Genomic DNA, 115343 nt, shown 5'->3' with positions numbered 1-115343 from the left:
GCTCGTCATGGGCCTGGCCGCCGACGTGACCGGCGGCCGGGGCGTCGACGCGGGCCGGCTGCGGCTGGCCCGTCAGCTGGAACCGCTGACCGCCGTGCTCATCTCGGTGAACAAGCGGTACAAGACCCGGTCCGGGGTGTCCATCACCGGCCTGACCCAGGCCTCCCACGAGAGGGTCCCAGCGTGAAACTCGCCGCACTGCAACTGCAGGCCTCCAACGACCGCAAGGAGACGATCGGCCGCGCCGCCGACCTGATCGACGACGCCGCCGGCCAGGGCGCCCGGATCCTGCTGCTGCCGGAGCTCTTCGCCGTGCCGTTCGTCCAGCCGGAGCCGGACCTCGACTACTTCGAGCTGGCCGAGCGCATCGACGGCCCGTCGAACCAGATGGCCGCCGAGCGCTCGCGGCAGCACGGCATGACGATCGTCTCGTCGATCTTCGAGGCCGCCGACGTGCCAGGCGTGTACTACAACACGGCCTGCACCTACGTGGCCGGCGAGCTCAAGTCGGTGTACCGCAAGTCGCACCTGCCGTTCTCCAACGGCTTCCCGGAGAAGTTCTACTTCCAGCCCGGCGGCACGGAGCCCGAGGTCGTCGACACCGGCGAGACCGGCGTGGGCACCATCATCTGCTACGAGCGCCACTTCCCCGAGCTGAGCCGCATCGTGGCCCTGCGCGGCGGCTCGGTGCTCTGCGTGCCGGTCGCCTCGGCCAGCGCCCCCATGCGCGAGGTCTTCCAGCTGGAGCTGCGCGCCCACGCGGTGTTCAACGGCCTGTTCGTGATCTGCTCGAACCGGGTCGGCAAGGAGGGCGCCAAGGACTACTTCGGCCTCAGCGCCGTCTACGGCCCGGACGGCGACGTGCTGGCCCAGGCGGCGGACGGCGCCGACGGCCTGGCGGTCGCGGAGGTGGACCTCAGCCTGATCGACCGCACCCGGCGCAAGCGGCCGTTCCTGCGGGACCGGCGGCCCGAGCTCTACTCGCGCCTGACGAAGATGGGCCCGACGGCCTGACCCCCAAGCCGGTGCGGCGCATGCGATGTCGTGCCTCATTGCATGCGCCGTGCCGCTCCACCTTGCCCCTGCGTTCCGCGTTCGCGGCGCCTATGGGGCGAAGCGATCGACCTGCTCCTGGATCTGGCCGGCGAAGCCCTCCGCCATGGTGAGCTGGTCGCGCAGGTTCTGCACGCGCGCCTGGGCGGCCTGGTGGAACCCGTGCAGCCGGTCCAGCAGCGCGGCGCGGACCCCGCCGGCCGGTGCGGGCTCGGCGGCGAGGGAGTCGAGGATGTCGAGCCGGCGGTGCGGGAGCCGCTGTTCGGCCCGGTTGGCGGTGAGCCGGAGCGCGCGTTCGTCAGCGCCGGTTGTACCGGCGTACCAGAAGGAAGACGACGACGGCGATGACTGCGATACAGCAGAACCCCGGCGTCGCATAGCCGAGCGCGTAGGCGATGTCCTGGGCGCTGCCTGCGGCGGTGTCCCTCCCAGTCCCGGCCCAGGCGGGATCGCCGATGGCGGTCGAGGCGGCGAGACCGGCGGTGGCAGCGCAGAGGTATGCCGGCAGGGCACGGAAGATCATGGTCGGGCAGCGTAGATCCTCGATCTCGCCGGCGCAATCGGCTGGAGTGGCCAAACGTCTGCGCCTCAACCGAAGCCTCGCGCTCATGCCGCCGGCAGAGCGCGTCGGCTGCTGGCCATGGCAGCGGCGGCGCCGCGAGCCGGGGATGTCAGCATCGATCGATGATTTGGGCGGCCGGTGCGCGGCGCGGGCCGGACGGCGGCGCGGCGGCGCGGCCGAGGCGCAGCAGCAGGTACGGGTAGCCGACGCAGCCGATCATCACCTGGACCGCCTGCCGCGTGGAGACCACCTCGACGGCCGCGCTGAGGGGTAGGACGGAGACGCCGGCGGCGGTCGCGGTCAGCCAACCGGCGGACAGGGCCTCGCCCGCGCGCAGCCAGTCCTCCGGCTCGTCGGTGTGGCCGTACAGCAGCGCGAACGTCGCGCCGCGGCCATCGGCGAGGCCCACCGGCCCCGCACCGGTTGAGCGGTCCGCCGGGCCGGCCGGTGCTGGGCGGCCGCCGGAGGCGACCCGGGCAAGCTCGAGCACCTCGTCCGGGTAGAGCACGTGGAGCGACGTCTCCTCGGCCCGCACCGCGGAGGTGACGGCCTTGAGCTGCGCGGCTGCGATCGGCGCGCCGGTAACCGGCGTCCGGTCGGTGCGGCGCAGGGGGATGCTGCTCATGAGCGGCGCATCCTCCGGCTCGGCCGGCGAGCGCTCCTCGAGCCGCAGCGACGCGAGCCTGTCCGGGTCGGCGGGGTCAGGCCGGCGATTCGTCGTGAGCCGCCAGCCCGCCGCCGCCAGCGCGATCCGGGCATGATGCAGGGCTGCCCCGCAGCTGATGATCGCCAAACGCCCGTCGACGTCGACGTCATGGTCGATGCGGGTGCGGTCGAGGTGCAGGGCGAGCGTGTTACCGGTCAGCCGCCACCGCCACGGCTGGCTGTCGAGGATCGAAGGCGCGAACCCGGCCGCGTTGGCCGCGGCCAGGAGCGCATGGACCACGGCCTGGGCGCCGATCGGGTGGATCGTCGCACCGCCCGGCGTCGCCGCGCCCGACTTCACATTCGCCGGACCTGTCGAGTCGTGCCGACGATCGGGCCTGGGTTTGAACTGCATGACCTGCATTGGGCAGAGACCTCCGGACCAGCGCCGCAGAAACGGCGGGTGAAGGCGAGAAGGAGTAGTCGCCCCGGCCACATGCGGCCGCATGACCACGGGCCGCGGGCTCAGCCTACGCCTGTGCCCGCGCAGACCCTGTGACGACCGTCGCGTTGGCTCCCGCGGCGTCCGCATCCGCCGCGAGGGGGCGAACCAGCAGCACCGGCCGGCCGGCAACGTCGTCAGCGGCCGGTGGGCGGGATCAATGAGGTGGTGCCGAGGCCCCACAGCGTCCGGCCCCACCAGTCACCGACCGCCGGCTCGTCCTGCCACCGCCGGTCCGGCCCGAGCCGGTTGCGGAACGAAGCCTGGGCCTCCATGAGGAACGCCAGATACCGTTCGGCGAGGCGGAGCAGGTCCGGCGACGGGTCCGGCTCGCGGCAGATGACCAGCAGGCCGCGGGCGACGTCGTCGGCGCAGTACCCGTGAGACGTCCGCGGCCTGCTGTGCTCGCGGAGCCGTCCGGAACGGTCATCTGGCGGGTGCGGCGCCGGCCGGCGAGCGCAGATGGCTTCCCCGGCGCTGGTCATCCGGTGCGAGACCATGCGTCGGCGATCGCTCCGGGTTGTGCCGAGACGACAGATCAAGGGTTTCCACCGTACACGCCGTTGCGACGCGCCACCTGCCCGGTCGTGGCAGTGTCCGGACGCCTGACGCCGAACGTCGAGGATCCCGGTGGCTCCGCTCGGTCGGCTGGCTCCGGTCCGCCGATGTACCGTGAAGGTGTGCCGCCCACCGGACAGCTGTGCAGGTGCTGTGATGGGGCGTCCATTGTAGACGGTGGGCCGGTGCCGCGATCCGCCGAAGGGACACGGGCCATGATCGTCGATCCTCCAACGTGCTTGTTGTATCTGCTCACCGTTGGCCGGGACAAGGAACTCGTGCTGCGTGTGCACGGGACCGATCTCTCGCTGGAGCAGCTCACAGCGTGGATGGCCGAGGAGTCCGTGCACCCGCTGACGGTGTCGCGGTTCGGTGACGAGCAGACCTCGACGCTGCTGCTGAACTTCCGGCACGTGGTCGGCGCGCGGCTCGCGCCGTACAGCGATACGCGAACTGGCTCGTTCTGACCCGCTCGGCCACGCGCTACGGTGAGTAGCGTTGACCTGGCTCGATCGATACTCCGGGTTGGCGGCGGCGGATCGTCGTCTCGATGGTGTTCGCACCGAATGACCAGCGCCGGGTAAGCCATCTGCGCTCGCCGGTCGGCGCCGCACCCGCCATGAACGGTGGGTCATGCCAGGAATGCCCAGCCGCCGCTCCATCAACGCCGATCTGCGGCCCGCCGGCCGTGTCGCATGACCATTTCCTTCGGATTTCTCAGCACCTACCCGCCGGCCCAGTGCGGACTGGCGACGTTCACGGCATCGCTGCTGGAGCTGCGCACCACGTTCCCGACCCCTGCGGCCGCGCTCGACGGTGCATGGTGGCCGCGCAGCCGGGAAAGCGCCGGGCGAACTCGCTGCGCTCATCGGCGCGCTGGATGCCCGGCAGGCGCCGGTCAGGCTGCTCATGCTCAATCCCCAAGGCTGGCGCGGCCACGACGCCTTCGTGACCCGGACCCGGTGTGTGCTTCGTTCAGGGGCATGCGCAAGTCGTTCGGGTTCGCCGAGACCCAGCGCACGACCTGCGAGTCGGCGCCGCGGTAGAGGGCGCGGGACGGCGTGCGGCGGGCGCGGCCGAAGGTGGAGAACACGTGCACGGCCCGGCCGAGGGCTTCGACGCTCGGCCCATGGTGTTCCAGCGATCGACGTCAGCCCTTGACCGCGCCGGCGGTGAGCCCCTCGGTCAGATAGCGCTGCCCGAACGCGTACATGACGACGACGGGGATGCTGACGAGCAGCGACGCGGCGGCGAGCTGGCCCTGCGGCACCACGTCGCCGATGATCATCGACTGCATGCCGACGGGCAGCGTCTTGTACTCGTCCTTGGTGATGAACACGAGCGCGAACAGGAACTCGTTCCAGGCGTTGGTCAGGGTGAACATCGCGACCGCCAGCAGCCCCGGCCGGGCCAGGGGCAGCACGACGCGGCGCAGCGCCTGGATGCGGGTGCAGCCGTCGACCAGCGCGGCCTCCTCCAGCTCGACCGGGATCGACGAGAAGTAGCCGGTCAGCAACCATGTGGCGAACGGCAGCGTGAACGTCGGATACGTGACCACCAGGGACCACAGCGAGTCGGTCAGCCGCATCCGGATCAGCAACTGGTACAGCGGGATGAACAGCAACGCCCCGGGCATCACGTAGGTGAGCAGCACCGTCACGGTGAACCCTTGCGCGCCGCGGAACCGCAGCCGGGCCAGCGCATACCCGGCCAGGGCGGCACAGACCAGCGCCACCGCGGTGGAGGCCAGGGACACGAGCACCGTGTTGAGGTACCAGCGTCCGAACGGCTTCGTGGTGAACAGGTCGCCGAACTGCTCCAGGGTCCACGGCGTCGGCCACAGGTCGTGCACCCGCATGACGATCTGGCCCTCGGACTTGAAAGCGGTGACCGCGATCCAGTACAGCGGGGCCAGCACGAACACCAGCAACGCGGCCAGCGCCAGACCGGACCCCAGCCGCGAGACCACGGCCGAGGCCCGGCGCCGGCCCCCGGCCTGCAACGCCGAGGTCACCCGGCCGACCCCCGCCGCGATCAGCGCGATCACGCCCAGCACCACCGCGGCCTTCCAGAAGATGTCCGGCGACGCCCAGGCCAGCAGGCCCGTGACGACCGCCGCCACGACCCACGGCACCGCCTTCCGCACGGGCGTGGGCCGCCCGCGGGGCTCGGCGTCGGCGTCCCGGCGCAGCAACCGAACCAGGAAGAACACCAGCGCGCCGATGACCGGCAGCATCACCAGCGTCACCGCCGCGCCCGCCCCGTACTGCAGCTGCAGGATCGCCTTCGAGTAGGCCACCAGCACGTACGGGGCGGTCGCGTCGCCCGGGCCGCCCTGGGTCAGCAGCCAGATCAGGTCGAAGTTGTTGAACGTCCAGATCGACGACAGCGTCACCGTCACCGTGATCACGTGGCGTAGGCCGGGCAGTGTCACGTGCGCGAACCGCTGCCATGCCGAGGCGCCGTCGACGGTCGCCGCCTCGTAGCGGTCGGCCGGGATGGCCTTGAGTCCGGCCAGGAACGCGATGGTGAAGAACGGCACGCCCTTCCACACGTTGACGAGGATCACCGACGGCATCGCCAGGGCCGGATCGGATAGCCATCCGGCGGGCCACTCGTCGATCAGGTGCACCGCGGCCAGCAGCGGGCCGATCCCGGAGTCGGTGAGCAGGATGTTGACGCTGCCGAAGATCGGGTCGAGCAGGGAGCGCCAGCTGAACGCCGTCACCACGGTCGGCACGACCCACGGGAGCAAGAGCAGGCCGGCCAGTACCGCCCGCCCGCGCCGCCGATGGTGCAGCAGCAGGGCCGCGGCCAGGCCGAGCACGACCTTGAACACCTCGGCGTACGCGGTGAAGACGAAGGAGTTGGTCACGCCGGTGCGGAACTGCTCGTCGCCGGCGAGGGCGAGGTAGTTGTCCAGGCCGACGAAGACGTTGCCCGGGCCGTGCCGTTCGGTGGTGCTCGTGACGATCGAACGGGCGATCGGCACGAGCACGAGCGCGCCGACCAGGACCGCCGTCGGCGCGAGGAACAGCGCCGCCAGCCGCCAGTCGCGGCCGAGGCGCCGCTGGGCCGCGGTGAGGGAGCCGGGCCCCGGCGGCGCGGCCGGCCGGCGCGCCGGTGCGGTCCGGACCGTGGTCACTGCGTCAGGCCCTGCTGGTTGAAAATCTGCACCATCTTCGTGTGCGCGGCCTGCACCGCCTGGGCCGGCGCGGTGCCCTGGATGACCTGCTGCATCATGTCCGTCAGCACGTACGCGCTGACGACCGCCTGCTGCCCGGCACTGGCCTTCTGCGGGAAGTTCAGGCCGTTCTTCGTGGACAGTGGCAGTGTCTGCTGGGTGATCTTGCGCATGATCGGGAACGCCGGGTCACCGCTGGTGAAGAAGGGGTCGGCGTCCCAGACCTTCTCCCAGGCGGGCAGCGCGAGGCCGGGCGCCTCCTTCGCCACGCCGAGCAGGGCCGGGGCGCTGACCAGGTACTGGGCCAGGAGCTTGGCCAGGGCGGTGTTCTTGGCCCCCTTGAACACGACGAACCCCTGGGACTGGCCGAGCAGCAGCGGCTTGTCGGTGGCCGGGCCGGTGCAGTCGGCGAAGACGTGGGTGTTGTCGTAGACGGGATTCTTCTTCGTCTTGGAGTCGGCGTAGACGCTGAACTGGTTGCGGGTGTAGCCGAGGATGCCGGCCAGCCAGTTCTCGTTGTTGCTGGAGTCGGTCCAGGCGGCCACCCCGGGCGGCAGCATCGGCTTGTACTTCGGGTTGGTGTAGATGTCGCCCAGGAATGCCACCGCCTGCACGGTCTCGGGGGAGTTGAACGTGACCTTCCGGCCGTCGTTGGAGGCGATCGACCCGCCGTACGCGTTGATCAGCGCCTCGATCATGCCGTTGGCGTCCCCGGACCGGTTCACCGTCATGCCCCAGCCGAACCGGCGCTTGCCCGGGTCGGAGATCGCCAGGCACAGGTCCCGCAGCTCCTCCCAGCTGTACACCTCCTTGGGGGAGATGCCCTTGTCCCGCATCCAGTCCTTGCGCAGGAACGACCCGATGCCGATGAAGTGGTACGGAATGGCGAACCATTTGCCGTCGAAGACGCAGAAGTTCTTGGACTCCGCGGTGGGCTCGCCATAGGTGGCGGTCAGGGCCCGCACGACGTCCGACACGTCCTCGAGGTCGCCCAGCGCCTGGAACTGGGCGACGAACCGCGAGTCGGTCATGAACGCCAGGTCGCGGGCCGTGCCCCCCTTCACCTCGGCGTCGATCTTGGCCACCACGTCGCCGGCGTCGGCCTGGACCAGGCTGTTGCCGATCGTCGTGCCGGTGGCGTCGGCGAACTTCTTGATCGAGCTGTTCAGGGCCGCGTTCGCCGCCTCCGAGTACAACTTCTGCGACAGCATGCCCATCGACGTGCCCTTCAGCGACACCGCCGCGTCGAGCAGTTCCTTCGGCACCTCGGCCGGCGCCTGTGGGGCCGGTGTCGTGCTGCCGCCGCACGCGGCCAGGCCGGCCGCGCCGAGCACGCCCGCCCCCATTGCCAGAAAGCTGCGCCGGGTCCACAGCGGATGGTCTTCCATGGCCGTTCGCCTCCTCCGCGTTTCGAAACTCTCGGGGCATTTTCGATATGTTTCGGATGTGTGCCGAACGGTACGGCGATGCAATGTCGGCGGTCAATACCCGAATTCACTCGGCGTATCAATGAATGCGTTTATCGCAGAAGGCATTGGCGCATGCGCCGCGGCGATGCGCTGTTCGAAATTTCGAACACGGTTCGATATTTCGGTCCAAGTGCTGGCGACCATAGAGGACCGAGTAAGCACTGTCAATGTGCGCGCCGGTCGCGGTACCCGAGCCGGGCCGACAGCTCCGCGGCCCCGTCCCGCACCAGCCGCGTCCAGTCCGCGTGCGTCGCGGGCGTCCAGCGCATGATCGGCGCGGAGATGCTCATCGCGGCGACGGTCGCACCCGTGCGGTCGCGGACCGGCGCGCCCACGCAGCGCACCGCGCCGTCGGACTCGCCGTTGTCGACCGCCACGCCCGCGGCCCGGATCTCGTCGAGCGCGGCCCGCAGCCGCCGCGGGTCGGTGATGCTGTCCGGGGTCATGCCGATCAGCTGGGCCGGCAGCCGGGCGTCGAGCTCGGCCGGGTCGAGGCTCGACAGCAGCATCTTGCCCACCGCCGTGCAGTGCGCCGGCAGCCTCCGGCCGACTGCGGACACCATCCGGACGGGATGGGTGCTGTCGGCCTTCACCAGGTAGATCACGTCGGCACCGTCGAGCACCGCGGCGTGCACGGCCTCGTGCGAGGCGGCGGCGACGCTCTGGGCCACCTCCTGCGCCTCCCGCACGAGGTCCAGCCGCTCGGCGAACGCCGCGCCGAGCTGGAACGGCGGCATCCCGAGCCGGTAGCGGACCGGCTGGCCCGGCACGGAGACCAGGTAGGAGCGGGCGACGAGCGTGACGAGCAGCTCGTGGACGGTGGTGCGCGGCAGGCCGAGGCGCTCGGTGATCTCGCGGGCCGAGAGCTCGGGGTGATCCAGGAACAGTTCGAGAATGTCGAGGGCGCGGGTGACCGCCGGTACCACGCGGGGCATGTGGTTGTCCTTTCGCAGCGCTTGCGTCCGGATATTGTCGTCGGCCGCAGGCTTGGGTGGCGCGGCCCGATGACACCTTGTCCCTGACGGCGGGTGAAGAGGCCGGAGTTCGTTGAGCCCGCTGGGTGACCGCGTGGTCGACGCGGCAGCTGGCAGCGGCCTGTTCTTCGGGCAGATTCGAATAGTGGTTGTGGGAGCCGTTCGGACGCCAGGGAATGACGTCGCTGCAAAAGTGTTATGAGTTGTGGGTCGCGGAAGTCACGCTTCAGAATTTTGGAAAGTTTCATTCAATGGCGCCTGATTACGACTGGCGGACGTGGATGCCGACTTGAACGAACTCTGCATTTCTGGCACCGTCGGCGCCGCGCTGTTAGCGCTAACATCATCGTCTTCTGGAGGGCGCATGAAGCCTCTACATCGACTGGTGACCGGGGTGGTGCTGGCCGCCGCGCTCGCGGCGGCCGCCACGATCCTGACGACCGGTCCCGTGGGCGCGGAGTCGAACGGGGGCGTGCGGGTCATGCCGCTCGGCGACTCGATCACCGAAGGCACGCAGGTGCCGGGCGGCTACCGGATCGGCCTGTGGCAGCGGGTGAACGCCGGCGGCTACCGAGTCGACTTCGTCGGCTCGCAGTTCAACGGTCCGGCCGCCCTCGGTGACCACGACCACGAGGGCCACCCCGGCTGGCGCATCGACCAGATCGACGCCAACATCGCCGGCTGGCTGCGCACCTCCAACCCGCACACGGTGCTGCTGCACATCGGCACCAACGACGTGCTGCAGAACTACAACCTCAGCGGCGCCCCCGGCCGGCTGTCGACGCTCATCGACCACATCACGGCCGGGGCGCCCACCGCCGAAGTGTTCGTCGCCACGATCATCCCGCTCGCCAACTCCGGCCAGGAAACGGCCGCCCGGACGTTCAACGCCGCGATCCCCGGCATCGTGCAGAGCAAGGCCGGCGCGGGCAAGCACGTCCACCTGGTCGACATGCACGCCGCCCTGACCGCGGCCGACCTCATCGACGGCATCCACCCCACCGTGGGCGGCTACGACAAGATGGCCGCCACCTGGTACACCGCGCTGCGCTCCGTGCCGGGCAGCATCGGTAGCACCGCAGGCTCGACTTCCTCGCCGTCCGCATCCGCATCCCCGTCCGCGTCCGCATCCCCGTCCGCGTCGAGCGGCGGCGGCAAGGCGTGCACCGCGACATATGCGGTCACGGGGCAGTGGCAGGGCGGGTTCCAGGCCGCGGTCACGGTGACCGCCGGGTCGGCGCCGATCACGTCGTGGACGGTCACGTGGCAGTTCGCGAGCGGCGAGTCGGTGTCGCAGGCGTGGAATGCGACGGTCACCGCGTCCGGCGCCGCGGTCACGGCCCGCAACGTCAGTTACAACGGCGTGCTCGGCGCCGCCGCGAGCACCCAGTTCGGCTTCCTCGGCACCGTCAGCGGCAGCCCCGGCGCGCCCGCCCTGCGCTGCACCGCCGCCTGAACACGAAGGACAGGTCCATGCGACGCATCTCCCGGCTCCTGCTCGCCGCGGCGGTAACACTCGCCGCCGGGCTCGCGGCCCTGCTGCTCCCCGGCTCACCCGCGCTCGCCGCCGGGATGACCCAGGTGACCGGCTTCGGCAACAACCCGACGAACCTCGGCATGTACCTCTACGTCCCGGCCCGGCTGGCGTCCCGCCCGGCGCTGCTGGTGCTGGTGCACTATTGCAGCGGCTCGGCGAGCGGCATCTTCAACGGCAATGGGCACGACTACGTGACCGCCGCCGACCGGTACGGGTACATCATCGTCCTGCCGGAGGCGACCCGCGACGGGCACTGCTTCGACGTGTCCACCCCGGCCGCGCTGAAGCGCAACGGCGGCGGCGACTCCACCGGCATCATGTCGATGGTCGCCTACGCCCGCTCGCACTACCCGATCGACGCGTCCCGGATCGTCGTCTCCGGCTTCTCCTCCGGCGCGATGATGACCAACGTCCTGGCCGCGCAGTACCCGGACGTGTTCGCCGCCGCGTCGGCGTTCTCCGGCGTCCCGGCCGGCTGCTTCGCGACCACCAACGGGTCGCTGTGGAACAGCCAATGCTCCGGCGGCACCATCAGCAAGACGGCACAGCAGTGGGGCGACCAGGCCCGGGCCATGTATCCGGGCTACACCGGCCGCTACCCGCGGATGCAGCTGTGGCACGGGACCACCGACACCACCCTCGCCTACCCGAACTTCGGCGAGGAGCTCAAACAGTGGACCAACCTCGACGGGCTGAGCCAGACCCCGGCGTTCACCGACCACCCGCAGTCGAGCTGGACCCGGACCCGGTACGGGAGCACGGGCACCCAGGCGACCGTCGAGGGGATCAGCATCGCCGGCGTCGGCCATCAGTTGCCCATGTCGGGGCAGCTCGCCTACGCCATCGCCTTCCTCGGACTCGACGGCGCGAGCAGCCCGCCGCCCTCGTCGCCACCGGTGTCGAGCCCGCCGGCGTCATCGCCGCCGGTCTCGTCGCCACCGCCGTCCGCAGGCACCGGGTCCTGCCGGATCGCCGACACCATCAGCGCCTGGAACAACGGACTGACCAGCACCATCACCATCACCAACACCGGCTCGACGACCATCAGCCACTGGTCGCTGGCCTTCACTCTCCCGAGCGGACAAGCCATCACCGGCGGCTGGAACGCCACCTACAGCCCGTCCAGCGGCCGGGTCACCGCCACCGACGCCGGCTACAACGCGGTCCTGGCGCCCGGCGCCTCCACGGACATCGGGTTCCAGGCCACCCACACCGGCAACACCGCCAAACCGTCCGGATTCACCCTCAACGGCTCCACCTGTACCACCGCGTAAGCCCGCATGGCCGGCGGCCCGGTCTCCTCGCCGTAGGGCGTTCGCGCGACCGGGCCACCTCAGCCCGCACATCGTCGCCGCACAGCGGCTCGCACACCTCCGGCCGAAAGCCGGGCCCAAACATCAGCCGGCCCCGCCCAGCAGCCGGTCCAGCTCCTCCTCGGACAGCTCCGCGATCTCGGCCTCGAGCGCCGCGACCTCGTCGTCGCCGAGCAGCCGGGACTGGGCCAGCTCGATCTCGCCGGCGAGGCGGCCCAGCTCCGGGTGCGTGAACAGCTGGCGGGGCTCGAGGGTCACCTGGAACGCGTCGCGGATGCGGGAGATGAGCTGGGTGACCTGCAGCGAGTTGCCGCCCAGGGCGAAGAAGCTGTCCCGGGCGCCGACGCGCCCTGCCTCCAGCCCGAGCAGCGACTGCCAGATCCCGGCGAGCCGGCGCTGCTTGTCGGTGTCCGGTGGGACGTACGGCGCCTCGGCGTCCGGTTCCGCGTCCGGCAGGCGTCCCGGATCGAGCTTGCCGGTGGGGGTGAGCGGCAGCCTGTCGAGCACGAGCAGCGCGGCCGGGATCATGTGCAGCGGCAGCCGCTCGGCGGCCAGCGCGCGTACCGCCTCCAGGTCGACACCGCCGGGCTCCGGCACCAGGTAGCCGATCAGCCGGGCCTGCGGGGTGCCGGGCTCCTTGACCACGACCGCCGTCTGCCGCACGCCCGGGTGGCCGGCGAGGACGTGCTCGATCTCGCCGAGCTCGACTCGCAGCCCGCGCAGCTTCACCTGCCGGTCGACGCGGCCGAGGAACTCCAGCTGCCCGGCCGCGTTCCAGCGGACCAGATCGCCGGTGGCGTACATCCGCTCGCCGGGGCCGGGCGCGAACGGGTCGGGCAGGAACTTGTCGGCGGTCAGGCCGGGCCGCCCGAGGTAGCCGTGGGCCAGCCCGGCGCCGGCCATGTGCAGCTCGCCGGCGACCCCGATCGGCACCGGCCGCAGCCCCCGGTCCAGCACGTAGGCGCGCTGCCCGGCCATCGCCTGGCCGATCGGCGGTGGCCCGTCCAGCGGCTCGTCCGGGCAGCGGTAATCCACACAGGTCACCGTGACCTCGGTCGGGCCGTACCCGTTGTGGAACTCACGGCCCGGCCGCGACCATCGGTTCACCAGCTCGGCGCCGAACGGCTCCATGCCGATGAACAGGATCCGCAGCGCGGTCAGCGGCTCCGGGTCGAGCAGCCCGAGCACCGGCGGCGGAATGTCCACGATGGACACCTGTTCGGCCGCGAGCAGCCGCTGCAGCGCGTCCGGGTCGAGCAGTTCGGCGCGGGGCGCGCCGACGATGGTCGCGCCGGCGGTGAGCGTCGAGAAGATGTCGGAGACGCTCACGTCGAAGGCCGGGTTCGAGAACTGCAGGATGCGGTCGTCCGGGGTGACGTTGAACAGCGTGCCGAACGCGGTGGTGAAGTTGACGATGGCACGGTGTGGCACCATGACGCCCTTCGGCCGGCCGGTGGAGCCCGACGTGTAGATGACGTAGGCGGTGTCCTCGGGCTCGACGACGATGGCGGGCGGGGTGTCCGGCCCGCCGTCGGCAACCCCTCCGTCGAGCAGCAGCCGGGGCATGTCCGCGGGCAGCCTGCCGGCCAGGTCGGCGGTGGTCACGACCACGGCCGCGGCGGCGTCGGCGAGCTGGAAGGCCAGCCGCTCCGCCGGGTACTGCGGATCCAGCGCCAGCCACGCCCCGCCGGCCTTGAGCACGCCCAGCTCGGCCACCGGCAGCCCGAACCCGCGCTCCAGCAGCACCGCCACGACGCGGCCACGAACATCGTGCTCGTCGGTGAGCCGGTGCGCGAGCCGGTTCGAGCGCCGATCCAGCTCGCCGTAGGTCAGGTCGCGGCCGGCGAAGCGCATGGCGACGCGGTCGGGTGCCTGCGCCACCCGGGCCGCGACGAGGCCGTGCAGCACCCGCCCGTCAGGGGCGCCCGGCGGCGGGTTCCAGCCGGTGAGGACCTGCGTACGCTCGGCCTCCGGCAACAGCTCCAAGGCGTCGACGGGAGTGCCGGGCGCGGCCGCCGCTCCGGCGAGCAACATGCCGAAGTGCGCCACCAGCCGTTCGATCCGGTCGGCGTCGTAGACCTCGGTGGAGTACTCGATCCACACGTCGAGTTCGCCGCCGGGCACGTCGGTGATCTGCACCGCCAGTTCGAACCGGCTCGTGCCGGGCCAGCGCGTCACCGCCTCCGTCTCCAGACCGGCGAACGCCGCTCGCGGCACCAGCGACGCCGGCAGAAGCGTGAGCACGTGCTGGACCAGCGGGTTGCGGCCCGGCAGCCGCTCCGGCCGCAGCCGCTCGACGACGGTGCCGAAGGGTACCTCCTGGTAGGCGATCGCCTCCAGCACGGCGTCGTGGGCCCGCTGCGCCACCTCGCGGAACGTCTGGTCGCCGTCGAGGCGGCCGCGTATCACCACGGTGTTGGCGAACATGCCGGCCATCGGTTCGAGCTCCGGGCGGGTGCGGCCCGCCATCACCGTGCCCAGCGCGATGTCGCGCTGACCGGTGTAGCGGGCCAGCGTCGCCTGAAAGCCGGCCAGGAGCACGGCCAGCAGCGAGACACCCTCGGTCCGGACCAGCGCCCGCACGCCGTCGGCGACGGCCCGCGGCAGCCGGGTCTGCAGCACGTTACCGGCGCCGGTCGGGCGGGCCGGATGCGGCCGATCCGTCGGCAGATCCAGCGTCTCCAGACCGTCGAGCGCGGCCCGCCAATGGCCGACCTGCCGCTCCGCCTCGTCGCCGGCGAGCCATCGTTGCTGCCACGCCGCGTGATCGGCGGGCTGGACGGCCAGGTCGGGCAGCACGACCGGGGACGAACCGCCGACGGCCGCGGTGTAGCGGGCCGCGACCTCGTCCACGAGCAGCCGCATCGACCAGCCGTCGGTGATGATGTGGTGCCACACGAGCAGCAGCACGTGGTCGTCGTCGGCGATCCGCAGCAGCGATGTGCGCAGCAGCGGCCCGCGCTCCAGGTCGAACGGGGCCCGCGCCCCCGCGTCGAGCCAGTCGGCGACGGCCGTCTGCGTCCCCTCGTGCACCGGCAGCGGCCACGTGTCCGGCGGCGGGTCGATCACCTGATACGGCACTCCGTGCTCGTCGCCGAAGCGGGTGCGCTGGCTCTCGTGGCGGGCGACGGTGGCGCGCAGTGCTTCGCGCAGGGCGGGCACGTCGATCTCGCCGCGCAGGCGCCAGGCCCGCGGCTCGTTGTACGTCGGCGTGCCGGGCGCGAGCCGGTCGAGGAACCACAGGAACCGCTGCTGCTCGGAGACGGCCAGCCGCCCCTCCCGCGGCACCGCGGTGATGCGGTCGCTCTCGGCTTGCCGGGCGAGGCTCCGGCGAGCCTTGAGGTCGAGCAGGGTGCGCCGGATCTCGGCGAGGTCCCCGGGGTCGCTCATCGCTGGTCTCCTGCTGCAGTGGCCGCCGGGGCGGCGGGGGCGGACTCGCGGTGCAACTCGGCGAGATCGCGCAGCCGCGGAATGGGGGAGCGCACGACGAACCAGATCGCGGCCAGGGTGCCGACGCCCCCGACGAGCATCGTGGCGCGCAGACCGAGCCACTCGCCCAGCGCGCCGCCGGCGATCGCGCCGATCGCCGCGGCGCCGGTGACGGCGAACCGGTAGCCGGCGTTGGTGCGGCCCAGCACGTCGGACGTGACGGCGGCCTGCCGGACGCTGATCGCCTGGATCGCGTAGATGGACAGCCCGGCTCCGTTGACGAACAGCGCCAGGCCCGCGATGCCGGCCGCGACGGCCGGGCCGCCGCCGGCGAACGGGATCAGCAGCGGCGCGAGGTTGGCCACGGCGATCGAGGCGATCAGCGTGCGGCCGAGTCCGTGGCGGCGGCTGAGCCGGGCGGCGACGGTGCTGCCGAGCAACGCGCCGACCCCCTCGGCGCTGAGCACGATGCCGATGGTGAGCGCGGACAGGTGCAGACTGCGGGACAGGAAGAGGATGAGCACCGCCCACAGCATCTGGTTGAACAGGTTGTAGGTGGCAGCCTCGGCCCCGAGCGCCCGGAGGTAGGTGTTCGACACCGCCAGCCGCACCCCACGGCCGATCTGGGTGAGCAGCGACGTCTGAGGCCCCGGGTCGGGTTCGGGTGCCGGTTCTTTTCGTCGTACCGTCAGCAGCGTCACCGCCGAGATCAGGTACGTGACCGCGTCCACCAGGATCGCGATGGGCGCCGTGAGCACCCCGACCAGGAGGCCGCCGAGCCCGGGTCCGGCCGCCTGGGCGAACGAGCGGCTGCCCTCGAGGCGGCTGTTGGCGTCGATGAGGTCGTCCTGGCCGACGAGCGAGGGCAGGTAGGACTGGTACGCGAGGTCGAACACCACCGTCAGCGTCGCGCCCACGAAGACGAGCACGCCCAGCAGCCCGATGTTCATCAGGTCCAGCGCGATCGTGAGCGGGATGACGCCGTAGACCACCGCCCGGCCCAGGTTCGCGGCGCGCAGCAGCGGCAGCCGCCGCACCCGGTCCACCCACACCCCGGCGAGCAGCGTGAAGAGCAGGAACGGGGCGGTCTGGGCGGCGTTCACGAAGCCCATCTGCAACGGCGTGGCGGACAGCGTGGTGACCGCCAGGAGGGGGATCGCGACGAGCGAGACCTGCGCACCCAGCAACGACAGGCTCTCGGCGGACCAGAACTTCACGAAGTCCGCGTCGCGCCACAACTTAGCCATGCAGGACTCCCTCCAGGATGCGGGCCACGGTGTCCACGTGCGGGGCGCGCAGCACCGCGTAGTGGTCGCCGCCCGTGACGTGGTGCTCGAATGCCGCCGGGGCGATGGCCCGCCAGCGCTCCGTGTCGTCGTCACGTTCGGCCGCGCTCAGATAGATCAGGCGGCCGTCGTACGGCTCCGGCCGGTGCGCCAGGAACGCCCGGGTGTTCGCCGCGAACGCCGCGAACTGCTCCTCGGTCGGCACCGCGTCGCCCAGGCCGGCCTCGGCCAGTTCCTCCGTGAACCAGGCCCGCAGCGTGGGCTCGTCCGGTTCCGGGGTGTCCCCGGGCAGGCCGGTGTCGATCAGCACCACGGGCGCCACCGCTTCGCCGTCCGCGCGCAGTAGCCGGGCGATCTCCACGGCCACTGTGCCGCCGAAGGACCAGCCGGCCAGGTGATACGGGCCGTGCGGCTGAACCCCGCGGATCGCCGCGACGTAGCCGGCGGCGAGCCCGGGCACCCCGCCGTCTCCGGCGTGACCCTGCAGCCCGTAGCAGGCCCGGTCGCCGGCGAGGAGCGCGGCCAGCGGCCGGTATGGTCCGGCCGTCCCGCCGACGGCGTGCACGAGGAACAGCGGCGGCCCGTCGCCGCCGGCTCGCAGCGGCACCAGCGGCGAGCCGTCGTCGAGGGCGTCGCCGCCGGCGTCGAGGCGGGCCGCCAGCCGCTCCAGCGTCGGGTTGGCGAACAGCTCCCGCGGGTGTAGCGCGACCCCGGTCGCCTCCCGGATGCGCCCGATGAGCTGAGCGGTCTGCAGCGAGTTGCCGCCGAGGTCGAAGAACGTGTCGCGGGCACCGATCCGCTCCGCGGGCCGGCCGAGGGTGGCCGCCCAGATCCCGGCCAGACGAAGCTGGGTGGCCCCGGTCGCCGGGGCGTGCCCGCCCCCGTCGGCGTCGTGCGGGTCGGGCAGCCGCCGCTGGTCGATCTTGCCGTTGCGGTCGCGGGGGAGCTCGGGCAGGATGACCAGCTGCCGCGGCACCAGGTGCGGCGGCAGCTGCCCGGCGAGCGTGTCGCGCAGTGCGGCCGGGTCGGGGCTCGCCCCCGGTTCGGGTACGGCGTAGGCGACGAGCCGCGCGTTCGGGGTGTCCGGCTCGCGGACCACCACGACCGCCTGCCGGATGCCGGGCCGGTCGGCGAGGGCGTGTTCGATCTCCCCCGGCTCGATGCGCAGGCCGCGGATCTGCACCTGCCGGTCGGCGCGGCCGAGGAAGTCGAGGGTGCCGTCGGCCCGCCAGCGGACCAGGTCGCCGGTGGCGTACATGCGGGCGCCCGGTTCGGCCGAGAACGGGTCTGGTCCGAAGCGGTCGGCGGTGAGCCCGGGCCGTGCGGCGTAGCCGTGGGCGAGCCCGGCGCCGCCGATGTACAGCTGGCCCGGCACGCCGATCGGCACCGGGTGCAGGCCGGGGTCGAGGACGTACACCAGTTGGTTGTCCAGCGGCCGGCCGATCGGCGGCCGCACGTCGTAGCGGCCGGGCGGGCACGGATGGTCGGTGCTGATGACGGTCGTCTCGGTCGGGCCGTAGCCGTTGTGGAACGAGCGCCCCGGTGCCGCCCACCGCTCGGGCAGCTCGGCCGGGCACGTCTCCCCGGCCACCATGACCAGGCGCAGGTCTCGCGGCACCGCCGGGTCCATCAGCCCCAGCAGCGCGGGGGGCACGTAGGTGACGGTGACCCGCTCGTCGCGCAGCAGCTCGCCGAGGGCGTCGGGGTCGCTCAGCGCGTCGCGCGGAACGCCGACGACGGTGGCCCCGCCGGCGAAGGCCGCGTAGAAGTCGAAGATCGACACGTCGAAGGCCGGATTGGCGACCTGCGCGACCCGGTCCCGCTCGGTGACGGCGTAGCGCGCCGCGATGCTCTGCGCGAACTGCACGGCGGCCCGGTGCGGGATCAGCACGCCCTTCGGGGTGCCGGTGGAGCCCGAGGTGTAGATGATGTAGGCCAGGTCCTCCGGCCGGACGTCGGCGGCCGGAGCCACGGCCGGGGCCGCCGCCAGCCGCGCGACGGTGGCCGGGTCGTCGAGGGCCAGCCGCGGCAGGTCCGGCGGGAGCAGCCCGGTCAGCCCCGTCGTGGTGACGGCGGCCGGGGCAGCGGCGTCGGCGAGCTGGAAGGCCAGGCGCGCCGCCGGGTTGCGTGGGTCGAGCGGCAGCCAGGCCGCGCCGGTCTTGAGCACGGCCGCCTGCGCGACCGGCTGGTCGAGGCCGCGGTCGAGCAGCACCCCGACGGTGTGTCCGGGGCCGACGCCGTGCTCGCCGGCCAGCACCTGCGCGAGCCGGTTCGCCCGCGCATCCAGCTCGCCGTAGGTGAGCTCCACACCCTCGTGACGCATCGCGGTGTGCCCGGGCCGGGAGGCCGCATGCGCGGCGGCCAGCTCGTGCAGCAGCCCGCCGGGACGGGCGACCAGCGCCGGGTTCCAGTCCCGCACGACGGTGCGCAGCTCGTCGGGGCCGAGCAGGGGCAGGGCGTCGATCGGCGTGTCCGGCGCCCGGGTCGCGGCGTCCAGCACGGTCGTGAGGTGCCCGGCGAGCCGCTCGATCCGGTCGGTGTCGAAGAGTTCGGTGGAGTACTCGATCGCCAGGTCCAGTTCGCCGGCGGGGCCGTCGGTCAGCGTGACGGTCAGGTCGAAGCGGGCCCCGTCGGTCCCGGCCGCGACGGGCTCTGCTGCGGCGGTGCCGAGCCGGATCCCGGCCGCGGCGACCTCGGCCGTCTGCAGGCTGAAGGCGACCTGGAACAGCGGGTTGCGGCCGGGTACCCGGTCCGGCTGGAGCACGTCGACGACGAGACCGAACGGCACGTCCTGGTGCGCGGTCGCGTCCAGCACCGTGTCGTGGCAGCGGCGGACCAGCTCGGCGAAGGTCGGCCGGCCGGCGGTGTTCGCCCGCAGCACCACGACGTTGGCGAAGTACCCGACCAGCGGCTCGAGCTCGGAGCGGGTCCGTCCGGAGAAGACCGAGCCGATGGCCAGGTCGTCCTGGCCGGTGTACCGCCGCAGCACGACCCCGAAGCCGGCCAGCGCGACGGCCAGGAACGTCGTTCCCTCGCGCCGCGCGACGCCGCGCAGGGCATCGCCGAGGCCGTCCGGCAGCCGCCGGCTCAGCTGCGCGCCGGCGCCGGTGGGCCGGGCCGGGCGGGGCCGGTCGGCCGGGAACGCCAGGTCGGGCAGGCCATCGAGGACGCGCCGCCAGTGGGCCAGCCGCTCCTCGAGCCGCTCGCCGATGCCGTGGCGCTGCCAGGCGGCGTGGTCGGCCGGCTGGAGCTCGATGGGATCGAGGGCGCGTCCGGCGTACAACCGGGACAGCTCGTCGGTGAGCACCGCGACGGACCAGCCGTCGGCGACGATGTGGTGCACGACGACGAGCAGCAGGTGGTCGCCGTCGGGGAGGCGCCCCAGAGCCGTGCGCAGCAGCGGTCCGGTGCGCAGGTCGAACGGGGCGCGGGCGCCGTCGGTCAGCCACCGCTCGGCGTCGGCGACCTCCCGCACCGGCAGCGGCCAGCTGGGCGGCGGCGGGTCGATGAGCTGGACGGGCCCGCCGTCGCGCTCCTCGAACCGGGTGCGTAGGCTCTCGTGCCGGGCGACCAGGGTGGTGAACGCGCGGCCGAGCGCCGCCGGGTCGAACGCGCCGCGGATGCGCAGAGCGACCGGCAGGTGGTACGTCGTGGCGGCCGGATCGAGTTGGTGCAGCAGCCACAGCCCCTCCTGCTGGTGCGAGACGGGCATTGGTCCGCCGCGCGGCGCGACCGGAATGCGATCGGGGGCCCGGCGGGCGTCGCGTGCCGCCCGTTTTTGGGCGAGCAGAGCCTCCAGCGAGGCGATCTCATCCTCCGCATCGTCGGCCTGCGTCAGCGAGTCGACCAGTGCGGCCTGCTGGTCCAGCCGCGCGGCGCCGAACAGCTGCCGCGGCTCGAGGCCGACCCCGAACGCGTCGCGAATCCGGGCGATGAGCTGAATCGACTGCATCGAGTTGCCGCCGAGTCCGAAGAACGTGTCCTCGGCGCCGAGCTGCTCCGCGCCGAGGCCGAGCAGCGTGGCCCACAGCCCGGCGAGCCGTCGTTCGGTGTCGGTCTGCGGCGCCCGGCGGGTCACGGCTTCGGCGGAGTCCACGGGCTCGGGCAGCCGCCGCTCGTCGACTTTGCCGGACGGGGTCAGCGGCAGCGTGTCGAGCGGGTGCAGGATGGCGGGCACCATGTGCAGCGGCAGCCGTTCGGCGAGGTGCTCGCGCAGCGCCGCGAGGTCGACCGGGCGATCCGGCGCAGCGACCACGTAGGCGGCGAGGTGGGCGTGGGCGGTGCCGCCGCGGCGGAGCGTCACGGCGCTCTGCCGGACGCCTGGGAAGCCGTTCACCGCGTGCTCGACCTCGCCGAGCTCGACGCGCAGCCCGCGCAGCTTCACCTGCCGGTCGGTGCGGCCGAGGAACTCCAGCTGCCCCTCCGCGTTCCAGCGGACGAGATCGCCGGTGGCGTACATGCGCTCGCCCGGCGCGTCGGCGAACGGGTCGGGGAGGAACTTGTCCGCGGTCAGGTCGGCCCGGCCGAGGTAGCCGTGGGCCAGCCCGGCGCCGGCCATGAAGAGCTCGCCGGGCACCCCGACCGGCACTGGGCGTAGCCGCGCGTCGAGCACGTAGGCGCGGTGGTTGGCCATGGCCCGGCCGATCGGGGGAGCGGCGGTGAGCGGCTCGTCGGGGCAGCGGTAGTCGGTGCAGGTGATGGTGACCTCGGTCGGCCCGTAGCCGTTGTGGAACTGCCGCCCGGGCCGGGCCCAGCGGTTGACGAGCTCGGCGCCGAACGGCTCCATGCCGATGAACAGCACCCGCAGGTCGGTGAGCGGCTCCGGGTCGAGCAGCCGCAGCACCGCGGGCGGGATGTCGCCGTAGGTGATGCGCTCCGCGCACAGCAGTGCCTGCAGCGCGTCCGGGTCGAACAGGACGGCCCGGGGCGCGCCGACGACGGTGGCGCCCGCGGTGAAGGTGGCGAAGAAGTCGGACACGCTCACGTCGAAGGTCGGGTTGGCCAGCTGCAGCACGCGGTCGCCGGGGCCGAGGCCGAAGAGCTCGACGAGGTTGCGGCAGAAGTGCACGGCGGCGCGATGCGGCACCAGCACGCCCTTGGGCCGGCCGGTGGAGCCCGAGGTGTAGATGACGTAGGCGGTGTCCTCGGGGTGGACGTCGACGTCGGGCGCGGTGACGGGCTGCTCGGCGCCGGCGCCGGCGCCGTCGTCCAGCAGGACGGTGGCCACGCCGCCGGGGAGCCGGTCGGCCAGGTCGCCCGTGGTGAGCACGAGCGTGACGCCTGCGTCGGCAAGCTGGAAGGCGAGCCGGTCCCGGGGGTACTGGGGGTCGAGCGGCACCCAGGCCCCGCCGCTCTTGAGCACCGCCAGCTGCGCGGCCGGCAGGTCGAAGCCGCGCTCCAGCAGGACACCGACGTGGCTGCGCGGCTTGACCCCGGCCGCGATGAGCGTGTGGGCGAGCCGGTTGGCCCGTGCGTCGAGGGCTCCGTAGGTGAGGTCGGCACCGGCGAAGCGCATCGCGGTGGCGCCCGGCGCCGCGGCGGCCCGCTCGGCGAAGACGGTGTGCAGCAGCGTGGCGCCGGGGCGCGCTACCGCCGCCGGATTCCACGCCCGCAGCACCTGCTCACGCTCGGCCGCGGTGAGCATCTCCACGTCGCCGATGTGCGCTCCGGGGTCGTCTGCCGCCCGCGCGAGCACGGTCGCCAGGTGCCCGACGAGCCGCTCGATCCGGTCCGCGTCGAAGAGCTCGGTGGAGTACTCCACCGTGAGGTCGAGCCCGTCGCCGGGCCGCTCCTCGGCGGCGACGGCGAGGTCGAAGCGGGCCCTGGCCGCCTCGCGGGGCAGCGTGCGGACGTCGGTGCCGGGCAGGACGAGCCCGGCCTCGGTGACGGCCTGGGCCTGCAGCGTGAAGCTGACCTGGAACAGTGGGTTGCGGCCGGGCACCCGTTCGGGTTGCAGCGCGTCGACGACGAGCCCGAACGGCACCTCCTGGTGCCCGGACGCGCCGAGCACCGTGTCGTGGCAGCGGCGCACCAGCTCGCGGAAGGTCGGATCGCCGGCCGCGTCGGTCCGCAGCACGAGGGTGTTGGCGAAGAATCCGACCAGCGGCTCGATCTCGGATCGGGTGCGCCCGGAGAAGACCGACCCGACGGCGATGTCGTCCTGGCCGGTGTACCGCTGCAGCACGGTCAGCAACCCGGCGAGCAGCACCGCGAGGAACGAGACGCCCTCGGCCGCGGCGAGGGTGCGCAGCCGTCCGGCGAGCCCGGCGGGCAGCGGCCTGGCCAGCAGCGCCCCGGCGCCGGTGGGCCGGGCGGGCCGCGGCCGGTCGGCCGGGAACTCCAGCGTCCCCAGATCCTCCAGCGTGCGTCGCCAGTAGCCGAGCTGCTCCTCGAGCCCGGCCCCGGACAGCCGGCGGCGCTGCCAGGCGGCGTGGTCGGCGGGCTGGATGTCCAGCGCGGGCAACGGATCCGAGGCGGCGCCGGTGGCCAGCAGCGCGGAGAGCTCGGCGCACAGGATGCCCAGCGACCAGCCGTCGGCGACGATGTGGTGCACCACCAGCAGCAGCACGTGGTCGCCGGGGCCGAGGACGGCCAGCTCGGTGCGCAGCAGCGGCGCGGTGGCCAGGTCGAACGGCCGGTCGGTGGTGGCGCGGATCCAGTCGTCGAGCCCCGCCTCCGGCACCGGGGTCACCGGCAGCGGCCACGCGACCGGCGGCGGCTCGACGACCTGCCGCCCGTCGGCGGTGAAGCGCGTGCGCAGGCTCTCGTGGCGGGCCACCAGCCGCCGCAGGGCGCCGCCCAGCGTCTCGGCCAGCGCGGCGGTGTCGTGCGGGCCGCGCAGGCGCAGTGCCAGCGGAATGTGGTACACCGCCGAAGCGGGGTCGAGCTGGTGCAGATACCACAGCCCTTCCTGCTGGAAGGAACTGTCCAGGGCGCCGCCGCGCGGGACCGGGGTGACCCGCTCCTGTTCCGCCCGGCGCTGTCGCAGCCGGAGCTCCAGCAGCGCCCGCCGTTTCTCGTCGAGGCTGAGCCCGGTCATCGGCGGACGCTCAGCGGCCGCAGGTCGGTCCACACCTGGGCGATGTGCGCGAGGCATTCGGCGCGGGTGCCCCGCACGCCGGTGTCCCGCCAGCCGGCGGGCACCGTCCGTCCGTCCGGCCATACCGAGTGCTGCTCCTCGTGGTTCACCACGACCGCGAAGACGGGCTCATCGGGGTGGCGCTCTGCTGTTTCGGACATGGCTGTGCTCCAAGCGTTGAAGGAATGCGTTGTGTCGCGGCACGTCAGACCACCAGCCGGACCGCGAGGGCGATGAAGACCGTGCCGGCGATGCGGTTGAGGATCGTGTCCGCGCCCCGGCGCCGCTGCAGCCAACGGCCGAGCCGGCCCGCGGTGATACCGATGACCGAGTCGACGAGCAGGCCCACGACCACGAAGGTCAGGCCGAGGACGAGCAGCTGCATCGAGGGGTGGCCGCGGCCGGCGTCGACGAACTGCGGCAGGAACGCAAGGTAGAACAGAATGATCTTCGGGTTGAGGATGTTGGTGACCGTCGCCCGCCACAGCACCCGCCGGGTGGCCACCGGGTCCGGGGCCGCGGGTGCGTCCGCGAGTTCGGAGCGGGTGCGCCATGCCTGGATCCCCATGTAGACCAGGTAGGCCGCACCGCCCCAGCGGATCACCTCGTAGGCCACCGGCGAGGCGGCCAGCACCGCGGCGAGTCCCAGCGTCACCGCCAGGGTGTGCACCAGCATCCCGACGGCCATGCCGACCGAGGCGACGATCCCGGCCAGCGGGCCCTGGCTCAGCGAGGTGGCGACGATGTAGAGCATGTCCGGGCCGGGCGTCACGCAGATGAGCAGGATCGCGAGCAGGAACACCAGGAACAGCGCGGGATTCACGGGCATACCGGCATCCTCGCATCGATGGGCCGCCCCCGTGCGCCCTCCGGCTCATCGTCCCGCCCTCAGGGGCGCGGCCGTCTCCGTGTCCGCGAGCCCGTCGAGGAACGGCGTCAGGTCGTCGAGTGCGGTGCGCATGACCAGGGCCGCCATGCTCGGCGCGTGGCTGGTGAACCGGCCGACCGCGAAGTGGTGGGAGCTGTCGGTGAACATCGCGTCGAGCGCGTCCGGTGCGTCGGGGCCGTTGCCATGCGGGGCGGGCAGGAGCATCGCGGCGCGGACCAGGGAATCGTCGGCGCCGTCGCGTTCGACGAGCGCGTGCAGGCGAGCCCAGAACTCGGGGTAGCCGCCGGGCTCCGCGTCGCCGCGGTCGGCGAGGGCGCAGAAGACGTCGGCGAAGCGCAGCGGGGCGGGGCGCAGCACGTGGACCCGATCGCCGGTCGGGCGGCGGCCGGTGACGACGGAGGTGACGTACGCGGCCACGAGGTCGACGGGCAGGTGGTCGGTGACCGCGCCGGTCGGGAAGACGACGCCGGTGCGTGCGGCCGCGACGACGAGGGCGTGGGCGATCGAGGCGGGGTTGGCCACGCCGGTGCGGCTGTTCGGCCAGATCTCGCCGAGCCGGTAGACGACGGAGTCCAGCCCGTAGCGGCGGCAGTCCTCGAGCACGTGCTCCACGACGTGCTTGGAGCGGCTGTAGCCGTCGGCGGGCGGCCGGGTCGGGTCAGGCAGGCGGTCCTCGCCGATCGGGGCCTCGCCGCGGTCGGCGAGCTCCTCGGCACTGAACGCGCTGAAGCTGGACAGCACGTGCAGCCGGCATCCGTCACCGGTGAGGGCCAGGCGCAGCAGCTCCCGGGTGCCGAGCACGTTGTCGGCGCGCAGGCCCGCGTAGTCGGTCAGGAAGTTCACCCTCGCCCCGGCGTGCAGCACGGCGTCGACCTCGTGCGCGAGGCGCAGGAAGACGCCGTGCTGCAGCCCGAGCTCCGGCGCCGCGAGGTCGCCGGCGATGATGCGCAGCTGGCCGTAGCCCAGCGCGTAGTCGAACCGGGGGAGTGCCTCGGCGAGCCGGTAGTGCCGCAGCGCCGCCCGCAGCCGCTCCCGCGCGGCCGGGACGTCGGCGGCGCGGACGAGGCACACGACGTGCACGGTCGGCCGGGAGAGCAGCTCGGCCAGCAGGTGCGCGCCGATGAACCCGGTGCCACCGGTGAGCAGCACCCGGTGCGAGCGGGCGGGGGCGGGCCGGGCGCGCACGGCTCCGAGGTCGGCCACCCGCCGGTCGGCCTCCAGCTGGGCGAGGCCCCCGTCGGCGCGCGCCCGGCGACCGCCGCCCAGGAGTAACGCGGCCTGCGCCCGTACCGTGTCGGCCCGCAGCAGGGCGCCGACGTCGACGGGCCGGCCGGCGCGGCTGCCCAGGAGCGCTCCGATGCGGTGGGCCAGCAGCGAGGTCCCGCCGTACTCGGTGAAGGCGACGTCCACCGAGACCGTCTCGACCTGCAGCACCTCGCGCCACACGCCGGCGACGAGTTCTTCGGTGCCGGAGGCGGGCGCGGCGAACCCGGCCGCCGCGGCGGTCTCGGCGATCCGCTCGGCGGCCAGGGTCTCGAGCCGGCGCCGGTCCAGCTTGCCGTTGGGGGTCAGGGGCAGCTCGGCGAGGCGGACCAGGCGCCGGGGCACCACCTCGGCGGGCAGCTGCTGGCGCAGATGGGCCACGACGGCGTCGGTCTCCGGCTCACTGGGCGGAGCGGCGGTGAGGAACGCGACCAGGGACCGGGCCGCACCCTCGCCGGTGGCCACCACGGCGGCATCGCGCACGCCGGGCGCCTCCAGCAGCGCGCGTTCGATCTCGGCCAGCTCGATGCGGACCCCGCCGACCTTGACCTGCTCGTCGCGGCGGCCGTCGAAGCGCAGCAGGCCGTCCGGGCCGACGTGGCCGAGGTCGCCGGTGCCGTAGAGCTTTGCTCCGGGTACCGATGCGAAGGGATTGTCCACAAAGGAGCGTGCGGTGCGCTCGGGGTCGTTGAGATAGCCGGCGCCGACGCACTCGCCGCCGATGAAGATCTCACCCACCTTGCCCGGCGGCAGGGGGCGCAGGTCCTCGCCGAGCACGAGCGCGGCGGTGTTCGGGATCGGGGTGCCCAGCGGGACGCCGCCCTCGATCGGGCCGCCGCCGAGATCGATGTCGTGGAACACCGAGCCGATCGAGCACTCGGTCGGCCCGTACGTGTTCGTCACCCGCAGGTCCGGCAGCAGGGCGTGCAACCGTTGCAGCACATGGTCGTTGGCCGCCTCGCCACCGATGAGCATCCGGCGCAGGCCCGACAGCGCGGCGACCAGGTCGGGGCGCAGCTCGAGCAGGGCGACGAGGGCGCTGAGGACCGAGGGCACGAAGTCGGTGATGGTGATGCCGTGCCGGGCGATGGTGCGGCAGGTCTGCTCAAGGTCGAGGATGTTGCGCCGGTCGGGGATGACCACACGGCCGCCGGTGGTGAGCGGCCACAGTACCTGCCACATCGAGGAGTCGAAGGTCGGGCGGCTGTTCTGCAGCACCACCTGCCCGGCGCCGTCGCCGAAGTGCCCGGACATGGCGCTGAGCCGGTTCACCAGGCCCCTGTGGCGGTTGAGCGTGCACTTCGGGGTGCCGGTCGAGCCGGAGGTGAAGTACCCGTAGATGAGGTCCTCGGGCCCGGGCCGTGGTCCCCCGGCGGTGGTGCGGGCGGGCGGCAGGTCGTCGACGGCCACGACGACGGGCGGGGCGCCGCCGTCCGCCGGTGGCCGCACCCGGTCCGCGGTGGCGCGGACGGCCAGCACGACGGCGGGGCCGAGCTGGCGCAGGGCACCCTCGATGCGCGGCGCCGGCCAGTCGGGGTCGACCGGGACGTAGACGGCGGACGCCTTCATCGCGCCGAGCACTGCCACGGGGAAGTGCAGATCGTTGGCGACGACGATCGGCACCAGATCGCCCGGGCCGGCGCCGTGTTCGCGCAGGGCGGTGGCGACCGCCTCGGCGGCGGCGTCGAGCTCGGCGAAGGTCAGCTCGGCGGTGGCGTGGATGACGGCCGGACGGTCCGGGGCGCGCCGCACGACAGCCTCGAAGAGGTCGAGCACCGACCTGGTGCGCGGAAAGTCCCGGGTCTTGCCGACGCCGTGCGGCACGGCGTCCGGGTCGGCATCGACGTCGGCTGGATGGTGGTGGTCGGTCGTGGGGCTGCTCGTCATGGCACCGCTCCGGACGCACTGGATCGCCACCGGCACGGTCGCGCCGGCGTTACGACAACAATTGGGCTTGTGACCTCGGGTTATGACGGATCGATGAACGGAAGAGCGAGGGTTGATTCGCCGAGAAAATGGTCCGTTAACAAGTCCGGACGAAGACGTCGATGAATGTTAACGTCACGCTCCGGTGAGGACGGCGAATGACGTTACCTTGCGTTGCCGGGGTCAACAAGTGGTGCGAGGTTTTCGTCGGGTTGCTGTCGGAACCGTTTGCCCGCAAGAGAATCGGTTGCTCGGAAAATGGCATTGCCATCGCTCCATGTTCCCCCTATATCATACCGGACATGTATGTTGGAGCACTCGCGGAACGTCGCGTCGGCGTGCTGCAGGGGGGCGGACTGTCCAGCTCCGCCCTGGGCGTTTGGCTGGCCGAGCAGGGCATTGACGCCTACCACCTGATCGCAGACATCGGACAGGCCCCGGCGGCCGAGCTGGAGGCCACCGCCGCCGCCTGGCGCGCCCGCGGGGTGCCCGCCGCCCTCGTCGACCTGCGGGGCCCGATGGCCGCGCTCGCCCTCGACCTGGTGCGCTACCAGGCCCGCCACGACGGCGGATACTGGAACACCACCGGCGCGGCCCGGCTCGTGCTCGTCGAGCACCTCGCGCCGAGACTGCGGGCCGAGGGGCGCACGGTGCTCGCCCACGGCTGCGTCGGCGGCGGCAACGACCAGCGCCGGTTCGCCCGCTACACCGCCCGGTTCGCGCCCGGCCTGGACGTGTACGCGCCGTGGACCGACCCCGACGCGCTGCACCGGTTCCCGGGCCGCGAGGCGATGCTCGAGGCGGTCCAGGCGGCCGGCCTGCCGCTGGACGGGGGCAGCGGTGCCGACTGGTCGACCGACGCCTCACTCGCCGGAGCCTCGCACGAGTCGGCCCGCCTGGAGGACCTCGCGGTCCCCGTCGACGCCCGCACGCTGCGCCCACGCTGGAGCCGCTGGCCGGCCGACGCGCCCGCCGAGCCCGAAACGACCACCGTGACCGTGACCGCGGGACGCATCACCGACATCGACGGCAGCGGACCCGACCCGGTCGCCGTCGTGCGGCGCGCCGGCGAGCTCGGCGCCCGCCACGGAGTGTGGCTGCGCGACGTGGTCGAGCGGCGCATCATCGGCACCGTCTGCCGCGGCGTCTACGAGGCCCCGGCGCTGGAGGTGCTCGGCGCGGCCTGGCAGCGGGTCCTGCAGACGAGCCTCGACCAGCCCTCGCGCGCGCTCTACGACCAGCTCAGCGGCACGCTCGGGGCCGCCGTCTACGAGGCCTGGTACGCCGACCCGGCCGCCCGCTCGGCCCGCGCCGCGCTCGACGCGCTGCTGGACCGGGCCTCGGCCACCGTCACGCTCACCCTGCACCGCGGCACCGCCCGCCCGACCGCCGTGGACGTCACCGCTTCCGGCGCCCTGCAGCAGACACGGTTCGGCACCGGCGGCAACCGCTGGCGCGAGCCCGTCGCCGTCTGAACCCTCTTTTAGGAGCATCGATGCGGTACCGCACCTTCGGCCGGCTGGGCTGGCCGGTCAGCGAAATCGGCTACGGCATGTGGGGCATCGGCGGCGGCGAGGGCGGCTGGACCGGCGCCGACGACACCACCGGCAAGGAGGCCCTGCTCGAGTCGGTCCGGCTCGGCGTCAACTTCTTCGACACCGCCTGGATTTACGGCCGAGGCCACAGCGAGAAGCTGCTCGGCGAACTCGTCGCGGGTGTCGGCGGCTCCGGCGGGCTGAAGATCGCCACGAAGATCCCGCCGAAGGACCGCAACTGGCCCTCGACCCGCGACTCGAAGATCGCCGACGTGTTCCCCGAGGAGCACATCCGCGAATACGTCGACCGCAGCCTCGACAACCTCGGCGTCGAGCGCATCGACCTGCTGCAGTTCCATGTGTGGGAGGACGCCTGGGTCCGCGAGCCCGAGTGGCAGCGGGTCGTGGCCGACCTGCGGGACCAGGGCCTGGTCGAGGGCGTCGGGATCAGCGTCAACCGCTGGGAGCCGTGGAACGTCCTGGACACCCTCGGCACCGGTCTCATCGACGCCGTCCAGGTCATCTACAACATCTTCGACCAGGCCCCGGAGGACAAGCTGTTCGGTGTCTGCGCCGAGCTGGACATCGCCGTCATCGCCCGGGTGCCGTTCGACGAGGGCACCCTCACCGGCACGCTGACTCGGCAGAGCACCTGGCCCGAGGGCGACTGGCGCAACAGTTACTTCGTCCCCGAGAACCTCGCGGCCAGCGTCGAGCGGGCCGACGCGCTCAAGGCCGTGCTGCCCGGCGGGCTGAGCCTGCCGGACGCGGCGCTGCGGTTCATCCTGGCCAACCCGCAGGTCAGCACCGTCATCCCCGGCATGCGCACGCTGTCGCACGTGCGGTCCAACCTCGCCACCAGCGACGCCCCGCCGCTCGAACCGGCCGTGCTGGACGAGCTGCGCCGGCACCGCTGGGACCGCGAGCCGACGGAGTGGTCGCAGTGACCGCGCCACCGATCATCGCCATGTGGGCCGTCCCGCGCTCGCGCTCGACCGCCTTCCTCCGCATGATCATCGAGCGCGGCGACCTCGACGTCGTGCACGAGCCGTTCTCCAACCTGGCCGCCACCGGCCGGTTCGAGCTGGGCGAGCACACCGCGACCTCGGTCGAGGAGCTCTTCGAGCTGCTGCTGGAGCGCGCCCGCGGCGGCGGCCGGCGGCTCTTCGTCAAGGAGACCACCGACTACCGCTACGACGCGCTGCTGGCCGACCCGCGGCTGCACACTGAGCTCACCAACACGTTCATGATCCGGGAGCCGGGCGCGGTCGTGCGCTCCCACTACGCCATGAACCACGACGTCACCCGCGACGAGATCGGCTTCGAGCGGGTCCACGAGATCTTCTCCGCGGTCCGCGCGGCCGGCGCCCCTGTCGTCGTCGTGGACGGCGACGAGCTCGTCACCGACCCGCCCGGCGTGATCGCCCGCTACTGCAAGCTGACCGGCCTGCCGTACCTCCCCGACGCGCTGACGTGGGACCGGGGCGCCCGGCCGGAGTGGTCCCGCACCGAGCACTGGCACCTGGACGTGGAGCGCAGCAGCGGGTTCACCACCACGTCGAACGAGCACCCGGTCGAGCCGGCCGACATCGAACGGGTCGAGGCGCTCATCGCCTACCACCGGCCGTTCTACGAGCGGCTGCGGGAGCACCGGTGATCCCTCGGCCGCCCTACCGGGTCTCTCACCTGGATGCTCTCGAGGCCGAGAGCCTGTTCATCATGCGCGAGGTGGTCGCCGAGTTCGAGCGGCCGGTGCTGCTGTTCTCCGGCGGCAAGGACTCGATCGTGATGCTGCGGCTGGCCGAGAAGGCGTTCGCGCCCGCCCGCATCCCGTTTCCCGTCATGCATGTGGATACCGGGCACAACTTTCCCGAGGTGCTGCAGTACCGGGACCGGCGGGTGAGCGAGCTCAACGTGCAGCTGATCGTGGCCAGTGTGCAGGAGGCGATCGACGCGGGCACGGTCCGCGAGTCCGCCGACGGGATGCGTAACCGGATCCAGACGCCGGTGCTGCTCGACGCGGTGGAGAAGTACCGCTTCGACTCGCTGTTCGGCGGTGCCCGGCGTGATGAGGAGAAGGCTCGGGCGAAGGAGCGGGTGTTCTCGTTCCGTGACGATTTCGGCCAGTGGGACCCGCGCAACCAGCGGCCGGAGCTTTGGGCGCTGTACAACGCCCGGATCGCTCCGGGCGAGTCGATCCGCGTGTTCCCGCTGTCCAACTGGACCGAGCTGGACGTGTGGCATTACATCGCCCGCGAGGGTATCGAGTTGCCGGGCATCTACTACGCGCACGACCGTGAGGTCGTCGACCGTGGCGGGATGCTCTACGCGATCAACGAGTTTTTGCCGCTCAAGGCCGGTGAGACGCCGTTCACCGAGCGTGTGCGCTACCGCACGGTCGGGGACGCGTCCTGCACCGCCGCCGTCCGCAGCGACGCGGACACGATCGAGAAGGTCATCGACGAGGTCGCGGCCACCCGCATCACCGAGCGCGGGGCGACCCGCGGCGACGACAAGGTGAGCGAGGCGGCCATGGAAGACCGCAAGCGTGAGGGGTACTTCTAAGCCATGACCTCCGTGCTGGAGACGCCGCAGCAGCGGCAGATGGACCTCCTGCGCTTCGCGACCGCGGGCTCGGTCGACGACGGCAAGTCGACGCTCATCGGGCGCCTGCTCTACGACTCGAAGGCGATCTTCGAGGACCAGCTGGAGGCGGTCGAGGCGACCTCGCGCTCGCGCGGCGACGAGTACACGAACCTGGCACTGCTCACCGACGGCCTGCGGGCCGAGCGGGAGCAGGGGATCACGATCGATGTGGCGTACCGCTACTTCGCCACCCCCCGGCGCAAGTTCATCATCGCCGACACGCCGGGCCACATTCAGTACACGCGGAACATGGTCACCGGCGCCTCGACCGCCGACCTGGCGCTGATCCTGGTCGACGCGCGTAAGGGCCTGGTCGAGCAGTCCCGCCGGCACGCGTTCCTGTGCTCGCTGCTGCGGGTGCCGCACCTGGTGCTGTGCGTGAACAAGATGGACCTGGTCGACTACTCGCAGGAGGTCTTCGACCGCATCGCCGACGAGTTCACCTCGTTCGCGGCCAAGCTCGAGGCGCCTGACCTCACGGTCATCCCGATCTCGGCCCTGCACGGCGACAACCTCGTCTCCCGCAGCGACAAGATGCCGTGGTACGAGGGTCCCTCCCTGCTGCACCACCTCGAGCACGTGCACATCGCCTCCGACCGCAACCTGGTCGACGTGCGGTTCCCGGTGCAGTACGTGATCGCCCCCGACCGGTTCGCCGGGCAGGTCGCCGGCGGTGTCATCCGCGCCGGTGACGAGGTCATGGTGCTGCCGTCCGGGCTCACGACGACCGTCGCACGGGTCGAGACGGCCGACGGCGAGCTGTCCGAGGCGTACCCCCCGATGTCGGTCACCCTCCGGCTCGCCGACGACCTCGGCATCGCCCGCGGCGACCTCGTCTGCCGGCCCAACAACGCCCCCCAGGTCGCCCAGGACATCGAGGCGATGGTCTGCTGGATGGACGAGACCCGGCCGCTGGCGGTCGGCGGCCGCTACTCGATCAAGCACACGACGCGGTCCGTCCGCGCCGAGGTGCGCGGGCTGCAGTACCGCCTCGACGTCAACACACTGCACCGGGACGAGTCGGCCACGGCCCTCTCACTGAATGAGATCGGGCGCGTCCGGTTGCGGACCACGGCCCCCCTGGCAGCCGATGAATACCGCCGGAATCGCACCACGGGCGGTTTCATCGTCATCGACGAGACCAGCAATCGAACCGTGGGCGCCGGCATGATTGTGAGACGCACATGATCGAGAAGCGCGCATGATCGGTCGTGATGTGGTGATCCGATACAGTTCTCCGCTCGATCCGCTGGCCGAGCCGCTGCTGCGGGAGCTGGACGAGGAATATCACGCCCGCTACGGGCCCAACGAGGAGATGCGCCGGCATCCGGCCACGGAGTTCGCGGCCCCGGCCGGGGCGTTCCTGCTCGTGCTCGACGGCGGCGCGGCCGTGGCCGGTGGCGCGTTCCGGCGCTTCGACGCGGTGACCGCGGAGCTCAAGCGGGTGTGGACACACCGGCCGTACCGCCGCACCGGCCTGGCCTCCATGGTGCTGGCCGAGCTCGAGGCGGAGGCGGCCCGGCGCGGCTACCGGCGGGTCTACCTCACCACCGGCCCGCGCCAGCCCGAGGCGATCGCGCTGTACCGCCGGGCCGGCTACCGGGCCCTCTTCGACCTCGCCGATCCGCCCCCCGACGACCTGGCGTTCGAGAAGCTCCTGGCGACGGGGGCCCGATGAGCGTCGGCCCGCCGCCCGTCCGGGAGGCCACCGCGGACGGCACCGACCTGGAGGGGCTCAAGGTCGTGCCGGCCCGCTACCCGTGGCGCTGGATCGCCACCGCGGTCGTCGCCGTGCTGCTCGCCATGGCCGGGCACGCGCTCGTCACCAACCCCGCCTGGGACTGGAAGGTCGTCGGAGAGTACCTGTTCTACGAGACCATCCTGCGCGCGGTCGGGCTGACGCTCGAGCTCACCGCGCTCGGCATCGTCCTCGGATTCGCGCTCGGCACGGTGGTCGCGCTCATGCGGCTGTCCCGGGTACCGCTGCTGAGCTCGGTCGCATGGACCTACGTGTGGATCTTCCGCTCGGTGCCGCTCATCCTGCAGCTGCTGTTCTGGTACAACCTGGCGATCCTGTACCGCTACCTGTCCTTCGGCGTGCCCTTCGGCCCGTCGTTCGTCGAGGTCGCCACCATGGATCTGATCGGTCCGCTGACCGCCGCAAGCCTCGGCCTCGCGCTGCACCAGGGCGCCTACGCCGCCGAGATCGTGCGGGCCGGGGTGCTCTCCGTCGACCAGGGCCAGCTCGAGGCAGCCGCCGCGCTCGGCGTACCCCGCGGCCGGCAGCTGCGCCGGATCGTGTTGCCGCAGGCGATGCGCACCATCGTCCCGACCGCCGCCAACGAGATCGTGGGGCTGGTCAAGGGCACCTCAGTCGTCTACATCATGGCCCTGCCCGAGCTGTTCTACCAGGTGCAGGTCATCTACAACCGCAACGGCCGGGTGATCGCGCTGCTGCTCGTGGCGACCATCTGGTACATGATCATCACGTCGATCCTGTCGGTCGGGCAGTTCTACGTCGAGCGGTACTTCGCCAAGGGCAGCGCCCGCGTGCTGCCACCGACGCCCTTGCAGCGCCTGCGTGCTGCCGTCGCCGGGTGGCGCGGATGAGCGCGGCGATGGTCGAGGTGCGGGGCGTGCACAAGCACTTCGGCGCGCTGCACGTGCTGCGCGGCATCGACCTGCGGGTCCATTCGGGCCAGGTCACCGTGGTGCTCGGCCCCTCCGGCTCGGGCAAGTCCACGCTGCTGCGCAGCATCAACCATCTCGAGCGCGTCGACCGCGGGTACGTCACCGTCGACGGGCAGCTGATGGGCTACCGGCGTGCCGGGAACCGGCTGCACGAGCTCAAGGAACGCCAGATTCTCAAGCAGCGCACGCAGATCGGGTTCGTGTTCCAGAACTTCAACCTGTTCCCGCACCTCACCGCGCTGGAGAACGTCGCCGAGGCGCCGATCTCGGCCCAGCGCCGGCCCCGCACCGAGGCCCACGCCGAGGCGGAGGCGCTGCTGCGGCGCGTCGGACTCCAGGACAAGCTGCAGGTGTACCCGCGGCAGCTCTCCGGCGGCCAGCAGCAGCGCGTCGCCATTGCCCGGGCCCTCGCCCTGCGCCCGAAGGTCGTGCTCTTCGACGAGCCGACCTCAGCCCTGGATCCCGAGCTCGTCGGCGAGGTCCTCGACACCATGCGCGACCTCGCCCGCAACGGCACCACGATGATCGTCGTCACCCACGAGATCGGCTTCGCCCGCGAGGTCGCCGACACCGTGGTGTTCATGGACGCCGGCCGCATCGTCGAGCAGGGCCCGCCCGCCGACGTGCTGGACAACCCGCAACACGAGCGCACCCGCGCCTTCCTCAGCAAAGTCTTGTAACTGGAGGATCTGTGCTTCGCCTTGCCCCGGCCGCCCTGCTCGTGCTCGTCCTCGCCGCCTGCGGCACGCCCAGTGACATCGCCGCCGGATCGGCCCCGTCCGCCGGGTCGTCGGACTCCGGCCAGCTGCACGTCAACCTGAGCCCGGACCAGAACCGCGTCCGGGCTCAGAAGATCGACGCCATCGCCGACACCGTCCCGGCCGCGATCCGCGACAAGGGCGAGCTCGTGGTCGGCGTGAACCCCGACGGCGCGCCGCCGCTGGAGTTCCTGGCCACCGACGACCGCACCCTCATCGGCTCCGAACCCGACGTGGCCCAGCTCGTCGCGGACGTGCTCGGGCTCAAACTGGTGCTGGAGAACACGTCGTGGGAGAACCTGTTCCTGTCCGTGCGCTCCGGGAAGTACCAGCTCGGCTTCTCCAACATCACGGTCACCGAGGAGCGTAAGGACCTGTACGACTTCGCCACCTACCGCGTCGACCAGCTCGCCTGGGAGGTGCGCAAGGACAGCAAGATCACCAAGATCTCCGGCCCGGCCGACATCGCGGGCCTCAACCTCTCGGTGGCCTCCGGCACCAACCAGGAGAAAATCCTGCTCGACTGGAACGAGCAGAACAAGGCGGCCGGCCGCAAGGCCGTGAACATCTCGTACTTCGAGAACTCCGACTACCAGCTCGCCCTGCGCTCCGGCCGCACCGACGCCCACTTCGGCCCCAATCCGACCGTCGCCTACCACGTCGCGGTGGCCGGTGAGACCCGCATCGCGGGCACGTACTCCGGCGGCGGCGCGAGCGTCGACGGGCGCATCGCGGCGATGACGGTGAAGGGCAACGGCCTGATCGACCCGGTGGCGGCGGCGCTGAACGCAGTCATCAAGGACGGCAAGTACGCCGAGGTGCTCAAGCGCTGGGGCCTGTCGAACGAGGCCGTCCCGCAGGCGCTGGTCAACCCGCCCGGCCTGCCGCGTGAAACCAAGTGACCACTGGCCCGTGCCGACGATCGACGCCGACCTGGCCCTGGTGAAACCGTCTTCCTCGCGGCGCGCACCGGCGGACGCGGGGGCCGACCAGCAGCCGGGGTTGCGTGGCGGCGACGACGGCCACGCGACACCGGCCCGGCACGGCCGAGCCGGCATCGGTGGATGCGGGCTCAGGCCCGCAGTGGTGCCAGGGCCGTTGCCCAGGCGACGACCTGGTCCAGCGTCGCGGTGAGCGCGTCGAGTTGGTGCGCGCCGGGTGTGAGCGTCGCGAAGTTCTCGAAGTCCGTGTAGAACGACAGCGCCACCTGCGAGCGGACCGTGGCCAGCTGCAGCTCGGCCGCGACGAGCCGCAGGTGCTCGACTGCCCGGACGGCGCCGACCACGCCGTAGCCTACGAACCCGGCCGCCTTGTTGTTCCACTCCGCGTACAGGTAGTCGATCGCGTTCTTGAGCACTCCGGAGGTGGAGTGGTTGTACTCCGGCGTCACGAACACGAAGCCGTCAAACCCGCCGATCAGGCGGGACCAGGCCTTCGTGTGCTCGTTGGCGTAGGTGCCGCCGGAGGCCGGGACGGGCTCGTCGAGGTGCGGCAGGGGGTGGTCGGCGAGGTCGACGAGCTCGAACTCGGCGTCGGTGCGCTTGGTTGCCTCGGCGTGCACCCACTCGGCGACCTGGCGGCTGTAGCGGCCCGGGCGGACGCTGCCGACGATGATGGCGATCCTGGTCATGGCGCGATGCTCCTCACGGTGCGGGGTTGCCTGTCGACAGCCCGAGCGCCCGGATGGCAGCCTGGATTCCCGATCGAGCATGCGCACTATCGAGTGCGTCGGGCACCTCCGGGTGCGTCTTGGAGAGGACCAGCCATGAGTCCCGAAGCAGGGTCGGCCACATGCCGGGACGGCGATCTGCGGCAGTTGCTGCGCGGGCTGCTGACCACCATCGGCGACAAGTGGACGCTGGCCGTCGTGGCGGTGCTCGTCGACGGCGAGCTGCGGTTCACCGAAATCCAGCGCCGCGTCGAGGGCATCTCGCACCGGCTGCTCACCAAGACGCTGCGCGACCTCGAGCGCGACGGGCTGGTCGCGCGCAGCGTGCACGCGGAGGTGCCGCCGCGCGTCGAGTACGCACTGACGCCGCTGGGCCACAGCCTGCTCGTCCCGGTCGACGGGTTGGCCCGGTGGGTCGAGGAACACGGCCGCACGGTCCTGCGCCATCGCGGCGAGCGGCTGTGACGGAACCGCCCCTATCCATACTGTTTCGATAGGAATAGGGTGGGCGCATGACTGCGCGTCCGCCCCGTACCCTGGCCATCGTCACCGGCGCCGGTGGGTATCCCGGCCCGTACGAGCTCGCCCTCGACCCGCGTCGCTCCACGGTCGATACCGCGCGCCGCGTCGCCGCGCTCGCCGAGGCCGCCCGCATCGACGCCCTGTTCGTGCCCGACCTGCTCACGTTCGGCGCGCAGGGGACCATCGGGGCGCAGGAGCCGCTGGTGTACGTCTCCGCGCTGAGCCAGGTGACCGAGCGCATCGGGCTCATCGCGACGGTGTCGACCACCTTCCACCACCCGTACAACCTGGCCCGGCTCTTCGGCACGCTCGACCACGTGAGCAACGGGCGGGCCGCCTGGAACCTCGTCACGTCGGCGATCGGCGAGGAGAACTTCGGCCCCGGCGCCCTGCCGAGCCCGGAGGAGCGCTACGCCCGCGCCGCCGAGACGCTCGACGTCGTCAACGCGCTCTGGGACAGCTGGCGGCCGGGCGCTCTGGAGCTCGGCCCGGACGGGCGCGCGATCCTCGACCCGGCGAAGGTCCGGCCCATCGACCACGCCGGGCCGTACTTCAGCGTCGCCGGCCCGCTCAACATCCCGCCGCTGCCGCAGGGCCGGCCGGTGCTGATCCAGGCCGGGCAGTCGGCCGCCGGCATCGAGCTCGGGGCCAAGTACGCCGAGGTCGTCTTCACCGCACTGTCCACGATGGAGGCCGCGCGTGAGTACACCGGCCGAATCCGGGGGCGTGCCGCGCTCCTGCGCCGGCGGCCAGGGCTGCCGCTGATCTTCAGCTCGTTCCACGCCACCTTCGGCGCGACCGAGGCGGAGGCCCGGCGGCTGGTCCGCGAACGACACGAGGCGATCGACTTCGAGGCCGGCCGTTCGCTGGTCGCCGAGATGCTCGGCGGGGGCGTGGACCTTTCGTCGGTACCGCTGGATCAGTCCCTTCCGGAATCCGTCGTGCCCGACGTGTCCACTGTGCACCGGCGGCGCGGGCGGGTCGAGATCTTCGGGGCGTACATCCGCCAGGGCTACACCCTGCGCGAGCTCATCATCGCGGCCCAGGACACCGGCCACTGGAGCGTGGCGGGCACCCCGGAACAGCTCGCCGACGCCGTGGAGGAGCGGTTCCGCGCGGGCGTGCTCGACGTGCTCTCGGTCGGCGGCCTGCACGACCCGATCCAGCACGATTATGTCGTCAACGGCCTGCTGCACCATCTGCGCAAGCGTGGCATCGTCAAGCCCGACTACCTGGGCCCGACCCTGCGGGACAATCTCGGCCTGCCCCTCGGGTGCTGATCAGCCCGGCCCCACCCTTCGAAGGCGCGTCGAAAAGACGTGAGCCGATATTATTTCCTATTATCCAGATCGGAAAGATGGCTTAACAGTCCTTCCGTAACGTCGCCGGCATGCCCCGAACCATTGCCCGCAAGCCGGCCGCCGCGTCACTGGCCGCCCTCCTGAGCCTGGCCGCCTGCACCACCGACACGTCCAGCACCGACCCGGCCGCGACGGGCGCGAAGGCGATCACGATCGGCACCACCGACCAGGTCTCCAGCCTCGACCCGGCCGGCTCCTGGGACGCGGGCTCCGGCACCATCGAGTCCGAGGTGTACGCCACCCTGCTCAGCGCCCCCAACGGCACCACCGACGCCAAGCCCGACCTGGCCGCCTCGATCACGCTCAGCGGCCCCACGACCTACACGGTGAAGCTCAAGCCCGGCCTCAAGTTCGCCAACGGTCACGACCTCACCGCCTCGGACGTCAAGTTCAGCTTCGACCGGCAGCTCAGGATCGCCGACAAGAACGGGCCTTCGTCGCTGCTCTACAACCTCGCCTCGGTTGCCGTGCCCGCGCCGGACACGGTCGACTTCACACTCAAGTCGGCCAATGACACGCTCTTCCCGCAGGTGCTCACGACCGCGGCCGGACTCATCGCGGACGAACAGGTGTTCCCGGCCGACAAAATTCTCGACGACGACGCCATCGTCGCGGCCAAGCCCTGGTCCGGCCCGTACGCCATCGACAGCTACACCAAGAACTCCGTCGTGTCCTTCGCCGTGAACCCGGGCTACGGCGGCAGCCTCGGCGCGCCGAGGAACACCGGCGTGGTGCTCAAGTACTACACCGCCGCGAGCAACCTCAAGCTCGACATCCAGCAGGGCAACATCGACGTCGTCTACCGCACGCTGACCATCCCGGACCTGCAGGACCTCGCCACCAAGCCCGAGGTGGCGGTGCACACCGGCGCCGGCAACGGCATCCGCTTCATCGTGTTCAACCTCAAGACGCAGCCGTTCGGCTCGGCCACTGCGCAGGCCGACCCGGTCAAGGCGCTCGCGGTGCGGCAGGCGGCGGCCTCGCTGATCGACCGCGGTCAGCTGGCCGGGCAGGTCTACAAGGGCACGTTCCAGCCGCTGTACTCGTACGTGCCCCAGGGCATCACCGGTGCCACGGAGTCGCTCAAGCCGCTCTACGGCGACAAGAACGGTGGCCCCGACAAGGCCGTGGCCGCGGGCCTGCTCTCCGCGGCCGGCATCACCCCGCCGGTGGCCCTGAACCTGCAGTACAACACCGACCATTACGGCTCCTCGTCGGAGGACGAGTACGCGCTGGTGAAAAACCAGCTCGAGGCGAGCGGGCTGTTCAAGGTCACGCTGCAGTCCACGGAGTGGTCGCAGTACGGCAAGCAGCGCGTCGCCGACCAGTACCCGGCCTACCAGCTCGGTTGGTACGCGGACTACCTCGACGCCGACAACTACCTCGGCTCCTTCTTCGCCGACGGCAACTGGGTCAACAACGGCTACGACGACCCGGCCGTGAAGTCGCTCATCAAGCTGGAGCAGACAGAGACCGACGCCGCCAAGCGCACCGCGACGCTCGGGCAGATCCAGGACGCCGTGGCCAAGGCGGTGCCGATCGTGCCGCTGCTGCAGGGCTCCACCGCGATCGTGACCCGGGCGGGCGTCACCGGCGTGCCGCAGCGGCTCGACAGCGCGTACCAGTTCCGCTGGGCCGAACTTGCGCAGCGCTGACGAGCGGCGCCCCGGGCCGGGCCTGGCCCGCTATCTCGCGGTGCGGTTCCTGCTCATCTTCCCGACCGTCTTCGCCCTGGTGACCGCGGTGTTCTTCCTGATGCGGCTCACCGGGGACCCGGTCACCAGCGCGTTCGGCGACCGGCTGACCCCGGCGCAGCTGCAGGCGAAGCTGCACCAGGCCGGCTACGACCGGCCGCTGCTGGTGCAGTACCTGGATTTCCTGAAGGGCGTGGCGACCGGCGACCTGGGCCGCACCGCGACCGACAACCGCTCGATCGGCGACCTGCTCGGCAGCTACGGCACGGCGACGCTGGAGCTGGCGGTCTACGCGCTGGCGATCGCGCTGCTCGTCGGGCTGCCGCTGGGCCGGATCGCGGCCTACCACCGCGACCGCGCGCCGGACGTGGTGCTGCGGCTGTTCGCGATCCTGGCCTACGCCACCCCGGTCTTCTTCGTGGGCCTGGTGCTGAAGCTGGTCTTCTCGGTGTGGCTGGGCTGGTTCCCGGTCGCCGGGCGGGCCAGCACCGGGGTCCAGCTCGAGCTCGCCCACCGCTCCAGCGTCACCGGCATCTACCTGCTCGACGCGCTGCGCAGCGGCGACGGCGGCGCGGTGCTCGACGTGCTGCACCACGCGGTGCTCCCCGCCGTCGCGCTGGGCCTGCTCGTGGCCGGGATCTTCCTGCGGCTGGTGCGCATCAACCTGATCGGCACCCTGTCGGCCGCGTACGTCACCGCCGCCCGCTCCCGCGGCGTGCCCGAGCGCCGGCTGCGCGACCGCCACGCGACCCGCCCCGCGCTGGTACCGGTCGTGACGATGCTCGGCCTGCAGGTCGCCGGGCTGCTCGGCGGGGCGGTGCTGACCGAGACGACGTTCGAGTGGAAGGGCCTGGGCTTCGAGCTCGCGCACTACCTGACCGCGCGGGACTTCGTCGCGGTGCAGGCGCTCGTGGCCGTCTTCGCGCTCGTGGTCGCGGTGACCAACTTCCTCGTCGACGCGGTCGCGGCGATCGTCGATCCGAGAGTGCGGTACTGAACCATGACCCAACGTGTGATGGTGCTGCTCGGGGCCGGGCTCGCCGCGGTGTTCGCGCTCACGGCCGTGTTCGCTCCGCTGATCGCTCCGTACGGCTACGCCCAATTGCAGGACAGCCGCGGCCGCCCGGGGGACGGGCACCCGTTCGGCACCACGATCACCGGCTACGACGTGCTGTCGCGGACGCTGTGGGGAGCCCGCACCGCGCTGCTGGTCATCCTGCTCGCGGTGAGTGTGTCGCTGGTGTTCGGCGTGCTGCTCGGGCTCGTCTCCGGCTATGTCGGGGGGCGACTCGACCGGCTGCTCGTCGGAGTGGCCGACGCCATGTACGCGTTCCCGTCGCTGCTGCTGTCCATCCTCGTCGCGATCGCGGTGAGCGGCGGCCGTTCCAGCCTCGCCGGCGGGCTGACCGCGGCCGCGGTGGCGGTGACCGTCGTGTTCGTGCCGCAGTACCTGCGGGTCGTGCGGGCCGAGGTGGTACGGGTGCAAGGAGAGGCGTTCGTGGATGCCGCCCGGATCATCGGGGCCGGGCACGCCCGCATCATGCTCCGGCACGTGCTGCGCAACTCGGTGCGCAGCCTGCCGGTCGTGGTCACGGTCAACGCCTCCGAGGCCATCCTCACGCTCGCCGGGCTGGGCTTCCTCGGCTTCGGCATCGAGCCCAACTCGGCCGCGGAGTGGGGCTACGACCTCAACAAGGCGGTGCCGGACGTGACCGCCGGGATCTGGTGGACGGCGGTGCCGCCGGGCATCGCGATCGTGCTCACCGTCCTGGGCATCACGCTCATCGGCGAGAGCCTCACCGACCTCACCGACCCGCGGTTGCGGCTGCGGCGGGCAGCATGAGCGCGGACCTGGTGCGCATCGAGGACCTGCGGGTCCGGTTCGCCGTCGGCGGCGGGCACGTCACCGCGGTCGACGGGCTGGACCTGGCCGTCGCGTCCGGCGAGATCGTCGCACTGGTCGGCGAGAGCGGCAGTGGCAAGACGGCCACCGGCAACGCCGTGCTCGGCCTGCTGCCCGCCAACGCCGACGTGTCGGGCAGCGTCGTGCTGGGCGGCACCGAGGTGATCGGCGCCCACCCGCGGACCCTGCGCCGGTTGCGGGGCACCGCGGCGGCGATGGTGTTCCAGGAGCCCTCGACGGCGCTGAATCCGGTGTACCCGGTCGGCTGGCAGATCGCCGAGGGGCTGCGCGCGCACGGTGTGCGCGGGCGGGCGGCGCGGCGCGAGCGGGCGATCGAGATGCTCGACGCGGTCGGCATCCCCGAGCCGCGGCAGCGGGCCGGACACTATCCGTTCCAGTTCTCCGGCGGCCAGCAGCAGCGGGTGCTCATCGCGGCCGCGCTGGCCCTCGGCGCGCGGCTGCTCGTCGCCGACGAGCCGACCAGCGCGCTCGACGTGACGGTGCAGGCCGAGATCCTCGACCTGCTGCGCCGGTGCCGCGCCGACTTCGGCACCGGCATTCTGCTCATCACGCACGACATGGGCGTCGTCGCCGACATCGCCGATCGGGTCGCCGTCATGCGGCACGGTCGGATCGTCGAGCGGGCCGCCGTCGGGCCGCTCTTCGCCCAACCCTCCCACGAGTACACCCGGGAGCTGCTGGCCGCGATCCCGGTGCCCGGCGCGGGCCGGCCCGCGCGGGTGGTCGAGGCTGAGCCCGTCGTGGTCGCCGAGGACCTCGTCGTGCAGTACCCGCGCCGGCTCGGCCGTGGCGGGGCCCGCGCGGTCGACGGGGTGAGCTTCGCGATCGCCGCCGGCGAGGTGCTCGGGCTCGTGGGGGAGAGCGGCTCGGGCAAGACGACCATCGGCCGGGCGATCGCCGGGCTCGTCGCGGCCACCGGCGGCTCGCTCGACGTGCGGGTGCCGGCCGGGGGACTGGGGTACGTCTTCCAGGATCCCGCGACGAGCTTCAACCCTCTGCTCACCGTCGGCGCGAGCATCGCCGAGCCGCTGCGGGTGCACCGCCGCGAGCTCGGCCGCGCCGCCGTCCTGGCCCGGGTCGGCGAGCTGCTGGAGCAGGTCGAGCTGCCGGCCGGGCACGCCGGGCGCTACCCGCACGAGCTCAGCGGCGGCCAGCGGCAACGCGCGGGGATCGCCCGGGCGCTCGCCCTGAGCCCGGCGCTGCTCATCGCCGACGAACCCACCTCCGCCCTGGACGTGTCGGTCCAGGCCCGCATCCTGGAGCTGCTCATGCGCCTGCATCGCGAACTCGGGTTCGCCGCCCTGTTCATCAGCCACGACCTGGCCGTCGTGGAGGCCGTCGCCGACCGGGTCATGGTGCTGCGGCACGGCCGCGCCGTCGAGACCGGCGACACCCGGCGCGTGCTGCACGAACCGGAGCATCGGTACACCCGGCGGTTGGTCGAGGCCGCGCCCGTGCCCGACCCGGCCCGCCAGGCCGCCCGGCGCGCGGCGGCGGTGCGATGAACCTCCCCGGGCTCGTCGAGCAGGTCCTCGCGGCCATGCCGGTCATCGACGGGCACAACGACCTGCCGGTGGCGCTGCGGTTCGGCTCGGGCGGCCGCGTCGAGGGCCTCGACCGGAACCGCCCCGAGCTGCACACCGACATCCCGCGGCTGCGGGCCGGGCGGGTCGGCGGGCAGTTCTGGTCCGTCTACGTGCCGTCGCGCCTGCCCGAGCCCGAGGCGGTGACGGCCACGATCGAGCAGATCGACCTGGTGTACCGCCTCGCCGAGGCCTATCCCGAGACGTTCGCGATCGCCTGCACCGCCGCGGAGGTCGAGCGGGTCATCCGCGGCGGGCGGATCGCGTCGCTCATCGGGGTCGAGGGCGGCCACAGCCTCGCGGGCTCGCTCGGGGTGCTGCGCGGGCTGGCCCGGCTCGGGGTGCGGTACGTGACCCTCACCCACAATGACAACACCGCCTGGGCCGACTCCGCCACCGACGAGCCGGCGAGCGGCGGGCTCAGCGAGACCGGCCGGGCGATCGTGGCCGAGCTCAACCGGCTCGGCATCCTCGTCGACCTGTCCCACACCGCGGCCTCGACCCAGCGCGACGCCCTGGCCGTCTCGACCGCCCCGGTCATCTACAGCCACTCGTCGGTCCGGGCGCTCAACGACCACCCGCGCAACGTCGCCGACGAGGAGCTGAGGCTGCTCAGGACCAACGGCGGCGTTCTGCAGCTCACGTTCGTCCCGGCGTTCGTCTCGGCCGAGGTCGCCGCATGGACCGCCGACGCCGCGGCCGAGCGGGCGCGGCTCGGGTTCCCGGCGGTGCCGTGGACGTGGCCGCCCGTGTCTTCCCCGCCGCCGTCCCCGCCGTCCCCGCCGTCCCCGCCGCCCGCGCTCGAGGAGGACTACGCGAAGTGGCTCGCCGCGCATCCGCGCCCGGAGGTCTCGCTCGCCCAGGTCGCCGACCACGTCGAGCACGCCCGCGAGGTCGTCGGCGCCGCCCACCTCGGCATCGGCGGTGACTACGACGGCGTGGACTGGTTCCCGGCCGAGCTCGCGGACGTCTCCGGCTATCCGCGGCTGCTGGCCGAGCTGGCGTCGCGGGGCTGGAGCGCGGCCGAGCTGGAGGGGCTGACCGGGCGCAACGTCCTGCGGGTGCTGCGTGACGCGGAGGACGCGGCCGAGAGCCTGCTCTGGCCCGCCGTCGGTTAGCTTGACCTTGACCTTGACGTGTACGTCAAGGCATACGGTGCCGCACATGCGAAGCGCGGAGATCAGACTGGCGCGGCGGCCGGACGGGGCACCGGTGCTGCAGGACTTCGAGCTGGGCGAGCGGGAGCTGCCCGAGCCGGGCGACGGTGAGGTGGTGGTCCGCAACCGGCTCATGGCGCTGGGCGCGGCGATGCGCTCGCTGCTGGCCGGAGGGCTCGGCGTGATGCCAGGCTATGCGGTCGGGGCCCCGCTGTTCGGCCGGGCGGTCGGCGAGGTGGTGGCGTCGGCGAGCGCCGCGCTTCCGGTCGGCGAGACCGTCCTGCATGGGCTCGGGTGGCGCGAGTACACGGCCGGCCCGGCGGTGCGGTTCCGCCGGATCGACGCGGGCGACGCGGTCGCGCTGTTGTCCGGTGGCCTGCTGGCGTACGCCGGGCTGCGCACCGCCGGGCTGCGGCCCGGCGAGACGGTCTACGTGTCCGGAGCGGCAGGCGGCGTCGGCAGTGTGGCCGGAGCGGTGGCGCGGGCGCTCGGGGCGGGCCGGGTGATCGGCAGCACCGGCAGCGCGGGCAAGGTGGCGCTGCTGACCGAGCGGTTCGGCTACGACGCCGGGTTCCGGCACGGCGAGCAGTCACTGGCCTCGGCGGCGCCGGACGGTGTCGACGTCGGCTTCGACACGGTCGGCGGGCCGGTGCTGGCCGAGCTGGTCGGCGTGATGCGCCCGCACGGCCGCATCGCGCTGTGCGGGGCGCTCGCGGCGCAGCTCGGCGACGCCGCCGACCCGCCGCTGGACCTGACGACGGTCATCGGCCGGCGGCTGTCGCTGCACGGGTTCACCGCGACCGGCGAGCCGCACCACGAGGCGGAGTTCCTCCGTCTCGGGATCGCGGTGCCGCACACCGTGGTCGACGGGCTGGCCGCGGCGCCGCAGGCGTTGCTCGACCTGTTCGCCGGTCGCCACACCGGGACGGTCCTGGTCCGGTTGGCATAATGGGCTCATGCGCATCGGGGCACTGGCGCGGGCCGCCGGGACGACCACCAGGACGCTGCGGTATTACGAGCAGGAGGGCCTGCTCACCAGCGACCGCACCCCAACCGGCTACCGCGACTACGACCCCGCCGCCGTGCGGCGCGTGCGCAACGTCCGCGAGCTGCTGGCGCTCGGTTTCACCATCGCCGACGTGCGGGAGTTCCGGCAGTGGCTCGACCGGGAGTTGCCGCCCGCGTTCGCCGCCGGCCCCGGCTGCGCGGCCGCGATGCGCGTCGCCGAGGAGCGGCTGGCGCTCATCCGTCAGCGGCTGGACGCGCTGACCCGGCTGCACGACAGCCTCGCGGCCCGGCTCGACCGCCCAGCGGACGGGGCGGCCGCGCTCACCGGCTGACCGCACGTCCGGGCATCGTCCTTGCGGCGGCCGTCGGCCGGACCGTATCGGCAATCGTCGGCGGACCATCAGACGGGAAAATCGGCCGGGAAAGTCAGCCGGTTCCTCCCACGTCGATCTATCCGTTTGCGCCGCCACTCATGGACGGTCGGCTGTATGGCGCCCACGTCCGTCGGCGGTCAGGATAGGTGGGTGACTCCAGAGGAGATCGTCGGCGCCGCGATCGAGGCCGCTGCGGCCGGCCTGAAGGTCGGCGAGCTGCCGATCGGTGCGGTGGTCCTGGCCGGTGACGACGTGGTCGGCTGGGCGTACACGCGTGAACGCGGGCATGGCCGCCGGCTGGTGCACGCCGGGCTGCTGGCGATGATGGAGGCCGACGAGCGGTTCGGCTGGTCGGAGCACGCGGAGCCGCTGCGGCTGGGCGTCAACCTCGAACCGTGTGTCATGTGCCTCGGCGCGGCGATGGCGCTCGGCGTGCGGGAGGTGTACTTCGGGGTGGAGTCGCCGGATGATGGTGCCGCCGGGGTCGCCGCGACCTGGCAACCGGGTGCAAGTACGCGCTGGCATCAGGCGCCGGCGGTGTACGGCGGCATTCGGCGCGCCGAGAGTCGCGAGCAGTTCCGCCGGTACACCGCGGCGGCGGCCGACTCGCCGCTGCGCGACTGGGCCCGCACGATCGCCGACCTGCCCGACTGACAACCGGCCGGGTGGCTCGGGGGCCGTGAACATGCGCCGACCTGGCGCAGCTCGCCCGCAGCGTAGTTCTGGCCGTCCCGGCCGCGGCCTGCGCATCTCACACGCACCGCCTCGTCTCCGGGACCGCCGCGAGCGCCCGATGGGCGGCACGCCGTGCTCCTGCAGGACGCGGCGGCGCAGACTCAGCGGCGAGGCGGCGCCGCGGCCGGGGCCCTGGAGCGGGCCGCCGGGCGCAGCCCCGCGCAGGGCCCGGGTCCCTCGCGGTGGGCGCCGATCCCGCAGCTGCGTCTGGCGGCCCGGCAGCGGATCGGCCGGGCGCTGGGCTGCTCCGCCTGACGACTTGGTCACGGGCGGGGAAGTAGTCCCTGCAGGAGGAGGTCGAGGAGTCGTCCCGGCCCCTGTGGGCTGGCGGTGTTCTGCTCGCTGGCCCATGCGACGGCATTGGTCAGCTGGAGGATCTCCGAGACCGTGACATCGGTGCGCAGGACGCCTGCGCGCATGGCTCTGTCGACCAGCGCCGCGCCGGCCCTGTGCATCGCCTGGTGGCAGGCGGCCAGAACGTCGGCAGGCTGGCTGGCTTCGGCCATGTTCAGCTCGCTGGGCAGGCCCCGGTAGGTGGTGGAGTGAAGGGCGACCAATTCCAGCCAGGTGCGGAGCGCCTCCTGGGGTGATGGGTTGGTCAGAAGTTGGGTGGCCTGCGCGGTCAGCGTGTCCACTCGTTCCCGCAGGAGCGCGACCAGCAGGTCCTGCCGGGTGGGAAAGTGGCGGTACAAGGTTCCCGGACCGACCTCCGCACGTTTGGCGATCTCGTCCAGGGACGCGGCTGTCCCCTCGGCGGCGAACATCTCCGCAGCCACTGCGAGCAACTTGGTCCGGTTGCGGCGGGCGTCCGCGCGAAGGGGCCGCTCGGCGGAGCCGCTGCTGGTGGTGTGTGTCCCCATCGTCAAGCCCTTCCGCCGCGCGTCGAAAGCTGGAATCTACCCAGGCCGCAGGTTCGGCCGTCCGTTGGCCGCGCGGAGCGGGCTTGCCCGCAGGCGGCGGGCCTCGCCGGTCGCCGTGACGGTAAGGCTATGTCGTCGGTTGCCGGTCCTGGACCCGGATTCGGGGAGGCGTCGCCGACATGGGTGTTGGGCCGCAATCACCTTGCTAAGCGGAGACAGTCTCCGTATACTCCGACATGGAGGCTGTCTCCGTTTACGTTCCGTCCCGGGTGGGTCGGTCGGTCGGTGAGGAGAGCACACTTATGTCGACGTCGGCTAGGTCAAAGATTTCGCCTCCGGCGAGTACCGACACACAGCCTCAAGGCCGCAAACGCCCCGGTATCGCTCTGGCGGTCATCATCGCCTGTCAGTTGTTGGTGGTGCTCGACGCGACCGTTGTGAACGTGGCACTGCCGAACATTCAAGCGGACCTGGACTTCGATGCGGCCGATCTGTCCTGGGTCCTGACGTCGTACACACTGGCGTTCGGCGGACTGCTGCTGCTGGGCGGCCGGACCGGGGACATTCTCGGTCGGCGCCGGGTGTTCGTGGCCGGCGTCGTGCTGTTCACGGTCGCGTCGCTGATCGCCGGATTGGCGACCTCGCCGGCGTTGCTGCTGACAGGGCGAGCGTTGCAGGGTGTCGGTGCGGCATTCGCAGCGCCGGGCACCTTGGCGCTTATCGCGACGAACTTCCCGGAGGGACAGGAACGAAACAAGGCGCTGGGCATCTTCTCCACCGTCGCCGGTCTGGGGATGACAGCCGGGCTCATCCTGTCCGGAGCGCTCGTCGCGGCCGGGTCGTGGCGACTGGTCATGTTCATCAACGTTCCGATCGGGATCGTGATCGCACTGCTGGCCCCGCGATACGTCACCGAGCCGCCGCGGCACGCGGGCCGCTTCGACGTGATCGGCGCGCTGACGTCCACGATCGGGATGACGGCGTTGGTCTACGGATTCATCCGAGCGGCTACCGCGGGCTGGGCAAGCCGCACGACGGTCGCCGCCTTCGTTGTCGCGGTTGTATTGCTGGTGGTATTCCTGGTCCTTCAGGCGCGGACCGCTCAGCCGATCATGCCGCTGCGGTTGTTCGCCGTCCGCAACCGTGCCGCCGCGTATGCCAGCATGCTGCTGCTGCCGGCGACCACGGCCAGTATGTTCTTCTTCCTGCTGCAGTACCTGCAGGACGTGAAGGGGTTCAGCCCGCTCGTTGCCGGTGTGTCGTTCATTCCGCTGGCCGCGGTGCTGTTCCTGGCATCCAAGCGGGCGCCGAAGCTGATCCCCCGGTTCGGGGCGCGCCCGGTGATGATCACCGGGATGATCCTGGTCACCATCGCGATCGTCGCGTTGTCCTTGCTCAAGGCGTCGAGCAACTACTGGGTCGCGGTCCTCGTCCCGACGATGCTCTTCGGCGCCGGCGTCGGGCTGTCCTTCATGCCCCTGAACATGACGATCCTGGCCGGCGTCGATCCCAAGGACGCCGGGGCGGCATCCGGCCTGCTGCAGGCCATGCAGCAGATCGGGGCGTCGCTGGGTCTGGCCATCCTGGTGACCGCGTTCAACGGGGCCTTCAACGGAAACGCCGCCGACCATCAATCGTTCACCGCCGGGGTTTCCCGCGCACTCGAGGTGAGCGCGGTCTTCAGCGGTCTGGCGCTCCTGATCGCCGTTTTCGTCATCAGGACCGCCAAGCCCGCGCCCGCCAAGCAGTCCTGACTCCGCGTCCAGGTGACCCCCTCTCGTCCGCTGCTCGCCGCCGTTCCAGGCGTTCCCTGCCTCCGACGGCTGGATGGTCGTCGGCTGCGCCAAGCAGAAGTTCTGGGACCGGCTGACCGCGCTGCTCGGCGACGGGGAGCTGACCAAACCCCGGTTCGCCGACTTCCCGGCCCGGCTGGCCAACCGCGAATTCCCGGCCCGGCTGGCCACCCGCGAAGCGCTGGTCAAGGTGCTCGGCATTCCGTGCGCGCCGGTGAACGACCTGACCGCCGCGCTGGCCGAGCCGCATCTCGCGGACCGCGGCATGATCGTGGAGACCGAGCACGAGCAGTTCGGCCGGGTGCGCTCGATCGCTTCGCCGGTCCGCGTCGGCGACCGGCGGGTGCGGCCGCGCGCGGCGGGCGCCTTCGGCCCGGGGGGCGTGAGGCCGCCGCCGCGCCTCGGCAAGCTCATGCGCGGAGTGAAGCCCCCGCGCGCCGGAGACGATCGCCTATGACGCCCTGACGCCGGCGAGAATCTCGGCGACGGTGTGCGCGCTGACGGCGGGCATCGACCTGTCGGCATGCCGGGTCGCGACCGCGCGCACGTGCTCCTCGGCGGTCCGGGCCAGTCCGTCGTAGACGGCGGTGAAGACGTCCCGGGCCGCCGGCCGGGGCCAGTCCGGCGGCAGCAGCCGGACGGGCAGGCGGGGATCGAGCACGGCGAAGCGGCGGTACGTGTCCATGACCTCGGTGCGGGCGCGTACCGCCTCCGCGCCGCCGACCCGGCCGGCGGCGATCCGGTGCAGCAGTGGCCGCCACCGCCGGGTGAACGTGTCGTAGTGCGCGGCGATCGCCGCGATGTCCCAGGCCTGCAGTGGATCGCGCCGGGTCGCCGCGCCGAACTCGGCGTGCCGGGCCCGGAACACCGTGATCGCTTCGGGGGCGACCTCGTCGAGCTGGACCGAGACCAGGTCGGTGAGCGCGTGCGGCGAGATCCACAGCCCGTCGTACAGCGGCGCGTACCCCAGCCAGCGCAGCCGGTTGCGCAGCTCCCGGCGGCGAGCGCGCTCCTGCTGCGGCAGCGAGAACGCGATCAGCGTCCAGCGCTCGTCCCACGCCTCCGCCCCGGCCGCCGACGACACGATCCACTGACCGCCGGCCGAGAGCTGGTCGGCCGCGGCGGTGGCCAGTCGGTAGGAGCTGTGCCGGCCGTTCCGCCGGCCCTGCAGCACACCGCGGCGGGCCAGCCGGCTGATCGCCGTGCGGGCGCCCGCCTCGCTCACCCCGGACTCGATCAGCAGCGTCACGATAGCGGCCGACGGCAGCCACGCGCGGGTCCGCAGGGTGTAGTCCGCCATCAGCGTCACGGCGAGGCCCTGCGGCGCCGGTCCGGACTGCCGCCGGGGGAGCCGCACCGGCTCGTCGTCGTCCGGAAAGATCTCCTCGATGTCGAACGGGTCGGCCACGGCCCGACTGTAGCGCCTCGGCTGATCTCCACATCGATTGACACTTATGTGTCCCGGGTACACACTAAATGCCGCACGATGGCTTGGGAGCCGCGCCGTGATCCGTCCGACCAGACGAGGAGTAGGCGCATGCGCTTCAGACGGAAACTCCTGCTCGGCCCGGTGGCGTTGCTCGCCTTCGCCGGGCTGACCCTGGTGGCGTTGCGGCCCGCATACGCGGCGACGCTGACCGAGGTCACCAACTTCGGCGCGAACCCGGGCGGCATGCGCATGCATGTGTACGTCCCGGACGCGCGACCGGCCCACCCGGCGATCGTGGTCGCCATGCACGGCTGCGGCGGCTCCGGCCCGGGTTTCTACTCGGGCAGCGAGTTCGCGAGCCTGGCCGACCGGTACGGCTACATCGTCATCTACCCGACCGCGACGCAGCAGGCCGGCTTCGGCAACTGCTTCGACACCTGGTCCGACGCGGCCAAGCGGCGAGGCGGCGGAAGCGACCCGGTGTCGATCGTGTCGATGGTGACGTACGCGGAGCAGCAGTACGGCGGTGACCCGAACCGGGTCTACGCCACCGGCAGCTCATCCGGCGGCATGATGACGAATGAGATGCTGGCCCTGTACCCGGACGTGTTCAAGGCCGGTGCGGCGTTCATGGGCGTGCCGTTCACCTGCTTCGCCAACGCCGCGGACTATCCGCCCGGCACCAGCCGGTGCACCGGCGGCAGCATGGACCGCACCCCGCAGCAGTGGGGCGACGCGGTCCGGCAGGCGTATCCGGGGTACTCCGGACCGCGGCCGCGGATGCAGCTGTGGCACGGCACCAGCGACACGCTCGTGCCGTACTCGCTGCTGCAGGAGGAGATCGAACAGTGGACGAACGTGTTCGGCCTGAGCCAGTCGCCGACGTCCACCGACACACCGCAGTCCGGCTGGAACCGCCGCCGCTACGCGGATTCCGCCGGCACGGTGCAGGTCGAGGCGTACAGCATCCAGGGCGCCGGGCACAGCCTGCCCTCGGCCGGCATGGCCGCGTACGCCGTCGCGTTCTTCGGCCTCACCGGCACCGGCGGCACCAGCGGCCCGCCGGTCTCCAGCCCGCCGGTCTCCAGTCCGCCCGTGTCCAGCCCGCCGGTCTCGAGCCCGCCACCGGCCGGAGCCGCCTGCCGCGTCACGGACACGATCAGCGCCTGGAACACGGGGCTGACCGCGAGCATCACCATCACGAACACCGGTAGCAGCACCGTCAACGGCTGGGCGCTGACCTTCACGCTGCCGTCCGGCCAGACCATCACCTCGGGCTGGAACGCCCAGTACAGCCCCGTCTCCGGGGCCGTGACCGCGCGCAACATGAGCTACAACGGCGCGCTCGCACCGGGCGCCTCGACGACGATCGGCTTCCAGGCCACACACACCGGCAACACCGCCCGCCCGGCGGCGTTCGCCCTCAACGGTGCCGCCTGCACGCTCGGGTGACACCGGAACGTTCCGGCCGCGGCGCTGGGTCGCCGCGGCCGGGACCGGCGCTACCGGTGCAGCCGGGCCGCGTCGCTCGGGCCGCCGCGGCGGATCAGCCAGGCGTCGCTGATGTGGGTGAACATCGCGGCGGCGGCGCCCTCCGGGTCGCGGGCGGCGATGCGCTCGTAGATTCGCCGGTGCCCCAGATTCGACGCGATGCACAGCGTCCGGTCCGTGCGCCCGACGTAGCGCGCGGTGTGCAGCACCTGGCTCACCAGCGCCTTCACCACGGCCCGGGCGATGCGGTTCCCGGACGCCTCCATGATCATGTCGTGGAAGATGCGGTCGTACTCCTCGTAGGTGACGTGGTCGTCCACGAGTTCGTCCATCTGCTCGACCGTCGCCCGCAGCCGCTCGATGGTCGGATCGTCCGCCAGCCGCGCCGCGACGTGGGCCATGTCCGACTCGAGCAGGCGCCGGGTGACCACGAGGTCGTCGAGGATCGCCAGGCTCTCGTCCTCGGCCACGGCCGTGCCGAGCACGAGCTCGTCGAGCATGTTCCATTTCGACGGCGGCGTTACGACGGTGCCGCTGCCCTGGCGGACCTGGACGAGCCCTTTCTCCTGCAGCACCTTCACCGCTTCGCGGATCACCGTGCGGCTGACCGAGAACGTCTCGCACAGGGCCGGCTCGGGCGGTAGCGGCGTGCCGGGCGGATGGACACCGCGCACGATGCGCTCCACCAGTTCCGCGGTGACCGCCCGGCCCAGGTTGGCCGGGCGCCGTACCCATGCGGGCGGCGCGACGGCGTGGCCGTCCGGTTCGGCCTGGGATGTCGTCATGGATCCTCCGTCGGGCGCGGCTGTCGTGGCGCGGCCCGCGGACAGTGTACGGCCGCGGCCGATCTGATGCTTGCAAACATCATACGTATGCCCTTACATTTCGTCGCAGTGACATCTTGCGCAACAGGGCCTCACCGATAAGGACGTGCATATGTTGCGAATGAGACAAACCGGCCGCCGCCAGCTCGCCGGGATCAGCACTGCCGCCCTCGCCGTCACGCTCGCCCTCGCCGGTTGTGGCAAGTCCGGCGGAACATCCGAGGGCTCGTACGGCTTTCCGCAGGTCGCCCAGGACGACAAGGCGACGATCACCGTCTGGGTCGACGCCGACCGGGCGGGTGCGGTGGACGCGTTCAAGAAGGCCAACCCGGACGTGAAGCTCGAGGTCGTCACCTACGACGGGTCGGCGAACGGATCGAACTCCTTCCGGACCAAGATGCAGCTCTTCGACCGTGCCGGCAGCGGGTGGCCCGACGTGGTCTTCTCGAGCCAGAACAACGACGCCGCCTGGGCCAGCCAGGCGACCAACGGCAAACAGGCGTTCGCCGCCGTGCTCGACCAGGGGCTCGTGGACAAGAAGACCCTGGCCGACTTCACCGCCGGGGCGCTGAACCCCTGCACCGTCGGTGGCAAGGTGTACTGCCTGCGCAACGACCTGGCGCAGGTGGTGCTCTGGTACGACAAGGCGCTGCTGCAGCAGTTCGGCTACACCCTGCCGGCCACGTGGGAGGAGTACCAGGCCCTCGGCGAGCGGGTGGGCCGCGAGCACCCCGGCTACATCGTCGGCAGCGTCGGCGACTCCTTCGCCCCCGAGGTGTACTTCTGGAGCGGCAAATGCCAGGCCAACGGCATCACCGGACCCAAGTCGGTGACGGTGAACACCGGCAGCACGGAGTGCAAGCGGGTCGCGGCCATGCTCGACGTGCTCATCAAGAACGGCACCACCCCGTCGGTCAGCGTCTTCACCCCGGAGTTCGTCAAGACCTACACCGGCAAGGTGCTCATGATGCCCGGCCCGGCGTGGTACTCGGGCGCCATCTTCAACAACCCGCAGTCGCTCAACGTCCCCAAGGGTGAGCTCGGCGTCGCCGCGCCGCTGCCGTGGCGAGGCGAGGAGGCGGTGACCGGCAACGTGGGCGGCGGCACCTGGTTCATCAGCAGCCACTCGAAGAACCTCAAGGCCGCCGCGAAGTTCGCCGAGTTCGTCACCACCGCCGACGACTACCAGGTCAATCTCGCCCCCGGCTACCCCGCCTACGCGCCGGCCGCCGACAAATGGATCAAGAAGCAGGAGTCCAGCGGCTACTACGCCACCGACCTGCAGCCGCTGATCAAGGCGGGCACCCAGATCTGGAACGGCTGGGGTTCCGGCATCTTCAGCCAGGAGGCGATCTGGGCCAAGACCGTCACCCCGGCTGTCGCCGGCGGCAAGAGCCTCGTCGGCCTGCTGCCGGAGTGGCAGACGGCCATCAAGAACCAGGCTCAGGTCGACGGATACACGGTCGCATGACGATCGTGCGTGAGGCCGCGCGTCCGGTGGGCGCGCGGCCTCGGTCGACGAGCGGGCACCACCGCGCGATGTCCTACGGGTTCGTGGTGCCCTACACGGTCCTGGCCGCCGTATTCGGCGTGTTCCCGGCGCTGTACGCCGTGTTCCTCGCGTTCACCGACGGTGAGGGCGGCTTCGCCGGCGCGGGCAACTTCGTCAAGGTGTTCGGTGACTTCCGGTTCCTGCCGGCAGTGGGTCACGTCGCCGCCTTCCTGCTCACCTGGCTGGTCGCCCTGATCGTGCTGGTCACGTTCCTGGCGATCGTGGTGCACGCGATCCGGGTCCGCTGGCTGAGCCGGGCGCTCCGGCTGGTCTTCTACCTGCCGGGCGCGGTCGCGGGCGCGTCCAGCGTGCTGCTGTGGCTGTTCGTGCTCGACCCGACCGCGAGCCCGGTGGCCGGGCTGCTGCGGCTGGCCGGATTCACCAGCTTCAACCAGGTGATCGCCCCCGGCAACCTGCCGCCGATCTTCGCCGTCATCGCCTTCTGGACCGGCGCCGGCGGATGGATCGTGATCATGTACGGCGCCCTGAACAACATCAGCCCCGACATGATCGAGGCGGCCCGCATCGACGGCGCGAGCACGCTCCAGATCGCCTGGCGCATCCAGTTACCGCTGCTGCGCAAGTGGATCTCATACATGGGCATCATGTCCCTCGCGGCCGGCACACAGCTGTTCGTCGAGCCGCAGCTGCTGTCCCAGGCGAGCAACGCCGTCGTACCCAACGACTACTCGCTCAACCAGCTGGCGTACCTCTACGCCTTCCAGCAGAACGACTTCAACGCCGCGGCCGCCGTCGCGCTGCTGCTGCTGATCATCGCCCTCGCGCTGTCGGCTGTCTTCGTGACGCGCGGCGGGCTGTTCGAGAGGGACTGACATGTCCATGGCGAATCCCCGGCTCAGCGCGGGTGCGGCCACCGGCTGGGCCGGCCGGACGATCGTCTCGGTCGTGGTGGCCGTGTTCGTGCTGCTCTTCGCCGTCCCGATCGTCTGGCTGCTGCTGGCGACGACCAAATCGGCCCGGGAGCTGCTCGTCGGCCACCCGTTCCGGCCGGGCAGCATCGGAGATCTGGCCGCGAACTGGCGGGAACTGCTCGAGTTCCAGGACGGGGCGATGACCGCCTGGATCGGCAACTCGGCGCTGTACGCGCTCGGCGCCCTGGCCATCACGCTCGTGGTCAGCATCCCCGCCGGGTACGCGCTGGCGATGACCGAGTTCCGGTTCCGCCGGTCCCTGCTCGTGCTGACGCTGATCGTGATGCTGATGCCGAACACCGCGCTGGTACTGCCGATCTTCCTGGAGCTCAACATGGTCGGCCTGATCGGCAGCCCCCTATCGGTCATCCTGCCGATGTCGTTCTTCCCGTTCGGCGTCTACCTCACCTACATCTACTTCTCCACGAGCCTGCCGCGCGACCTGCTCGCCGCGGCCCGCATCGACGGGTGCACCGAGCTGGAGGTGTTCACCCGGATCGCGCTGCCGCTGGCCACGCCGGTCGTGGCGCTGGTCGGGTTCTTCAGCTTCGTGCAGACCTGGAACAACTTCTTCCTGCCGTTCGTCATGCTGCCGTCCAGCGACGGCTACCCGGTGCAGGTCGGCCTGACCGCACTGCTCGCCTCGACCCCGGCGTTCAACCCGAGCTCCGCCGGAACCCAGTCCGTGCAGCTGCCGACGCTCGCCCTGGCGACGGTCGTGTCGGTGCTGCCGGTGCTGATCGTCTTCCTGTTCGCGCAGCGCTTCCTGGTGGCGGGCATGACGGCAGGCGGCACCAAGGAGTGAGCGCCACCCATGCCGACAAGGAGCGTTTGTGAAAGTCACCGGGTATCGGAGCCTGACCACCCAGCACGACTGGGGCCGGCTCATCGGGGACGTCAACGGCGTGATGGCCGGGCCCCGCACCGATGTGCACGTGCTGATCCTGGAGACCGACGACGGGCTGGAGGGCGTGGGCATCGGCGCCCACGGTGACATCGACCGCGTCTTCGGTGCCGTGGAGGGCGAGGATCCCAGGGCCGTGTCGGTCCTCTACGACCGGATGCTCGCGCGGGTGTTCAAGAACGGGCACAACGGCGCGACCTTCGGCGCGATCGGTGCGATCGACATGGCGCTGTGGGACCTCAAGGCCAAGGCGATCGGCGAGCCGCTCTGGCGCACGCTCGGCGGCCGCGACCGGTTCGTCCCCGGCTACGCCTCGGGGCTGGACATCGCGCTGGACGACGACGACCTCGTCGCACTCTACGAGCGCTTCACGGATCGGGGCTTCTGCGCCGCCAAGCTCAAGGGCGGCCGCGACCTCGACCACGATCTGCGCCGGCTGGAGGCCGTACGCGACGTGCTGCGGCGCAACACGACGCGGCCCGCCCTGATGTTCGACGCGAACGAGTCGTGGCACCGGTCGCAGGCCGTTCGCTTCGTCGCCGCCCTGGAGCAGCGGGTGGACCTGACCTGGATCGAGGAACCGGTCCGCCGCTGGGATGCCGCGGGGCTGGCCTCCGTGCGCCGGGTTGTGCGCGCCGCCGTCGCCACCGGGGAGAACCTCACCGGCCTCGAACAGTACCGGCCGTTGCTGGACGCCGACGCGGTCGACATCGTCCAGGCGGGCAACGTCTGGGGCATCACGCACTTCCTCCGCGTGGCCGCCGTGGCGCACGGCCGCGATCTGCCGGTGAGCCCGGTGGCCCACCACGCGAACCCTCTGGCCCACGCCGCCGTCGCGGTGCCGAACCACCTCACCTCCGAGGTTCAGGATCTGGTCGCACCGATCGGCCTGCATGTCGACCAGGAGTTCCAGGACGGCGGGATCGTCCTCGGCGACGAGCCGGGTCTGGGGATCCGGGTCGACGAGGAGTGGATTCAGCAGGCCCAGGCCGCCGATCCGCCGGCCGCGACGGCCGGCCCGCACGTCCGGCCCGCCCGGGCCGGGCTGCGACTGGTGCCGGAGCCGGACGCCGGCCGGGAGGAACCCTAAGCCGGCTCGATCAGCCCGGCGGCGCGCAGCGCCGGCCAGAGTGCGGCCGGCACGACGGCCGCGGTCCGGCGGACGGTTTCGGTCACCTCCGCCGGGCTGCGCAGGCCGACCACGGTCGAGACCACCGCCGGATGGCCGCGGACGAAGGCGAGCGCGGCCTCCGGCAGGCTGACGCCGTGCTCGGTGCAGATCGCCGCGATGCGCCGGGCCCGCTGGAGCAGGTCGGCCGGAGCCGGGCGGTAGTCGTAGGTGGCGTCGTCCGGGGGCCGGTCCCGGGCCAGCAGCCCTGAGTTGTAGACGCCCGCGATGACGACGCCGACCCTGCGCTGCCGCGCGGCCGGCAGGAGGTCGTGCGCGGCGCCCTGCTCGAGCAGTGTGTAGCGGCCCGCGCACATGACCAGGTCGACGTCCGTCTCCCGGACGAAGCGGGCGAGCATCGCCGGCTGGTTCATGCCGGCGCCGATGGCGCCGATGACGCCCTGGTCGCGCAGGTCGGCGAGGGCGGGCAGGGCCTCCGTGGCCGCCTGGTGCCAGTGTTCGTCCGGATCGTGCAGGTAGACGATGTCGAACCGGTCCAGGCCGGACCGCCGCAGGCTCGCCTCCAGCGAGCGGCGGACGCCGTCGCGGCTGAAGTCCCAGACCCGGCGGTGGCTCGCCGGCACGTCGAAGCCCTCGGGGTCGCGGCGGTGCGCGGTCTCGGGTGTGGGCACGAGCAGCCGGCCGACCTTCGTCGACACCACGTAGGAGTCACGCGGCCGGTCGCGCAGCGCCGCGCCCAGGCGGCGTTCGGACAGGCCGAGCCCGTAGTGCGGCGCAGTGTCGAAGTACCGCACGCCGGCGTCCCAGGCGGCGTCGACCGCCGCGGCGAACGTCTCGTCGCTCGTGGCGTGGTAGAGGTTCCCGCCCTGGGCGGCACCGAATCCGAGAGCGGTGAACCGCATCGCCGGGCGGCGGGGGAGAGACACGGCGGTCACGCCGCGGCCCGGCTGCCGGTCATCGGCCGAGCCAGCCGCCGTCGACCGGCAGCACCGCGCCGTTGACGTAGTCGGACGCCGGTGCGGCCAGGAACACGGTGGCGCCGGCCAGGTCGTCGGGCCGGCCCCAGCGCCCGGCCGGGATGCGGTCGAGGATCGACCGGTTGCGGACCGGGTCGTCGCGCAGCGCCCGGGTGTTGTCGGTGGCGATGTACCCGGGGGCGATCGCGTTGACGTTCACGCCGTGGGCGGCCCACTCGTTGGCCAGTGCCTTGGCCAGCCCGGCCACGGCCGACTTCGCGGCTGTGTAACCCGGCACGTTGATGCCACCCTGGAAGCTCAGCAGCGAAGCGGTAAAGATGATCTTTCCCCGGCCGCGCTCCAGCATCGTCTTGCCGATGGCCCGGGTCAGGACGAACTGGCTGCGCAGGTTCACCTCGAGGACCTGGTCCCAGAGCTCGTCCGGATGCTCGGCGGCCGGTGCGCGGGCGATCATGCCCGCGTTGTTCACGAGGATGTCGACCGGGCCGTGCTGGTCGAGCTCGCCGACCAGCCGGTGGACGGACGCGCGGTCGGCGAAGTCGGCGCGAAGGGCGGTGAAGTCGCGCCCGGCCGTGCGCACCCGGCGCTCGACCTCACTGCCGGTCGGCTCGAGCTGTGCGGAGACGCCGATGATGTCGGCCCCGGCCCCGGCCAGCGCTTCGGCCATGGCCAGTCCGATGCCCCGCCGCGCGCCGGTGACGAGCGCCCGCCGCCCGGTCAGATCGAACAGCTTGCTCACCGGGCCGGCTCCCGCCAGTCGAGCAGCACCTTCATGACCCGGCCGCCGGACTCCAGGGCGGCGAAGGCGGCGCCGACCGCCTCGACCGGCTCGATCCGCGAGATCAGCCGGGCCGCGGGAACGGCGCCCGATTCGATGAGCCGGATCGCCTGTTCCACGTCCTCGCGCTGGTACAGCCGGGCCCCGAACAGCTCGAGTTCGCGCCAGAAGAACCGGTGCAGGTTCACGGGCCGGGGCTGCGCGTGGATGGCCACCATGACCAGACGCCCCCGGGTGGTGAGCACGTCGACGGCGGTCGAGACGCCCTCGGCGGAGCCGGATACCTCGAAGGCGATGTCGGCACCGGCGCCGTCGGTGCGCTCCTGGACGAATCCGACCGCATCGGCGGCCCGCGGGTCGAGGGCCTCGATGCCGAGCTCGGCGGCCACGGACCGGCGGAACGGGTCGGGTTCCAGCAGCACCACACGGGCGTCGTGCCGCTGGGCGACGATCGCGATCAGCGTGCCGATCGGACCGCCGCCGATCACGACCACGTGGTCACCGCCGGCGACGTTCGCCCGGCGCACGTCGTGCACCGCCACGGCGACCGGTTCGACCAGCGCGGCATGTTCGAGCGGCAGGCCGCCGGGCAGCGGCAGGACGAGGTCGGCCGGCACGTTCCACAGGGACTGCATGGCGCCGGGGGAGTCGATGCCGAGGAACTGCATCGCGTGGCAGATGTGGGTGTTGCCGCGCCGGCAGGCATGGCAGTGCCCGCACGAGCGGGTGGGCATCACTGTGACCGGCCGGCCGGCCGACCAGCCCTGAACCTCTGGCCCGACCGCGTCGATCCAGCCGGACATCTCATGGCCGATCACGGCGGTCGGGCCGACCCGGCCGTCCATGTCCCCGTGGAGGATGTGCAGGTCGGTGCCGCAGATCCCGGTGTAGGCCACCGCGATGCGAACCTCGCCCGGGCCGGGGTCCCGTGCGGAGCGGCTCTCGACCTCGAGCTGGCGCGGGGCGTGATACACGACTGCTCTCATCGATACCCTGCTCACCCTTCATGTCGACCGGCGGCCGCGGGCGGGCGGCTGCCACGCGTCGGAAACATAACTCGTATGATGTCTTCCGTCAACGGCCCGGAGCCTCGGTGCTCGTCGCGACTCCCGTCGCGGGATCGGCATAACGGAAAGATCCGGGACGCATCTCTCGTGCGAAAACCTGTTATGAGGCGAACACATTTCGAGTCACTGTTCGGCAATTGCGGAAAATTACATCGCACGCTTCCGCGAATTGCCGCCGCGACTTGATTCAGCAGGCATCATCTGGCAGTCTCATCGACCTCGATAACTTAGGCGCTCGTTCGGGCGCCAGTCTGTTAGCGCTAACAATGGTGAAGTCCCTACCGCCAGAAGGACTGACCTCATGCTCTCCGCCTCCGGCCGGCGCCGCTCATCCCGGCGCTGGGCCACTCTCGCCGCAGCCGTGTTGATCCTGGTCGCGGCCGCCACCGCAGTGCTGCACCCGCCCAATGCCCAGGCACTGGAGAACGGTGCCGCCCGAACCCCGCCGATGGGCTGGAACAGCTGGAACACCTTCGGCTGCAACATCAACGAGAACCTGATCCGGCAGATGGCCGACGCCATCGTCGGCAGCGGGCTGCGGGACCTGGGCTACCAGTACGTCGTCGTCGACGACTGCTGGTTCAACCCCAGCCGGGACTCCTCCGGCAATCTGCAGGGTGACCCGACCCGATTCCCGAGCGGCATGAAGTCGCTCGGCGACTACCTGCACGGCCGCGGCCTGAAGTTCGGGCTGTACGAGGTTCCGCTGGACAAGACCTGCGCCCAATACTTCGGCTCCTACCCGGGGGCCACGGGTAGCCAGGGCCACGAGGCCCAGGACGCCCGGCAGTTCGCCGCCTGGGGTGTGGACTACCTCAAGTACGACTGGTGCTCGCCCACCGGCTCGATCACCGACCAGGTGAACACCTTCGCCAGGATGCGCGACGCGCTCGCCGCGTCCGGGCGGCCGATCGTGTACAGCATCAACCCCAACAGCATCCACGCGAAGACGGGGCCACAGCGCAATTGGGGCGACGTCGCCAACCTGTGGCGCACCACCGAGGACATCACCAACGCCTGGGACACCGGCCAGACCAACGGCTACCCGATGGGCATCCAGAACATCGTCAACGTCACTGTCCCGCTGAGCGGCTACGCGGGCCCCGGGCACTTCAACGATCCCGACATGCTCGAGGTCGGCCGCGGCGGTATGACCGACACCGAGATGCGCAGCCACTTCGCGCTGTGGTCGATGCTCGCCGCGCCGCTGCTGGCCGGCAACGACATCCGCTCGATGAACGCGGCGACGCAGGCGATCCTCGGCAACCGCACGCTCGTCGCCATCAACCAGGACCCGCTCGGGCTGCAGGCGGTCCAGGTCTCCAACGACGGCACCCGCCGTGTGCTGGCCAAGCGGCTGGCGAACGGTGACGTGGCGGTCGCCCTGTTCAACCAGGGCGGCTCCACGACCACGGTTTCGACCACCGCGGCGGCCGTCGGCCAGGCCGGCACCACGTTCGCGCTCCTCGACGCCTGGACCGGCGCGGTCACCACCTCGTCCGGCGCGATCGCGGCCACGGTGCCCGCCCACGGCACGGTCGTGTACCGGGTCAGCGGCGGTACCACCACACCGCCGCCGTCGAGCACCACGACGCTGGTCAGTGCCGCCTCCGGCCGCTGTCTCGACGTGCCCAACAGCAGCACGACCAACGGCACCCAGCCGATCATCTGGGACTGCAACGGCGGGGCGAACCAGCGCTGGACCTTCAACGGCCAGACCCTCCAGGCTCTCGGCAAGTGCCTCGACGCCCCGCTCAACGCCACCGCCAACAGCAAGGTTCAGCTGTGGGACTGCAACGGCGGCAGCAACCAGCGCTGGACGCTCAACACCGATGGCACCGTCGCTTCGGCCGCGGCGGGCCTTTGCCTCGACGTGAACGGCAACGCCACCGCCAACGGCACCACGGTCATCCTCTGGACGTGTACCGGCGCCGCGAACCAGCGCTGGACCCGGGCCTGAGCGCCCGCCACGCGAAGGGACCTGTCGGAGGTCGTAGGCGATCAGGCATCGCCTACGACCACCCGCCGCACGGCGATTTTTTTTCACACCTGGTCATATGACGTATTACTGCTTGCCTCAGGATTGCGAGGTCACCGCTATGTCCATCTCCTCCCTGCCGCTGTCCCGCCGACGGCTGCTACTGACGACGGCTGCCGCCTCCGTCGCGGCGACCACCGCCGGGCTGTCGAGGCCCGGCGCCGCCGCGGCCACCAGCGGCCCGCAGAGCTACACCGCGGCCTGGTCGTCGGTCGACCAGCACCCGCCCGCGCCGGAGTGGTTCCAGGACGCCAAGTTCGGCATCTACTACCACTGGGGCGCCTTCAGCGTCCCCGCGTTCGCCAGTGAGTGGTACCCGCGCAACATGTACAACAACGGCTCGAACGAGAACAACCACCACAAGGCCGTCTACGGCGATCCGTCGGTGTGGCCGTACCACAACTTCATCAACGGGGCCCGCGACAAGGCCGGCAACTTCGTGCAGTTCGCACCGAAGCTCGCGTCCGCCGGTGGCAACTTCGACCCGGACGCGTGGGCCCAGCTGTTCGCCGACGCCGGTGCGAAGTTCGCCGGCCCGGTCGCCGAGCACCACGACGGCTTCTCCATGTGGAACAGCAGCGTCAACGAGTGGAACTCGGTCGCCAGAGGGCCGCGCCTGGACCTGCTGCGGCTGCACGCCGACGCCATCCGGGCCAAGGGCCTGCGGCTGTACGTCTCGCTGCACCACGCCTACAACTTCACCGGCTACTACCAGTGGGTCCCGCAGCAGTCGGACTCGAGCCTGCGCAAGCTCTACGGCCAACTCGGCGCGGCCGAGCAGCAGCTGTGGTACGACAAGCTCCGTGAGGTCATCGACGGCTATCAGCCCGACATCATCTTCCAGGACTTCAACCTCGGCCAGGTGACCGAGGCGCAGCGGCTGAACTTCCTGTCGTACTACTACAACCGCGCGGTCGCGTGGAACAAGGACGTGGCGGCCACCTACAAGGACGGCTTCAACAACCGCGGCGAGGTCTACGACTTCGAGCGCGGCGGCCCGGCCGACATCCAGAGCCCGTACTGGCTCACCGACGACAGCGTCTCGAGCTCGAGCTGGTGCTACACCAACGGCATCGGCTACTACCCGGCCACCGCGCTGCTGCACGCCCTGCTGGACCGGGTCAGCAAGAACGGCACGATGGTGCTCAACATCGCCCCGATGGCCGACGGCACGATCCCGTCCGGGCAGCGCGCCATCCTGCTCGCGATCGGCGAGCACCTCAAGCGCTTCGGCGAGTCGGTGTACGCGACCCGGGCCTGGACCGTCTTCGGCGAGGGCCCGACGCAGATGGGCGGCGGCTCCTTCCAGACGCCGCGCACCGGCACCGCCCAGGACATCCGGTTCACCCGCAGCAAGGACAACCGGGTGCTGTACGCCACCGTGCTGGGCTGGCCCGGCAGCACACTGCACATCACGACGCTGAGCTCGAACCGGATCAACCTCGGCTCGCTCGGCGCGGTGGAACTGCTCGGCTCGACGGCCGGCACCGCCATCAACCTGCCGGCCCGCACCCAGGACGGCTCCGGCCTGCACATCACGATGCCCTCGTCGAGCGCCCCGTACAGCGCCGGCGCGTACGTGGTCCGCCTGACGTTCTCGGGCCAGATCCCCGCCCTCGGCAACGGCGGGACCACGACCGGCTGGGTCCGCATCGCCAACGCCACGACCGGCCTGGTGCTCGACAGCGGCGGCAGCGTCGCGTCCGGGTCGGTGCTCAAGCAGTGGAACTACGACGGCAGCACGAACCTGCAGTGGCAGCTGGTCGACCTCGGCACCGGCTACGTCCGCATCGTCAACCGCACCAACGGAATGGTCGCCGACAGCTGGGGCAACACCGCCAACGGCGCGAACGCGATGCAGGCGGCCTGGAACGGCGGCAACAACCAGCAGTGGCGGCTCAACAGCGTCGGCAACGGGCGGTACCAGATCATCAACCGCGGCACGGGCACCGCGCTGGACGGCGCGGGCAGCACCGCGGCCGGGTCGGCGACCGTCCTGTGGGCGCCGAACGGCAGCACCAACAACCAGTGGACCATCACCGCCGTCTGAAGGGGGCCACCCGTGCTACGCAACAAACCTCTCGCCGCGCTGGCCGGTGTGCTGCTGGCCGCGGCCGGCGTCGTCGTAGCGGCCGCCGGGCCGGCCGCGGCCGCGACCTCCATCACCGTCAACGGCGGCTCCGGCGGCCGGACCTTCGACGGCGTCGGCGCGGTCAGCGGCGGCGGCGGCAACAGCCGGCTGCTGATCGACTACCCCGAACCCCAGCGCGGCCAGATCCTCGACTACCTGTTCAGCCCGGGCTACGGCGCCGCGTTGCAGATCCTCAAGGTCGAGATCGGCGGCGACACCAACTCCACCAGCGGCTCCGAGCCCAGCCACGCGCACTTCCGCGGCGACCTGAACTGCAACCGCGGCTACGAGTGGTGGATCATGGAGCAGGCCAAGGCCCGCAACCCCGGCATCAAGCTGGCCGGCCTGGCCTGGGGTGCGCCGGGCTGGATCGGCAACGGCAACTTCATGTCCACCGACATGATCGACTATTTGATCTCGTGGCTCGGCTGCGCGAAACAGCACAACCTCACCATCGACTACCTCACCGCGGCCCAGAACGAGAAGCGGACCGACGCCACCTGGACCATCAGCCTGCGCGGCGCGCTCAACGCCAACGGGTACAGCGGCGTGAAAATCATCTTCGGGGACGACTACCCCGGCAGCTGGAACCCGGCCAACGCCGTCGCGAGCAACGCGTCCCTGCGCAACGCCATCGACGTGCTCAGCGGGCACTACCCGTGCGGCTACCTCAGCGCCCAGACCACCTGCACGGTGTCGGCCAACGCCCTCAACTCGGGCGAGACGCTCTGGGACAGCGAAGGCGGCTCCCAGGACTACAACGACGGCGCCAAGCCCCTCGCACGGGGTATCAACCGCGGCTACATCGACGGGAAGATGACCGCCTACCTCAACTGGGACCTCATCGCCGCGATCACCCCGAACGTGCCGTGGAGCACCGTCGGGCTGGTGCTGGCCAACCAGCCGTGGTCGGGCTGGTACGCCGTCGGCAAGGACGCCTGGGCCCTCGCCCACACCACGCAGTTCACCGCGCCCGGCTGGAAGTACCTCGACTCCTCCAGCGGCTATATCGGCGGCAACCGCAACAACGGCAGCTACGTCAGCCTGAAGTCGACGAACAACACTGACTACAGCACGATCATCGAGACCATGGACGCGAGCGCCGCGCAGACGCTCAACTTCACCACCACCGGCGGGCTGTCCACCGGAACCGTCCACGTCTGGTCGACCAACCTCAACTCCGGCAACACGGCCGATCAGTTCCGCCACGCCACCGACATCACGCCGTCCGGGGGCGCGTTCTCCCTGACCGTCCAGCCCGGCTACCTCTACTCCATCACCACCACGACCGGACAGGGCAAGGGCGCCGCGACCAGCCCCGCCCAGGGCGCGCTGGCGCTGCCCTACACCGACACCTTCGACGGCTACGCCGCCGGCCGGCTGCCCAGATACCTGCAGGACATGCAGGGCGCGTTCGAGACGGCCGCGTGCGGGGCCGGCCGCTCCGGCCTGTGCCTGCGGCAGTCCTCGCCCCAGGCGCCGATCACCTGGAAGACCCTCGCCGAGCCGAGCACCTACGGCGGCAACCTGTCCTGGGCCAACTACACCGTCTCCGCCGACGCGCTGCTGGAGAAGTCCGGCTACGTCCAGCTCGAGGGCCGGGTCGGCAGCCAGAACCTCGACCCGATCGGCAACCAGAACGCCTACTACCTGCGCGTCACCGACGCCGGCGCCTGGTCGATCCTGCGCAACAGCAGCGGCGGCAACCTCACAACCCTTCGCAGCGGTACGGTCGCGGCGCTGGGCCTGAACCGCTGGCACAGTCTGGCGCTCGGCTTCTCGGGCAGCACGATCACCGCGGCCGTCGACGGCACCACGGTCGGCACCGTCACCGACGGCGCCTACGGCTCGGGCCAGGTCGGCTTCGGCACCAGCCAGGGCGAGACCGCCCAGTTCGACAATCTCTCCGTCGTGGCCGGCCCCGGCGGCTCCGGCGGCGCCACGGCCCCGCTGCGCAACCTCAACGCGGGCCGCTGCCTCGACGTCCCGTCCCAGGCACAGACCAACGGCACCCGGCTGGCGCTGTGGGACTGCAACGGCGGTGCGAACCAGCAATGGACGCTCACCGGCGGCAAACAGCTGCAGGTGTACGGCTCCAAGTGCCTCGACGCCGAGGGCGCGGCAACGACCCCCGGCACCAGGGTCGTCATCTGGGACTGCAACGGCCAGGCCAACCAGCAGTGGAACGTCAACGCCGACGGCACCGTCACCGGCGTGCAGTCCGGCCTGTGCCTCGACGCGAGCGGTGCCGGGACGGCCAACAGCACCCCGGTGATCCTGTGGACGTGCAACAACGGCAGCAACCAGCTGTGGACCAGGAGCTGACATGTCCAGAGTACGAGCCGTTCTGGTCGCCGCGGCGCTCGTCGTTGCCGGGGGTCTCACCGGCCCGACGGCACCGGCTTCGGCCGCCGTCATGACCACCCTGTCGGTGTCGCCGACGGGCTCCGGCACATCGTGTACCGCCGCGCAACCCTGCTCGCTGACGCAGGCCCAGGCCGCGGTCCGCTCCGCCGCTCCGTCGATGAGCGGGGACATCGTCGTGCAGCTCGCCGGCGGTACGTACACCCTCGGCACACCGCTGACGTTCACCGCCGCGGACTCCGGGGCCAACGGATACACGGTGTCCTGGCAGGCCGCGTCCGGGGCCCGGCCCGTCATCTCCGGCGGGCAGCGGGTCACCGGCTGGACGCTGGCCGACTCCGGGCAGAACATCTGGAAGGCGAACGTCGGCACCGGCGTCGACAGCCGGCAACTCTACGTCGACGGGCGCATCGCCACCCGGGCCCGCACACAGGTCAACCGGGGCGACTTCACGATCTCCACGACGGGGCTCAGCTTCACCAACGGCGCCCTGTCCTACCTCAACAACCTGGCGAACAAGAGCCGGGTCGAGGTGGAGTCGGTGGACTCGTTCACCGACCGGTATGCGCCGGTGCAGTCGATCGCCGGCAACACGATCGCGATGCAGCAGCCCGCGTGGAACAACAACACCTTCGGCTACGACACGCTCAGCAAGCCGTTCCGGGCCGGGCCGCTGTACCTCGTCAACGCCCGCGAGTTCCTCGACGCGGCGGGGGAGTGGTACCTCGACACCGCTGCCGGCGTGCTCTACTACAAGCCGCTCTCCGGACAGGACATGAGCACGGTGGACGTCGAGCTGCCGCGGCTCGAGTCGTTGCTGCGGGTCGGCGGCAGCTACGCCGCGCCGGCGCACAACCTGTCCTTCAGCGGCCTGCAGTTCGCCAACACCAGCTGGCTGCAGCCCAGCACCGGCCAGGGCTACGCCGACCAGCAGACCGGCGCCTACCTCTTCGGCAACCTGAGCCGGCCGGGTGACGCCCTGACGTCGTGCCAGTCGGGCTGTCCGCTGTTCGAGGCCACACGGCCCGGGTGGCGGCAGATGCCGGCCGCGGTGCAGGTCTCGGCGGCCAGCGCCATCACGTTCACCGGCAACCGGTTCACCAACCTCGGCCAGGTCGGGCTCGGCATCGGCAACGACGCCAACGCGCACGCCACCGGCGTCGGCCTCGGCGCTTCGAACGTCACCGTCACCGGCAACACGTTCGACTCGCTCTCGGCCGGAGGGATCGTCGTCGGCGGCGTGCAGGCCGACGCGCACCACCCCAGCGACTCGCGCATGACGAACAGTGGCATCACGATCAGCAACAACGTCATCCATGACGTGGCGATCGAGTACCGCAGCCATGCCGGCGTGCTCATGACCTACACGGCCGGGTCGTCGATCGCCCACAACGAGGTCTACAACCTGCCGTACACCGGCATCGCACTGGGCTACGGCTGGGGCTCCAACGATCCCGGCGGCAGCCAGGACTACATCGACCGCGGGCTCTACAACTATCAGCCGCGGTACACCACCGCCACCGTCGCGGCGAACAACCATGTCACCGCGAACTTCGTCCACGACGTGGTGCAGCAGATGACCGACGGCGGCGCGTTCTACCACCTCTCGGCCAGCCCGGGGACGACCGTCGACCAGAACTACTTCCGTAACACCAACGGCTGGCTCGGCATGTACTTCGACGAGGGCTCGCGGTACGTGTCGGCGTCGAACAACGTCCTCGAGAACGTCGGCACCTGGGCGTACACCCAGGCCTGGGCGAACAACAACACCGGCAACCTGACGCTGACGAACAACTGGACCACGAGCAGCACGACGAACGTCACGACCGGCTCGCGCGGCAACACCAACAGCGGCACGGTCGTCGTCAGCGGCGGGAACTGGCCCAGCGGCGCCCGCGCCGTCATGGCCGCGGCCGGCGTCTCCGGCGGCAGCACCGGCGGCGGTGCCTTCACGCTGCGTGGCCAGGCATCGGGCCGGTGCCTGGACATCACCGGCGCGTCGACGGCCAACGGAGCCCTGGCCGAGATCTGGGACTGCAATGGCGGCGCCAACCAGCAGTTCACCGCGACTGCCGCCGGTGAGCTGCGGGTCTACAACGGGGCCAAGTGCCTCGACGTGCTCGGCCGCGGCACCGCCAACGGCACCGCCGTGGAGATCTGGGACTGCAACGGCCAGACGAACCAGCAGTTCCGGCTCAACAGCAACGGCACGATCACGGCGGTCGGCGCGAACAGGTGTCTTGACGTGAGCGGCAACGGCACGGCAAACGGCACGCGGGTGCAGATCTGGGACTGCGGCGGCGCCGCGAACCAGCAGTGGTCCCGAGCCTGACATCGAGGTGCTCCTGTGATCCGGCCGGTGGCCGCCGCCTTCCCGCGGCGGCCACCGCCATGTCACGCCCGGATCGGCCCCGGGGCCGCGCGACACCGAAACATCAGATGTGTAGTCGGTTGGTCGGCCAAATCTCCCCGCACTCTGGACATCGGCGCACGTCGGATCTATAAAGACATCTGATGAATGTCGCCGCCGGGCGCCGGTGACGACATGCACACCCCTCCAGCGCGGCCCCGCCTGCCAGCGGCCGACACCCCGGCATCCGCGTGCTCGACGCACCCCCCGAGCGCGCCGTGCAGCCGGTCCGACGCCGGCGGCCGCGCTGCGGCATCGAGCGTTCCCACGACCAAGGAGACCCGGTGAACCGCAACGCGCTACTGGGACTGAGCCTGACGGTGGTGCTGAGCACCGTCTCGCTCACCGCTGCCTGCGGCAAGCACGCCGCATCGCCGGACGGGGGTGGATCCGCGCCCCTGATCGGCGTGGACTATCCCCGCTCCGACACGGACTTCTGGAACTCCTACATCAAGTACGTGCCGCAGTCGGCGAAGGAGCTCGGCGTCGAGCTCAAGACGACGAACTCGCAGAACGACATCGCCACCCTGATCTCCAACGTCCAGACGTTTCAGAGCCAGGGCGTCAAGGGCGTGGTGATGGCCCCGCAGGACACGGCCGCGATCGCCCCCACGCTGCAGCAGCTGGCCACCAAGAAGATCCCGGTCGTCACCATCGACACCCGCCCGGACAGCGGCAAGGTCTTCATGGTCGTGCGAGCCGACAACCGCGCCTACGGCACGAACGCCTGCCATTTCCTCGGCACGAAGCTCGGCGGCAAGGGCAAGGTCGTCATGCTGCAGGGCGGCCTGGACTCGATCAACGGCCGGGACCGAACCGAGGCCTTCAACGAGTGCATGAAGCAGGACTACCCCGGCATCACCGTCTTCGGTGAGGCGACGGACTGGAAGGGCGACGTCGCCGCGACGAAACTCCAGACGCGGCTGACCTCCGACCCGGACGTCAAGGGCATCTACATGGAGTCGTCGTTCGCCCTGTCGGGGACGCTGCAGATCCTCCGGCAGCGCGGCCTCCAGGTGCCGCCGACCGACCCCAAGCACGTCTTCATCGTGTCGAACGACGGCATCCCCGAAGAGCTCAAGGACATCAAGGACGGCCTGATCGACGCCACGGTCAGCCAGCCGGCCGACCTGTTCGCCAAATACGGGCTCTACTACGTCAAGGCGGCCATCGAGGGCAAGACGTTCCAGCCGGGCCCGACCGATCACGGCAGCACCATCATCCAGGTCCGCGACGGTGTCCTCGAGGACCAGCTGGCGGCCCCGCTGGTGACGCTGGACGGCGCCACGATCGGCGGCCGGCCGACGGTGAGGTTCGACGACAAGTCGTTGTGGGGCAACAACGCATGAGCTCCACCGGACCGCGGCCGGGCGGCGCACCCGTCGTCGAGGCCGTGCACATCACCAAGCGATTCGGCTCGACGGTCGCGCTCGCCGACGCCGGCATCGTCGTGCGGCCCGGCGAAGCGCACGCCCTCGTGGGGCGCAACGGGGCCGGGAAGTCGACGCTGGTCAGCATCCTGACCGGGTTGCAGGCCCCGGACGCGGGCTCGGTGGCCTTCCACGGGCGGCCCGCGCCGCCGCTCGGCGACCGGCAGGCGTGGCGGCAGCTGGTCGCGTGCGTGTACCAGAAGTCGACGATCATCCCGGCGCTGACCGTTGCCGAGAACCTGTTTCTCAACCGGCACGCCCGCGGGCCCGACCGGCTGATCCGATGGCGGGCACTGCACCGCGACGCCGAGCGGCTGCTGGCCGAATGGTCCGTCGACGTCGATGTCCGCCGGCCGGCGGGGACGCTGTCGGTGGAGCAGCGGCAGTTCGTGGAGATCGCGCGAGCGCTGTCGTTCGGAGCGCGGTTCATCATCCTGGACGAGCCGACCGCGCAGCTCGACGCGGCCGGCATCCTCCGGCTTTTCGAGCGCCTCCGGGCGCTGCGCGAACAGGGCGTGACGTTCCTGTTCATCAGCCACCATCTCCAGGAGGTCTACCAGCTCTGTGACCGGGTGACCGTCCTGCGCGACGCCCGGCACATCCGCACCGCGCCGGTGGCCGAGCTCGACCGTCAGGCGCTGGTGTCGGCGATGACCGGTGAGGACGTCAGCCTGCCCACGGCGGCGCCCCGGCCCCGTGACACCGGCGCCGCGGTCCGGCTCCGCGTGCGGCAGCTGCGCACGCACTCCGGCGCCGAGCTGTCGCTGGACGCGACCGCCGGGGAGGTCGTCGGGATCGCCGGCGGCGGCAGCAGCGGCAAGGTCGAGGTGGCCGAGGCGATTGCGGGTCTGACCCGTCCCGCCTCGGGCAGCGTCGCGGTGGACGGCCGGACGCTGCGGCCGGGCAGCGTCCCGGATGCCCTCGACGCCGGCGTCGGCCTCGTGCCGCAGGACCGGCACCGGGAGGGTCTGGTCCCGCTGCTGAGCATCGCCGAGAACGTGACGATGGCGGTGCCCGGCCGCATCCGGCGGTACGGGCTGCTCTCCCCGGCCCGCCGTGACGGGCTGACCCGGCGGATCATCGGCGAGCTGACCATCAAGGCGGACGGGCCGCAGGTGCCCGCCGCCGAGCTTTCCGGAGGCAATCAGCAGAAGGTCGTCCTGGGCCGGGCGTTGGCCGGTGCGCCGAGGCTGCTGGTCCTCATCACGCCGACCGCCGGCGTCGACGTGCGCTCCAAGCAGACCCTGCTGACCGCCGTGGACGATGCCCGGCAGCGCGGTACCACCGTGCTGGTCGTCTCGGACGATCTCGATGACCTGCGCATCTGCGACCGGGTGCTGGTGATGTTCCAGGGGCGGGTCATCGGCGAGAAACCGTACGGCTGGACCGACCACGAACTCGTTGCCGCGATGGAGGGGGTCGAACTCGACCATGCCTGACGCACTCCCCACCGACACCACGCTCCCGGCCGGCACCGAGCGGCCGCCCGTCGCACCATCTCACTCCCCGCGCCGGCCGCCGGCGATCGCCCGCCTCCGGGACGTGGCGCTGATACCGGCGATCGTCGTGGTCGCGATCGTCGGCTTCATCGTCAATCCCGTGTTCCTCAGCTCGGACAACATCATCAACGTGCTGCAGAGCATGTCGGAGATCTCGATCGTGGTGCTGGCCGAGACCATCGTGCTCATCACCGGCAAGATGGACCTCTCGCTGGAATCGACGTTCGGTCTCGCGCCGGGGGTCGCCGCCTGGCTCATCGTCGATCCGGCCGTCACGCACGGCCTCGGGGTCCACGTGCTGCCGCCGGCGCTGGCCATGCCGGTCGTGCTCGTCATCGGCGCGCTGGTCGGCGCGTTCAACGGGCTGCTCATCGTCCGGTTCGGCCTCAACGGCTTCATCGTCACGCTGGGCATGCTCATCGTCCTGCGTGGCCTGCTGACCGGTATCTCGGGCGGCAAGACGTTCTTCGCGCTGCCGGAGTCGATGACGTACCTCGGCTCCACGGTCTGGCTCGGTGTGCCGGCCTCGGTGTGGGTGTCGCTGTCGCTGTTCGCGATCGGCATCGTCGTGCTCGGTTTCACCCGCCCGGGCCGGGCGCTCTACGCGATCGGTGGCAACGCCGACGCGGCCCGGGCGGCGGGCATCCGCACCGACCGGATCCTCTGGCTCACGCTCATCGTGGCGGGTGCCCTCGCGGCGCTCGCGGGGCTGCTCATCAGCGGGCGGCTGGCCGCGGTACCGGCGGCCCAGGGCAGCGGCGCCATCTTCCAGGTGTTCGCCGCCGCCGTCATCGGCGGCGTCAGTCTCAACGGGGGCAAGGGCACGCTCTTCGGCGCTTTCACCGGCGTCCTCCTGCTGTTCCTGATCCTCAACGTCCTGACGCTGGCCGGCGTGCCCGCCCAGTGGACGAACTTCTTCAACGGCGCCGTCATCCTCGTGGCCCTCGTGGTCTCACGGCTGACCGGCGGCAAGGCCCAGAACTGACCGCCCGCAGCGCGGCCCTATGTCAGGAGCATCGTGACTGAACGCATCTCGTCCGTCGACGTCCTCGATGTGCGGTTCCCGACGTCGCGGCACCGCGACGGATCCGACGCGATGAACCCGTTTCCGGACTACTCCGCGGCCTACGTCGTCCTGCACACCACCGCCGGTGCCCAGGGCCACGGGCTGGTGTTCACCGTCGGTCGCGGCACGGAGATCCAGGTGGCGGCCGTACGGTCACTGGCCACCATGGTGACCGGGCGGGCCGTCGACGAGATCGTCGCCGACCCCGGCGGCCTGGCCCGGCAGCTGATCGGCGACAGCCAGATCCGCTGGCTCGGCCCCGAGAAGGGCGTCGTCCACATGGCCGCCGGCGGGCTCGTCAACGCCGTGTGGGACCTGGCCGCGCGCCGGGCCGGTAGGCCGCTGTGGCAACTGCTGGCGGGACTGTCACCGGAGGCTCTGGTCGCGCAGATCGACTTCCGGTACCTGCGTGACGCGCTCACCGAGGACGAGGCGCTGCAATTGCTGCGGACCGGCGCCGCGGGCCGGCCGGAACGGGAGCGGCTGCTGCTCGACGAGGGGTATCCCGCCTACACCACGACGCCGGGCTGGCTCGGGTACGACGATGCGAAGCTCGAACGGCTCTGCGTCGAGGCGGTCGAGGCCGGGTATCAGCTGATCAAATTGAAGGTCGGCGGCAATCTCGCCGACGACGTACGCCGGATGGGTATCGCCCGCCGGGCCGTCGGGCCGGCGATCCGCATCGCCGTCGACGCCAACCAGATCTGGGGCGTGCCGGACGCCATCCGGTGGATGCGGGAGCTGCGCGGGTTCGATCCGTACTGGATCGAGGAACCCACGTCGCCCGACGACGTGCTCGGCCACGCCGCCGTCCGGCGGGCCCTGGCGCCGATCAAGGTGGCCACCGGTGAGCACGTGCACAACGCGGTGATGTTCAAGCAGCTCCTGCAGGCGGGCGCCGTGGACGTGGTGCAGATCGACGCGTGCCGGGTCGGCGGCGTCAACGAAAACCTCGCGATTCTCTTGCTGGCCGCCAAGTTCGGGGTGCCGGTCTGCCCCCATGCCGGCGGGGTCGGGCTGTGCGAGCTGGTGCAGCATCTGGCCCTGTTCGACTATGCGGCGGTGAGCGGCACCACCGAGAACCGCTTCATCGAGTACGTCGACCACCTGCACGAGCACTTCACCGACCCGGTGCGGATCCAGGGCGGCCGGTACGCCGCACCGACGGCGCCCGGCATGAGCGCGCAGATCGTGCCGGCATCGCTGGCCGCGTACCGGTTCCCGGACGGCCCGGCGTGGGCGATCGGGGAGGCGGCATGATCATCGACGCTCATCACCACCTCTGGCAGTCGGAGCGCGGCTATCAATGGCTGGACGAGCCCGGCCTGGAGCGGATCCGGCGGCCGTTCGGCGCCGCCGATCTGATCGCCGAGCTCGATGCCAACGGCGTGGACGCCACCGTGCTCGTCGAGGGTGGGCGGTGCCACCCGGACGAGGCGGCGGACCTGCTGGCCCTCGCCACAGACACCGAGCCGATCGCGGGCGTCGTGGCGTGGATCGACATCGCGGCCGCTGACGTGACGGAGACCGTGGAGCGCTACCGCCGGTTGGACGGCGGCGAGCTGCTCGTCGGCGTGCGCGCGCAGGTGCAGGGCGAAGCCGATCCCGGCTACCTCGACCGCCCCGAGGTCCGGCGCGGCCTCGCCGCGGTCGGCGCCGCCGGGCTGGTGTTCGACCTCGTCATCCGGGCCGACCAGCTGCCCGCCGCCGCCCGGGCCGCGGCGGCGGTCGGCGAACTCCGGTTCGTGCTGGACCATCTCGGCAAGCCCCGCATCGGCGCGGGCGAGGCCGGGCTGCGGTCGTGGCGGGAGCCGTTCGCCGCGTTGGCCGCCCAGCCCAACGTCACGGCCAAGCTGTCCGGGATGGTCACCGAGGCGGCCCCGGGCTGGACCGCCGACGATCTCGTCCCGTTCGTCGCGGCCGCCGTGCGGGAATTCGGACCAGAACGTCTGATGTTTGGCTCCGACTGGCCGGTGTGCCTGCTCGCCTCCAGCTATCACGGCGTGCGCGATGCGCTGGCCGGGGCGTTGCCGGCCCTGCCGGCGGCGCAGCTCGGCGAGATCTACGCCGGCACGGCGACGCGGATCTACGGCCTGGCGGATCGGATCAGGCCGGCTCGTTCGACGCCCGATCCGCCAGCACCGCGCGCAGCCACGCCTCCGAGGTGTTGACGTGCAGCAGGGCGCTGGCCTGCGCCAGCAGCTGGTCCCGGGCGCGCAGCGCCCGGTAGATCGCGTCGTGCTCCTCGATGGTGGTGTGCGCGGAGTTGCCCTCGATCAGCCCGCGCCACACCCGCGCCCGCAGCGTGCGGCTGGACAGGCCGTCCATCAGGGTGGTCAGGGTCTCGTTCCCGGTGGCGGCGATGACGGTGCGGTGAAACGCGGTGTCGAAGTGGATGAGCTTCTCGTGGTCGTCGGCGGCGGCGCGCATGTCGTCGAGGATCCCGCCGAGCTCGTCGAGCTGTCCGTCGGACAGGCGCACCGCCGCCAGGCCGGTGGCGACCGGCTCCAGCATCCGGCGGACCTCCATCACCTCCAGCAGTGTGTCGTCCTGCAGCAGCTCGACCGCCAGTCCGAGGCCCTCCAGCAGCAGGCGCGGCGCCAGGCTGGTGACGTAGGTCCCGTCACCGCGGCGGACATCGAGGACCCGGGCTGATTCGAGGGCCTTCACCGCCTCGCGGACGCCGCTGCGCGACAGCCCCATCTGCGTGGCGAGCTGTGGTTCCGGCGGCAGCCGCGAGCCGGGCGGCAGCTCCCCGCTCTGGATCATCGCCCGGATCTTGGTGATCGCCTCGTCGGTCAGTGCCACCGTCTCTCCCTCGCGCACGCCCTGTCCACCGCTGCTCACTATAGAGACATCTGATGTCTGGTCGCCGAGAAGGCGCCAAGCACCCGGTCGGCCCGCGGCCCGCCCGTCCGGTCCGGGCGCGTCACTGCGGTATCGCGGTCCCGATGAGCAGCCAGGTGATCGCGGCGCAGGCGGCGCCGATCGGCACCGCGGCGATGACGAGGGCCGCCGGCGACCACCACGCCACGCGGCGCGTCACGCGAGCCGGCAGGCCCTGGACACGCAGGGCGGCCAGCTCCGCGCGAGGCGCGGTTGCCGTCGTGACGGCCAGGCCCGCGACGCCGAGCAGCACCGAGAGTGCCCCGGCGAGCAGGAAGAACCGCAGGGCAAGGGCCGAACCGGCCCGGCCCAGGACCGCGCGTTCGTCGGCGACGGTGCGCCGGCCGACGATCCTCAGCCCCGCCGCGGTGAGTGCCTCGGTGATCGATGCCGGGGCGTCGCGGGCGAGCCACACCTCACCGCGGCCGGTGAGGTCGGAGTCGGTCGACGCCCGGTCGGCCGCCTCCAGATCCACGAGCGCGCCGCGCCGCCCGAGCCGGGGCAGCCGGTCGGCGTGCCCGACGACGGTCCCGCCGACCGTGCCGTCGAACGCGGCGTAGACCCCGTCGGGTGGAAGCGGGCCGGTCGACACCAGCGCGAGGGCGGCCGGGACGTCCGGCGGGAGGAGACTGCCGGCCTCGCGGCGCGGTGACGGCGGCAGCGTGACCTCGAGGCCGCCGCCGGCGACGGCGGCGCTCGCGCCGGGTGGCATCCGCCAGCCGGCGCCGAACGGCTGCCCCTGGATGGTATGCAGCGTGAGCCGGGCCGGTGCTCCGACGTAGGTCGGCAGCCCGACCTGCATCGAGACGAGCCGGCAACCGGCAGCGCAGGCCGGCGCTGGGGCGGTGTAGATGTGCCGGCCGAGCGCGATCGACCCGAAGTCGATCTGGACTCGCTGGACGCCGCCGGCCGGCGCGACGAGCGCCGTCAGCGTGGCCGGCTTGCCTGCGAGGTCGACGGCGGTCAGGTCGGCGTCGACGGTGGCGCCGGTCAGCGTGACACCGGGGCCGGCCGCCGGCCGGAGCCGGGACGCGAGCGCCGACACCGGTTCGGGCGAGTAGTCGGCGGGCCAGTACGCCACCGCGGCGAGCCGCGCCGAGTCGACCGCGAGGGAGGACGGCAAGGTCGTGCTGACGGCCGGGATCGGCACGGCCGCCATCGCGTAACGGCCGTCCGGGTCCGCCGCCCTGGTGGCCCGCAGCAGGTGCGTCCGGGTGGTCTGGTCGATCAACAGGACGGTCGGCGCGCCGAGTGTCAGCTCGGCCCGGTACCGCTGATCGCGGTCGGCGACCACCGTCGCGAGACCGGCGAAGCCGAATGAGCCGAACGCCACGACGAGCAGGACCAGCAGCCGGTGCGCGGCCGGGCGCCGGGCCAGCCGGAACGCGGTGAGCGCGGCGACCAGGGCACCGCGGCGCAGGTACCGCCCGGCCAGCCGGGCCGACAGCGGCCGGAGCAGGCGGGCCGCGAGCAGCGCCAGCCCGGCGATGACCAGGGCCGGGGCGATGAGCGTGACGCCGGTCAGCACACCGCTGCGCCGCTGCAGGATCGCGGCACCGGCGAGCAGGACGAGGAGCGTCTCCACAACCAGTGTCCGCGCCCGGGTGGTGTTGCGGTCCACGTCCCGCAGCAGTTCGACGACCGGTGCCCGGACGGTGCGCACCTGGACGGCCACGCCGGCGAGCAGCGACCCCAGGACGGCGATGCCGGCGTAGGGCAGCACGGCGGCGTCCATGCGGGCCGGTGCGGGGGCGACCGCGCCGACGATCAGCCGGCCCAGGAGCACGCCGACCGGGGCACCGGCGAGCACGGCCAGCGTCGTCCCGCCCGCCGCGAGCCACCAGAGGACCCGCCTGGGCACACCCCGCAGCGCGACGACGCCGAACTCGTAGCGGTTCGCGCGGGCGACGCCGGCGACCGCGAGCAGGATCACCGCCCAGGCGAGGACGACGACGGGGATCGCGGCCAGCGGCATGACCTCGTGGGCCTGCTCGCGGCTGCGATCGATGCGGTCGAGCAGGTCGGGCAGCGCGGTGCTGACGCTGACGCGTCCGGCCTCGTCGTTCTGGGCTTCGGCGAGCCAGCCGCGCAGCGCCGGGAGCCGTTCGACGGTGATCGCGCCGTCGGTCGCGTGGGCCTCGAACGACTGCAGCTCGCGCGGGTGGTCGATGCCGGCCAGGGTGTTGCGCGCGACGTACATCGGATCGTTCTGGTAGTCCTGCTCGCTGCGGGTGCCGTGCCCCCAGTACAGGTCGGCCGGGTCGCGCGGCCGGACCAGCCCGACCACCGTCATCGTCCACGGGCCGCCGGCGGGGACGAACACGTTGCTCGCGCTGTCGAAGGTGGCGGCCTGGTCGCTCACCCGGTCGCCGACGGCGAGCCCGAGCCGTGCGGCGACCGCCTCGCTGAGGACCGTCTCGCCGCCGCCCATCAGGCACCGCCCGGCCACGACGACGACCTGCGCGCACAGATCCTCACGGAACGCGACGCGGCGGACCTGGTCGCTGCCGGCGCGGTCCTGGCCGGCCGGCATCGCCAGGAACTCGGTGCTGAAGACGCTGACGAACCCGCTGAGCTGGACCTTCTCGGCGGCGAGTCGCTCGAAGTCCTCGGGCATGGCACCGCCCGAGGCCCGCTGGACCGGCGCCGACACCCAGATCGTGCGCTCGGCGCCGGCGGCATGCCGGACCTCGCCGGCGACCACCGCCCGGTCGATCGACGTCTGGTAGACCGGCGCTGCCACCGCTGCGGCCGTGGCCAGCACCGCGAGGAGCCACAGTGCCAGCGCCTGGCCGTGCCGGGCGCGCAGCATCGCGAGCATCAACGCCGCCATGCGCGCCTCCGGCCTTGGTACTGCGGGGCCAGCGCGCACCCGCCGAACAGCGCCACGACGACCGCCGTGGCGCTGAGCAGGGCCAGCGCCGCCGCGCTGTGGGTGCCGGCCGAGGCCGGCCAGGCATCGGTGAACACCGGTATGGGCGGATGGGTGATCGCCCGGGCCACGGCGGCGGCCAGTGCGCCGGTCAGCGCGGCCAGCGCGGCCGGGACCAGCGCCGCCCAGCGGCCCGCGGCGCGCAGCGCGCGAGCCGGCACGCCCTGGCGGCGCAGCGCCTGGAACTCCTCGGCGCGGGCCCGGCGCTGGACGGCCGCGATGACCAGCAGCGCGATCGCGGCGGCCAGCAACCCGGCCCCGCTCATCAGCACGCCGAAGCGGGCCGCGGCGGCGGGGCCGAACCGGGCCTGCCGGGCGTCGGCCGCGCCGACCGAGTCCTCGGCCACGATCGTCAGCCCAGCGTCGCGGAGCCGGTCGAGCACGTCGGCCGGCGCGCCGGGGGAGAGCCAGACCTGCTGCCGTTCGGCTCGCGGCGCGCCGCCGGCGACCCGATCGGCGTACTCGAGATCGACGAGGATTCCGTGTGTGCCGGCCCCCGGCAGCAGCGGCGCGGCGATCGGCTCGACGGGCACGGCCCGGCTGCCGAAGGGGTCGATGGTGCCGGTGCCCCGCGTATCGGTCGGCGGCAGCCGTCCGGCGACCGCGGCCGGCAGCGGCACGGGCGCGTCGACGACGTAGAGCCGGTCGTCGACCGGCAGTTTCGACAGGCCGGCCGGGACGGTGGCGAGCGCGAGGCGCCCGTCGTACGAGCGCATGCTGATCGTCGCGGCGATGTTGCCGGCGCCGGTGCGCCAGCGGCCGGCGTCGGCGAAGACGGCCGGCGTGATCACGGTCTTGCCGTCGGTGTCGAGCTGCCGCAGTTCGACCGCGCGCCCGCTGAGGAGTTCGAACGAGACGAGCCGGCAGCCGGAGCGGCAGTCGGGCACGCTCGCGCCGGCCGGGCCGCGCCCGCCGTCGACGGGGGTGAACCGGGCGGTCACCGGGGCGCCGGTGGCCGCGACGACGAGCGTGGCCAGCAGCACCGGCGGCCCTGCCGGTGGGTCGGCGCCCGCGTCGGGCAGATCGTCGGCGGCCGGCACGCTCGCCATCAAGGTGAGGCTGGTGCCGGAGAACGTGATCGGTGGCGGTGCCGGTGGCCGCAGCCGGCTGGTGTCCAGCGATGCCGGGGCGGCGAGCACGTACGGCAGCCGGGGCGAGTCGACCGCGAGCACCGGCACGCCGCCCGGGCCGGATCCGGCGACGACGGCCATCGCCTGCCGTCCGCCCGGGTCGGCGGCGCGGACGGCGTTGAGCAGGCGGACCCGGTCGCCGGGTGCGACGGTGAGGACCCGCTGGCCGCCGGCCTCGACCGCGGACCGGTGGTGCCGGGCATCACTCGCCTCGGCCCAGTGCTGCCCCGCCAGCCCGAAAAGGCAGCCGGCCGCGGTGAGCAGGGGCAGCATGCGGTACGCCGATGAACGCCGGGCCAGGAGCAGCGCGCCGAATCCGGCCGCGACCCGCCCGTTGACGAGCGCCGAACGGCCCACGGCCGTCGCCGCGGGCACCAGGATCCGGCCCGCGAGGACCGCCGCCGACGCGGCGAGCATGCCCGGGGCGAGCAGCTGTACGCCGATGGGCCTGCTGGTGGCGAGGGTCTGGTAGATGCTCGCCGCGGCGAGCCCGAGCACGCAGACCTCGACGACGGCGGCGCCGAGCCGCGGCGGCCGCGCAGCGGCGGCGTGCAGGAGCCGTTCGACCGGCAGCCCGGTGGTCCGCCAGTCGGCCAGGACCGCGGCGGCCAGGCCGGCGGCCAGGACACCACCGGCGATCGGCAGCCGGTCCGGCCCGTCGGCGAGCACCCCGATGAGCGCGCCGGCCGCCGTCCCGGCCGCGATCGGCACTCCGGTCTGCCCGCTGGTAGCCGCGACCAGCCGCCAGCGCCGGGCACCCCGCAGCGCGAGTTGTGCGACGTCGGACCGGTGCTCCTCGGCGGCGTACCGCGCGGCGACCGCCATCGCGATCCAGCCGATGACGGCCAGCTGGGCCGCCGCCAGCCACACGCCGCGCATCACGACCTGCCGGTCGGCGGCGATCCGCTCGGCGAGAGCCCCGCCGGTCGTGCTGACCTGGAGCGGGACGCGACGCATCCGGTCCACGGCGGCCGTGAGGTCGCCGCCGCGGGTGAACACCTGGGGGCTGAGCATCGCGTCGAAGGTGGCCCGGACCGTGGCCCCGGCGGTGGCCACGGTGTCGAAGGTCGTCCAAGCGGCGTCGCCGGCGGTGGTCCAGTACCAGGACAGCGGGTCGGCCGGGTGATAGGTGCCGGCCAGCCGGAGCGGCCGCCGCGCCGAGGCCGGGCCGACGGTCACCTCGAGCCGGTCGCCGACGCGCACACCCAGCCGTTCGGCGCTCTGGGTGCTGAGGATGACGTCGCCGGTCGCTTGTGGACAGTGCCCGTCGATGACGGCGCTGGCGCAGAACCCTTCGCGGTAGCGCAGCGGCATGGGCAGGTGCTGTTCGCCGGCGGAGACCGTGCCGGCGAGCTCGACGCCGACCGCCTGACCGTCGACCGGCAGCGCCAGGGCCCGCTGGGCGGTGGCTGCGAACGTCTGCATGACCGTCTCGCCGGCCAGGTCGACCGCCACCGTGCCGGTCGCCGAGACGGTCCGGCCGTCCGGCGGGGTCGCCGCGATGCGTGCGGTCGCGGCGGTGTCGGTGGCGCGGTGCGCGTACCAGGGCACGAGGCTCAGCCCGGTGCTGAGGAGCGCGGCGAGCAGGAACATGCCGGTGGACACCACCCGGCGGGCGACGATCGCCGTCCAGATCAGCGCAATCATGCGCCGGCCCGATTCACCGGATCAGTGTATGGACAATCGGGTCGGCGGCAATCTCGTGCGGAGACGGCACTGACGCTGACGGCCCCCGGCCGCCGCGCTCTGCCCCGGCGTGATCGCTTGGGCTCGGGCGAGGAGCCTGCGCATCGAAATTTGCGGCCGGGTCATGAAATTTTCGCGGGGACCTCCGCCCGTGAAGTACTGGAGAATCTCGGCTTTTCAAACGGCAATATATTGGCATCCGAAAACTGTTATGAATGCATCGCCGGCCGAGTCGTCATTGAAATTTGCGTACCGCGGCCGGCGGTTTTCAAACGATGCGCAGCCGCTCTCAAGTGCCAGGACGTGCGTCAATGTGCGACCTCTGGGTCGAGACAATGGTCGGTGTACTTGAATGTTCCGAAGGGGTCTGGCAGCCTCGCGAATCTGGGCGTAAGCGGTTGCTCGGCATCGCCGGCGACGAGTGTGTGAGCGCTCACGCGATCGGTTGTTTACCGGAAGTCAGGAGGCCAGCGTGGCTGAAAAACCCTCCGCCCGTCGTGGCGGGGCTCGGCGGAAACGATCACTCGGCATCCGAGCGACCATCGCCGGTTTGGTCGGTGTCGTGGTGGTGGGTGCGGCCGCGGTGATGATGCCGTCGGCGAGCGCCGCCGCGAGCACGCTCGGTGCGGCGGCCGCGCAGTCCGGGCGGTACTTCGGCACGGCGATCGCCGCGGGCCGGCTCGGCGACTCGACGTACACCACGATCGCCGGGCGTGAGTTCAACATGATCACGGCCGAGAACGAGATGAAGCCCGATGCCACGGAACCGCAGCGTGGTCAGTTCAATTTCAGTGCCGGCGACCAGATCTACAACTGGGCGACGCAGCGCGGCATGAAGGTGCGAGGCCACACCCTGGCCTGGCACGGCCAGCAGCCCGGGTGGATGCAGAGCCTGTCCGGCTCCAATCTCCGGCAGGCGATGATCGACCACATCAACGGGGTGATGGCCCACTACAAGGGCAAGCTGGCGTACTGGGACGTGGTGAACGAGGCGTTCAACGAGGACGGCAGCCGCCGGCAGTCCAACTTGCAGGCGACCGGTAACGACTGGATCGAGGTGGCGTTCCGGACGGCCCGCACTGCGGACCCGAACGTCAAGCTGTGCTACAACGACTACAACATCGAGAACTGGTCGTACGGCAAGACGCAGGGCGTGTACAACATGATCCGGGACTTCAAGTCCCGCGGTGTGCCGATCGACTGCGTCGGGTTGCAGACGCACTTCACCGGGGGCAGTTCGCTGCCGTCGAACTTCCAGACGACGTTGTCGAGCTTCGCCGCGCTCGGTGTGGACGTGGCGCTGACCGAGGTCGACGTCACCAACGCGTCGACGTCGCAGTACGCCGGGCTGACCCAGGCCTGCATGAACGTGCCGCGCTGCGTCGGCATCACCGTGTGGGGCGTGCGGGACAGCGACTCGTGGCGCTCCGGTGAGAGCCCGCTGCTGTTCGACGGCGGCGGCAACAAGAAGGCCGCCTACACCTCGGTCCTCAACGCCCTCAACGCCGCCGGCCCGACCACCTCGCCCACGACGAGCACCTCCCCGAACACCTCCCCGAACACTCCTGGCGGCACCAACGAGATCGTGGGATCGCAGTCCGGCCGGTGCATCGACGTGCCCAACGCGACCCAGAGCAACGGCACCCGGGTGCAGCTGTACGACTGCCACGGACAGTCGAACCAGCAGTGGACCTACACGTCCAGCAAACAGCTGCAGGTGTACGGCGGCAAGTGCCTCGACGCCAACGGTGCGGCCACCGCCAACGGCACGGCCATCATCATCTGGGACTGCAACGGCGGGGCCAACCAGCAGTGGAACGTCAACGCCAACGGCACGATCACCGGCGTGCAGTCCGGGCGCTGCCTGGACGTGTGGGGCACCGGCAACGGCCAGCAGGTCCAGCTCTACGACTGCAACGGGCAGGCCAACCAGCAGTTCAAGCTCGTTTCGCTCGGTGGACCCACGTCGCCGCCCCCGTCGTCGCCGTCGCAGTCCCCGGGCGGGTCGTGCCCGCTGCCGACGTCGTACCGCTGGTCGTCGACGGGTGCGCTGGCCAGCCCGGCGAACGGGTGGGTGTCACTCAAGGACTTCACAAACGTCGTCTACAACGGCAAGCACCTGGTCTACGGATCCAACGTCTCCAGCGGCGGGTCGTACGGCTCCATGAACTTCAGCACCTTCACGAACTGGTCCGACATGGCCTCGGCCACGCAGACCGGGATGGGTCAGGCCACGGTCGCGCCCACGTTGTTCTACTTCGCCCCGAAGAACATCTGGGTGCTGGCCTACCAGTGGGGTCCGAACGCCTTCAACTACAAGACCTCCAGCGATCCGACCAACGCCAACGGCTGGTCCGCACCGCAGGCGCTGTTCACCGGGAGCATCTCCAACTCCAGCACCGGCGTCATCGACCAGACGCTCATCGGCGACGGCCAGAACATGTACCTGTTCTTCGCCGGTGACAACGGCAACATCTACCGGGCGAGCATGCCGATCGGCAACTTCCCCGGCAACTTCGGGTCGAGCTACACGACGGTCATGAGCGACTCGCAGTACAACCTCTTCGAGGCGGTCGAGGTTTACAAGGTCCAGGGCCAGAACCAGTACCTGATGATCGTCGAGGCGATCGGCAGCCAGGGGCGGTACTTCCGTTCCTTCACGTCCTCCAGCCTGAGCGGCTCGTGGACCCCGAACGCCGCCAGCGAGAGCAACCCCTTCGCGGGCAAGGCCAACAGCGGTGCCAGTTGGACCAACGACATCAGCCACGGGGATCTGGTCCGCAGCAACCCCGACCAGACCAAGACCATCGATCCGTGCAACCTGCAGTTGCTGTACCAGGGGAAGAACCCCAGCGCCGGCGGTGACTACAACCTGCTGCCGTGGCGACCGGGTGTGCTGACGCTGCAGCGCTGAGGGTCTCAACACGCCGCGGCGCCCCAGGCGTGCGCGGGCTCGTGAAAGGCGGTCGTCAGGCCGTTGCGGTCACTCATGCGGGTGACCGCAACGACCTGGCGCAGTTCCTGGCCGGCGGTCGTGGCGACGCCGGTTGCCGGGCTGCGGAAATGGATGTTTCACGCGCTCGCCACGGCCGGACGGTTGCACGGGTTGCTGGAGTGGACCGTTCGCGGGTTGGCGGCGATGATGGGCGCCAATCCCGTACCGCTCGACGTGAATCGATGTCACGACCTGAAGGAGTCTCCGTGTCCACACATCGCCCCCGTCGGCGCCGGGTCGTGGCCGCCGCGGCCGCGGCGGCCTGTGTCGCCTTCGCCGCCGGCTGGTTCGTGACCGGCTCGGCCTCGGCCGGCACGCTGTCCGGCACCCTCTACCGCGACCCTGACTCGCAGGTCGTGCGCTGGGTCTCGGCGAACCCGAACGACTCGCGTATGCCCGTCATCCGCGACAAGGTCGCCAGCCAGTCGCAGGCGCGCTGGATGGCGAACTTCAACGTCTCCACCGTGCAGTCCGAGGTGTCCTCGTTCGTGAGCGCCGCCAACGCCGTGAACCAGGTGCCCGTGCTCACGTCCTACGCGATCCCGAACCGCGACTGCGGCGGGGCGAGTGCCGGCGGCGCTCCGGACCTCAACCAGTACCAGCAATGGATCTCCGGCTACGCCCGGGGTCTCGGCAGCCGGACCGTCATCGTCATCATGGAGACCGACGCGCTGGCCCTGCAGACCTGCCTGAGCAGCAGCGAGGTCCAGCAGCGCGACCAGGCGATCAGCACCGCGGTGCAGACGCTGAAAACCGCAAACCCCAACGCCAAGGTGTACCTCGACGGCGGCCACTCCGCCTGGAACTCCGCCTCGGACCAGGGTTCCCGGCTGGTCGCCGCCGGCGTGCAGTACGCCGACGGGTTCTTCACGAACGTCTCGAACTTCCAGCCGCTGGGCAACGAACTCTCCTACGGCCGGTCGATCATCTCGTACCTGCAGGGCCGCGGCATCAACGGCAAGCACCAGGTCATCGACACCAGCCGCAACGGTGGGGCGGCCGGCGACTGGTGCGCCGACGACAACACCGACCGCCGCATCGGCAACTACCCGACGCTGAACACGGGCGACGCCAACGTCGACGGGTACCTGTGGATCAAGCCGCCCGGCGAGGCCGACGGCTGTGCCTACACGGCCGGCAGCTTCCAGGCCGGCCTCGCCTACAGCCTGGCCGCCAGCGCGCCGTACCCGCCGGCCGGATCCCCGACCGCCTCACCGTCGGCCAGCCGCTCCAGTAGCTCCCCCTCGGCCTCGCCGTCGGCGTCCCGCTCGCCGAGCGCGTCACCGTCCCCGAGCCGCTCGTCCGGCGGCGGCGCGTGCAGCGCAACGTACCAGACCGCCAGCGCCTGGCAGGGCGGATTCCAGGCCGCCGTCACCGTCACCGCGGGGGCATCGCCGATCAGCAGCTGGACGGTGACCTGGACGCTCGCGAGCGGCCAGTCGATCACCCAGCTCTGGAACGGTGCGCTCACCACCAGCGGCTCGAACGTCACGGTGCGCAACTTGGCGTACAACGGCTCGCTCGGGGCCGGCAGCTCGACGCAGTTCGGCTTCACCGGAACCGGCAACGCCTCGACGCCGACGCTGACCTGCACCGCCGCCTGAGCTGATGCTCCGGGGCGCGGACCCTCTGCGGTCCGCGCCCCGGAGCAGTGTTCGTCGGGGTCGAGGCGATCGCTCGTCCGATCTGGTAGAAGGAACGGGTGGTGATCGAGCCGGCCACGGCCGAGGACGTGGCGTCCATTGCCCGGATCAGCCGGGCGGTCGGCCAGCCGGAGGCCGGTTCGGGCGCCGATCCGGCGTAGGTGTCGCATCTGTTGCGTAACGGTGCCGTCCGGGTGGCCCGCGACGGAGGCGGCAACGTCCTCACCGATCTGTTCGTCGACCCGCAGCATCACGGCCGAGGCTTCGGTGGGGCGCTGCTGCGTACAGCTGCCGGTTACCTGGGTCTACTCACCCGGCCTCGGCTGAGTCGCCGGGCGCGTCGGCGTCAGTTTCCGTTCGCGGCCGGGTGCGGTGGCTGCCGTGTCTGGTTGCGGAACTGTGCGGGCGATGAGCCGACCACGCGGCGGAACGCGGTGCTGAACGCGCTCTCGGACAGGTAGCCCGTGGCCCGTGCCAGCTCGGAGATCGACAGCGTGTCGCGGGCGAGGGCGTCGCGCGCGAGGCTCATGCGCCATTGGATCAGGTACTCCAACGGCGGGACCCCGACGTGGCTCTTGAAGGCCTGGGCGAACGCGGAACGCGACATGTGGCTGATCTCGGCGAGCTCCTTGAGGCTCCAGGAGTGGGCCACGTCCGCGTGCACGGCGCGCAGGGCGGCACCGATGCCGTCCTCGTTCAGGGCGCCCAGCCAGCCTGTGGGCCGGTCTGTCTGACCGGCGTGTGCACGCAGCATGTGCACGAGCAGGATCTGTGCGAGGTGGTTCTGCACCAGCGGGCCGCCGGCGGCGGCGACCCCGACCTCGGCGGCCAAAAGATCGATCAGCTGCGCGAGCCGCCCGCCGTGCGGATCGGCCACGCGGACGATCACGAGCGGCGGCAGAAGATCGGTCAGCAGGGCCGCGTTGCTGTCGTCGAACGCGATGTGCCCGACGCAGAGGTAGAGGTCCACCTCGGACTCCGGGCCGATCCGCACGAACCCGTCTTCGGCACCCGCCAACACCGGCTCCGCCGGGCGCGGGCTGGCGTCGAGCGTGCTGGCCAGCACGTAAGGCGGCGGGTTGCCCAGCATGAAGGTGTCACCCTCCTGCAGGAGCACCGGCTCGTGCCCTTCGAGGATCAACCAGCACGTGCCGCGCACGAGGCCGCCGATCCGCACGTGCAGGAACGGGTCGAAGCGCAACGCCCACTCTCCCGTGGCCCGCAGGCTGGGCCCGATCACCGTGCGGGGCCGGAGCAGACCGATCGCGTCAGCCACCGGATCCCGAAAACCGAGCACCGAGCACTCCTCCTGGACGATGCGTAAAGAATTTCGGACTTTGCACGATGGATCGTACTGCAACGTTGGCGCAGTATCGATGTTGCAGGTGAACCACGAGCACACGAGTACAGCCCGGACGTCGGGCGAGAAAGGCAGTCATGTCCGACTTCAACATCCGCGAGTTCTATGACCGCTATTGCGATGCGCTCAACGCGCATGAGTTCGACCGCATGGACGAGTTCGTCAGCGAGTCCATCCTCTCGCACGGCCAGTCGGCCACTCGAGCGGACGTCGTCGCGGCGCTCAAAGGTATCGCCGACGCGGTTCCCGACATCCACTGGGAGATCAAGGAGGTGGTGATCCACGGTGAAACTCTGGCCTGCCACTCCGTCAACCACGGCACCCCCACCAAGGAATGGCTCGGGGTGGCTCCCACGGGCGCTCGGATCGAGATCGACGAGGTCGCCATGTACCGGGTCCGCGACGGAAAGTTCGTGCAGATGTCGAACGTCCACGACGTCGAGGCCCTGAAGAAGCAACTCGCGGGCTGACCCGGTCGGGCTCAGCCGCGCAGGTCCCGCATGCGGCGCCTCGCCCGGACGGACGAGGCGCCGCATGCTCAAGCTTGCCCAGCGCGCTCCCGGCTACGCCATCGCCGCCAACGGCCGGTCTCCCGCGGCCCGAGACGACCGTCAACCTCATCTCGAACGCGGCGCTGGTCCTGCTGCGCCAGCCGGGCCGAGCCCGCCTCGCCCTAGCCGCGGGCCTTGACCAGGCCGGACTCGTAGGCATAGACGACGGCCTGCACGCGGTCGCGGAGGTTGAGCTTCATCAGGACCCGGGCCACGTGGGTCTTGACCGTCGCCTCGCCGACGGCCAGGGCGGCGGCGATCTCGGCGTTGGACTGGCCGCGGGCCATCAGGCGCAGCACGTCCGTCTCGCGCGGGGTCAGGTCGGCCAGCTCCGGGGGCGGCTGCGGGCCGGGCGCGCCGGCGAAGGCAGAGATGACGCGCGTGGTCACGGCCGGGTCGAGCAGCGCCTCGCCGGCCGCCACCACGCGGATCGCGGTGATGAGGTGCTCCGGTGAGGAGACCTTCAGCAGGAAGCCGCTCGCGCCGGCGCGCAGCGCGTTGTAGAGGTTCTCGTCGGTGTCGAACGTCGTGAGCACGATGATCCGCGGCGCGCCCGGGGCGGCGAGCAGGGTGCGGGTCGCCTCCAGGCCGTCCTGGCGGGGCATGGCGATGTCCATGAGCACCACCTCGGGGCGCAGTCGGCGGGCGAGGGCGACCGCCTCCACGCCGTCGCTCGCCTCGCCCACGACCGTCATGTCCGGCTCGGTCTCGATGACCATGCGCAGCCCGGCCCGGACCATGCGCTGGTCGTCGGCGATCACCACGCGCACGCCGCTGCGCTCCGGACCGCTCACGCCGACACCGCCACCTGGACCGGCAGCCGCGCGTGGACCGCGAACCCGCCGCCGGGGCGCGGGCCGGCGGTGAGCTCGCCGCCGAACAGCGCCGCCCGCTCCCGCATCCCGATCAGGCCCTGGCCGCCGCCCGCGACCGGCGCCGGCGCACCGCCGCCCCTGTCGGTGACGGACAGGTGGACGCCGTCGCCGGCATACCGGACCTCCACCGTTACCTGGGTGGGCCCGGCGTGCTTCAAGACGTTGGTCAATGCCTCCTGAATGATTCGGTACGCCGACAGGTCGGCCGCCGGCAGCAGCGGGACGGCCTCGCCTGCCCGCCGCAGCGTCACCGTCAGCCCGGCCTCGCGGACCTGCGCGACCAGCTCCTCGAGGCGGTCGAGCCCGACCGGCGCGGCGGTGGCCCCGCCGTCGTCGCCGCGCAGCAGCCCCAGGGTGCGCCGCAGCTCACCGACGGCGTCCCGGCCGGACGACTCGATACTGCGCAGCAGCTCGCCGTCGATGTCGAGGCCCGCGTCGAGCCGCCGCCGCACGACGCCCGCCTGGATCACCATCACCGTGACGCTGTGCGCGACCATGTCGTGCAGCTCCCGGGCGATGCGCACCCGCTCCTCCATGACCGCCTCGCGGACCCGTTGCTCGCGGATCGCCGCCCGGGCCGCCGCCGCGTCGGCGCTCTGACGCTGCTGGTAGGCGAACGCGACGCCGAGCGCCCAGGGCCCCCACGGGAAGAACAGCGCCGCCATCGGGTCGGACGGGTCGACGTGCCAGAACGACAGCGAGGTCGCCACCATCAGCGCCAGCCCGGCGTACCCGCGCCAGCCGCTGCGCCCGACCGGCACGTGCCGGCCGGCCGTGTACGCGGCGATGATCATCGCGACGAGCTGCCAGAGCCGGTAGTCGATGACGACCACGTTGACGAGCACGCAGCTGGCGGCCAGCGCGACGAGCGGGACGCTGCGCCGCAGCGCGACGAGCACCGCCGCGGCGGCGAGGACGTAGGGCCACCAGGCGCCGGGCGGGTGTACCACGGCCTCCTCGACGAGCCCGAACGCCACGAACCCGCCGGTCACCCCGAGATCGACCCGCCACCTGCTGCGCACCTCCTGACGGTACGGGCCGCTCGCCCGGTTCCTCACCCGTCCGCCGGATGACCGGCCGTCCGCCGTGCGGGGGACCCCGGTTCGCCCGCGTTGCGGGTTCGCGCCGCGCCCCGCGTTCGTAGCGTTCGCGGCTCCGACTACTTCGCATTGAAGGGAGCCCGCGATGCGGCTCTTCTTGATACTGGCGCCGATCGTGCTGGGCGTGGCGACCGCGGTCGACCCGGCGCTCGGCACCCCAGACGGGTCCTTCGGCGTCTACCGGGCGCACCCGGCGGCCACGGAGGCTCATGCGGTACTGCTGCACTGGGCGTGGATCCTGTTCGTCCCCGGGTTTCTCGCGCTGCTCGGCCCGATCCGCCGCCGCGGCGTCGTCCTCGCCCGCGTGGCCTGGGTCGCGACGGTCTTCGGCCTGGTCACGTTCTCCGCGCTGATGGCGTTCGACGTGTTCCTGCTGGCGTTGGAGCAGACGCTGCCGGACAACGGCACGGTCGCCCGGGTGAACGAGACGTTCGAGTCCCTCGGCGGCTGGGCGACGTTTGGCTGGCAGGTGCCGGGCCTCGTCGGCTGGGCCCTCGCGCTGGTCCTCGCGCCGATCGCGGCGGCCCGCGCGCGGATCATCTCGTGGTGGGTGGCGGGGGCGGCCCTGGCGGGCGCGGCGGGGTACTTCCTGTTCGCGATCACCCCGCTGCCCTGGTGCGTGGCCGGCCCGCTGGTGATGACGGTGGCGTACACGCTCGCGGCCCGCTCCCTCGGCCGCCACGTCCCCGACCCCGACGAGCCGGACACCTTCGGCGCGTTCCGCTTCTCGGTCGGCCGCGTGTGCCTGATCCTGGCCCCGGTGGCGTTCGCGACGGGCCTGGCCACGGTGCCCGGCTTCACGCCCGACCCGGCCCAGTTCACCGAGCACCCGGTGCAGTCGCAGGCCAGCGCGTTCCTGCTGCACCTGGGCTGGCTGCTGTTCATCCCGGCGGTCCTGACGATCATGCAGACGGGCGGCCGCTTCGCCCGCGTCGCGGGCCTGGTCACGGTGCTGGCGCTGGCCAACTTCAGCGGCCTGATGGTGGGCGACTACACCGACCTGGCGGCGCGCATGGTCCTCACCCCGGAGCAGGCGACGCAGGTGAGCGACGCGATGGGCGGTTACGCCCTGTTCGCGGCCGGCTGGGTGCTGTTCGGCATGTTCGGTACGCTGCTCGGCCTGATCGTGACCGCGTCGGCGACCACGGCCGACGGCCGCTCCCGCTGGTGGGTCCCGGTCCTGGTCGGCGCGGGCATCCTGGCCTTCCTGGCGCTGGGCGTCGGCCCGCTGAGCCTGCTGAGCCCGCTGCTGCTCCTGGCCGGCTTCGGCCTCCTGGCCCGCTCCCTGCGCTACCCCGCCCCGGCCCTGCACGCGACCCCGGCGGCCCCGGCGCCGGCAACTCCCTGACCGCACCTCCGGCCGGCGCCCGCCAGGGCCGCCGGCCGGAGCGGGTCCGGCCCGGGCCCGGCGAACGCCCTGACCGCCGCACCCCCGCCTCAGCTCGGCGCGGCACTGATCCGCTGCGCCGGAGCTCTGGCACGTGCCGCGCAGGGCCGCTTTCGCCGGGTAGTCTGCCTACCAACTGGTCAGCGTTCTGCCCAAGCAGGGCCGCATCGTTCCACGATCTGCTCGGCCCGCTGCCGGCATCGGTGCTTCTTGAGCGCCGGCGCGGCGCCGTCTGTGGGGTCGCTAGGCCGTTGGCGTGGGCCAACACATCAGGTGCACCTTCCTCGAGGGCGGGGACGGCACGTCCGACTCGCCTGTCGCCAACTGGTCCTCGCCGTGCTGGTGGCTGCCCGTTCGGCCGGTAGGTAGCGTTGCCGCGTGCATATTGAGCGGGTCACCGCCGAGATGCTGGCCGAGCTTCGGCTGGAGGCGCAGCGGCGGCCGGATAATGCCCGGCTGGCGTTGGCCACCGGCCTGATGGCGTACGCCTGGCGGGCCGGACTGGACCGGCCCGAGCGCGGACTCCCATATCTCGTGGAGGCCGCGGACGTCATGCGGAGCCTGGTCGCCGACGGGGGTGAGGAGCACGTCGACGGCGCGTTCCGGGTGATCTCGAGGCTGGCCCTGCAGTACTCGCGCGCGCACGCCGACGAGTTGGCGCTGGCCGCGCGGCAGGAGGCAGTGGCACTGGCCCGGCGGGCGGCGCCCCGGCCGCTGGACGTCGACAAGAAGGCGCTGCTGGACCTGGCGCACGGGCTGGCCGAGGCCGGCCGGTTCGCGGAGGCGGTGACCGTCCAGACGGAGGTCGTCGCGCTGTATCAGGACCGCGGGGCGGGGGACAGCGGCGCGCTGTGGGCGCTGCTGGGCCTGGCGGTCTATCTCGACCGGGCCGGACGGGGCGAGGCGAGCCTGGATGCCGACCGGGAGGCCCTCGCGCGGCTGCGCCAGATGGCCGCAGAGCAGCCGGCGATCCGGCCCACCCTGGCGATCTGGACGGCCGGCTCCGCGCTTTGGTTCACCGCCGCCGCTCACCCACGGGAGGCCGGAGAGCTCCTGCGCGAGGCCGCCGCGATCTGTGCCGGGCTGCCGGCGGTGGGCTCGCCGTCCGGCGTGTACATGTCCATTCAGGCCGCCCATTTCGCGCGCTCCGGCGCTCGGGCCGAACCGGCCGCGCCGGGCGGCCTGCTGCAACCGGTGCTCGGCCGGAGCATGTATCACTGGTCCTTCAGCGTCCGGGAGGCCTACCGCGCCGGCCTCGACGCCATCGACCAGGCGCTGGCCGCACCGGCCGGCGACTCGGTAGCACTCGGCGATCTGCTGCGCCGCCGCGCCATTCGCGTGTCGGTGCTGTTCGACGAGCCCGACCGGTTTCGCGAGGACGTGATGCCGGCGCTGGACCGGGGTGTCGCCCTCGAACGCCGGCTGCGGGCCGCCGACCCCGCCGCGCACCCCGGCCGACTGGTCCGGGCGCTGACCGACCAGGCCATGGCGCGCCTCGTGATCGGGGACAATGCCGGTGCGGGCGGGGCACTCCATGAGGCAGTCGACCTGCTCGGTCGTTAGCGGCGGCAACACCACGACCCGTAACATCGCCGGCAAGCCCGGCCAGACGCTGACCTGGGACGCCGAAGGGCATCTCGACACCGTGTCCGACGGCAACGGCACGAGTCGATACATCTATGACGCCGACGGCGCACGACTGGTCGCCGTCGACTCCACCGGCGTGACCATCTACCTAGCCGGGTACGAGGTGCACAAGCAGGGCTCGGCCGTGACCTGCACGCGGTATGCGGGCCCGGCGACCCGGACCGGTTCCGGAGTCAGCCCGGCCGTCGCGGCCGACCAGTTCCGGCCCCTTCGAGGTGGCATTCCACGCGCAACCGTCGACACACTCGGCGGTGCCGCCCCGCGGGGCCTATCGGCCCCGGCGGACGTCGAAGAGCTTGTATACTTCGCATCGACGATCGCGCGCGTTGGACTCACACGGGGAGAAGTTCACATGCGATGGAAGATCCCGGCTGCCCTCCTGCTGGCACTCGCCTTGCTGATCCCGGCGACACCGGCGGCGGCTCAAGCCGAATCGCCCGCGACATCCTGCCAGACGGTTTTCTACGCGGACATCCGCGAGCTTGTCACGATCGACCTCGATACCGCCTCGGACACCGATGTGCGGGTGCTGGCGAACCGGATCATGGCGGCGGCGGTCGCTGATGCGTTGACTACGTTGCCGGGCAGGATGCAGGCGCGGCTGGACGGTTCCGCGGGCGATCTGCGGGCGTTTCTCAAGACGAGTCTGTGGGGGGTTTGGTCGACGGATCTGCGGATCGCGGTGAATCGGACGATGCCGAACGCTGGTTCGCACGTGCAGGCGGCCGCGCAGGCGGCGCTCGACAACGGGACCGTGGACGCGTTTCTGGCCTACCTGAACGACGGCCTCTACGTCGCACGCGCGCTCGACTGCGCGTATCAGCCGGCGGCGTCGGCATCCGCTTGACGCCCGCTGCCGCCGGGAGGGCGGCCCACCCTCCCGGCGGCCTCGTCGAGAAGCTTCGCGTCGGCGCGGCGCCGAACCGGCGCTCAATCCTCGTAGATCGGGAGTCCGCCGGGTTGGGCGCGGTGTCATCGACGCCGATCGCCCGCAGGTCCGCCCGGCTGAAGGTGAGCGCCGCACGGTCGCCGAGCATGATGGCGGCCAAGGCATCGAGCATTTCCAGATGCTGCTGCCGTGCTTCCTCGACGACGGCTCCGATGCGGCTGCTGGCCGTCATGACGCGCTGTCCGTCGTCCCCTGCCTGTTCCACCTTCCTCACCAGCAGGCCTGCTTCGAGGAAGCCTGACCATGGGGTCCTCAGGGCGAGCAGTGAGTCGGCCGTCGAGGCGAACAGCCTGAAGTACACGCGGTTGTTGAAGGTGTCCATCTGCTGCGCATCCAAGTGCAGCCCGAACAGTTGCCCGAGTCCGTCGAGCATGCGTGCGTGATACGCCTTGAGGGCGGCGTTGAAGGCGGATGACTCGGGAAGGTAGCCACCGAAGCCCCGCGCCTGAGCGCCGAGGTACGCCTCGATGAGATGGCGCCTGGCGTACATCGGTCCTCCCGGACGGGCCGTTCGAGCTCATGCCACGGTCGGCCTTCTGGCCCGTCCGCGGCGACCCAAGATACCGAACACCTGCACCGTCCGAGCGTCCGGAATCGCCCGGCGTGCATCGATTGGCGCATGCCGCACGATCGCGGCGATGCGCGAGACATCGTCGGTCATCCATACTGCGTCGTACCCGCCCGGCGTAGGAGGCTCGGTGAAGGTTTCCGTCTCGAGGTCACGGTTCGCCCGGAGTACGGCCGTCGTGGCGGCCGCGTCCCTGATCGCGGCGATGGCGGTCGCGACCCCGGCCCGGGCCGGCCTGGTTCTGCCGCCCCGTGACTGGTGCGGCGCGAGCACGGTGGACCAGATCTGGTACGAGATCACCGCCGCCGAGGTCAATCCGACGCTCACGCACTTCATGAGCATCAACATCGCGGCCGGGACGACCGGTGAGCGGACCGAGACCCTGACGAAGGTCAACTCGGTGAGCACGACGATCGGGGCCAGCGCCGAGATCAGCACCAGCGCCGGTGCGGTCTTCGCCAAGGTCTCGGCGAAGGTCGGCTTCTCCGTGCAGAGCACCACCTCCAGCACCGACACCGAGACGACCAGTATGCGCTGGACCTTCAACCAGCCCGGGTACTACGGCCTCTACAAGGGCACGCGAGCCGTGTCCGGGACGTTCACCTCGTTCCGCTGCGTGCGCCAGAACCTGCCGCCGTACGGTGTGCGGTACACCGTCTTCGGTCTCGGCACGCAGGCGTACACGACCTTCGACAACATTGAGGTGGGCACCGTACGGTGCGACGAGGACGTGCCCGCGGGCACGCTGCGGTTCAAGGCGCGCCTGCAGCTGGGCTGCTGATCCTCGCGGCCGTCCGGTGATGGTCACGGCCGCCGGGGGAGCCTAGACTGCTAGGTTGTGGAACCGGCCTCGGCGGCGCCCGGCACCTCCCGCCGCACCCGGCGCATCGCCGCGATCAGCTGCGTGACCGTGTCCTGGGTAGCCGCCGCATCGTCGAACTGAGCTTCCCCCGCCAGGGGATGGGAATCGGCATGCGGATTGGTGATGCCGCGGCTACGCGTCGAGGGCGTCGGTGTTCGGTGTGCTCGACCGGTTGTCTGCGGCATTTCGTGTGCGCAGGATCGCCCATCCGACGAGCATGCCGGCGACGGCGGTGAGCACCAGGCCGGCGACGGTCACCGCGTCACGGAACTGTGCGGTCTGGTGCGCACTCCAGCCCGTCGTGGTGATGGTGCCGGTGAAGAAGGCTGCGAGGAGGGTGCCGGCGATGGCGATGCCGGCGCCGGAGGTGACCTCGGACGCGGTGTCGACCAGGGCCGCGCCGATGGAGGTCCGGTTCTCCGGTAGGCCCCGCAGCACGTTGACCCCAGCAACCGCGCCGACCACGCGGATCGCGGCGGCGACGAGCGCGAGCGAGATCGCGACCCATACGTATCCGAAGCGGCCCAGCAGACCGTAGACGGCGAGGCCGGCCACGACCGCGGCGGAGCTGAGCCAGGCGGACCGTTCGAGGCCGGCGCGTTGGACGAACCGGTTGACGAACGGGCCGGCGCTGATCAGGACGACGACCTGCGGCAGCATCCCGATGGCGGCGAGCGCGGGCGGCCATCCCCAGTCTAGTTGCAGCTGCAGGGTCACCATGTAGCCCATGCCGGCGACGGCCAGCCCGGTCGCGGCCTTATAGGCCAGGCCCGCGGAGACGAGCGGGCGGGCGACAAGCTTCGGGTCGAGCAACGGGTGGCGGGCCGAGCGCTCCCGCAGGACGAAGGCGATCGCTGTCGCAACGGCCGCGGCGGTGGCCGTCCAGGGCGCCCACGTACCGCTGCCCTCGTTCACGAACAGCGTGGGCGCGATGAGGGAGAACACGATCGTCGCCGTGCCCAGCACCGCCCCCGCGACGTCCACCGGGTCGCGGTGCAGTTCGGCGGCTTGGTCCGCGGCGATGCCGGACCGGATGCCGATGATCGCCAGGGCGGCGATCGGCACGTTCACCAGGAGCAGGACCTGCCAGGGGGCGACGGCGAGCACGAGACCGCCCGCGGTCGGGCCGATCGCGAGCCCGACCAGGCCGACGGTGGAGATGAGGGTCATCGCCCGGACGCGCAGGTTGTCCTCGGTGAACAGGCGGAAGGCCAGCGCGATCGAACCCGGGGTGGTCATGGCCGCGGCGACGCCCATCACCGCTCGCACGCCGATGAGCTGCTCCGCGGTGGTGACGAACGCGGTAGTCAGGCTCGCGGCGGCGAGCAGCATCAGCCCGACCAGCATGACGCGGCGGCGGCCGAACCGGTCGGCGATCGCGCCGAACACCAGCATCAGCCCACCGAACACGACCGCATAGACGCCGGTCACCCATTGCAGCCCGACCGTTGAGGCGTGCAGTTCGCGGCCGATCGTGGGCAGCGCGACATTCAGGATCGAGTTGTCCAGCATCTCGAACAGGAAGACCGCAGACAGACCCGCCAGGGCTGTCCACGCCTGCCGCAACGACTGGGGCGTGCCAGGCCCCTGCATCGTCGGCTGCTCGGATTCGAGCTTGGTTTCGGGACGCTGCGCGCTCATGAGCGTTCCTTCCGGGTGGGCGGCTCTTGCGGTAGACCGTACAGCATTTTTAGAGTCAGCCCTAAAAATGTTGTCTGGTACACTGATGGCGTGACTGAACCTGGGCTTCGTGACCGCAAGAAGGCGCGCACGCGTCGGCTCATCGCCGAGACCGCGGCCCGGTTGTTCGCCGAGCGGGGCTACGAGCAGGTGACGGTCAGCGAGATCGCACGCGCGGCGGAGGTAGCGGAGCAGACGCTCTACAACTACTTTCCTACCAAGGAACAGCTGGTCACCGACCGCGAAGCGGAGATACAAGAGCGGCTGACCGACCTGATCCGCTCCCGGCCCGCGGGAACCAGCCCGGCCGCCGCCATCCGCGGCTTCGTCCTGGAGACGATCTCGGCAATCCGCGGCATGCCCGCGGAGAACGTCCGCGGCAACCTCGGCTATCTCGCGGCCATCAGCCCGGCGGTCAACCGGCTGGCCCTGGAAGTGACCGACCGCCAGGCCGCCGCGCTGACCACGGCCATCAGCGAAACCAGCCCGGTCGCACCGGAGGTCGCCCGCCTGCAGGGCATCGCGCTGGCCGGCGTGTTCCACATCATCATCGGCGAGTCGGGCCGCCGCGCCAGCGAGGGTCAGACCCCAGCCGAGATAGCCGACGCACTCCATCCGCAGGTCGAGAACGTCCTCGCCGAACTGGACCGCTGGCTGACCCGATGACCGCCTCGACCCCGACGACCAGGCCGGTCGGGGCGCGCCTCACCGTGGTGGCCGGGCCGATCCTGTGGGCGACCCGGCCACCGCTGGTTTCTCTAGGGGCCGCAACACCGCCTGCTGCGGACTTGCGCGCGTTGGTGCAGTCAACTAGGCACCGCCGGTTGGACAGCTGCGGGATGGTCCCGTTGCGGCGCAGCTCGCCGCAGTAGCGGACCGACCAGATGGCCGGCAGTGAAGCGGAACTGGTGACCCCGCTGCGCACCGACCCGCTGGCGACGCGACGGCGGGCGGCCGCCTGCACGTTCATCACCTATCCGACGCCGAGCACCTCGCTTCCCGGTACCCTCGTGGCGGCATTAGTGGGCCGGGTCGCTGAGGCTCAGCCGGGTTGGATCAGGAGGACGCCGGGCGGAGGCTGCCGAGCATGCGGGCCACGACCCGGCGGCGGCTGAACACCAACCGGCAGCTCGGGTGCTGGCCGGGATCGCGGTGATCGGGCTGGTACTGCAGTCGGCGCCGGACTGGTACCGCGGGCTGCACCTCACCCTGGCCGTCGTCGCGGCGACCTATGTCGCGGCCGGCTCGCCGCGTTGTGGCTCACGGTTCGTCCCTTGCGATGGCCGGGTGCGGCCATTTTCACGAAACCTTGAGGTCGGCGTGGTACGACAGGTCTCGTGATCACGTTGGGCGTCGATTTCGGGACCTCGTCGACCGTGGCGGTGGTCGGGCTGGACGGCGGGCGGGCGGTACCGCTGCTGTTCGGGGAGACGCCGCTGCTGCCGTCGGCGGTCTGCGCCGGCCCCGACGGCGCGCTCATCGTCGGCCGCGATGCGGTGCGCGCGGCGCGCAGCCGTCCGGAGGCGTTCGAGCCGCACCCCAAGTCGCGGATCGACGACGGGAAGGTGCTGCTCGGCGAGCGGGAGGTACCGGTGCCGGAGCTCATCGGGGCGGTGCTGGGCCGGGTGCGGGACGAGGCCGTCCGGGTCGCCGGGGCCGGGGTCGACCGGCTGGTGCTGACCCATCCAGCGGGCTGGGGCGCGCACCGGCGGCAGACCCTGGCGGAGGCCGCCGCCGTCGCGGGGCTGCCGGCACCGGTACTGGTGGCCGAGCCGGTCGCCGCCGCGGCCTACTTCGTGCACGTCCTGGGGCAGGCGATCCCGGCCGGGAAGTGCATCGTGGTGTACGACTTCGGGGCGGGCACGTTCGACGCGTCGGTGGTACGCAGGAACGCCGACGGGTTCGAGGTGCTGGCGGCGCAGGGCCTGCCCGACACCGGCGGGCTGGATGTCGACGCGGCGATCGTGGCGCATCTCGGGGCCGTCCACGGCGGGCGCGACCCGGCGGCCTGGGGCCGGCTCACCGCCCCGGCCACCCCCGACGACCGGCGGGCCTCCCGCGCGTTCTGGGACGACGTGCGGACCGGCAAGGAGGAGCTGTCCCGGGCCTCGTCGACGACGATCTTCGCGCCGATCCTCGACCTGGACGCGGTCGTGGGCCGGGAGCAGCTGGACGATCTGGCCCGGCCGCTGCTGGAGCGCACCGTCGACGCGACCGGCCTGGCCGTGCGCAACGCCGGCATCGGGGCCGGGGACGTCGCAGCGGTGTTCCTGGTCGGCGGGGCCAGCCGCATGTCGCTGGCCGGGACGCTGCTGCACCGCGCACTGGGCGTGGCGCCGACGGTGATCGAGCAGCCGGAACTCATCGTCGCCGGCGGGACACTGCACGTGCTGCCTCCGCCGCCTGCGGTTCTGCGCCCCCTTGCCTCTGCGCCACCGGTGGGGCAGGCTCACCGGTGGCGCCCGCTGCTCGCCGTCGCCGTCGTGCTCGTCGCGGTCCTGGCCGCCGCGGTGGTGATCGTCAACCGGGACGGGCCTCCGGCCGTCAGGGCCTCCGGCCTGACGAGGCCCTCGGCCGCGGTCACCGCGAGCCCGTTCGCCGCGCTCCAGGGCCACAACAGCCAGGTGACGGCGGTGGCGTTCGGCCCGGACCGCAGGACCATGACCACCGCCGGCCTCGAGGACGGAATCATGGTGTGGGACGTGAGCAACCCGGCCGCGCCCAAGCGCATCGCCACCGCCGACGAGCAGGACTCGGTCGGGCTGATCGCGTACAGCCCGGACGGCCGGACCATGGCAACGGACGGCCGCGGCGCCGCGGTCAACGTGTGGGACATGACCGACCCGGCCGCGCCCAGGCGCATCGCCACGCTCAACCACAAGTGGTGGATGTACGCGATCGAGTTCAGCCCGGACGGCAAGACCATGGTCACCTCGGGCGGCGACCACACGGTGGTGTTCTGGAGCATGGCCGACCCGGCCGCCCCGAAACGCATCGCCACCCACACCAACGACAACCTCAAGGACACGACGGACGCGGTGTTCAGCCCCGACGGCAAGACCCTCGCCACCGCCGAACACGACAACTCCGTCGCGCTGTGGAGCCTCGGCGACCTCGCGAATCTCAGACGCATCGCCACCCTCCCGGCCTTCAAGGAAGGGGTGGGGGCGGTGCGATTCAGCCCGGACGGCAGAACCCTCGTCACCGTCGGCGACAGCTTCTCGATCCTCGTCTGGGATGTGAGCGACCCGGCCGCGCCTCAGCTTCGAGCCACCCTTCCCCCGCCGCGGATCGGCGTGGGGGCGTTGGCCTTCAGCCCGGACGGCCGGACGATGGCGCTCAGCAGCTGGCGCACGGTCACGCTGTGGAACATGGCGAACCCGGCCGCGCCGGCCCGCATCCGCGACCTCGAGGGCCACAGCGACACGGTGAGCTCGGTGGCGTTCAGCCCGGACGGCAAGACGCTCGCCACCGGCGCCAGCGACCACACCGCGAGACTGTGGCCGCTCCCGCCCGGGTGATCACGAGCCCTGCGTCGTTTTGAGCCGGCGGCCCCGAGATCCCGGCCTGCGCCGCGGCGAGCTGTGAGCGGACGCCCTCCAACAAGCGGCCGATCCAGTTGGTACCGCCCTGAGCTCCGTCGACCCAGCAGGCGGATCCGGCGTCGACGTACAGCAGACGGGCGTCGCCGGTGTCCAGCAGTATCCGCGCCACGTCCGGATGCCGGGTGGACTTGGCCGACAGCAGGCCGGTCATCACGGCCAGCCGGGCGGCCGGCCGGGGCGGCCCGGTGCCTGCGCGGCCAGCCCGGCGGCGTCTGAGCCGCGCGGCGCCGAGGCGATCCGATCGTGCCAGGCGGCGGCGTCCGTCGACAGCGCCCAGTACGCGTGGGTGACGCTCGGATAGTCCCGGCCATCGGCGCGGACGGCGGCCGGGTAGTCGTTCTGCAGCGCCTGGATGCTGGGGTCGTCCGGCCAGCCCTGCGGGTACACCGTCCGGTGGATGCTGATTGGTGCGGCGGCCGCGGCGGCGGGCCCGTCGGGCGGGGTGCGGGCCTCCCATTCGGCGATCGACTGCTGCCGCCGCCGGAAGTACTCGACCGCCGAGGCGTGCATCGCCGCAGTGACCTCGCGGCCGCCCCGATCCCCGTACCGCGGCTCGCCGACGGCGCTGATGAGCACCCGCAGCGGATGGTCCTTGCGGTCCATGTCGCCGAGCGCGTAGTGGCGCAGGTGCCGCGGGATGAGCAGGTACCGCTCACGCAAGGCGACCCGGTCGGATTCGGTCATGTCGGCCAGGTAGGTCTGGTCGTCGTGGATGCAAGGTCAGCGGCATGGTGACGGTGAGAAGGTTCCGGGATTCCGACGCGCCCGTGTTGTGGGCGTTGAACGCACTGCCGAATATCGGTGAGACGGCGGATTCCGGGCAAGACGCTCGTCGCTTGAACGTCGTGCATCACCAGGTCGGCGGTGATGTGCTCACCCGGCCCGCGGCTTCGGTGTGACGGCGATCAGGCGAACCCGCCGTTGCTGAACAGCAGCTGACCGTTGATCCACTGACCTTGTGGCGAGCACAGGAAGTCGACCAGATTCGCGGTGTCCTGCGGGGTGCCGAGGCGGCCGAGCGGTGTCTGCCGAATGCAGGCGGCCCGTCCCGGCTCGGTCATCCAGCCCGTGTCCACCGGGCCGGGGTTGATGACGTTCGAGCTGATGCCGAGGTGCGCCAGCTCGTGGGCCGCGGCCAAGGTGATGCGGTCGAGCGCGCCCTTGCTGGCGCCGTACGGCAGGTTGCCCACGGTGTGATCACTGGTGAGGGCGATGATGCGACCGTCGCCGTGCTTGCCTCGGAAGCGCCGCCCGTGCTCGCGGATCAGCAACCATGTCGCCCGCGCGTTGACGGCGAAGTGCCGGTCGAAACTCTCGACGGTGGTGTCGAGGATTCCGGAGTCGACCGACTCGCAGTGGCACATCACCAAGGCGGTGACCGGGCCGAGCCGGCGCTCGGCCTCGTCGTAGATCGCCGCGGGTGCCGTGGTGTCGGTGAGGTCCGCCTCTATGGCGGCCACGGCCGCGCCCTGCGCGCGGGACGGCGCCCCGGTCGCCGCCGAGCCCGGTGACGGCGTCGCCGATACACTGGTCGAACGGGTCCGGGAGGCGCTCGCCCAGGTCGGCATCACGACCCCCGACCAGCTGCTGGCCGTGACCCGGTCCGACACGCCCGCGGAACGCCTCGACGTGGTCCGCCTCACCCTCAGGCAGGTCTGATCGGCATGGCAGAGGCCCGCATCGACGACACCCGCAACGTCCTCGTGGCGCCCGCCGGCGCGCTCGAGGGCTTCTTCGGCTCCGTCGTTGCGGACCTGGCCGATATCGCCGGCAAGGCCGTCTACCTGTGCGGCGACATCTCCCGGTTCGCCGGCCACGACCTCGAGGCGGCGGCCCGGGTCCTCGTCGTGCGGGACCTGTCGGTCAACTACGACGGCGCGCCGTGGGAGGTCGTGGGCCTCGGCCGGGTTCCGGTCCGCGTGCACGGGGTCGGCGTGTACTACCGGCGCTTCTTCGGCCCCGGCCACTTCGACCGGATCCGGGCCGAGCACGAGTTCCAGTCCCTCACGGAGTCGACGAAGCCGGGAACGGCCCACCGCACCGGCATCTACCTGACGCCGGTCGTGCCGGACGGCGACGACCTGCACTTCCGCCTGTTGCGGTGCTCCACGAACCTTTCGGGGCCGACCGACAACTTCCGGGCGACCGACACGGGCATCGTCGACGCGCTGAACCGCGAGGCCGCCCTGGTGTTCCGCGACCAGGCGCCGCTCAACCATGTCCTCGCGCAGGTGTACCACAACAAGCAGTCGAAGGCGAAGATCTCGGCGCACGCCGACAAGACCAAGGACATGCCCGGCAACGGCATCATGGCCTTCTGTACCTTCTACGACCGGCTCGACGCGCTGCGCCCCCTGCCCGGCGACCCGTTCGACCTCGGCCTGAACGGCACCAGCGGGCTGACGACGCTGCGGTTCCGGCTCAAGGAGCCGGATGGCGCGCCCGCCCTCCCCGCGCAGTTCACCGTGGTGCTGCACCCGGACTCGGTGTTCTTCATGCCGCTGTCGACCAACCGCCTGTACACCCATGAAATCCGTCCTTCGACGCTCGACGCCGCAGTGCTGCCGACCCGCCTGGGCTACGTGGTCCGCTGTTCGAGCACCGAGGCCGTGCACCGCGCCGGCGAGACGTTCCTGAAGACCGGCCGCGGCCCGGTCCGGCTCGAGCCACCGACGCCCGAGGGCATGGACGAGCTGCGCCGGTTGTACGCCGAGGAGAACCGGACCCCGAACGTCATCGACTACGGCGGCCGGTTCGGGTTCAGCATGAACGCGGGGGACTACGTTGCCCCGCGACTTTAGGTCCTACGCGCTGCCCATCGCCGGCAACCCCTTCGAGGAACTGTCCGCGTCGGCCCGGTTCGAGGACGCCGGCAAGGGCCGGGCCGGCGCGGTGCTGTCCGCGGTCGATACGACGGGTTTGGTACCGCTGGTGCGCACCACCACCCGATACCGCACCCCGGCCCAGCGCTTCGGCGCGGTGCACGCTCGGCTCGCGGAGCAGATCCGCGAACAGGCGGCGCTGCCCGGCGCGTTCAACAACGCGCTCATCGAGCGGTACACCAACGCCTACGCGACGATGGGCAGCCACTGCGACCAGGCCCTCGACCTGGCCGAGGAGTCGTTCATCGCCGTGTTCTCCTGCTACCGCCGCCCCTTCGCGGCGGACCCGCCACGAAGGCTGATCGTCGAGCCGAAGGAGCCCGGCGGTGAGGCCTTCGCGGTGCCGCTGACGCACAACGGCGCCGTCGTCTTCTCGGTCGCCGCGAACCGCCGGCACCGGCACAAGATCGTGCTGGACGCCTCCGCCCGGGCGGTCGAGAACGAGTGGCTGGGCGTCACGTTCCGCACATCGAAGACGCTCGTGCGCTTCCGCGACGGCGACCCGCACCTGCCGGACGGACACCGGCTGACGCTGGCCGACGAGGACCAGCAGCGCGAGTTCTACCGGCTGCGGCGGCGGGAGAACGCCGAGCCGGACTTCGACTACCCGGGCCTGACGTACACGATCAGCGAAAGTGACCTGATGCCGGCATGACCGTGTACCGGATCAACTACCTGGCCTGCCGCAATCCATAGTGGACCCGCGCCGCGTGGGTGCCGCGCTGGCGCCGGCATGCCGGAGTCCGCGACCGTGCGCCGCTACATCCAGTGCGAGGTGCTGTTCGACACCGATCCCGTGCCGCACGACGGGGTCGCGAGCGCCGAGTACGTCTCGCTCGCGGCCCGGCAGGCGAACCGGTCGGCCGCGGAGTACCACCGCATCATGCGCCAGGACGAGGAGCTCGTCTTCGACACCCTCATCGTCAACTCGTCGTTCATCGGCTCGCACCACGTGCTGACCGGCCCCGGAACGGGCCCGTACAAGGTGGTCCGCTTCCTGAAGCGCGACCCCGCCGTCCCGCCCGGCGAGTTCGCCCCGCGATGGCGGGACCACCACGCTCCGCAGCTGATCGAGGCGTGGCCGGAGATGCTGAGCTACGCGCAGAACGTTGCCGTCGGGCCGGAGTCCCCGCGGGGATGGGGCCTGGACGTCGACGGCTCGGAGGAGCTGTGGTTCGCCGCCCCGGAACCGGCGATCGCCTGCGCGCGGTCCGCCGCACTCCGGCAGCTGTCTTCGACGCTGTTCACCGTCTCCGCCTGTGTCGTCACCGTGCCGGCGTCCGGCGGTACGTACTGGGTCGGCGAGGCCATGCAGAAGGTCGACTACAACGACGCCGGCCCGAAGCGGGACACCACCGGCGCGGCGACGAAGACCCTCGCTGCCAACGCCGCCACCTCGCGCGGTTGCTGGCTGCCGAGCCGTACGAGCCGTCAACGTAGCGGCCCCGTCCGTCGCTGTTGCCGTTGCGGGGTGTCGCCGTCATGTGTGACGTGGAGCCATTGCGGGAACAGGGCGATCGTGAACCCAAGGCAGATGGTGTCCGTCGCCCCCCTGGGGCTGATCGCCGTGCTGGCGCTGGCCGCCTGCAGCGGCGCTGACGCCCGCGCGGACGCGGCGGCCGGCACCGCCCAGCGCTTGCTCACCGCCGTCCAGGCCGGCGACGGCGCCGCCGCGTGCGCCCTGCTCGCCCCGGACACCGCCAACGAGGTCGGGCAGTCCTCCGGCCGGTCGTGCCCGGACGTGATCGGCGGCGTGGACCTGCCGGGCCCGGCCGCCGTCCGCCGCGTCGAGGTGTACGGCCAGCACGCGGAGGTCGCGGTCGCCGCGCCCGACGGCGACGGCACGCTGTTCCTGGCGCTGTTCCCGGGCGGCTGGCGGGTCGTCGCCGCAGGATGCCGGCCGCAGGGCGAGCGCCCGTACGACTGCACCGTCCAGGGAGGCTGACGTGCGCACCCTGTTCACGCTGTGCCTGGCCGTCATCGCGGCCGGGCTGACGTACTTCATCGCCCTAGGGCTGATGCACCGATGACCGCCTCGACCCACACCGACCCGGCAGCGCCGGCCTCGACCGTCGGCGACCCGTGGTGGCGCCGCCTCGCCGGGCATTCCCTCGGCCTCGTCTTCGGCGGGCTGTTCCTGCTCGCGCTGGCCGGGCAGGCGCTCGCCGGGCATGCGGCGTTCAACGCCGAGCAGACCACGGATGGGCTGCCGCCGGTGTCCCTGGCCCGGTATCTGACGTCGGCGTCGTTCGCCGCCGACGTGGCGGAGAACTGGCAGTCGGAGTACCTGCAGTTCTTCCTCTACATCGTGCTCACCGTCTGGCTCATCCAGAAGGGCTCCCTGGAGTCGAAGAAGCCCGAAGAGGCCGGCCGCGAGTCCGACGAGGACCAGCGGGTCGGCCCGTACGCCCGCGCGGACTCCCCGGCGTGGGCCAGGGCGGGCGGCTGGCGGCGACTGCTGCTGTCGAACTCGCTCGGCATCGTAATGGGTGTCATCTTCCTGCTGTCCTGGCTGGCCCAGTCGATCGCCGGTGTCGCCGCCTTCGACGAACGACAACTGGCCGACCGGCAGGACCCGATCAGCTGGGGAGAATACCTGCTCAACCCCGACTTCTGGAACCGCACCCTGCAGAACTGGCAGTCCGAACTCCTCGCCGTCGCGTCCATGGCCATCCTGTCGATCTACCTGCGGCAGCGCGGCTCCCCGGAGTCCAAACCCGTCGGCGCCTCGCACACCTCCACCGGCATCGAGGGATAGCCCGACCGGCACGCGACCGAGGGCTGCGCCTGACGCGTGGCACCGCCGGTCGGCGGGCCGCCCGGACACCGGTAACGGCGGGCTAGGATGTGCCGTCCGCCGGTGGCCATGGGGAGACCGTCATGCGTCGGGGTGCACAAGCGGCTCCGCGAGGACGGCGGCGGCCTGACGCTCATCAGCCCGCACGAATGGCTGTTGCGGATCTTCCGCATGACCGCCCTCGACCACGTCTTCACCGTGATCACCACGCCGCCCGGCACCACCACGACCGAACCCTCGGGCACCTGAGCAACGCGCGCCCCGCGACCGCAGGTGATGCCGCGCCCTGCTCGCGGACGGGTCCAGCGTGAGTCCGGGCCGCGAGTTCCCAGCCCGGCGCCACCGGTCAGCGCGGCGACCGGCCTGCCCGGACGCGCCATTCGAATGCGGTGGCGAGCGTGGTCCTCAGCCGGGCCAGGAGCCGGCCGGCCGGGTCGGCTTCCCGGATTCGTTCTATGCCACGGACAAGGCGTCCCCGGCCGACGAAGGAGCGGTCAAGTGACCAGGCCCGAACCGGTGCAGATCTCCGAGGCCCAGCTCCGGTCGATGACCCGCGACCTCGACGAGCCGCACGCGTCCACATTCCCCGAGTTCCGGCGGCACATCGCGGATATCACATCGTCCCGCTGGGCGGTGCTGTTCGGTTTCGGTGGGGTGGCCGCGCTCAGGGTGATGGCCGCGTGCGGTGACAGCTCGGACAAGGACACCGCAGCGGTCCCGTCGGCGGGGATGTCCTCGACCGCCGGGGCAGCGCGACGCGGGTGCCGATCCGCCATCGGCACCGCGTCGCCCTCCCGGGCTGCGGATGCAGCCGCCTTCGTTGGTCAGTGAGCCGCGACGGTCCGGATCGTGTCGAGACTCGCGTCGGCCGCATCGGGTATGACCATCCCGGCGGCGAGGCCGGTACGCAGATAGTCCACGATGCCGGCGGTGATCCGCTCGCCCGGGATCAGCGCGGGAATACCGGGTGGGTACGGGGTGAGCTGCTCCGCGCATAGCCGTCCCGCGGCTTGCGCGGCTGGGACGTGCTCAGCGGGGGCGAAGAACGCGTCGCGGGGCAGCATGACCGGCTCGGGCGCGAAGTCGCTCGGCGGCGGCAGCGTGACCGGCTTGGCCGGGGGCAGTCCCGGCGCGGCCGTCACCAGCCGTGTGAGGGCGTCGACGAGCCGGTCGGCGCTCGCCTCGTCGTCGGCCGTGGACAGGGTCGCCTCGATCCGGCGGTGGTCGCTCAGGCCCAGGTCGATGCGGCAGTGCTCGCGGATCCAGTCGGCGGCCTGGTAGCCGCTGATGCCGAGCTCGCTGACGTCCATGAGCACGTGCATCGGGTCGAGGTCGTGGCTGGCCTCCTCGGCGAGGAGTTCGTCGTGGAGTACCCGTACGCCGTGGAGGGCGTCGAGGCGCTGGCGGACGGTGCGGGTTACGGCGAGGGCGCTGGACAGCAGCCGGTGGCCGTGTTCGACCATCTGGCGGCGCCAGGCGTCGATCCCGGCGTACACGATGACGTTCGGGCTGGTGGTCATGAGCAGGTCGGCGCAGGCCGAGAGGTGCTTGGCGTCGACGAGGTCGCCCTGGCTGTGGAAGACCGAGCCTTGTTCGAACCCGGCCCCCATCTTGTGCACGCTAACGACGCAGATGTCGGCGCCGGCGTCCATGGCCCAGGTCGGCAGGCCGTCATGGAAGGGCAGGTGTGCGCCCCACGCCTCGTCGACGATGAGCGGCTTGGCGCGGCGATGGCAGATCTCGGCCAGCGCGGCGAGGTCGGCGCAGGTGCCGTACGGCGTCGGGCTCACCACGAGCGCGCCGGCGGCGTCGGGGTGCCGTTGCCAGGCCTGTTCGAGCTGCTCCGGGGACGGCGGGTGGGCCAGGTGCAGCTGGGTGTCGTAGCGCACGGGGATCCAGCGCGGCTCGACGCCGGCGAAGATGAGCCCGGCCACGATCGACTTGTGCGCGTCGCGGCTGAGCAGCAGCTGTCCCCGGCCGCCGGCGACGGCGAGCATGGCCGCCTTCACCGACAGGGAGCTGCCGGCGGTGGCGAAGAACGCCTGGCGCGCCCCGACGGCGTCGGCCATCAGCGCCTCGGCCTTGGACAGGTAGCCGTTCGACGAGGACCGGTCGTCCAGGCCGGCCGAGGCCAGTATGTCGGCGCGGTAGGTGTCGGCGCCGAGGATCGCCCGGGCCCGCGGGTCGGCGCCGCGGCCCTGGCGGTGTCCGGGCGGGGTGAAGCCGTAGCGGCCGAGGCGGTGGTATTCCGCCAGCGCCTCGAGCAGCGGGGCCTGGCGGTGGTCCATCCGATACTGTCGCACGGGCCTGGCCTACCACGGTTCGGGACCGTCCAAACGGGGGCGCCGCGCCCGGATTGTTTTCGGGTGAGACGCCGGGTGTCCGGCGGCGCATGACGGACGTGACACAACGACCGCTCATGGTGGTCACCGGGGCCAGCAGCGGCATCGGTCACGGGTTGGCGAGGCAGTTCGCGCAGCACGACTTCGATCTGCTCATCGCGGCCGAGGACGACAGCATCGAGCAGGCGACCCAGGAACTGCGCCGTGACGCACGCCCCAGGTGCAGGCCGTCCAGGCTCTCATAGGTGATCGGGGCGCGGTGGCCGAGGCGAGAGTGATCGCTGATTGTGTTGTTGCGGTGCAGGCAGCGGAACGCGGTGAGCCGGGCGTCGTGCTTGTCGGTGAACGCTCGGCGGCCTTGCAGGGTTCGCGTTTGAGGCTGGCGCTGAACGACTCGGCGGCGGCGTTGTTAAGCGGGTTGCCTGAAGTTATGTCCGTAACTCGCCCGGATTGATCACGTCCCAACGAGACGGCCTCGTCGGGGTTTGGATTCGGTAACCACACAGACAGTACGGCGACACCAACGCCAGCAACCAGCAATGGACGATTCCGGGCGCTGGCTGACTGTTGCGCCCGTGCCAGCGGTGGCGCCTGGCCGAATCGGGCGGTGGCTGGTGCGGTCCATCAACCGCAACTGCGGCAGGGCCCCAGTAGGCAGAACGCCGCCACTACCGACGGCGGTGCCGTCGGGTAGTACACCCACTTGGGCCCATGCGGGCCGGCAGTGGTGGCTTGCACGGGCCGGTTAGCGCGTGCGGACGGCGCTCGTCCACCACGCTGGGCGGGCGCCGTTCGGCAGTTCGAGCGTTACGAAGTTCCCCGTGCATCGTGTGTCGCCAGCTTTGTGCCGTCGCGGTCCGCCTCAGGAGGATGGCACGCCGGTTGCTCGGCTGATGAGAGTGTCGAAGGTGCGGTTGGGCAGTGCGCCGTGCAGGAAGATCATGGGCTTGGCTCCGAAGCCGACGGCGTAGCGGGTCCTGGGGCGCCGAACGGTTACCGCCTTCGTGATGGTCTTGGCGATCAGTTCTGGCGGGGATGAGCGGCGCTCGGTGGACTCGGAGGTCAGCGACCGGGCCACGGCATTGCCCTGCGAGGCGTAGGGGCCGCTGCTGGAGACGGCGCGGACCTTGTCCGCGGCGATGGTGGGCCACTCGGTCCTGATGCCGCCGGGCTCGATCACGACGACGTCGATGCCGAACGGCTTGACCTCCATGCGCAGGCAGTCGCTGAGGGCTTCCAGGGCGAACTTGGTGGCGTGGTACCAGGCGCCGAGCGGAGTGTAGATCTTGCCGCCCATCGAGGTGACGTTGACGATGGTGCCGGAACGCTGCTGCCGCATGTGCGGCAGGACGAGCTGGGTCAGCCGTGCGGCGCCGAACACGTTGACCTCGAACTGGTACCGAGCCTCGTCCATCGGGACGTCCTCAAGCGCGCCGTAGGAGCCGAAGCCGGCGTTGTTGACCAGAACGTCCATGCGGCCCTCGGCGGCGATGATCTTCTGTACTCCGGCCTGCATCGACTCGTCGTCGGTGACGTCCATCGCCAGCGGCCGTATGCCCCGCTCGGTGACGTGTTGCATGCGCTGGACCCGCCGGGCCGCGGCGTAGACGATGTAGCCCGCCGCGCGAAGGCTCATTGCGGTGGCCTCGCCGATACCCGACGAGGCGCCGGTGACGAGCGCAACTTTCGTAACCATGGTCGTGAAGTCCTTTCGAGTCGGAGCCGGTCTCCGGCATCCCGCGGAGCTCGACCGTCGCTGCCAACGCTAGGTGCCGAGCCGGGTACTTGTACTAGCGAAACGCGCCGACCCACTTGCATCTGACGCCACCCCGGCGTCGTGGTTTTGGCGGGATCGGCCGGCAGCGTGGCGTGCGATGCAAGCACCGTGCGCGGCATGGCCGATAGGCTCACCCTCGTGAGTGGCGAGCGATTCACGCTGGACCCGAACATCAAGGCGTTGCTGCACGACCTTCGGGTCTCACCGGCCCGAGTCCTGCGCCGGGCCTCACTACCCGGCGACCTGCTCGCTCGCGGCCCGGTGGCGCTGCTGCCGGAGGAGTATTTCCGGTTCTGGGAAGCGCTCGACGCCGAGGGCGGAGACCCGAACCTGCCGGTGCGCATAGGCCAGGCGATCTCGGTCGAGATGTTCAACCCACCGATCTTCGCCGCCCTGTGCAGCCCCGACCTCGACACCGCCGCCCAGCGCGTCGCCACGTACAAGCCCCTGATCGGCCCCATGCATCTCGCAGTCGACCAGAACGACAACGGGCTGACGATCAGCTACCGCTGGCCCGCGGGAATGCGCCCCCCATCGCTGTTGGCCATGGCCGAGCTTGTGTTCTGGGTCGCCCTCGCGCGGATCGCGACCCGCCACCACGTCCGGCCGGCCCGGGTCTGCGTCCCGCAGCTGCCCCCCGACCCCGACGCCGTCGGCGACTTCCTCGGCGCCCGCGTACGCCAGGGAGCTGCTCACGCCATCACCTTCTCTCCCGCGGACGCCACTCGCGCCTTCGTTACCGAGAACGAACAAATGTGGCGGTTCTTCGCCCCCGACCTCCGCAGACGCCTATCGGACCTGCAGGCCGCGTCCACCGTCGCCGATCGCGTTCGCGCAGCCCTGCACGAGACCCTCCCCGGCGGCGATCCCTCCATGACCGCGGTCAGCAGGCACCTGGCCGTCAGCTCCCGTACCCTCCAGCGCCAGCTGCGCCTGGAAGGCACTACCTTTCAGGCGCTTCTGGCCAGCACCCGCGAGGACCTCGCCCGCCACTACCTCGGCCACAGTGCCATGCGGAGCGCCGAGATCGCCTACCTGCTCGGATACGAGGACACCAACTCCTTCTACCGCGCCTTCCGAACCTGGACCGGGACGACCCCGGAAGCCCTTCGTGCCGCAGACGCAGAGGGCCAGCTGACGGCGCGGTGACCCGGCTGGGCCTACCCGCCCCCTCCGGGATCGTCCGGGGATGTTGGAATATCGGGAACCGGACCTGACCGGCCCGACGAAAGCCATGCACAGCGCGACGATCGGCGCTGAGGGTGCCGATCACGGTGGCACCTAGGTCGCGTTTCGTAAGGCCCTGAGCCATTGGTTGATGGCGGCGATGGTGAGGGTGGCTTCGAATCGGATGGCGAGTTTGTCGTAGCGGGTGGCCATGGCTCGATGGTGTTTGAGCTGGTTGATGCCGCACTCGACCGCATGGCGCAGGCGGTAGAGGGCTGGGTCGATCGTGATCGGGCGTCCGCCGCGGGAGCCTTTGGCCCGGCGGTGGGCGTCCTGGTCGGCCTTGCTGGGGATGCAGGCCCGGATCCCGCGCCGGCGCAGGTACGCCCGGTTGGCACGGGAGGTGTAGGCCCGGTCGGCCAGGACCAGGTCCGGTCGCTTGCGCGGATGTCCTGCACCGACGCGGGCTACCGCAATACGGCCCAGGACCACCGGCAGTTGCGGGCTGCCATTGCGATGACCCGCTGTCACGACAGCCGCGAGGACTTTGCGGCCTTGTTCGCAGACCAGATGGGTCTTCGTGCCCCACCCGCCGCGGGAACGGCCCAGCGCGCATGATCGGCCGGCTCCGCAACGAGCCCGCCGGGTGGTTCTTTTCTGAGCGTGACCGTTCCGGCGGGCGCCGGCGGCGTGTTGGTGCGCGCGACTGGTCGTGGAGTCCACGCTGACGGTCCAGCCGATGCGCCTTGCCGCGTCCGCCAACTGTTGCAGCCCGGCCAGGATTCGAGCCCACGTGCCGTCACGCTGCCACCGGCGAAACCACCGATACAACGTTTGCCATGGCGCGTACTCCGCGGGCACGTCACGCCACCGGATGCCATCGATGATCTGCCGCTTGCTCCACTTGGGCGGCCTGCCCCGGCACGGCTGCGCAGGCAGCCGCACCACAAGATGCTGCCACTGCGAGTCGCTGAGGTCATGCCGCCTCGCCGTCACTACGCTGGCCACGAGGTCTCCGGTATGAAGTTCTGCTTGGTCGCTGAACCATCTACCGGAGACCTCTTCAGTTATCGATCACCGCCACGCCCTAACCCAGCACCGGCAGGTCACTTACGAAACGCGGCCTAGACGCGCGTTGTCGGAACATCCCAGCCCTCCGGATCTCCGCCGTCCGTGCGCGGCCGATCGCCACGCGCTACGGTCGGTGACCGGCTGTCCTCGCAGGTCTATGAGCTTTACCCCTATTTGGTAACGGCGAGGGGCGCGCCGCTGACCGCGGCTGTCACCGGCTCAGCCGGCGACGGTCTACGAGTCCCACGCTCCAGCCTTAGGTGATCGGTGTAAACGAAGGAGCCGTTCCTGAGCCAGTTGCGCGGTGCGCAGCCGACGCCGCTGGGCATCGTCTCTCCACGAGTGTCCGGGACAGCTCGACGGCGGAGAACGGAGCTAGACGTTGCTGTTCGTGGCGGTGAGCGGGAGTTCTATGCGCAGGCTCGTTCCCGCCCCGCGGGGGCTGTGGAGCGAGATTCGGCCGCCGAGTGCCTCTACTCGGTCTTTGAGGCCGAACAGGCCCGTGCCGCGGGTGAAGTCGGCGCCGCCGACGCCGTCGTCGCGGACCGCGACGTGCAGGACGGCGTCGGCGGGGTCCGTTTCGACGGTGACCGTGACGGTCGAGGCGCGCGCGTGTTTGGCCGCGTTGGTGAGTGCCTCGGCGACGACGTAGTAGGCGCTGACCTCGACATGCTCGGACACCCGCCCTTCGGCGCGCAGGTCGAGATGGACCGGGATCGGGGAACGGCGGGCGAGCGCACGCAGCGCAGTGCGGAGGCCGCCATGGGTGAGGATCGCTGGATGGATGCCGCGGGCGGTCTCGCGTAGCTCGTTCAGCGCGTCGGTTGCGGTGGCGACGGCGTGGTTGAGCTGTGCGTCGAGCTCGTCGAGTTCGGGTGGCAGCGCCGCCTGCGCCGCGCGGAGCTGCAGCGCCAGGGAGACCAGTCGCTGCTGGGCGCCGTCGTGCAGGTCGCGCTCGATGCGTCGGCGGGTTTGGTCGGCGGTGGCGACGATCCGCGCGCGGGAGGTGGTGAGTTCGGTGTACAGCCGGGTGTTGTCGAGGGAGACGGCGAGTTGGCCGGCGATGAGTTTGACCGCGTCGAGTCGTTCGGTGGTGAAGGCGCCTCGGATGAGCCGGTTTTCCAGCAGCAGTACCGCCCGTAGCCTCCCGCGGCTGAGGACGGGCACGGCCAGGAGTGAGCAGCAGGTGAGGTCGGCGAAGTAGGGGTCGCGGGCGAAACGGTCGTCGCGGGTGGCGTCGGCCACGACCAGTGGCTCACCGATGCGCTGGACGTATCGCAGCACCGACATCGGCACCGCGTGTCCCGTGCCGCCGTCTGGAGTGGGCAGCAGCCAGTCGTGCCGCTCGTCGCTCCACAGCGGCAGGTGGACGTCGGTGGCGCCGGTCATGGCGCTGAGCACCTGAACCACGCGGGCGTGCAGCCGTTCGATGCTGGTCTCGGAACTCAGGGC

The 115343-nt window shown here is 71.6% G+C and carries 95 protein-coding genes and 1 pseudogene (2 of these 96 cut by a window edge); 62 read left to right on the top strand and 34 right to left on the bottom strand.

Annotated elements, in window-relative coordinates; genetic code table 11:
• Together npdG and AC6JBM_RS21460 are read left to right on the top strand one after the other, a co-directional pair.
• Positions 1-187 carry the 3' end of an NADPH-dependent F420 reductase gene (gene npdG / locus AC6JBM_RS21465; RefSeq protein ID WP_497985356.1) on the top strand. Its footprint begins 530 nt before the window's first position, so the window shows 187 of its 717 coding nt (coding positions 531-717); the start codon falls outside the window, past its left edge; its stop codon occupies positions 185-187.
• Positions 184-1014 (top strand): nitrilase-related carbon-nitrogen hydrolase, encoded by an 831-nt coding sequence (locus AC6JBM_RS21460; protein ID WP_497985355.1) that lies wholly within the window; start codon positions 184-186, stop codon positions 1012-1014. The genes npdG and AC6JBM_RS21460 overlap by 4 nt, the downstream gene beginning before the upstream one ends.
• A 90-nt stretch (positions 1015-1104) precedes the next feature.
• Here AC6JBM_RS21460 and AC6JBM_RS21455 read toward each other — a convergent pair whose 3' ends face one another.
• The 4 genes from AC6JBM_RS21455 to AC6JBM_RS21440 all read right to left on the bottom strand — a co-directional run bounded on the left by AC6JBM_RS21455 (position 1105) and on the right by AC6JBM_RS21440 (position 3247).
• Entirely contained in the window at positions 1105-1431 is a 327-nt protein-coding gene (locus AC6JBM_RS21455; RefSeq protein ID WP_497985354.1) for a hypothetical protein, read from the bottom strand.
• Entirely contained in the window at positions 1352-1576 is a 225-nt protein-coding gene (locus tag AC6JBM_RS21450) for a hypothetical protein (RefSeq protein ID WP_497985353.1), read from the bottom strand. The genes AC6JBM_RS21455 and AC6JBM_RS21450 overlap by 80 nt, the downstream gene beginning before the upstream one ends.
• A gap of 148 nt (positions 1577-1724) precedes the next feature.
• Positions 1725-2621 carry a nitroreductase gene (locus tag AC6JBM_RS21445; RefSeq protein WP_497985352.1) on the bottom strand — a complete coding sequence of 299 codons (897 nt, stop codon included), beginning with the start codon at positions 2619-2621 and terminating at the stop codon, positions 1725-1727.
• A gap of 278 nt (positions 2622-2899) precedes the next feature.
• Positions 2900-3247 (bottom strand): hypothetical protein, encoded by a 348-nt coding sequence (locus tag AC6JBM_RS21440; protein WP_497985351.1) that lies wholly within the window; start codon positions 3245-3247, stop codon positions 2900-2902.
• A gap of 288 nt (positions 3248-3535) precedes the next feature.
• On the opposite strand from AC6JBM_RS21440, the gene AC6JBM_RS21435 reads away from it, so the two are divergent.
• A complete protein-coding gene (locus tag AC6JBM_RS21435) occupies positions 3536-3787 on the top strand; it encodes a hypothetical protein (protein WP_497985350.1) in 252 nt (83 codons plus the stop codon).
• 683 nt (positions 3788-4470) lie between these two features.
• Here AC6JBM_RS21435 and AC6JBM_RS21430 read toward each other — a convergent pair.
• From AC6JBM_RS21430 to AC6JBM_RS21420, 3 genes are all read right to left on the bottom strand, one after another.
• Entirely contained in the window at positions 4471-6465 is a 1995-nt protein-coding gene (locus AC6JBM_RS21430; protein ID WP_497985349.1) for an ABC transporter permease, read from the bottom strand.
• A complete protein-coding gene (locus tag AC6JBM_RS21425; RefSeq protein ID WP_497985348.1) occupies positions 6462-7892 on the bottom strand; it encodes an extracellular solute-binding protein in 1431 nt (476 codons plus the stop codon). Before AC6JBM_RS21425 ends, AC6JBM_RS21430 begins: the two co-directional genes overlap by 4 nt.
• Positions 7893-8137: 245 nt before the next feature.
• Positions 8138-8908: an IclR family transcriptional regulator gene (locus AC6JBM_RS21420; RefSeq protein WP_497985347.1), complete on the bottom strand. Its 771-nt coding sequence runs from the start codon at positions 8906-8908 to the stop codon at positions 8138-8140.
• A 403-nt stretch (positions 8909-9311) separates the two neighbouring features.
• Between AC6JBM_RS21420 and AC6JBM_RS21415 the strand changes: the two genes are divergently transcribed.
• The gene (locus tag AC6JBM_RS21415; RefSeq protein ID WP_497985346.1) at positions 9312-10403 is read left to right on the top strand and encodes a cellulose binding domain-containing protein; all 1092 of its coding nucleotides are present in this window, start codon (positions 9312-9314) and stop codon (positions 10401-10403) included.
• Between the two features lie 17 nt (positions 10404-10420).
• Positions 10421-11758, top strand: coding sequence for an extracellular catalytic domain type 1 short-chain-length polyhydroxyalkanoate depolymerase (locus tag AC6JBM_RS21410; protein ID WP_497985345.1), 1338 nt, complete (start codon positions 10421-10423; stop codon positions 11756-11758).
• A 123-nt stretch (positions 11759-11881) separates the two neighbouring features.
• Here the strand turns inward: AC6JBM_RS21410 and AC6JBM_RS21405 are convergent, their stop codons facing one another.
• The 6 genes from AC6JBM_RS21405 to AC6JBM_RS21380 are packed head-to-tail and all read right to left on the bottom strand — an operon-like array spanning position 11882 to position 27629.
• Positions 11882-15187 carry an amino acid adenylation domain-containing protein gene (locus AC6JBM_RS21405; RefSeq protein WP_497985344.1) on the bottom strand — a complete coding sequence of 1102 codons (3306 nt, stop codon included), beginning with the start codon at positions 15185-15187 and terminating at the stop codon, positions 11882-11884.
• Entirely contained in the window at positions 15184-16473 is a 1290-nt protein-coding gene (locus AC6JBM_RS21400) for an MFS transporter (RefSeq protein ID WP_497985343.1), read from the bottom strand. The genes AC6JBM_RS21405 and AC6JBM_RS21400 overlap by 4 nt, the downstream gene beginning before the upstream one ends.
• Complete coding sequence (locus tag AC6JBM_RS21395; protein WP_497985342.1) at positions 16466-23551, bottom strand: amino acid adenylation domain-containing protein; 7086 nt, start codon at positions 23549-23551, stop codon at positions 16466-16468. Before AC6JBM_RS21395 ends, AC6JBM_RS21400 begins: the two co-directional genes overlap by 8 nt.
• Entirely contained in the window at positions 23548-23751 is a 204-nt protein-coding gene (locus tag AC6JBM_RS21390; protein WP_497985341.1) for an MbtH family protein, read from the bottom strand. Before AC6JBM_RS21390 ends, AC6JBM_RS21395 begins: the two co-directional genes overlap by 4 nt.
• 44 nt (positions 23752-23795) lie before the next feature.
• Complete coding sequence (locus tag AC6JBM_RS21385) at positions 23796-24419, bottom strand: LysE family translocator (protein WP_497985340.1); 624 nt, start codon at positions 24417-24419, stop codon at positions 23796-23798.
• 45 nt (positions 24420-24464) lie between these two features.
• Positions 24465-27629 carry a non-ribosomal peptide synthetase gene (locus AC6JBM_RS21380; protein WP_497985339.1) on the bottom strand — a complete coding sequence of 1055 codons (3165 nt, stop codon included), beginning with the start codon at positions 27627-27629 and terminating at the stop codon, positions 24465-24467.
• Positions 27630-27970: 341 nt separating this feature from the next.
• On the opposite strand from AC6JBM_RS21380, the gene AC6JBM_RS21375 reads away from it, so the two are divergent.
• Genes AC6JBM_RS21375 through AC6JBM_RS21335 form a run of 9 tightly spaced genes read left to right on the top strand, consistent with a single transcriptional unit; the run spans position 27971 to position 36200 of the window.
• Positions 27971-29143, top strand: a complete 1173-nt coding sequence (locus tag AC6JBM_RS21375) for an argininosuccinate synthase domain-containing protein (protein WP_497985338.1) — start codon at positions 27971-27973, stop codon at positions 29141-29143.
• Positions 29144-29163: 20 nt separating this feature from the next.
• The gene (locus AC6JBM_RS21370; RefSeq protein WP_497985337.1) at positions 29164-30150 is read left to right on the top strand and encodes an aldo/keto reductase; all 987 of its coding nucleotides are present in this window, start codon (positions 29164-29166) and stop codon (positions 30148-30150) included.
• Positions 30147-30860 carry a sulfotransferase-like domain-containing protein gene (locus AC6JBM_RS21365; protein WP_497985336.1) on the top strand — a complete coding sequence of 238 codons (714 nt, stop codon included), beginning with the start codon at positions 30147-30149 and terminating at the stop codon, positions 30858-30860. The genes AC6JBM_RS21370 and AC6JBM_RS21365 overlap by 4 nt, the downstream gene beginning before the upstream one ends.
• Positions 30857-31768, top strand: coding sequence for a sulfate adenylyltransferase subunit CysD (cysD, locus tag AC6JBM_RS21360; protein WP_497985335.1), 912 nt, complete (start codon positions 30857-30859; stop codon positions 31766-31768). The genes AC6JBM_RS21365 and cysD overlap by 4 nt, the downstream gene beginning before the upstream one ends.
• Before the next feature lie 3 nt (positions 31769-31771).
• On the top strand, positions 31772-33037 hold the full coding sequence (locus tag AC6JBM_RS21355; RefSeq protein ID WP_497985334.1) for a sulfate adenylyltransferase subunit 1: 1266 nt from the start codon (positions 31772-31774) through the stop codon (positions 33035-33037).
• 13 nt (positions 33038-33050) lie between these two features.
• The gene (locus AC6JBM_RS21350; RefSeq protein WP_497985333.1) at positions 33051-33527 is read left to right on the top strand and encodes a GNAT family N-acetyltransferase; all 477 of its coding nucleotides are present in this window, start codon (positions 33051-33053) and stop codon (positions 33525-33527) included.
• Entirely contained in the window at positions 33524-34459 is a 936-nt protein-coding gene (locus AC6JBM_RS21345) for an amino acid ABC transporter permease (protein WP_497985332.1), read from the top strand. The genes AC6JBM_RS21350 and AC6JBM_RS21345 overlap by 4 nt, the downstream gene beginning before the upstream one ends.
• Complete coding sequence (locus AC6JBM_RS21340; protein WP_497985331.1) at positions 34456-35220, top strand: amino acid ABC transporter ATP-binding protein; 765 nt, start codon at positions 34456-34458, stop codon at positions 35218-35220. The genes AC6JBM_RS21345 and AC6JBM_RS21340 overlap by 4 nt, the downstream gene beginning before the upstream one ends.
• Positions 35221-35231: 11 nt before the next feature.
• Positions 35232-36200 (top strand): ABC transporter substrate-binding protein, encoded by a 969-nt coding sequence (locus tag AC6JBM_RS21335; protein ID WP_497985330.1) that lies wholly within the window; start codon positions 35232-35234, stop codon positions 36198-36200.
• Positions 36201-36370: 170 nt separating this feature from the next.
• Here the strand turns inward: AC6JBM_RS21335 and AC6JBM_RS21330 are convergent, their stop codons facing one another.
• Positions 36371-36928, bottom strand: a complete 558-nt coding sequence (locus tag AC6JBM_RS21330) for an NADPH-dependent FMN reductase (RefSeq protein WP_497985329.1) — start codon at positions 36926-36928, stop codon at positions 36371-36373.
• 135 nt (positions 36929-37063) lie between these two features.
• Between AC6JBM_RS21330 and AC6JBM_RS21325 the strand changes: the two genes are divergently transcribed.
• From AC6JBM_RS21325 to AC6JBM_RS21275, 11 genes are all read left to right on the top strand, one after another.
• Positions 37064-37432 (top strand): winged helix-turn-helix transcriptional regulator, encoded by a 369-nt coding sequence (locus AC6JBM_RS21325; protein ID WP_497985328.1) that lies wholly within the window; start codon positions 37064-37066, stop codon positions 37430-37432.
• A gap of 47 nt (positions 37433-37479) precedes the next feature.
• Complete coding sequence (locus AC6JBM_RS21320; protein ID WP_497985327.1) at positions 37480-38769, top strand: NtaA/DmoA family FMN-dependent monooxygenase; 1290 nt, start codon at positions 37480-37482, stop codon at positions 38767-38769.
• Positions 38770-38879: 110 nt separating this feature from the next.
• Positions 38880-40505: an ABC transporter substrate-binding protein gene (locus AC6JBM_RS21315; RefSeq protein ID WP_497985326.1), complete on the top strand. Its 1626-nt coding sequence runs from the start codon at positions 38880-38882 to the stop codon at positions 40503-40505.
• Positions 40492-41541, top strand: coding sequence for an ABC transporter permease (locus AC6JBM_RS21310; protein WP_497985325.1), 1050 nt, complete (start codon positions 40492-40494; stop codon positions 41539-41541). The genes AC6JBM_RS21315 and AC6JBM_RS21310 overlap by 14 nt, the downstream gene beginning before the upstream one ends.
• 3 nt (positions 41542-41544) lie before the next feature.
• On the top strand, positions 41545-42387 hold the full coding sequence (locus tag AC6JBM_RS21305; protein ID WP_497985324.1) for an ABC transporter permease: 843 nt from the start codon (positions 41545-41547) through the stop codon (positions 42385-42387).
• Complete coding sequence (locus tag AC6JBM_RS21300; RefSeq protein WP_497985323.1) at positions 42384-43973, top strand: dipeptide ABC transporter ATP-binding protein; 1590 nt, start codon at positions 42384-42386, stop codon at positions 43971-43973. The genes AC6JBM_RS21305 and AC6JBM_RS21300 overlap by 4 nt, the downstream gene beginning before the upstream one ends.
• A complete protein-coding gene (locus tag AC6JBM_RS21295; protein ID WP_497985322.1) occupies positions 43970-45169 on the top strand; it encodes a dipeptidase in 1200 nt (399 codons plus the stop codon). Before AC6JBM_RS21300 ends, AC6JBM_RS21295 begins: the two co-directional genes overlap by 4 nt.
• A 46-nt stretch (positions 45170-45215) precedes the next feature.
• Positions 45216-46157, top strand: a complete 942-nt coding sequence (locus tag AC6JBM_RS21290) for a zinc-binding dehydrogenase (RefSeq protein WP_497985321.1) — start codon at positions 45216-45218, stop codon at positions 46155-46157.
• A 7-nt stretch (positions 46158-46164) separates the two neighbouring features.
• Positions 46165-46548 carry a MerR family transcriptional regulator gene (locus AC6JBM_RS21285; RefSeq protein ID WP_497985320.1) on the top strand — a complete coding sequence of 128 codons (384 nt, stop codon included), beginning with the start codon at positions 46165-46167 and terminating at the stop codon, positions 46546-46548.
• Between the two features lie 192 nt (positions 46549-46740).
• Positions 46741-47244 carry a deaminase gene (locus tag AC6JBM_RS21280; RefSeq protein ID WP_497985319.1) on the top strand — a complete coding sequence of 168 codons (504 nt, stop codon included), beginning with the start codon at positions 46741-46743 and terminating at the stop codon, positions 47242-47244.
• Between the two features lie 153 nt (positions 47245-47397).
• A complete protein-coding gene (locus AC6JBM_RS21275) occupies positions 47398-47580 on the top strand; it encodes a hypothetical protein (protein WP_497985318.1) in 183 nt (60 codons plus the stop codon).
• 8 nt (positions 47581-47588) lie between these two features.
• Here AC6JBM_RS21275 and AC6JBM_RS21270 read toward each other — a convergent pair whose 3' ends face one another.
• A complete protein-coding gene (locus AC6JBM_RS21270; RefSeq protein WP_497985317.1) occupies positions 47589-48101 on the bottom strand; it encodes a TetR/AcrR family transcriptional regulator in 513 nt (170 codons plus the stop codon).
• Between the two features lie 320 nt (positions 48102-48421).
• Here AC6JBM_RS21270 and AC6JBM_RS21265 point away from each other — a divergent pair, with 320 nt between their 5' ends.
• On the top strand, positions 48422-49939 hold the full coding sequence (locus tag AC6JBM_RS21265) for an MFS transporter (protein WP_497985316.1): 1518 nt from the start codon (positions 48422-48424) through the stop codon (positions 49937-49939).
• Between the two features lie 46 nt (positions 49940-49985).
• Positions 49986-50435: pseudogene (locus AC6JBM_RS21260) on the top strand (CoA transferase); the annotation flags it as partial.
• Here AC6JBM_RS21260 and AC6JBM_RS21255 read toward each other — a convergent pair.
• Positions 50430-51386 (bottom strand): PaaX family transcriptional regulator, encoded by a 957-nt coding sequence (locus AC6JBM_RS21255; RefSeq protein WP_497985315.1) that lies wholly within the window; start codon positions 51384-51386, stop codon positions 50430-50432. The pseudogene AC6JBM_RS21260 and the gene AC6JBM_RS21255 sit on opposite strands and share 6 nt — an antisense overlap.
• A gap of 129 nt (positions 51387-51515) precedes the next feature.
• Between AC6JBM_RS21255 and AC6JBM_RS21250 the strand changes: the two genes are divergently transcribed.
• Positions 51516-52859: an extracellular catalytic domain type 1 short-chain-length polyhydroxyalkanoate depolymerase gene (locus AC6JBM_RS21250; protein WP_497985314.1), complete on the top strand. Its 1344-nt coding sequence runs from the start codon at positions 51516-51518 to the stop codon at positions 52857-52859.
• A 50-nt stretch (positions 52860-52909) separates the two neighbouring features.
• On the opposite strand, the gene AC6JBM_RS21245 is transcribed toward AC6JBM_RS21250, so the two are convergent.
• Entirely contained in the window at positions 52910-53683 is a 774-nt protein-coding gene (locus AC6JBM_RS21245; protein WP_497985313.1) for a FadR/GntR family transcriptional regulator, read from the bottom strand.
• Positions 53684-53843: 160 nt separating this feature from the next.
• Between AC6JBM_RS21245 and AC6JBM_RS21240 the strand changes: the two genes are divergently transcribed.
• The 4 genes from AC6JBM_RS21240 to AC6JBM_RS21225 are packed head-to-tail and all read left to right on the top strand — an operon-like array spanning position 53844 to position 58200.
• A complete protein-coding gene (locus AC6JBM_RS21240; RefSeq protein WP_497985312.1) occupies positions 53844-55193 on the top strand; it encodes an ABC transporter substrate-binding protein in 1350 nt (449 codons plus the stop codon).
• A complete protein-coding gene (locus AC6JBM_RS21235; protein WP_497985311.1) occupies positions 55190-56107 on the top strand; it encodes a carbohydrate ABC transporter permease in 918 nt (305 codons plus the stop codon). Before AC6JBM_RS21240 ends, AC6JBM_RS21235 begins: the two co-directional genes overlap by 4 nt.
• Before the next feature lies 1 nt (position 56108).
• On the top strand, positions 56109-57011 hold the full coding sequence (locus AC6JBM_RS21230; RefSeq protein WP_497985310.1) for a carbohydrate ABC transporter permease: 903 nt from the start codon (positions 56109-56111) through the stop codon (positions 57009-57011).
• Between the two features lie 28 nt (positions 57012-57039).
• Positions 57040-58200, top strand: coding sequence for a mandelate racemase/muconate lactonizing enzyme family protein (locus AC6JBM_RS21225; protein ID WP_497985309.1), 1161 nt, complete (start codon positions 57040-57042; stop codon positions 58198-58200).
• Here AC6JBM_RS21225 and AC6JBM_RS21220 read toward each other — a convergent pair.
• From AC6JBM_RS21220 to AC6JBM_RS21210, 3 genes are read right to left on the bottom strand one after another with little or no spacing between them, the layout of a single operon-like run.
• Complete coding sequence (locus AC6JBM_RS21220; protein WP_497985308.1) at positions 58197-59165, bottom strand: aldo/keto reductase; 969 nt, start codon at positions 59163-59165, stop codon at positions 58197-58199. The genes AC6JBM_RS21225 and AC6JBM_RS21220 overlap by 4 nt on opposite strands.
• 28 nt (positions 59166-59193) lie before the next feature.
• Positions 59194-59955 (bottom strand): 2-dehydro-3-deoxy-D-gluconate 5-dehydrogenase KduD, encoded by a 762-nt coding sequence (gene kduD / locus AC6JBM_RS21215; protein ID WP_497985307.1) that lies wholly within the window; start codon positions 59953-59955, stop codon positions 59194-59196.
• Positions 59952-60980 (bottom strand): zinc-dependent alcohol dehydrogenase, encoded by a 1029-nt coding sequence (locus AC6JBM_RS21210; RefSeq protein WP_497985306.1) that lies wholly within the window; start codon positions 60978-60980, stop codon positions 59952-59954. Before AC6JBM_RS21210 ends, kduD begins: the two co-directional genes overlap by 4 nt.
• Before the next feature lie 382 nt (positions 60981-61362).
• Between AC6JBM_RS21210 and AC6JBM_RS21205 the strand changes: the two genes are divergently transcribed.
• The 9 genes from AC6JBM_RS21205 (at position 61363) to AC6JBM_RS21165 (ending at position 76170) form a co-directional block, all read left to right on the top strand.
• Positions 61363-63021 carry a glycoside hydrolase family 27 protein gene (locus AC6JBM_RS21205; protein ID WP_497985305.1) on the top strand — a complete coding sequence of 553 codons (1659 nt, stop codon included), beginning with the start codon at positions 61363-61365 and terminating at the stop codon, positions 63019-63021.
• A 139-nt stretch (positions 63022-63160) separates the two neighbouring features.
• Positions 63161-65149, top strand: coding sequence for an alpha-L-fucosidase (locus AC6JBM_RS21200; protein WP_497985304.1), 1989 nt, complete (start codon positions 63161-63163; stop codon positions 65147-65149).
• Between the two features lie 12 nt (positions 65150-65161).
• Positions 65162-67555, top strand: a complete 2394-nt coding sequence (locus AC6JBM_RS21195; protein WP_497985303.1) for a ricin-type beta-trefoil lectin domain protein — start codon at positions 65162-65164, stop codon at positions 67553-67555.
• Between the two features lies 1 nt (position 67556).
• Positions 67557-69926, top strand: coding sequence for an RICIN domain-containing protein (locus tag AC6JBM_RS21190; protein ID WP_497985302.1), 2370 nt, complete (start codon positions 67557-67559; stop codon positions 69924-69926).
• Between the two features lie 362 nt (positions 69927-70288).
• Positions 70289-71353: a sugar ABC transporter substrate-binding protein gene (locus AC6JBM_RS21185; RefSeq protein ID WP_497985301.1), complete on the top strand. Its 1065-nt coding sequence runs from the start codon at positions 70289-70291 to the stop codon at positions 71351-71353.
• Positions 71350-72873 (top strand): sugar ABC transporter ATP-binding protein, encoded by a 1524-nt coding sequence (locus AC6JBM_RS21180; RefSeq protein WP_497985300.1) that lies wholly within the window; start codon positions 71350-71352, stop codon positions 72871-72873. Before AC6JBM_RS21185 ends, AC6JBM_RS21180 begins: the two co-directional genes overlap by 4 nt.
• A complete protein-coding gene (locus AC6JBM_RS21175; RefSeq protein ID WP_350626601.1) occupies positions 72866-73918 on the top strand; it encodes an ABC transporter permease in 1053 nt (350 codons plus the stop codon). The genes AC6JBM_RS21180 and AC6JBM_RS21175 overlap by 8 nt, the downstream gene beginning before the upstream one ends.
• Positions 73919-73948: 30 nt before the next feature.
• Entirely contained in the window at positions 73949-75259 is a 1311-nt protein-coding gene (locus tag AC6JBM_RS21170; RefSeq protein WP_497986504.1) for an enolase C-terminal domain-like protein, read from the top strand.
• A complete protein-coding gene (locus AC6JBM_RS21165; RefSeq protein ID WP_497985299.1) occupies positions 75256-76170 on the top strand; it encodes an amidohydrolase family protein in 915 nt (304 codons plus the stop codon). The genes AC6JBM_RS21170 and AC6JBM_RS21165 overlap by 4 nt, the downstream gene beginning before the upstream one ends.
• Here the strand turns inward: AC6JBM_RS21165 and AC6JBM_RS21160 are convergent.
• The 3 genes from AC6JBM_RS21160 to AC6JBM_RS21150 form a co-directional block, all read right to left on the bottom strand.
• A complete protein-coding gene (locus AC6JBM_RS21160) occupies positions 76106-76807 on the bottom strand; it encodes a FadR/GntR family transcriptional regulator (RefSeq protein WP_497985298.1) in 702 nt (233 codons plus the stop codon). The two genes, AC6JBM_RS21165 and AC6JBM_RS21160, sit on opposite strands and share 65 nt — an antisense overlap.
• A gap of 121 nt (positions 76808-76928) precedes the next feature.
• The gene (locus AC6JBM_RS21155; RefSeq protein WP_497985297.1) at positions 76929-79718 is read right to left on the bottom strand and encodes an ABC transporter permease family protein; all 2790 of its coding nucleotides are present in this window, start codon (positions 79716-79718) and stop codon (positions 76929-76931) included.
• On the bottom strand, positions 79706-82594 hold the full coding sequence (locus AC6JBM_RS21150) for an ABC transporter permease family protein (protein WP_497985296.1): 2889 nt from the start codon (positions 82592-82594) through the stop codon (positions 79706-79708). The genes AC6JBM_RS21155 and AC6JBM_RS21150 overlap by 13 nt, the downstream gene beginning before the upstream one ends.
• A 511-nt stretch (positions 82595-83105) precedes the next feature.
• Between AC6JBM_RS21150 and AC6JBM_RS21145 the strand changes: the two genes are divergently transcribed.
• Positions 83106-85547 carry a non-reducing end alpha-L-arabinofuranosidase family hydrolase gene (locus tag AC6JBM_RS21145; protein WP_497985295.1) on the top strand — a complete coding sequence of 814 codons (2442 nt, stop codon included), beginning with the start codon at positions 83106-83108 and terminating at the stop codon, positions 85545-85547.
• A 287-nt stretch (positions 85548-85834) separates the two neighbouring features.
• Positions 85835-87232: a glycoside hydrolase family 6 protein gene (locus tag AC6JBM_RS21140; protein WP_497985294.1), complete on the top strand. Its 1398-nt coding sequence runs from the start codon at positions 85835-85837 to the stop codon at positions 87230-87232.
• Between the two features lie 385 nt (positions 87233-87617).
• Here the strand turns inward: AC6JBM_RS21140 and AC6JBM_RS21135 are convergent, their stop codons facing one another.
• Positions 87618-88631 carry an AraC family transcriptional regulator gene (locus AC6JBM_RS21135; RefSeq protein WP_497985293.1) on the bottom strand — a complete coding sequence of 338 codons (1014 nt, stop codon included), beginning with the start codon at positions 88629-88631 and terminating at the stop codon, positions 87618-87620.
• 77 nt (positions 88632-88708) lie between these two features.
• Between AC6JBM_RS21135 and AC6JBM_RS21130 the strand changes: the two genes are divergently transcribed.
• Positions 88709-89101 (top strand): ester cyclase, encoded by a 393-nt coding sequence (locus AC6JBM_RS21130; RefSeq protein ID WP_497985292.1) that lies wholly within the window; start codon positions 88709-88711, stop codon positions 89099-89101.
• 203 nt (positions 89102-89304) lie between these two features.
• Here the strand turns inward: AC6JBM_RS21130 and AC6JBM_RS21125 are convergent, their stop codons facing one another.
• The gene (locus AC6JBM_RS21125; protein WP_497985291.1) at positions 89305-89976 is read right to left on the bottom strand and encodes a response regulator; all 672 of its coding nucleotides are present in this window, start codon (positions 89974-89976) and stop codon (positions 89305-89307) included.
• Positions 89973-91079, bottom strand: coding sequence for a sensor histidine kinase (locus AC6JBM_RS21120; RefSeq protein WP_497985290.1), 1107 nt, complete (start codon positions 91077-91079; stop codon positions 89973-89975). Before AC6JBM_RS21120 ends, AC6JBM_RS21125 begins: the two co-directional genes overlap by 4 nt.
• 163 nt (positions 91080-91242) lie before the next feature.
• On the opposite strand from AC6JBM_RS21120, the gene AC6JBM_RS21115 reads away from it, so the two are divergent.
• The 4 genes from AC6JBM_RS21115 to AC6JBM_RS21100 all read left to right on the top strand — a co-directional run bounded on the left by AC6JBM_RS21115 (position 91243) and on the right by AC6JBM_RS21100 (position 95381).
• The gene (locus AC6JBM_RS21115) at positions 91243-92505 is read left to right on the top strand and encodes a hypothetical protein (protein ID WP_497985289.1); all 1263 of its coding nucleotides are present in this window, start codon (positions 91243-91245) and stop codon (positions 92503-92505) included.
• A 417-nt stretch (positions 92506-92922) separates the two neighbouring features.
• Positions 92923-94107 (top strand): hypothetical protein, encoded by a 1185-nt coding sequence (locus AC6JBM_RS21110; protein ID WP_497985288.1) that lies wholly within the window; start codon positions 92923-92925, stop codon positions 94105-94107.
• Entirely contained in the window at positions 94079-95038 is a 960-nt protein-coding gene (locus AC6JBM_RS21105) for an ALF repeat-containing protein (RefSeq protein ID WP_497985287.1), read from the top strand. Before AC6JBM_RS21110 ends, AC6JBM_RS21105 begins: the two co-directional genes overlap by 29 nt.
• Before the next feature lie 220 nt (positions 95039-95258).
• Positions 95259-95381 carry a hypothetical protein gene (locus AC6JBM_RS21100; RefSeq protein WP_497985286.1) on the top strand — a complete coding sequence of 41 codons (123 nt, stop codon included), beginning with the start codon at positions 95259-95261 and terminating at the stop codon, positions 95379-95381.
• 276 nt (positions 95382-95657) lie between these two features.
• Here AC6JBM_RS21100 and AC6JBM_RS21095 read toward each other — a convergent pair whose 3' ends face one another.
• Positions 95658-95801: a hypothetical protein gene (locus AC6JBM_RS21095; RefSeq protein WP_497985285.1), complete on the bottom strand. Its 144-nt coding sequence runs from the start codon at positions 95799-95801 to the stop codon at positions 95658-95660.
• Positions 95802-95838: 37 nt separating this feature from the next.
• Between AC6JBM_RS21095 and AC6JBM_RS21090 the strand changes: the two genes are divergently transcribed.
• Positions 95839-96489, top strand: coding sequence for a hypothetical protein (locus AC6JBM_RS21090; RefSeq protein WP_497985284.1), 651 nt, complete (start codon positions 95839-95841; stop codon positions 96487-96489).
• 213 nt (positions 96490-96702) lie between these two features.
• On the opposite strand, the gene AC6JBM_RS21085 is transcribed toward AC6JBM_RS21090, so the two are convergent.
• On the bottom strand, positions 96703-98211 hold the full coding sequence (locus AC6JBM_RS21085) for an MFS transporter (protein WP_497985283.1): 1509 nt from the start codon (positions 98209-98211) through the stop codon (positions 96703-96705).
• 90 nt (positions 98212-98301) lie between these two features.
• Between AC6JBM_RS21085 and AC6JBM_RS21080 the strand changes: the two genes are divergently transcribed.
• The 3 genes from AC6JBM_RS21080 (at position 98302) to AC6JBM_RS21070 (ending at position 101771) form a co-directional block, all read left to right on the top strand.
• Positions 98302-98916, top strand: coding sequence for a TetR/AcrR family transcriptional regulator (locus AC6JBM_RS21080; protein ID WP_497985282.1), 615 nt, complete (start codon positions 98302-98304; stop codon positions 98914-98916).
• A 468-nt stretch (positions 98917-99384) separates the two neighbouring features.
• Positions 99385-99591 carry a hypothetical protein gene (locus AC6JBM_RS21075; RefSeq protein WP_497985281.1) on the top strand — a complete coding sequence of 69 codons (207 nt, stop codon included), beginning with the start codon at positions 99385-99387 and terminating at the stop codon, positions 99589-99591.
• On the top strand, positions 99588-101771 hold the full coding sequence (locus tag AC6JBM_RS21070; protein ID WP_497985280.1) for an Hsp70 family protein: 2184 nt from the start codon (positions 99588-99590) through the stop codon (positions 101769-101771). The genes AC6JBM_RS21075 and AC6JBM_RS21070 overlap by 4 nt, the downstream gene beginning before the upstream one ends.
• A 234-nt stretch (positions 101772-102005) precedes the next feature.
• On the opposite strand, the gene AC6JBM_RS21065 is transcribed toward AC6JBM_RS21070, so the two are convergent.
• Entirely contained in the window at positions 102006-102569 is a 564-nt protein-coding gene (locus AC6JBM_RS21065) for a DUF7639 domain-containing protein (RefSeq protein WP_497986503.1), read from the bottom strand.
• Positions 102570-102583: 14 nt separating this feature from the next.
• On the opposite strand from AC6JBM_RS21065, the gene AC6JBM_RS21060 reads away from it, so the two are divergent.
• Positions 102584-102754, top strand: a complete 171-nt coding sequence (locus tag AC6JBM_RS21060; RefSeq protein ID WP_497985279.1) for a hypothetical protein — start codon at positions 102584-102586, stop codon at positions 102752-102754.
• Between the two features lie 6 nt (positions 102755-102760).
• Here AC6JBM_RS21060 and AC6JBM_RS21055 read toward each other — a convergent pair whose 3' ends face one another.
• Positions 102761-103315 (bottom strand): SDR family oxidoreductase, encoded by a 555-nt coding sequence (locus AC6JBM_RS21055; RefSeq protein ID WP_497985278.1) that lies wholly within the window; start codon positions 103313-103315, stop codon positions 102761-102763.
• Between AC6JBM_RS21055 and AC6JBM_RS21050 the strand changes: the two genes are divergently transcribed.
• The 7 genes from AC6JBM_RS21050 to AC6JBM_RS21020 all read left to right on the top strand — a co-directional run bounded on the left by AC6JBM_RS21050 (position 103305) and on the right by AC6JBM_RS21020 (position 108365).
• Positions 103305-103514, top strand: a complete 210-nt coding sequence (locus AC6JBM_RS21050) for a hypothetical protein (protein WP_497985277.1) — start codon at positions 103305-103307, stop codon at positions 103512-103514. The two genes, AC6JBM_RS21055 and AC6JBM_RS21050, sit on opposite strands and share 11 nt — an antisense overlap.
• 5 nt (positions 103515-103519) lie before the next feature.
• Complete coding sequence (locus tag AC6JBM_RS21045; RefSeq protein WP_497985276.1) at positions 103520-104656, top strand: hypothetical protein; 1137 nt, start codon at positions 103520-103522, stop codon at positions 104654-104656.
• Positions 104640-105392 carry a 2OG-Fe(II) oxygenase family protein gene (locus AC6JBM_RS21040; protein WP_497985275.1) on the top strand — a complete coding sequence of 251 codons (753 nt, stop codon included), beginning with the start codon at positions 104640-104642 and terminating at the stop codon, positions 105390-105392. Before AC6JBM_RS21045 ends, AC6JBM_RS21040 begins: the two co-directional genes overlap by 17 nt.
• A 78-nt stretch (positions 105393-105470) precedes the next feature.
• Positions 105471-106682, top strand: a complete 1212-nt coding sequence (locus tag AC6JBM_RS21035; RefSeq protein WP_497985274.1) for a hypothetical protein — start codon at positions 105471-105473, stop codon at positions 106680-106682.
• 81 nt (positions 106683-106763) lie between these two features.
• Positions 106764-107495 carry a DUF6766 family protein gene (locus tag AC6JBM_RS21030; RefSeq protein ID WP_497985273.1) on the top strand — a complete coding sequence of 244 codons (732 nt, stop codon included), beginning with the start codon at positions 106764-106766 and terminating at the stop codon, positions 107493-107495.
• Positions 107496-107627: 132 nt separating this feature from the next.
• Positions 107628-107783 carry a hypothetical protein gene (locus AC6JBM_RS21025; RefSeq protein ID WP_497985272.1) on the top strand — a complete coding sequence of 52 codons (156 nt, stop codon included), beginning with the start codon at positions 107628-107630 and terminating at the stop codon, positions 107781-107783.
• A 249-nt stretch (positions 107784-108032) separates the two neighbouring features.
• On the top strand, positions 108033-108365 hold the full coding sequence (locus AC6JBM_RS21020; RefSeq protein WP_497985271.1) for a hypothetical protein: 333 nt from the start codon (positions 108033-108035) through the stop codon (positions 108363-108365).
• On the opposite strand, the gene AC6JBM_RS21015 is transcribed toward AC6JBM_RS21020, so the two are convergent.
• The gene (locus AC6JBM_RS21015) at positions 108359-109837 is read right to left on the bottom strand and encodes an aminotransferase class I/II-fold pyridoxal phosphate-dependent enzyme (protein ID WP_497985270.1); all 1479 of its coding nucleotides are present in this window, start codon (positions 109835-109837) and stop codon (positions 108359-108361) included. The two genes, AC6JBM_RS21020 and AC6JBM_RS21015, sit on opposite strands and share 7 nt — an antisense overlap.
• An 89-nt stretch (positions 109838-109926) precedes the next feature.
• Here AC6JBM_RS21015 and AC6JBM_RS21010 point away from each other — a divergent pair, with 89 nt between their 5' ends.
• Entirely contained in the window at positions 109927-110121 is a 195-nt protein-coding gene (locus AC6JBM_RS21010; protein ID WP_497985269.1) for an SDR family NAD(P)-dependent oxidoreductase, read from the top strand.
• Positions 110122-110738: 617 nt separating this feature from the next.
• Here the strand turns inward: AC6JBM_RS21010 and AC6JBM_RS21005 are convergent.
• Entirely contained in the window at positions 110739-111572 is an 834-nt protein-coding gene (locus tag AC6JBM_RS21005; protein ID WP_497985268.1) for an oxidoreductase, read from the bottom strand.
• A gap of 198 nt (positions 111573-111770) precedes the next feature.
• Here AC6JBM_RS21005 and AC6JBM_RS21000 point away from each other — a divergent pair, with 198 nt between their 5' ends.
• Positions 111771-112802, top strand: a complete 1032-nt coding sequence (locus AC6JBM_RS21000) for an AraC family transcriptional regulator (protein WP_497985267.1) — start codon at positions 111771-111773, stop codon at positions 112800-112802.
• A gap of 132 nt (positions 112803-112934) precedes the next feature.
• Here the strand turns inward: AC6JBM_RS21000 and AC6JBM_RS20995 are convergent, their stop codons facing one another.
• Together AC6JBM_RS20995 and AC6JBM_RS20990 are read right to left on the bottom strand one after the other, a co-directional pair.
• Entirely contained in the window at positions 112935-113828 is an 894-nt protein-coding gene (locus AC6JBM_RS20995; RefSeq protein ID WP_497985266.1) for an IS5 family transposase, read from the bottom strand.
• A 438-nt stretch (positions 113829-114266) separates the two neighbouring features.
• On the bottom strand, positions 114267-115343 hold the 3' end of the coding sequence (locus AC6JBM_RS20990; protein WP_497985265.1) for an AAA family ATPase. 3864 nt of this gene lie beyond the right edge of the window; 1077 of the gene's 4941 nt are visible here — the last part of the coding sequence; its start codon lies beyond the right edge, outside the window; it ends in the stop codon at positions 114267-114269.

The sequence above is a fragment of the Dactylosporangium thailandense genome, assembly GCF_059739745.1.
The sequence above is the reverse complement of the archived record's forward strand: the minus strand, read 5'-3'. Positions and strand labels throughout refer to the sequence as shown.

What these genes read in the sequence shown, in the direction of transcription:
- AC6JBM_RS21230 (WP_497985310.1), top strand. Translation starts at nt 56,109, where the DNA reads ATGTCCATGGCGAATCCCCGGCTCAGCGCGGGTGCGGCCACCGGCTGG.
- AC6JBM_RS21165 (WP_497985299.1), top strand. Translation starts at nt 75,256, where the DNA reads ATGATCATCGACGCTCATCACCACCTCTGGCAGTCGGAGCGCGGCTAT.
- AC6JBM_RS21000 (WP_497985267.1), top strand. Translation starts at nt 111,771, where the DNA reads ATGGCCGATAGGCTCACCCTCGTGAGTGGCGAGCGATTCACGCTGGAC.
- AC6JBM_RS21370 (WP_497985337.1), top strand. Translation starts at nt 29,164, where the DNA reads ATGCGGTACCGCACCTTCGGCCGGCTGGGCTGGCCGGTCAGCGAAATC.
- AC6JBM_RS21115 (WP_497985289.1), top strand. Translation starts at nt 91,243, where the DNA reads ATGCGGCTCTTCTTGATACTGGCGCCGATCGTGCTGGGCGTGGCGACC.
- AC6JBM_RS21175 (WP_350626601.1), top strand. Translation starts at nt 72,866, where the DNA reads ATGCCTGACGCACTCCCCACCGACACCACGCTCCCGGCCGGCACCGAG.
- AC6JBM_RS21455 (WP_497985354.1), bottom strand. Translation starts at nt 1,431, where the DNA reads ATGCGACGCCGGGGTTCTGCTGTATCGCAGTCATCGCCGTCGTCGTCT.
- AC6JBM_RS21210 (WP_497985306.1), bottom strand. Translation starts at nt 60,980, where the DNA reads ATGAGAGCAGTCGTGTATCACGCCCCGCGCCAGCTCGAGGTCGAGAGC.
- AC6JBM_RS21395 (WP_497985342.1), bottom strand. Translation starts at nt 23,551, where the DNA reads ATGACCGGGCTCAGCCTCGACGAGAAACGGCGGGCGCTGCTGGAGCTC.
- AC6JBM_RS21315 (WP_497985326.1), top strand. Translation starts at nt 38,880, where the DNA reads ATGCCCCGAACCATTGCCCGCAAGCCGGCCGCCGCGTCACTGGCCGCC.
- AC6JBM_RS21030 (WP_497985273.1), top strand. Translation starts at nt 106,764, where the DNA reads ATGACCGCCTCGACCCACACCGACCCGGCAGCGCCGGCCTCGACCGTC.
- AC6JBM_RS21375 (WP_497985338.1), top strand. Translation starts at nt 27,971, where the DNA reads ATGTATGTTGGAGCACTCGCGGAACGTCGCGTCGGCGTGCTGCAGGGG.
- AC6JBM_RS21245 (WP_497985313.1), bottom strand. Translation starts at nt 53,683, where the DNA reads ATGACGACATCCCAGGCCGAACCGGACGGCCACGCCGTCGCGCCGCCC.
- AC6JBM_RS21390 (WP_497985341.1), bottom strand. Translation starts at nt 23,751, where the DNA reads ATGTCCGAAACAGCAGAGCGCCACCCCGATGAGCCCGTCTTCGCGGTC.
- AC6JBM_RS21425 (WP_497985348.1), bottom strand. Translation starts at nt 7,892, where the DNA reads ATGGAAGACCATCCGCTGTGGACCCGGCGCAGCTTTCTGGCAATGGGG.
- AC6JBM_RS21095 (WP_497985285.1), bottom strand. Translation starts at nt 95,801, where the DNA reads ATGACCGACGATGTCTCGCGCATCGCCGCGATCGTGCGGCATGCGCCA.
- AC6JBM_RS21300 (WP_497985323.1), top strand. Translation starts at nt 42,384, where the DNA reads ATGAGCGCGGACCTGGTGCGCATCGAGGACCTGCGGGTCCGGTTCGCC.
- AC6JBM_RS21330 (WP_497985329.1), bottom strand. Translation starts at nt 36,928, where the DNA reads ATGACCAGGATCGCCATCATCGTCGGCAGCGTCCGCCCGGGCCGCTAC.
- AC6JBM_RS21285 (WP_497985320.1), top strand. Translation starts at nt 46,165, where the DNA reads ATGCGCATCGGGGCACTGGCGCGGGCCGCCGGGACGACCACCAGGACG.
- AC6JBM_RS21035 (WP_497985274.1), top strand. Translation starts at nt 105,471, where the DNA reads ATGCCGGAGTCCGCGACCGTGCGCCGCTACATCCAGTGCGAGGTGCTG.
- AC6JBM_RS21405 (WP_497985344.1), bottom strand. Translation starts at nt 15,187, where the DNA reads ATGAGCGACCCCGGGGACCTCGCCGAGATCCGGCGCACCCTGCTCGAC.
- AC6JBM_RS21045 (WP_497985276.1), top strand. Translation starts at nt 103,520, where the DNA reads ATGGCAGAGGCCCGCATCGACGACACCCGCAACGTCCTCGTGGCGCCC.
- AC6JBM_RS21240 (WP_497985312.1), top strand. Translation starts at nt 53,844, where the DNA reads ATGAGACAAACCGGCCGCCGCCAGCTCGCCGGGATCAGCACTGCCGCC.
- AC6JBM_RS21415 (WP_497985346.1), top strand. Translation starts at nt 9,312, where the DNA reads ATGAAGCCTCTACATCGACTGGTGACCGGGGTGGTGCTGGCCGCCGCG.
- AC6JBM_RS21320 (WP_497985327.1), top strand. Translation starts at nt 37,480, where the DNA reads ATGACTGCGCGTCCGCCCCGTACCCTGGCCATCGTCACCGGCGCCGGT.
- AC6JBM_RS21385 (WP_497985340.1), bottom strand. Translation starts at nt 24,419, where the DNA reads ATGCCCGTGAATCCCGCGCTGTTCCTGGTGTTCCTGCTCGCGATCCTG.
- AC6JBM_RS21345 (WP_497985332.1), top strand. Translation starts at nt 33,524, where the DNA reads ATGAGCGTCGGCCCGCCGCCCGTCCGGGAGGCCACCGCGGACGGCACC.
- AC6JBM_RS21205 (WP_497985305.1), top strand. Translation starts at nt 61,363, where the DNA reads ATGCTCTCCGCCTCCGGCCGGCGCCGCTCATCCCGGCGCTGGGCCACT.
- AC6JBM_RS21325 (WP_497985328.1), top strand. Translation starts at nt 37,064, where the DNA reads ATGAGTCCCGAAGCAGGGTCGGCCACATGCCGGGACGGCGATCTGCGG.
- AC6JBM_RS21005 (WP_497985268.1), bottom strand. Translation starts at nt 111,572, where the DNA reads ATGGTTACGAAAGTTGCGCTCGTCACCGGCGCCTCGTCGGGTATCGGC.
- AC6JBM_RS21010 (WP_497985269.1), top strand. Translation starts at nt 109,927, where the DNA reads ATGACGGACGTGACACAACGACCGCTCATGGTGGTCACCGGGGCCAGC.
- AC6JBM_RS21440 (WP_497985351.1), bottom strand. Translation starts at nt 3,247, where the DNA reads ATGACCAGCGCCGGGGAAGCCATCTGCGCTCGCCGGCCGGCGCCGCAC.
- AC6JBM_RS21265 (WP_497985316.1), top strand. Translation starts at nt 48,422, where the DNA reads ATGGAGGCTGTCTCCGTTTACGTTCCGTCCCGGGTGGGTCGGTCGGTC.
- AC6JBM_RS21435 (WP_497985350.1), top strand. Translation starts at nt 3,536, where the DNA reads ATGATCGTCGATCCTCCAACGTGCTTGTTGTATCTGCTCACCGTTGGC.
- AC6JBM_RS21340 (WP_497985331.1), top strand. Translation starts at nt 34,456, where the DNA reads ATGAGCGCGGCGATGGTCGAGGTGCGGGGCGTGCACAAGCACTTCGGC.
- AC6JBM_RS21085 (WP_497985283.1), bottom strand. Translation starts at nt 98,211, where the DNA reads ATGAGCGCGCAGCGTCCCGAAACCAAGCTCGAATCCGAGCAGCCGACG.
- AC6JBM_RS21235 (WP_497985311.1), top strand. Translation starts at nt 55,190, where the DNA reads ATGACGATCGTGCGTGAGGCCGCGCGTCCGGTGGGCGCGCGGCCTCGG.
- AC6JBM_RS21305 (WP_497985324.1), top strand. Translation starts at nt 41,545, where the DNA reads ATGACCCAACGTGTGATGGTGCTGCTCGGGGCCGGGCTCGCCGCGGTG.
- AC6JBM_RS21380 (WP_497985339.1), bottom strand. Translation starts at nt 27,629, where the DNA reads ATGACGAGCAGCCCCACGACCGACCACCACCATCCAGCCGACGTCGAT.
- AC6JBM_RS21290 (WP_497985321.1), top strand. Translation starts at nt 45,216, where the DNA reads ATGCGAAGCGCGGAGATCAGACTGGCGCGGCGGCCGGACGGGGCACCG.
- AC6JBM_RS21420 (WP_497985347.1), bottom strand. Translation starts at nt 8,908, where the DNA reads ATGCCCCGCGTGGTACCGGCGGTCACCCGCGCCCTCGACATTCTCGAA.
- AC6JBM_RS21130 (WP_497985292.1), top strand. Translation starts at nt 88,709, where the DNA reads ATGTCCGACTTCAACATCCGCGAGTTCTATGACCGCTATTGCGATGCG.
- AC6JBM_RS21190 (WP_497985302.1), top strand. Translation starts at nt 67,557, where the DNA reads ATGTCCAGAGTACGAGCCGTTCTGGTCGCCGCGGCGCTCGTCGTTGCC.
- AC6JBM_RS21150 (WP_497985296.1), bottom strand. Translation starts at nt 82,594, where the DNA reads ATGATTGCGCTGATCTGGACGGCGATCGTCGCCCGCCGGGTGGTGTCC.
- AC6JBM_RS21060 (WP_497985279.1), top strand. Translation starts at nt 102,584, where the DNA reads ATGGTGACGGTGAGAAGGTTCCGGGATTCCGACGCGCCCGTGTTGTGG.
- AC6JBM_RS21105 (WP_497985287.1), top strand. Translation starts at nt 94,079, where the DNA reads ATGAGGCAGTCGACCTGCTCGGTCGTTAGCGGCGGCAACACCACGACC.
- AC6JBM_RS21100 (WP_497985286.1), top strand. Translation starts at nt 95,259, where the DNA reads ATGCTGCTGCCGTGCTTCCTCGACGACGGCTCCGATGCGGCTGCTGGC.
- AC6JBM_RS21355 (WP_497985334.1), top strand. Translation starts at nt 31,772, where the DNA reads ATGACCTCCGTGCTGGAGACGCCGCAGCAGCGGCAGATGGACCTCCTG.
- AC6JBM_RS21400 (WP_497985343.1), bottom strand. Translation starts at nt 16,473, where the DNA reads ATGGCTAAGTTGTGGCGCGACGCGGACTTCGTGAAGTTCTGGTCCGCC.
- AC6JBM_RS21450 (WP_497985353.1), bottom strand. Translation starts at nt 1,576, where the DNA reads ATGATCTTCCGTGCCCTGCCGGCATACCTCTGCGCTGCCACCGCCGGT.
- AC6JBM_RS21350 (WP_497985333.1), top strand. Translation starts at nt 33,051, where the DNA reads ATGATCGGTCGTGATGTGGTGATCCGATACAGTTCTCCGCTCGATCCG.
- AC6JBM_RS21200 (WP_497985304.1), top strand. Translation starts at nt 63,161, where the DNA reads ATGTCCATCTCCTCCCTGCCGCTGTCCCGCCGACGGCTGCTACTGACG.
- AC6JBM_RS21410 (WP_497985345.1), top strand. Translation starts at nt 10,421, where the DNA reads ATGCGACGCATCTCCCGGCTCCTGCTCGCCGCGGCGGTAACACTCGCC.
- AC6JBM_RS21250 (WP_497985314.1), top strand. Translation starts at nt 51,516, where the DNA reads ATGCGCTTCAGACGGAAACTCCTGCTCGGCCCGGTGGCGTTGCTCGCC.
- AC6JBM_RS21155 (WP_497985297.1), bottom strand. Translation starts at nt 79,718, where the DNA reads ATGGCGGCGTTGATGCTCGCGATGCTGCGCGCCCGGCACGGCCAGGCG.
- AC6JBM_RS21050 (WP_497985277.1), top strand. Translation starts at nt 103,305, where the DNA reads ATGGCGGCCACGGCCGCGCCCTGCGCGCGGGACGGCGCCCCGGTCGCC.
- AC6JBM_RS21295 (WP_497985322.1), top strand. Translation starts at nt 43,970, where the DNA reads ATGAACCTCCCCGGGCTCGTCGAGCAGGTCCTCGCGGCCATGCCGGTC.
- AC6JBM_RS21180 (WP_497985300.1), top strand. Translation starts at nt 71,350, where the DNA reads ATGAGCTCCACCGGACCGCGGCCGGGCGGCGCACCCGTCGTCGAGGCC.